Raw genomic sequence first — 114011 nt, forward strand, 5'->3', positions numbered from 1 at the left:
TCATGCCGATCCGGGTGTGTCCCAACGCGAGCAGGTGCTCCACACCGAGCCGAGCACCCTGCAGGTTGTCCGCAGCCACCGAGGGAAGTCGCGACGGACCGGTGTGCGGATCGACCGCCACCACCGGTCCGTCGATCTGCACGTCGGTCACGGTCGGCGTGACGAGCACGGCACCGTCGACGAGCGATCCCATCAACCGGGTCAGCGATCGGCGCTCCCACCCCTCGCGCGCCTCGACGTGCCCGCCGGCGGAGTAGGCGATCAGTTCGTAGCCGGAGCCGTGGATGGCGTCGGCCACCCCCTTGAGCACCTCTGTGCTGAACGGCTCGAAGTCCATGACCAGCACGCCGATGACGTTGGTGCGGCGATTGCGCAGGCTGCGCGCGACCAGGCTCGCCTCGTAGCCCAGGCGCTCGATCACCTGGGTCACGTGGTCGACCGTCTCGGCGGAGACGCCGTACCGCCCGTTGATGACCTTCGACACGGTGGAGATGGAGACGCCGGCCTCCGCCGCGACCTGCTGCATCGTCACGCGGCCGCGCAGTGCCGGCACGGTGACGGCGGGGATCACCGGGATCGGGACGTCGTCGGTGTCCCGGCCGGCGACGTCGGCAGGCGATGAGTCGAGCGTCATGTGCAACCTCTCGTGGTCCGAATCCTCGACGGTCGGGCCCGCAGGCCGGACAGTCAAGGTGCCGGTCGGTCTCGGTGGAAGGCGGCCCCGTGCCGGCAGGGGGGCGTACCCGCTGACCGCGGGCGGAGCCCCTGGGCTTCGCGACGCGGGCCGGAAGTCGAGGGCCCGCCCGAGGACGGCCCTTCGATGACTGCCGTCCTCAGCCCTTCACCGCTCCCTGCAGGCCGCTCACGATGCGCCCCTGCATCGCGAGGAACAGGACGAGCGCCGGGATCATCGCGATGGTGGTGAACGCCAGCACACCCGCGGTGTCGGCGGAGTACTGGGTCGAGAAGTCGGCCACGCCGAGCGGCAGGGTGCGCGTGTCGCCCCGCAGCAGGAGCAGCGGGAGGAGGTAGGCGTTCCAGGAGGTGACGAAGGCGAGGACGCCGACCGTGACCAGGGCCGGCATCGACAGCGGGAGCGCGATCCGCCAGAAGATGCCCACGCGGGTGGCGCCGTCGAGCATGGCCGCCTCTTCGAGCTCCTTGGGCAGCGCCGCCAGGAACGGCCGCAGGATCACCACCGTGACCGGCAGCGCGAACGCCGCCTGCGGCAGCGCGACGCCCCACCAGGTGTTGGCGAGGGCCAGGTCCTGGGTCACGAGGATGAACAGCGGGATGATGGCCACCGCGGCCGGGAACAGCAGACCCAGCACGAAGACCAGGAACAGCGGCTCCCGGAGCTTGAACTGGTAGCGCGCCAACGGATAGGCGGCCATCACGCCGGCGAGCACCGCCACCACCGTGGTGATGAGGGCGATCGCGGTCGAGTTGAGCGTGTACTGCCAGAAGGCCGGACTGCTGAGGACGTTGGTGTAGTTGCTGAACACCCACGGGTCGGGGAGCCCGGCGGGGTCGCGTGCCAGCTGGGCGTTGGTGCGGAAGCCGCCGAGGGCGCCGTAGAGCACGGGCCCCAGCGTGACCGCCACGACCAGCAGCGCCACCAGGTAGACGAACGGGCCGCCCTGTCCGTACCTCGTCGGTCGTCGTGCCATCACCGGGACCTCCCCTCGGGTGCCTGCGCCATCGGGTTCATGCGTCCGCCTTCGTGTCACGGCGCAGCACCAGGGCCTGGTAGGCCACCGCCATCGCGAAGCCGATGAGGAACAGCACGACCGACGCCGCACCGGCGATCCCGTAGTTGCTGCGCTGGGTGCCCATGCTGATCAGGTAGGTGACCATCGTGGTCGTGGCGTTCGCCGGGCCACCACCGGTGAGGATCCAGACCATGTCGAACAGCTGCAGCGAGCCGATCATCGACAGGAAGATCCAGGTGCGGATGGTGGGCGCGATGAGCGGGACGGCGATCCGGCGCTGGACCTGCCACCACGAGGCGCCGTCGAGTTGCGCGGCCTCGTGCAGTTCGTCGGGGACGCCCTGCAGCCCGGCGAGGAAGAGCAGCACGGCCAGGCCGAGGTACTTCCACGTCAGGACGACGAAGACGGTGGCCAGGGCGAGGTCGGGCGTGCCCAGGAACCCCTGCTCGGGGACCGGGATCCCCACCGACGACAGCATCCGCTCGAGCAGCCCGGTGCGCGGCTGCAGCAGCTGGAACCACACGACGCCGGCGATCACCTCGGCGAGCACGTACGGGACGAAGACGATCGTCCGCAGCACCCCGCGCCCCTTGATGCGGCGGTTGAGCAGCAGTGCGAGCGCCAGGCCCAGCGGCAGCTGCACCGCGATCGAGGCGAAGACGATGATGAAGTTGTGCATGACCGCGTCGGTGAAGACGTCGTCGGACAGCACGCGCAGGTAGTTGTCCAGGCCGACGAAGTCGTCCATCGGGCCGAAGCCCTTCCAGCTGTAGAGCGACATCCGGGTCGCGGAGAAGACCGGGTAGAGGACGAAGATCGCCATCAGCGCCAGGGCCGGCGTCACGAACAGGAGGATCTCGAGGCGCTGCCGGCGCTTTCCGCCCCGGCGGCGGCGGGTCACCCGGGACGTGTGTGCGCCGCCCCGGGTGACCGCTGCGCCGGGGTCCGTCGCCTCCGGCGCAGCGGTCACTCTGGTCATCTCTGGATCACTTCTCCAGTTCGGCGGCCTGCGTGGTCGCTTCCACGATGTCCTCCGGCGTCGCTTCGCCGGCGAACATGAGGGCGATCGCGTCGTTCATCGCACCACCGATCGACGCCCCGAAGGCGGTGTCGAAGTAGAGCTGGATGTAGGGCGCCGCGTCGCGGACCTCGAGCAGCTGGGCCAGCGCCGGGTCGGAGACGGCGTCCGTCGCGGCCGGGTTCGTCGGGAGACCCATGTCGTTCTCCGCGAAGCCCCGCTGGACGTCGTCGGAGAGCAGGTACTTGACGAGGTCGACCGATGCGTCCGGGGCGTCGGTCGAGACGGCCCACGCGTCGCCACCGCCGAGCTGTGCATCGGGGTCGCCCTCGCCGCCCTCGATGGCCGGGAACGCGAACCACCCGGTCTTCTCGCCCAGACCCTCGCCGTCATCGGTGAGGCCCTGCATCACGCCGGGCTCCCAGTGGCCGGCCAGCTCCATCGCGACCTGCTCCGACGCGAGCAGGCCGGAGGCCGAGGTGGCCCCCTCCTGCGCCGGCGTCGTGAGGAAGCCGGGGTTGAAGGGCTCGGTCTCGATCAGGTTCTGCAGCTCCTCGCCGGCCGTCACGAAGCACTCGTCGGTGAAGTCGAGGCTGGTGACCGCATCCTCGAGGACCTCCTGGCCGCAGGCCCGCAGCGCCGTGTAGTACCAGTAGTGGGCGGCCGGCCACTTGTCGCCCGCGCCGACGGAGATGGGCGTGATGCCCGCGGCCTTCAGCTTGTCGATGGCCGCGTAGAGCTCTTCCATCGTGGCCGGCGGCTCGCTGATGCCGGCCTGCTCGAAGAGCTCGGTGTTGTACCAGAAGCCGACGACGCCGAGGGAGAACGGCAGCGCGTAGGTCTGTCCGTCGACCTGCCAACCGGACACGGTGCCGCCGAGCTTGTCGATGATCTCGTCCGCCTCCTGGGTGAGGTCGCGGACCAGTCCGGCCTCCACGTGGTCGGCGAGCTCGCCGCCACCGCGCTCCATGTACACGTCCGGCAGGTCGCCGCTCTGGAAAGCGGCCGCCAGCCGGTCGACCATGTCCTCGTGGGCCATGGCCACGACCTCGACCTCCACGCCGGGGTTGTCGTTCTCGAAGTCCTCGGCCACCTGCTCGTAGAAGCCCCGGCCGGGCTCGTTGTTCGAGTTGTGCCACCAGGTAATCGTGCTGTCATCGCCTCCCGAGGCGCTGCTGTCGTCACCACCACAGGCAGTGACCGTCAGCAGCACCGCACTGCTGCAGAGCACCGAGAGAGCTGCTCGCCCCGAACGCCGCATGTCTGACCCCTTTGTCCCTCCACGCCGTCGTGGCGCAGAACACGTTCCGAGAACGTTCCAGGCGAGGGCTTGCGCTGTCAATCGTTGTCGATAACGATTTCGCCCCATGACCCCCGCAGCGGCCGCCGACGCCGTCCGGCGCACCGAGTCGACCCTCACCGTGCGCTCCGCCGACGGCGCGCCGTGCGCCGACCGGGAGGTCCTGGTCCAGCAGCTCCGGCACGACTTCGCCTTCGGCAACATCGGCTTCGACTTCGTGGGACTCGCCAACCAGGAGCAGGGCGGGACCCGGGAGAACGTCTTCGGCGGCGCCGATCCCGAGGCTGCCCAGCGGCTCGAGGGCCTGTGGCTCGACGTGTTCAACACCGCGACGCTGCCGTTCTACTGGGCCGGCTTCGAGCCGGTGGAAGGGCAGCCGGACACCCGGCGGCTGCAGGCCACCGCGGCGTGGTTCCGCGAGCGCGGGGTGTCGGTCAAGGGGCATCCGCTGGTCTGGCACACGCTGACGCCGGACTGGCTGGGGGAGTACCCCGCCTCCGAGGTCGAGGAGATCGTGCGGGCGCGCGTCCGGCGTGAGGTCACCGCCCTCGCCGGGCTGGTCGACACCTGGGACGCGATCAACGAGGTCGTGATCATGCCGGTGTTCTCCAACGAGGAGCGGCAGAACCCGATCACAGCCCTGTGCCGCCGCATCGGCCGGATCCCGACCATCCGGCTCGCCTTCGAGGAGGCCCGCCGGGCCCACCCCGCGACGACGCTGATCCTGAACGACTTCAACCTGTCGACGGCGTACGAGTGCCTCATCGAAGGTGTCCTCGAGGCCGGCGTGCAGGTGGACGCCCTCGGCCTGCAGAGCCACATGCACCAGGGCTACTGGGGCGAGGAGCGGACGCTGGAGGTCCTGGAGCGGTTCTCTCGCTACGGCCTCCCGCTGCACTGGACCGAGACGACCCTGGTCTCCGGCGACCTCATGCCCCCGGAGATCGTGGACCTCAACGACCACCAGGTCGACGAGTGGCCCTCCACGCCCGACGGCGAGGAGCGGCAGGCCGACGACGTCGTCCGCCACTACCGGACGCTCCTCGGGCACCCGGCCGTCGAGGCCGTGACCTACTGGGGGATCACCGACCAAGGGGCCTGGCTCGGCGCGCCCGCCGGGCTGGTGCGCACCGACGGCACTCCCAAGCCCGCGTACGACGCACTCCGCGGCCTGGTCAAGGACGAGTGGTGGTTGCCGCCGACCCGGCTGCGGACCGACGGAGAGGGCCGGGTCCCGGTGTGCGGCTGGCCCGGCGACTACTCGGTGTCGATCGGCGACCGCTCCGCCACCTGGCAGTTGCGGCGCGACGCGCCGATCTCGGAGGCCACCCTGGCCTGACGGCGCAGCACCCCCGGCCGGGGCAGGATGCTGCGGGCGCACCTCCTCGCCGCAGCCGTCGCCCGGCACAGGCGGCCCCCGGTCCGCCGCATCCCGAACCACGAGACAGGACGGACTTCCGCGAGCATGGTCATCAACGTCGACACCGACACTGCGCCCTGGCGCGACCCGGAGGTCCCCGCCGAGGACCGGGTGGCCGATCTGGTCCACCGCATGACGCTGGAGGAGAAGGTCGCCCAGCTCTACGGCGTGTGGGTGGGCATCGACGCCACGGAGGGGGAGGTCGCCCCGCACCAGCACGAGATGGCGGCGATGCCGGTGGACTGGGAGGAGCTGATCCGCAGCGGGCTGGGCCAGCTGACCCGGCCGTTCGGGACGGCGCCGGTCGATCCGCTGCTCGGGGCCAAGGGCCTGGCGGAGAGCCAGCGTCAGATCATGTCCGCCGGGCGCTTCGGGATCCCCGCGCTGGTGCACGAGGAGTGCCTCACGGGGCTCGCGGCGTGGACGGCGACCGTCTTCCCCTCGCCGCTGTGCTGGGCGGCCAGCTTCGACCCGGACCTCGTGCAGCGCATGGGCGCGGCCATCGGGAGCAGCATGCGCCGGCTCGGCGTCCACCAGGGGCTCGCCCCCGTCCTCGACGTCGCCCGGGACCTGCGCTGGGGCCGGGTCGAGGAGACCATGGGCGAGGACCCGCACCTGGTGGGCACGATCGGCAGCGCGTACGTGCGCGGCCTCGAGTCCAGCGGGGTCGTCGCGACGCTGAAGCACTTCGTCGGCTACTCCGCCTCCCGCGCCGGGCGCAACCTCGCCCCGGTGTCGGCCGGCCCACGGGAGATCGCCGACGTGTTCCTCCCGCCGTTCGAGATGGCGCTGCGGGCGGGGGCCCGGTCGGTGATGAACTCCTACACCGACATCGACGGGGTGCCCGCGGCCGGCGACCCCGCCCTCCTGACCTCGCTGCTGCGCGACACCTACGGCTTCACCGGCACCGTCGTGGCCGACTACTTCTCGATCGCCTTCCTGCAGAGCCTGCACGGCGTCGCCGGCTCGCCCGCGGAGGCGGCCGCGCTCGCCCTCGAGGCCGGGATCGACGTGGAGCTGCCGACCGTGGCCTGCTACGGCGAGCCGCTGGTGGCGGCGGTGCGCAGCGGCGCGGTGGACGAGGCGCTCGTGGACCGGGCGCTGCGCCGGGTGCTGCTGCAGAAGTGCGAGCTGGGCCTGCTGGACGCCGACTGGTCGCCCGACTCACCGGCGGTCGTCGACGGCGAGGTCACGCTCGACCCGGACGAGTCCCGGGTCGTGGCCCGGGAGCTCGCCCGCCGCTCGGTGGTGCTGCTCGCCAACGACGGGACCCTGCCGCTGCAGGCGGGGCAGCGCCTGGCGGTCGTGGGCCCCCGTGCCGACACCGCCCAGGCGATGCTGGGCTGCTACTCCTTCCCGATGCACGTCGGCGTGCACCACCCGGGCGTGCCCGTGGGCGTCGACATCCCGACGCTGGCCCAGGCGCTGAAGGAGTCGCCGGCGGCCTACGACGTCGTCGTCGCCGAGGGCTGCCCGGTGCTGGGGGGCGACGACGCGGGCATCGAGGCGGCCGCGCACGCCGCGGCCGGCGCCGACGTCTGCGTGGCCGTCCTGGGGGACCAGGCCGGGCTGTTCGGCAACGGCACCTCGGGGGAGGGCTGCGACGCCGTGGACCTCCGGCTCCCCGGCCGCCAGGAGGAGCTGCTGGAGGCCCTGCTGGCGACGGGCACCCCCGTCGTGCTCGTCCTGCTGTCCGGCCGCCCCTACGACCTGTCCCGGCAGGTCGACCGGCTCGCCGCGGTGGTCTGCGGGTTCTTCCCCGGGGAGGAGGGCGGTCCCGCGATCGCGGAGGTCCTCAGCGGGCGGGTGGGCCCGTCGGGCCGGCTGCCGGTGAGCTTCCCCGGCGGCGCCGGCAGCCAGCCCGCGACCTATCTCGCCTCGCCCCTGGGCCGGCGCACCGACGTGAGCTCGGTGGACCCGACCCCGCTGTTCCCCTTCGGGCACGGGCTGGGATACGGCTCCGCGACCTGGGCGGGAGTGCGGCCGACGAGCGGACCGGAGTGGGACACCGACGCGTCCAGCGTGCTGGAGGTCGAGCTCCGCAACGACACCGACCGCGAGGTCACCGAGGTCGTGCAGGTCTACCTGCACGACCCGGCGGCCGAGGTGGTCCGGCCGGTCCAGTCCCTCATCGCCGCCCGGCGGGTCGATCTCCCGGCAGGCTGCGCGGCGTCGGTCCGGTTCACCCTGCACGCCGATCTCACCTCCTTCACGGGGCGGGACGGGTTGCGGATCGTGGAGCCCGGCGAGGTGGAACTCCGGGTGGGCGCCTCCAGCGCCGACGTGCGGGAGGTTCTCCGGTTCACGCTCTCCGGCAGCCGCCGCACGGTCGGGGTCGACCGCCGGCTGCACCCGGAGAGCGTCGTCGAGCACCTGCCGGCGGCTTCCGGCCGGGGAAGCGGGCGCTGATGCCGCAGACCGACCTCCCGCTGGACGAGCTGCGGCGCTACGCCCCGGACCTCCCCGCCCCTCGGGACCTCGAGGCGTTCTGGTCCGCGACGCTCGGCGAGGCGGCGGAACGGCCCCTGGACGCGACCTCGACACCGGTCGACTCGGGTCTGGTGACCGTCGAGACCCATGACGTGTCCTTCGCGGGCTTCGGGGGCTCCCCGGTGCGTGCCTGGCTGCACCTGCCCGCCCGCGGGCTCCGCGGCGACGGTCCGCTGCCCGGGGTGGTCCAGTACCAGGGCTACAACGGCGGCCGGGGTCTGCCGCACGAGCACGTCTTCTGGGCCTCGGCGGGGTTCGCCCACCTCGTCGTCGACACGCGTGGCCAGGGGAGCGGCTGGACGGTCGGGGACACCGGTGACCCGGTCGGATCGGGGGCGGCCCAGCCCGGCTTCCTGACCCGGGGCGTGCTGGACCCGGGGGACTACTACTACCGCCGCGTCTACACCGACGCGGTGCGCGCGCTCGGTGTGCTGCGCGGCCACCGGGAGGTCGACGGCGACCGGATCGCGGTGGCCGGCATCAGCCAGGGCGGTGGCATCGCACTGGCCGTGGCGGCCCTCGACCGCGGCGTCGCGGCGGTCATGCCCGACGTCCCCTTCCTCTGCGACTTCCCGCGCGCCACGCGCGTCGCTCCTGGCGACCCCTACGGCGAGGTCGTCCGGTACCTCAAGGCCCACCGGGACCGCGTGGACGACGTCTTCCGGACGCTGAGCTACTTCGACGCCGCCGTCCTGGCGAGGGCGGCGTCGGCACCGGCGCTGTTCTCCGTGGCGCTCATGGACGAGATCTGCCCACCGTCGACGGTGTTCGCGGCGTACAACGCCTACGCCGGCCCGAAGGAGATCGCGGTGTACCCGTTCAACGACCACGAGGGCGGGGAGGCCCGCCAGCAGCGCGAGCAGCTCACCTGGCTCCGCGGCCGGCTCGGGCTGCCCGCCGCGCGGGAACTGGGCGTCTGATGCTCACCGCACGCCTCACCATCGACCCGGCGCGACCGGTGGGTCCGGTGTCCCGTCGGCTCTTCGGCGCCTTCGTCGAGCACATGGGGCGCGGTGTGTACGGCGGCATCTACGAGCCGGGGCACCCGGAGGCGGACGAGGAGGGTTTCCGCCGGGACGTGATCGACCTCGTCACGGAGATGGGGGTGACGACGGTCCGGTACCCCGGCGGGAACTTCGTCTCCGGCTTCCGCTGGGAGGACGGCGTCGGGCCGCGCGACGACCGGCCCGTCCGGCTCAACCTCGCGTGGCACAGCACGGAGACCAACGAGGTCGGGTTGCACGAGTTCGCCTCGTGGCTGGAGAAGGTCGGCGCCGAGCTCATGCTCGCCGTGAACCTCGGTACCCGCGGCACGCTGGAAGCGCTGGACCTGCTCGAGTACGCGAACGTGCCATCCGGCACGACGCTCGCGGACCAGCGGATCCGCAACGGGCGGCGGCAGCCGTTCGACGTGCGGATGTGGTGCCTCGGGAACGAGATGGACGGTCCGTGGCAGCTCGGCCAGCGGTCCGCGGAGGACTACGGCAAGCTCGCCGCCCGGACGGCGAAGGCCATGCGCCAGGTCGATCCGGGCCTCGAGCTGGTGGCCTGCGGCTCGTCGGGCGCGGACATGCCGACCTTCGGTGAGTGGGAGCGCACCGTGCTCGCCCATGCCTACGACGACGTCGACCTCATCTCCTGCCACGCGTACTACGAGGAGAAGGACGGTGACCTCGGCTCGTTCCTCGCGTCGGCGACGGACATGGACCGGTTCATCGAGACGGTCGTCGCCACCGCGGACCACGTGAAGGCCGTGCGCAGGAGCCCGAAGACGATCGACATCTCCTTCGACGAGTGGAACGTCTGGTACCTGTCGAAGGTGCCGGGAGGCCTCGCGAAGCGTATCGACGACTGGCCGCTCGCGCCCCCCATCAGCGAGGAGCCCTACACGGTCGCGGACGGCGTCGTCGTGGGGAGCCTCCTGATGTCGCTGCTCCGGCACGCGGACCGGGTGACCAGCGCCTCGATCGCCCAGCTCGTCAACGTGATCGCCCCGATCGCGGCCGAGCCGCGCGGGCCGGCGTGGCGCAAGTCGACGTTCTTCCCGTTCGCGACCACCTCCCGCCTGGCGCGCGGCGTCGCCCTCGTCGTCGGCGTCGACGGCCCCGGCTACGACACCGCCGCCTACGGCGAGGTGCCGGTCATCGACGCCGCGGCCACCGCCGACGCCGGCGTGGCTGCGCTGTTCCTCGTGAACCGCTCGCAGACGGAGGAGGCCGAGGTCTCCGTCGACCTCACCGCGCTCGGGGTGGACACCGTCGCGGAGGCACTGACGCTGTCCGACCCCGATCCGCATGCGGCGAACACGACCGACCGCCAGGACCGGGTCCGGGTGCGGCCGAACGCTCGAGCAGCGGTGGTCGAGGGCACGCTCCACGTGACCCTGCCTCCGGTCTCGTGGACGGCCGTCTCCCTGTGCTGACCGTGTGATCGACCGCCCCGACCCACCCGCACCCACCACCGGACAGCACCGGAGCCGGCAACGCCGCCGGACGAGAAGACAGGAGCACGACATGGCAACGGTCACCTACGACCACGCGACACGGGTGTACGAAGGCGCCGAGCGGCCCGCGGTCGACGCGCTCGACCTGACGGTCGAGGACGGCGAGTTCCTGGTCCTCGTGGGCCCGTCCGGCTGTGGCAAGTCCACCTCGCTGCGGATGCTGGCCGGCCTGGAGGAGGTCACCGACGGGCGGATCCTCATCGGCGACCGGGACGTCACCGACGTGGCGCCCAAGGACCGGGACATCGCGATGGTGTTCCAGAACTATGCGCTGTACCCGCACATGACCGTGGCCGACAACATGGGCTTCGCCCTGAAGATCGCCGGCATGGGCAAGGCGGAGATCGCCGAGCGGGTGCGCGAGGCGGCGAAGCTGCTGGACCTCGCCGACTACCTGGACCGCAAGCCCAAGGCCCTCTCCGGCGGCCAGCGCCAGCGGGTGGCCATGGGCCGGGCGATCGTGCGCCAGCCCCAGGTGTTCCTGATGGACGAGCCGCTGTCCAACCTCGACGCCAAGCTGCGGGTGCAGACCCGCACCCAGATCGCCCAGCTGCAGCGCCGCCTGGGCATCACCACCGTCTACGTCACCCACGACCAGGTCGAGGCCATGACGATGGGCGACCGCGTGGCCGTGCTCAAGGACGGCCTGCTCATGCAGGTGGGCAAGCCGCGCGAGCTCTACGACCGCCCGGCCAACGCCTTCGTCGCCGGTTTCATCGGCTCGCCGGCGATGAACCTCTTCACCCTGCCCCGGGCCGAAGGCGGCGTGCGGTTCGGCGACGAGATCTACCGGGTGCCCCGCGAGGTGCTCGGCCAGTCCGCGGACTCCTCCGTGCAGGTGGGCGTCCGCCCCGAGGACCTGGACGTCTCCGATCGCGGACTGGCCGTCGACGTCGACGTCGTCGAAGAGCTCGGCGCCGACGCCTACGTCTACGGCCGCACCACGCTGGACGGCACCGAGCACCTCATCACCGCGCGCGTCGACGGGCGCCGCCCGCCGCAGCGCGGCGAGGTCATCCACGTGGCTCCGAGGCAGGGGCACGTGCACCTGTTCGACGTCGCGAGCGGTCAGCGTCTGGCGGACTGACCCAGCAGGGGGGAGGTCGGTGGCGCGCGCTCCCTAGACTCGTCCGAGGCGCCCGGCGATCCGGTGTGTCTCAGGCGAACGAGGAGAGTGCATGGCCGTCCGAGCCATCCGGGGCGCGACGCAGGTCGAGGCCGACGACCGGGAGCAGGTGCTCGAGGCCACCCGCGAGCTGGTCCAGGCTGTCCTGGAGCGCAACCAGCTGGCCTCCGAGGACCTGATCAGCATCCTGTTCACGGCCACGCCGGACCTGGTGTCGGAGTTCCCGGCGCTGGCCGCGCGGGAGCTCGGGCTGGGAGACGTGCCGCTGATGTGCGCCACCGAGATCGCGGTGCCGCACGCCCTGCCCCGGGTGCTGCGGCTCATGGCGCACGCGGAGACGCCTCGGGCGCGCGCCGACATCCAGCACGTCTACCTGCGGGGCGCCGTCGCGCTGCGCCGGGACATCGCGCAGTGAGCGAGCATCGCCCCACCGGGGTGGAGAGAGCAGTGAGTGAGCAGATGACCTTCAGCGGCCAGGTGACCCTGGACGGCCCGTCGGGCACCGGCAAGTCCAGCGTGGCTCGCGGTGCGGCGGCGCGCCTGGGTGCGGCCTACCTCGACACCGGCGCGATGTACCGGGCGGCCACCGTCGCGGTGCTCGACGCCGGGATCGACCCGGCCGACGCCGAGGGCGTGGCGCGCACGGTGGCCGGGGCCCGCATCGAGGTGGGCACCGACGCGGCCACCGAGATCGTGCGCGTCGACGGCGTCGACGTCGCGGCCCGCATCCGGGGGGCCGAGGTGACCCGGGCCGTCTCCGCCGTCTCCGCGGTGCCGGCGGTCCGGCGGAAGCTGGTCGACCAGCAGCGCGCGCTCGTCGCCTCCGCCGGGACCGTCGTCGTGGAGGGGCGCGACATCGGCACCGTCGTCCTGCCCGACGCGGCCCTGAAGATCTACCTGACCGCCGCGCCGGAGGCCCGCGCCCAGCGCCGCGCCGCCCAGCTCGGCATCCGGGAACCGGCCGAGATCGCGGAGCTCGCGGCCGACCTGCGCCGCCGCGACGAGTTCGACAGCAGCCGGGCCGACAGCCCGCTGCGGCCGGCCGCCGACGCCGTCGTCGTCGACAGCACCGAGCTGGACCAGCAGGGCACCATCGACCGGATCGTCGCCCTGGCGACGGCCACGGCGGCCGTGGGGCAGCGGGCATGACCGAGGAGAGCACCGGGCCGCTGCCCGTCGTCGCGATCGTCGGCCGGCCCAACGTCGGCAAGTCGACCCTGGTCAACCGCTTCCTCGGCCGGCGCGCCGCCGTCGTGCAGGACGTCCCGGGCGTCACGCGCGACCGGATCAGCTACGAGGCGCTGTGGAACGGCAAGCGGTTCACCGTGGTCGACACCGGCGGCTGGGACCCGAAGGCCGCGGGCCTGGGTGCGGCGATCACCCGCCAGGCCGAGTACGCGATGAAGACCGCCGACGTCATCGTCTTCGTCGTCGACAGCCAGGTGGGCGCCACCGACACCGACCTGGCTGCGGCGCGCATCCTGCGCCGCAGCGACCGGCCGGTGATCCTCGTGGCCAACAAGGTCGACGACGAGCGGAGCGAGGCCAACGCCGCCGAGCTCTGGTCGCTCGGCATGGGGGAGCCCCAGGCGGTCAGCGCCCTGCACGGGCGGTCCAGCGGTGACCTGCTCGACCTGGTCCTCGACGCGATGCCCGAGGCGCCGCGCGAGCAGGAGGAGGAGGGCGGGCCCCGGCGGGTGGCGCTGGTCGGCCGGCCCAACGTCGGCAAGTCGAGCCTGATCAACCGGCTCGCCAAGGAGGAGCGCTCGGTCGTCGACTCCGTGGCCGGCACCACCGTCGACCCGGTCGACTCGATCGTGTCCCTCGGCGGCGAGGAGTGGCGGTTCGTCGACACCGCGGGCCTGCGGCGGAAGGTCAACACCGCCAGCGGGATGGAGTACTACGCCAGCCTGCGCACCGAGGCCGCCATCCAGGCCGCCGAGGTCTGCGTCGTCCTGCTCGCCGCCGACGAGGTGATCAGCGAGCAGGACCAGCGGGTCATCACCCAGGTCGTCGAGTCCGGCCGCGCGCTGGTCCTGGCCTTCAACAAGTGGGACACCCTCGACGAGGACCGGCACGCCCAGCTCGAGCGGGAGATCGATCGCGACCTCGCGCACGTGAAGTGGGCGACGCGGGTCAACATCTCGGCGTCCACGGGCCGTGGCGTGGGAAAGCTGGCCGACCACCTCCGCGCCGCGATCGCCTCGTGGGAGACCCGGGTGCCGACGGCGGAGCTGAACACCTTCGTTCGGGCACTGGTGCAGGAGACGCCGCCGCCGGCCCGCGGTGGGCGCGCGCCGAAGATCAAGTACGTCACGCAGGCCGACGTCCGGCCGCCGCGGTTCGTCGTCTTCTCCACCGGCTTCCTGGAGGCCGGCTACCGCAGGTTCCTGCAGCGCAAGCTGCGCGAGCAGTGGGGCTTCCAGGGCACGCCGATCGAGATCTCGGTGAAGGTCCGCGAGGGCCGGGACAAGGACGCCAGGCGCGGCTGACCACCGTCGGACCGGGGGAGGGTCGTGCGGTAATCTTCCGGGGCGGTCGTCGCGCAGCCGGGAATCCCGGTGTGGTGGGGCGGCACGCGGGCTGTAGCGCAGCTTGGTAGCGCACTTGACTGGGGGTCAAGGGGTCGCAGGTTCAAATCCTGTCAGCCCGACAGTGCAACACCGCAGGTGAGAGGCGGGCCGACCGAAGAGGTCGGCCCGCCTTTCGCACCGGTACATCGACGGGCAGCGGGGCTCGACAACGCCCGCGGTCTCCGCTGCGCCGGTTGGGCTCCGGTGGGCCGGGTGGGCCAGTGCCCGTCGGCTCGGTCAGCACACCGGCGTCATGCGGGCCCGCCGCTGGGCGGCCATGCGGATGGGGGTGTCGGCGGTGCCGTATCCGTCGTAGCCGCCGATGCGCTGCACCACCTCGAAGAAGACCCGGTCGCCGAGCACCTGTGTGGCCAGGTGCAGGTAGCCGCCGGTGGCGTCCTCCTCGTACATCAGGCCGTGCGCCCGGATGGCGCCGAGCAGATCAGGCGGGAGATCGAGCCGCGCCTCCAGGTCGTCGGCGTAGTTGGGGGGAACGGGTGCCAGGGGAGTTCCGGCCGCGCGGAGCCTGACCGCCGCGGCGACGACGTCATCGGTGTGGAAGGCGACGTACTGAGGATCGCGGACACCGGGCGCCCACTCACCACGGCGCAGTGTCGGCGCGCTGAGGGCCAGCCGCACCCCCCGGTCCGCGCCGATCACGGCTCGGGTGCGCACCAGTCCGAAGGGGGCCGCGACCTCGGTGACGTCCTGCAGCTCCAGGCCCAGGACGGCCCGGTAGAAGAGCGCCGCCTCGTCGAACGCGTCGAAGGGCTGGGTCAGGCCGAGGTGGTCGATCCTGAGCGGTAGGGCCGACTCGGCGACCTCGTTCCCGGTCGGGAGGAAGTCGGCCGGCCAGCCGTCCGGGCCGGTCCGGGTGAAGAAGACCTGGGTGCCGTCCGGGGCCGCGATGGCGGACAGATCCGCTTCGGCCGCGCCGCGCGCACGGGGCAGGACCGGCGCCCCCAGGGCGACGGAGCGCGCGGCCGATCGCGGCGGGTCGCTGCTCTCCAGACCCAGCGCCGCCACGGTGGCCACTCCGGCGCCGTCCGGACGGACCACCGACGCGTTGAGCAGCACGCGCGCGTCCCCCTGCTCCCACAGCTGCACCGGCTTCGACCGGTGCTGGCCGGTGTGGGTGAACCCCATGCGCGACAGGACGGTGGCCACCTGCGGGCCCGAGATCCCGTCGACGGCCAGCTCGACGAAGGAGTGGCCGGTCAACACCGGCGGCGCCGGCAGGGGCGGGGGCGCCCCGGTGGGCGACAGCGACTCCTCGAGCCAGCGCAGCGAACGCATGCCGTCGACGGCGGCCCGCGTGGGGTCGGCCTGCCGGTAGACGTCGTTGAAGACCTCCAGCGACAGCGGACCGGCGTATCCGGCGGCGAGCACGTGCCCGAGGAAGGCGGTGAGGTCGAACGCCCCCTGCCCCGGGAAGAGCCGGTGGTGGCGGCTCCACTGCAGCACGTCCATGTGCATGGTCGGTGCGTCGGCCAACTGCAGGAAGAAGAGCTTCTCGGCGGGCACGGCCGCGAAGCCCGTCGGGTCCCCACCCCGCGAGAGCACGTGGAAGCTGTCCAGGCACAACCCCACCGAGGGCACATCGGCCCGGCGGACGACGTCCCAAGAGGCCTCCCAGGTCGAGACGTGCGCACCCCAGGCGAGCGCCTCGTAGGCGATCCGCAGTCCCCGTCGCCCGGCGCGATCCCCCAGGGTGGCCAGCTGCTCGGCCAGCCGGTCGGGATCGGACACGGCGTCCGGCCCGACCGACGAGCAGACGAGCACCGTGTCGGCCCCGAGCCGGCTCATGACGTCGAACTTGTGCTCGGCGCGGCGCAGGTTGCGGGCGAACCGGTCGTCGTCGGTGGAGTCGAGGTCGCGGAAGGGCTGGTAGAGGTCGATGGTGAGGCCGCGGTCGGCACATCGTGCCGCGACCTCCGACGGCGCCCATGGCGAGGCCAGCAGGTCCGGCTCGAACAACTCGATGCCGTCGAACCCCGCGGCGGCCGTGGCGTCGAGCTTGTCCTCCAGGGTGCCGGACAGGCAGACGGTCGCGATCGTCCGACGGGGGGTTGCTCGTGCCATGGCCGTGGATCTCCTAGGAGTGTCCGGCGCGCTCGGCGCCGGGGATGCCGGTGGACTGGCGCAGGACCAGCTGTGATGCCAGGACGAGCTGCGGCGGGGTTCCCCGGTCGCGGGCGCTGGACATCGACTCGAGCAGCAACTCGACGGCGGCCCGGCCGACGTTGGCGTGCGGGCCACCGAGGGTGGTGAGGGTGGGGGTGGAGAGCTCGGCGGCGAAGATGTCGTCGAAGCCGAGGACGCTGATCTCGGCCGGGACGCGGACGCCGCGTCCGGTCAGCCGCCGCAGCACCCCGATGGCCAGCATGTCGTTGTGCGCGATGAACCCGGTGGCGCTGGTGGTCAGCGCCGCGTCGGCCGCGGGGCCGCCGCTGGCGACCGTGGGTGTGAACGGGCCGAGCCGGGTGGCGCGGAGCTCCAGCTCCCGGGCAGCCGTCCGGATGGCCGCCCAGCGGCTCGCCGCCATCCAGGAGTTGCGCGGCCCGGCCAGGTACACGATCTCGCGATGACCCAGCGACGCCAGGTGCGCGACCATCTGGCGGCATCCTTCGGTGTGCTCCACCACCACGCTGGCCATGCCCGGCACCTGGCGGTTGATCATCACCACCGGGTGCGCAGCCGCCAGTTCGAGAAGGTTCTCCTCCGGCTGCCGGCTGGCGGCCAGCAGGAACCCGTCGACGGAGCGGGCCAGTCGCCGCACCTGCTCGAGCTCCATGCGCGGCGATTCCTCGGCGTTGACCAGGACCAACGTGTACGCGGCCGCCTTGGCGCGCATCTCCGCACCCCGGATGACCTCGAAGAAGTGCGGGTTGGTGATGTCCGAGACCACCATCGCGAGGGTCTGCGTCCGGCGTGAGATGAGCGCCCTCGCGTGCGGATTCGGCTCGTAGCCCAGCTCCTGGGCAGCGGCCACGATGCGCTCGCGCGTCGCCTCCGTCACCCGTCCCGGAGTGCTGAACGCGCGGGAGACGGTCGACGTCGCCACGCCCGCGGCCCGGGCGACGTCGTAGATGGTCGGCGTGCTCACGGCTCCATCACAGTCGGATCACGGCGATTTGGCAACAGTTGGCAACCCTTTGCCAAGCGCGAGCTCCGCTCCTACGGTCCCTGCAGTGCTGTGACTGGCAGCACAGGCAGCGAGAGGAGCCGTCATGGTCGACCGGGAACGTTCCCGGCCCCCGGGGAGCTGGTGGGCCCCGTTGGTCAGGCTGGTCACCCGGATCGAGCTCGGGCTGGCTGCGGCCGCCCTGACGCTCCTGTTCGTGCTGGTGCTCGTCCAGGCCGCCCAGCGATACCTGCCGGTCGGCGGATGGTCCTGGACCGGGGAGCTCGCCCGGTTCTCCCTGGTCTGGGTGACGTTCACGGTCGCGGGGGTGCTGGTCACCACCGACGGGCACATCGCGTTGCAGCTCGTCGACACGGTGCGCAAGCCGTGGGTCGTGCGAGTGGTGCGGGTGGTCGCCAGCATCCTGGTGGCGGTCATCGGCGTCGGCTTCGCGGTCGAGGCCTGGGAGCTGATGCAGACCCAGGGCCAGCTGCGGTCACCGTCGCTGCGCCTGCCGCTGACCTGGCTCTACGTCTTCCCGTTCATCGGCTTCGTGAGCACGGCGATCCGGGGCGCCGTCGCGGCGGCCGTCTTCGCCGTGCGGGGCGTGCCGGCGCCGGCCGGCGCCGAGGGGGCGCGGGCATGAGCCTCGTGCTGCTCAGCGTCGTCATCGTCGCGTTCCTGTTCCTGCGGGTGCCGGTGGCCTTCGCCTTCCTCGGCCCGTCCCTGCTCTACATGCTCACGAACGGTCAGTCGATCGGCCTCAGTCTCCGGCTGATCGTCAACGCGACCGCGAGCTTCCCGCTCCTGGCCGTGCCGCTGTTCGTCCTGCTCGGGGTCATCGCCAACCGGGCCGGCATCGCCGACCGGCTGTTCGACTTCGCCCTCGCCCTCCTCGGACGCGTGCGAGGAGGCCTGGGATACGTGAGCGTCGGGGTCAGCCTCGGCTTCTCCTGGATGAGCGGCTCGGCGGTCGCCGACGCCGCGGCGCTCGGCAAGATCCAGATCCCGGCGATGCTGCGGAACGGCTACTCGCTCCGGTTCGGCCTGGGTGTCACCGGGGCGGCTTCGCTGATCGCGCCGGTCATGCCGCCCAGCATCCCGGCGGTCATCTTCGCCGGGTTGGCGGCGGTCTCGACCGGCGGGCTGTTCGCCGCCTCGGTCGTCCCGGCGCTGCTCATGGCCGTCGGGCTGTGCATCGCCGTCTTCTTCCTGGTGCGGCGGCAGCCGGACATCGTGACGACCGGATTCGACATGCGACGGCTGCTGGTGACCGGTCGACGGGTCCTCGGACCGATCCTGGCCCCGGTGATCATCCTCGGCGGGATCCTCGGGGGGTTCTTCACCCCGACCGAGGCCGCGGCCGTCGGCGTCGCGTACATGCTCCTGCTCGCCCTGTTCTACCGCAGCCTGCCGGTCCGGGACATCCCGAAGGTGCTCACCGAGACCGTCGCGACGACGGCCGCGATCATGCTGATCGTCTCGTCCGCGTCGCTGCTGGGCTACATCCTCGCCCGGGAGCGGGTCCCTCAGCTGCTGGCGGAGAACGTCTTCGGTTTCACCGAGAACGCCACCGTCTTCCTGCTGATGACCGCCGTCCTGATGCTCGTCCTCGGGACGGTCGTGGACCCGACGGCCGTGCTGGTGCTCGTCGTGCCGATCCTGCTGCCGATCAGCGCGAGCTTCGGCGTGGACCCCATCGTCCTCGGTGTCCTGATGATCGTCGCGCTGATGATCGGCCTGCTCACCCCGCCGGTGGGCACCGTCCTCTACGTCCTCAGTTCGGTCGCCGAGACACGGGTCGGCGAGGTCTTCCGGGGATGTCTGCCGTTCATGGTGCCGCTGCTGGTCGTCCTCGCGCTGATCATCAGCTTCCCGGACGCCGTTCTCTGGCTGCCGGAGGTGCTGGGGCTGTGACCAGCGGGCAGCCGGCCGCCGCCGGACGGGCGTCTCGCCGGTCCCTCCTCGCGGGGCTCTTCGGGCAGGGGATCGGCCCGTCCCTGTCCCCGGAGATGCACGAGCGGGAGGGGGCGCGCCAGGGCCTGCGCTACACCTACAAGCGCGTGGAGCTGCGGGACGACCAGCTCACCGAGGGAACCCTCCGCGGTCTGCTGGAGCACGCGGTCACGCTGGGCTTCGACGGGCTGAACGTCACGCACCCGGTCAAGCAGGCGATGGCCCCCCTGGTCGACGAACTGTCCCCGGAGGCGGCAGCCATCGGGGCGATCAACACCGTCGTCGTGGAGGAAGGGCGCACCCGCGGCCACAACACCGACGTGACCGGTTTCGCCGCCGCGCTGCGGGACCAGCTGTCCGGGGCACCGCTCGAACGCGTGGTGCTCCTCGGCGCCGGTGGCGCCGGGGCGGCGGTGGCGCACGCCCTCACCGGGGCGGGTGCGGCGGAGCTGGTCGTCGTGGACCACGACGCCTCGCGAGCGCGGGAGCTCGTCGGCGCGCTGACCCGCGTCGCGGGCGACGGGGCCCGGATCGGCTCCCCGGACGAGCTGCCACGGCTCCTCGGAGACGCCCAGGGGTTGGTGAACGCCACCCCGGTCGGCATGGCCGCCCACCCCGGCATCCCGATGCCGGCCGAGCTCCTGCGCGAGGAGCTCTGGGTCGCCGACATCGTGTACCGGCCGCTGCTCACCGACCTCGTGCGCGCGGCCACCGACCGGGGATGCCGCGTGATGACCGGCGCCGGGATGGCGGTCGGCCAGGCCGCCGACTCCTTCGAGCTGTTCACCGGTCGCACGGCCGATCGCGCAGCGATGTCCACCGACTTCGACGCTCTCGTCGCCGCCGAACTCACCACCGACCACCGACCCCCGGGCTGACCCCGGGCCAGCTGTCCACCGACGGTCACTGCACCATCCCAACGAGGGGAGACAACATGTCCATCCATTTCCGGCACAAGCGCTCGGTCCTGGCCGCGTCCGTCCTGATGCCGCTGGTCCTGGCGACCGCCTGCGGCGGCGACGACGGAAGCGCCGGGGGAGCTGACGGTGGTGGCGGCGAGGTCGAGCTGACGCTCGCCCACAGCTACACCGAGCAGCAGCCCCAGCACCGCTGCGGCGCCCAGGTCATCGCCGACGAGATCGCGGCGGCCGACGTCGGCGTCACCGTGGAGATCTACCCCAACAGCCAGCTCGGGGGCGACGCCGACCGGATCCAGTCCGTCGTCTCGGGTGACGTCGACATCGACATCCAGGGGGCGTCGGCACTGGGTGCGGTGTACGAGCCGATGAGCGTCGTCGACGCCGCGTACGCGTTCGAGGACGGCGAGCACCTGGCCCGGTTCTTCGACAGCGAGGCATCCGACGAGCTCACCCAGGGCTTCCAGGACGCCACCGGTGTCGGGGTCCTCGGCGCCTGGTCCGCCGGCGCACGGCAGTTCACGGCCAACGAGCCGATCCGCGAGCCGGCCGATCTCGAGGGCCTGCGGATGCGGTTCCCCAACTCGGAGCAGTACCTGATGAACGCCCGCGCCCTGGGCGCGGACCCGACCGAGGTCGCGTACGAGGAGCTGTACCTGGCGCTCCAGCAGGGAATCGTGGACGGCCAGGAGAACCCGATCGTCAACATCGACGCGCAGAACCTCGGCGAGGTGCAGGAGTACCTCAGCATGTCCAGCCACCAGGAGAACTCCAACCTGGTCATCGCCGGCCCGGGCGTCGAGGAACTGTCCGACGAGCAGCGGGAGGCGCTCGACGCCGCAGTCGACGCGGCGGTCGAGCAGGTGCCGCAGTGCGTCGAGGAGGACGAGCAGCGGATCCTCGACGAGTGGACCTCCGGTGGCGCGTTCGAGGTCGTCGAGGACGTCGACACCGACGCCTTCCGGGAGCGGGTCGAGCCCTACCTCCGGGAGAACTTCAGCGACGAGCAGCTGGCCGTCTACGAGGCGATCCGCGGCTCGGCCGAGTAACTGCTGGTCGCGGCGGGCGGGGAGCGGTTCCGACAGGAGCTGCCCCCGCCCGTCCCATCGTCGGAGGGTGGATCGACGGCCCCCCTCATCCCTTGGAAGGCAGTCGCGTGACGTCCGTGCTGGTGCTCAACGGCCCCAACCTGAACCTCCTCGGGACGCGGAAGCCGGAGGTGTACGGATCGGCGTCCCTCGAGGACGTGCGGGAGTCGTGCCGGCAGCAGGCCACGGCGCTCGGTCTCGACCTGGACTTCCGCCAGTCCAACCACGAGGGCCAGCTCATCGACTGGATCCACGAGTGCGGGTCCGACGTCCGCGCCGGGCGCTCGATCGGCGCCGTCTACAACCCCGGGGCCCACACGCACACCTCGATCGCCCTGCGGGACGCCATCGAGGGGGTGGAGCTCCCCGTGGTGGAGGTGCACATCTCGAACGTGCACGCCCGGGAGGAGTTCCGGCACCACTCGTACATCTCGCCGGTGGCGCGCGGCGTCGTCGTCGGCTTCGGCGTCCTCGGCTACCAGCTGGCCATCACCGGGTTGTACGAGCTGGCTCAGCAGGAAGGGCGCCGTTGAGGCCCCTGGCGGAACTCCGCCCCACCGAGCCCGGAGCCTGGCGGGTGCTGGCTCTCCAGTACGCGAGCCGGATGGGCCTGCGGGGCCAGCACTTCCTCGGGCACGATCCGTCGTCGACCGAGCCGCATCCGACCGCCTACTACGTGTGGGTGGCCCTCGGAGCCGACGACGTCGTCCTGGTCGACGCCGGCATCTCGGCCAGCCGGGCGGCCGAGATGTCGGGGCTGTCCTACCGTGGCTCCCCGGTCGATCTCCTCGGGCGGATGGGTATCGCGCCTGCTGACGTCTCGTGGACGGTGCTCACGCACCTGCACTACGACCACACCGGCACGCTGGCGGAGCTGCCGGCGACCCGGTACGTGGTCCAGCAGGAGGAGTGGGACTACTGGACCGGACCGTGGGCCCGGCGCATCCGACGGGAGCACTGGCTCTGCTCGACCGCGGACATGGACCATCTGGGACGGGCGCGCGAGGACGGGCGGGTGGAGCTGGTGCGCGGCGACCGCGAGGTGCTACCCGGCCTCAGCGTGCACCTGGTCGGCGGGCACACCGCCGGGATGCAGGTCGTCCGGGTGCGGACCCGGTCCGGCCCCGCCGTCCTGGCTTCCGATGCCAGTCACTTCTACGAGAACCTGGACGACGACCGTCCGGCGCCGATCCTGCACTGCATGACCGGCGTGTACGGAGCCTTCGACCGCGTCCGCACCCTGGCCGACTCCCCGGACCTGGTGGTTCCCGGTCACGACCCGGCCGTTCTCGACCGGCACCCGCCGTTGGCTCGCGAGCACGAGGGCGAGATCGCACTCATCGCCTGAACTGCCGGCCGTCACGCCGGCCGTGCACCGGACGAGGAGCGGCTCTCAGCTGCCGTTCAGCCGGCGCGCGCGGGCACGGGGGTGCTCGAGCGCGGTGTCGACCAGTTCGTGCAGCCGCTCGAGCCGCGGCGCCGGGTCGTCGGCCAGCAGCCCGAGCGAGTCGTCACCGCCGACGGCCACCGGCACGTGTGGTGGAAGCGTGGCGAGGAGTCCGGCAGCCGCATCCCCTTCCGCCTCGAGCTGCCGAGCGCTGAGCCGCACGTAGCCGAGGTGCTCCCACAGCGAGTCCACCCACGCCTCGACCTCCGCCGGCGTGCATCGGCTCACCGGCACGTCCAGGACCACCCCGCCACCCGTGGCCCGGACGACCTCCAGCGCGTCCGCGACGAGGTCCGGCCGGTCGGCGGGGACGGGTGCCAGGAGGGGAGTCACACGGTACGGACGGGCCTGATCCAGCAACTGCCCGAAGACGTCGATGCGCTCGGTCAGGGGCCGTTCCACCGGGGCGTCCGTCGAGGCGAACCGCGCGGTCACGTACCGGGCGCCGAAGCGGGCGGCGAGGTCGAGGACCCGTCCGTGCGGGGCGTACACGTCCCTGGGCAGGGAACTGCCCAGCTCCACACGCCCGACGTCCAGCACGGTCACGCGGGTCTCGAGGAGCAGGTCGACCAGTCGCGCGAGGTTCCGCTCCCCGGCCCCTCCCGACCACCAGTGCTCGACCTCGTCGGTGCCTCCGACGTGCAGCCCTACGGAGTCCCAGTCGGAGCCGCTGAGCAGCTCGGTCAGCTGATGTGCGTCGCGCGGGTGGACGACGGACTGGTGCACCGCCAGTCGGTTCACGGTCTCTCGCTGCCTCTCTGGGCTCCCGGCACGGCCAGCAGGCCCCGCATGCCGCCACGGACGGCAGTTCGTCGAGCGTAGGCCGTACTGCCATGGGACCGGTCGGCGCCTCACCGCCCAGTCGGCGGCTCCATCTCGATCTGGGGTGGGCCAGCCGCTGTGGGCGTAGGGGAGGCGCTCCTCTCGTGCGCCGGCGCGGAGGTCGCGGGCTCCGGGAGGTGGCTGCCCCCTCGTGCGAGGGACGAGACGTGTCAGGGCAGCCGGAGCAGCGCGAGCGCCCGCTCGACCGCTGCGCGGCTCTGATCCGGCTGCGCCGAGGTCACCACGACACCGAAGATCATCCGCCAGGCCAGCAGGACGTCGTCCGCGGTGAGCGCAGGATCGGCCATTCCGGCCTGCTGGGCGCGGGGCAGGGTGTCCTCGACGAGGGCGAGCAGTCGTTCGGCACCTTTGTACTCGGGGAGAGTGCGTCGGGCGTCGACCACCATCTCGACGAATGCCGAGGCCTCGACGGAGAGATCCACCAGTCGGGCCCACAGTGCTCGGAAGGCGCTCGCGTCGGGCCGGGCTGCGATCTGCTCGAGGTCGGTGAAGTTCTCCTCGAACACGGCGAAGGCCAGGTCGAGACGGGTCGGGAAGTGCCGGTAGAGCACCCCCTGGCCCACGCCGGCCTCGCGGGCGATCGCGCTGAGCGGCACCCGGTAGCCACGGTCGGCCATGACCCGACGGGCCGCGTCCAGGATGGCCCGGCGGTTGTCCGTTGCCGCAGCGGGCCCACGGTTGACGCGGCGCCCATCGGTGACCATGCTCACAGCCTACTCATCCGGACAACCTTGTCCGGTAACCGACGGGAGGAGCGGCCCGATGCCTGGACCGACGGTCTTCGACCACACCTTCGACGTCGTCGTCGTCGGCACCGGTGGAGCCGGCTTCGCGACCGCCATGGGCGCGGCCGACGAGGGGCTCTCCGTCCTGCTGCTCGAGGGCACCGACAAGTGGGGTGGCAGCACCGCGATGTCCGGTGGTGGCCTGTGGCTGCCGGACAACCCGCTCATGCAGCGGGCCGGTGCCGGCGACTCGCGCGAGGAGGCGCTGACCTACCTGGATGCCACGGTCGGCGACCAGGGCCGTGCGACCGAGCGGGACCGCAAGGAGGCGTTCGTCGACGGCGTCGCCGACTTCGTGACGACGGCGGAGAAGTACGGCATGACCTTCGTGCGCGCGAAGGACTACCCGGACTACTACCCGGAGCTCCCCGGCGGCAAGATCGGCCGGGCCGTCGAGGTGCGGCCGCTGGACGCCAAGGTCGTCGGCGACTGGTGGACGACGCTGCGGAACGCGGTGCCGCTTCCGTGAAGACCGACGACGTGTGGCTGCTCGGGCGGGCCTGGTCCACCCCCGGCGGGTTCGTCCGCGGGGCGCGGCTGGTGTTCCGCGCGCTCGGCGGGGTGGTCCGCGGGCAGCGGCTGGTCGGCATCGGCGTCGCCCTCGCCACGTCGTTCTGCAAGGCCGTCGTCCTCGGTCAGCAGGTGCCGCTCTGGCTGAACTCGCCGCTGGAGGACCTGGTCGTCGACGGGGACCGGGTGGTGGGGGTCCGGATCCGGCGGGACGGGCGGACCGTCACGATCCGGGCCGAGCGCGGCGTGATGCTGGCCGGCGGCGGGTTCGAGCACAACCGGGACTGGCGGCAGAAGCACCACGGCATCGACGGCTCGCCGTCCGGCAACCCCGGCAACGTCGGCGGGCCGATCGAGATCGCCCAGCGCGCCGGCGCCGCCGTCGAGCTGATGGACGAGGCGTGGTGGGGGGCCTCGGTCGCCGCTCCCGCGGGTGGGACGCCGGCATTCATCGTGGGGGAGCGCTCGATGCCCTACTCGCTCATGACCGACGCCGCCGGGAACCGGTTCGCCAACGAGTCGGAGTCCTACGTCGACCTCGGTCACCACATGCTCGAGCACGACCGGGACGGTGCCTACTGGCTGATCGCGGATGCCCGGCACGCCCGCCGCTACCTGCGCACGTTCGCCCTCGACCCGCGCCAGAACAAGGCGATGCGTGAGGCCGGGATCATGGTGAAGGCGCGCAGCGTCGCCGAGCTCGCCGGCCGGCTGGGCATGGAGCCCGCGCGGCTCCGGGCCACCGTCGAGCGGTTCAACGGCTTCGCCCGGGCCGGCGTCGACGGCGACTTCGGGCGGGGCAACTCCGCCTACGACCGCTACTACGGCGACCCCACCGTGCGCCCCAACCCGAACCTCGGGCCGCTGGAGAGGGGGCCGTTCACCGCCTTCAAGGTCGTCATCGGCGACCTCGGCACCAAGGGCGGCGTGGTCACCGACGCCGACGGCCGGGCCCTGCGCGAGGACGGCTCGGTCATCGAGGGCCTGTACTCCGCGGGCAACAACTCCGCGTCGGTGATGGGCCGCACCTACCCCGGCCCGGGATCCACCATCGGCCCGGCCACCGTGTTCGGGCTCCGGGCTGCACGGCACATGGCCCGCGCCTGACCAATCGCTGTTCCGGCGCACAGCGTGTGCCGGCCCTTCCACCACCAGGAGAACCGAGTGACCACCAGTACGTCCGGACGCCTCGAGGGCAAGGTCGCCTTCATCACCGGCGCCGCCCGGGGCCAGGGGCGGGCGCACGCCGTCCGCCTCGCCGCCGAGGGCGCCGACATCATCGCCCTCGACAACTGCGAGACGGCGAAGACGACGTCGTACGCGGGGCCGTCGGAGGAGGACCTCGCGGAGACCGCGCGGCTGGTCGAGGCCCAGGGCCGGCGGGTCCTCGTGCGCAGGGCCGACGTCCGGGACCTCGACGCGCAGGCGTCGCTGGTGAAGGACGGCGTGGCGGAGTTCGGCCGGCTCGACGTCGTGGTGGCCAACGCCGGGATCTGCTCGGGCTCGATGTCGTGGGAGATCCCGGTCGAGAAGTGGCAGGAGACGATCGACACCAACCTGACCGGCACCTTCTTCACCATGAAGGCGACCGTGCCGGTGCTGCTGGAGCAGGGCACCGGCGGCTCGATCGTCATCATCAGCTCGGTCGCCGGGCTGCGCGGGCTGCCCTTCCTCGCCGACTACGCGGCCAGCAAGCACGGCGTCGTCGGCCTGGCCAGGACCATGGCCAACGAGCTGGGGCAGCACAACATCCGGGTCAACACGGTGCATCCGCACGGCGTGGCCACCGGTATGCAGCCCGCGGAGATGTTCGAGCTGGCCCAGCAGCACGCCACCACGCTGGCGCCGATGCTGATGGGCGCCCTGCCGGACCCGATCTCCGAGCCCGAGGACATCGCCCACGCCGTGGCCTGGCTCGCGTCCGACGAGGCGCGGCACGTCACCGGCATCCAGCTGCCCGTGGACCTCGGCATCCTGGGCCGCTGACGTGGCGGAGCTGGATCTTCGTGTGAAGGCGCTGGGCCGGGTGCTGCGGCTGGCGTCGATCACCAGGATGGACGAGGAGCAGATCGGCCGGGTCCAGCAGCGGACGGTCGGCCACAACCCCGTGGTCGACCTGCTCCTCGGCGGGGTCGCCGCCGGGGTGACCCTCACGGACGACGTCGCCGCCGGTGCGGCAGGTCAGCTGGCGATCCGGGTCTACCGACCCCGGGGCGCCGTCGACGACGTGCTGCCGCTGGTGGTCAACGTCCACGGCGGCGGCTTCGTGCTCGGGTCGCTGGACCAGGCCGACTGGCTGTGCAGCAACGTGGCCGTGACCGTGGGCGCCGTCGTGGTCTCGATCGACTACCGGTTGGCGCCCGCGCACCCCTGGCCCGCGGCAGCGGAGGACTGCTACGCCGCGCTGGTCGACATCGCGGCCCGGGCGGCGCAGCTGGGCGCGGACGCCCGCCGGATGGCGGTCATGGGTGACAGCGCCGGCGGAAACCTGTCGGCCGTGGTCAGCCTGATGGCCCGCGACCGGTCCGGTCCGGCCATCGCCTTCCAGGCGCTGCTCTACCCGGCGACCGACCTCACCCTCGGCAGCCCCTCCATCGAGGAGAACGCGGACGCACCGATCCTCACCAGGCAGGACATGCTCGCCTACCGCGCCCACTACCTGGGTGCCCAGGACCCGGCAGACCCCTATGCCTCGCCGCTGCTGGCGCCCGACCACCGTGGGCTCCCGCCTGCCCTCGTGCAGGTCGCGGAGCACGACCCGATCCGCGACGACGGTCTGCGCTACGCCGCCGCCCTGCGAGCGGCTGGTGTTCCGGTGCGCACCACCACCTACGTCGGGATGCCGCACGGCTACCTGGCTTTCCCGAAGCTGTGCCGCAGCGCGCCGCAGGCCCTCGCGGAGCTCTGCGCGGAGTTGTCCGCCGCCCTCGCTGCTCCTGCCACCGCGCCGTAGGACCTCAACGGCGCACCGCCGGTGCAGTAGTGCCGCGCACTCGGTCAGCTGCTTGCGTGCGGCGCCGGGTGTTCTCAGGCATGCCGTCAGTCGTGGCGGAGCCGGTTGTGCCGGCCATGGGCCGGGCCTGTGAGCCTGCTGGAGACCGGACGGCGCCCCTCGACGGCCCTGGACGGGGGAGCGGGACCACGGACCGGCTCACAGGAAGTGTGGAGTCGACGCTCAGTGACAGCGCAGCTCCGTGCCGCAACGTGGCGTTCGTTCCGTCGTCGACCCCTGGAAAGCCGGATGTCCTCTCCTGTCTACCTGTACGCAGCCGATCTGCTCGCCATCGGGTTGCTCACCTTCGGGGTGTACTTCCCCCGCCACCGGCGCCGTGACCTGGTCATCGCCTACATCGGCGTCAACGTCGGCGTGCTGGCGGTCTCGGTCGCCCTCGCCGGCAGCGGCGTGGGCGCGGGCCTGGGCCTGGGGCTGTTCGGCGTGCTCTCCATCATCCGGTTGCGGTCCACCGAGCTCGACCAGCACGAGGTGGCCTACTACTTCTCGGCCCTGGCGCTGGGACTGCTGGGTGGGCTCGGCGCGGCGAGCGTCCCGCTGACCCTGGCCCTCATGGCCATGGTCGTCGTTGCCATGTACGCCGCCGGGCACCCGCGGCTGCTGCGCCGGTACCGCCGGCAGGTGATGGTCCTCGACTCCGCGTTCACCGACGAGCAGGGGCTGACCGCCCACCTGGAGGGCCTGCTCGGCGCACGCGTGCACCAGGTGACCGTCCAGCGCGTGGACCTGGTCAACGACACCACCTGGGTCGACGTCCGGTTCGAGGTCGCGCGTGAATCGCGGTCGGCGGTGCGCCCCGCTGCGTCGGCTTCCCCCGCTCCCTTCGGGCGGCACGACGGTCTCTCGTCCACCCCGGTGCAGCGGTGACCGCGGTGGTGCCGGCGCTGCCGTCGGTGGAGCACCTCCCGCCCGTGGGGCTCGAGGAGCTCGTCGCCCGCGCGGCGCTGCAGACCCGGGTCGACCGCAAGTACGTCCTCCCGCTGCCCGCGGCCGAGCGGTTCCTGGCCGGCCTGGCGGGCACCGAGGAGGTGCGCGTGCTGGAGATGGCGGGGCTGCGCGCGTTCGGCTACGAGTCCCTCTACCTCGACACCCCGGAGCTGACCGGCTACCACCTCGCCGCCCGGGGCAGGAGGCGGCGGTTCAAGGTGCGCCGGCGCACGTACCTGGACACCGGAACCGCCTTCCTCGAGGTCAAGACCCGCGGGCCGCGCGGTGCGACGGTGAAGGAGCGCATCCCGGCCGCCGGTGACCGGCAGCACGTGGCCGCCTTCGTCGACGACGTCCTGGACCGGGCCGGCCTCGGCCAGGTCCGCAGCGACGAACTCCGGCCCGTGCTCCGCACCGCGTACCGGCGCACCACCCTGCACCTCCCGGCCACCGACGGCCGGGTCACCGTCGACACCGACCTGACGTGGTCCCTGCCCGGCGGCCCGGCCGCCGGGCTCGCGGACGTCGTGCCCGTCGAGACCAAGTCGGGCTCCGCCCCCTCGGCGGCCGACCGCCGCCTGTGGCGATCGGGGCACCGGCCCACCCGGATCTCCAAGTACGGCACCGGGCTCGCCGCGCTGCGCGGCGACCTTCCCGACAACAAGTGGTGCCCGGTCCTGCGCCGGCACTTCTCCCTCCTGACCCCCTGTTCCTCCGACGATCGGAACCTCCCGTGAGCCGACTCGAGAAGACCCGCGCCGCGCTGTCCGGTGCGCTCATCGCCGCCGTCCTCGCCGGCTGCACCGCCGGGACCACCACGACAGGCTCCTCCGGTGGCACCGCCTCCACCGTCTCCGCCGAGGAGGTGTCGGCCAGCACGGGGATCTCCGTCGAGGACGCCGTCGCCGTCAACCTGGGCGCCCACGACGACGACGCCGACCACGCCTACGAGGAGTCCGAGGTGCGAGATCGCGCTGACCGGCGACTCGGCCGAGACCGACTCGGACGCGGTCACGGTGTCCGACGGCACGGTGACCATCACGGCGGCCGGCACCTACCGGCTCAGCGGCACCCTGGCGGGCCAGGTCGTCGTCGAGACCGAGGACGACGGGGTGGTCCGCGTCGTCCTGGACGACGCGGAGATCACCTCGTCCACGACGTCGGCCCTGGCGTTCATGGCGGCCGACATCGCGATGGTGGTCCTGGCCGACGGGTCCACGAACACCCTCGCCGACGGCTCCGACTACGCCGTCGACGGCGCGGAGCCCAACGCGGCGCTGTACAGCTCGGCGGACCTGACCCTCACCGGGGCCGGCGCGCTCACCGTCTCCGGCAACGCCAACGACGGCATCGCGAGCCAGGACGGCCTCGTGCTGGACTCGGGCACGGTCACCGTGGCGGCGGTCGACGACGGCATCCGCGGCAAGGACTACCTCGTGGTCGAGGACGCCGACGTCACTGTCACGGCCGGCGGGGACGGCCTGAAGTCCGACGACGCCGAGGACACCACGGCCGGCTACGTGCACGTCGCGGGCGGATCGGTGGACGTGACCTCCGGCGGTGACGGCCTCGCCGCGGAGACCGACGTCATCGTGGGCGCCGGCACGGTGCAGGTCCGGGCAGGCGGCGGCAGCGGGGAGACCGTGGCCGAGGACGCCTCCGCCAAGGGGCTCAAGGGCACGGTCAGCGTGGTCGTCGGCGGCGGCACGGTCGACGTCGACTCCGCCGACGACGCCGTCCACTCCGACGGCGTCGTCAGCATCCAGGACGGCACCCTCACGCTGGCGACGGCCGACGACGGCGTGCACGCGGACGGCGACGTCACGATCGCCGGCGGCGAGCTGACGGTGACCGGGTCCTACGAGGCGGTGGAGAGCGCGGTCATCACAATCTCCGGTGGGCAGCTGGACCTGACCGCGAGCGACGACGGCATCAACGTGGGCGGCGGCAACGACGGCTCCGGCGAGCAGGGCCCCGGCGGGAGCGGTGACTCCTTCGCCACCTCGAGCGCCTACCGGCTCACCATCACCGGGGGCACCATCGCCGTCGATTCCGGCGGTGACGGCCTGGACTCCAACGGGAGCGGCACCATGACCGGCGGCACGGTCACGGTCAGCGGGCCCACGGATTCGGGCAACGGCGCCATCGACGTGCAGAACGGCCTCGCCGTGAGCGGTGGCGACCTGCTGGTGACCGGCAGCTCGGGCATGGCACAGGCGCCGGTGACGTCGTCGGAGCAGGGCTGGTTGGCCGCCACCTTCGACGCGCAGGACGCCGGCTCGACGGTGGAGATCGTCTCCTCCGACGGCGACGTGCTGGGCAGCTGGACGGCGGGCAAGGACTTCGCCCTGGTGACGTTCTCCTCCGCGGAGGTGGAGAGCGGCGCGCAGTACACCGTCGTGGTCGACGGCACGGAGCTGGGGACCGCGACGGCCGGTGAGTTCAGCGGCGGCGGTATGGGCGGCGGCATGGGCGGGGGAGGCCCCCGCGGGGAGCGTCCCGGCGGCTGATCCGGCACTCGTCATCCGGAGCGGCGTCGCCCTACGCACGGGCGGCGCCGTTCCGGCGTGCTCGGGAGTGCGAGGCATCGGTGGCTCACCGTTGTGTCCAAGTGCTCGACGGCCAGCACCACCAGCAGCGCGCTGGTCGACCGGCCGGGCGGAGCATCTAGCGTCCACTGTCATGACGCGGACGCCGGTGCGTTATCGCTCCTCCGACGAGGACAGCGGCCGGTGGCTCGACTTCCGCTACCGCCCCGGCGACATCGTGATCAGCACCCGGTCGAAGCACGGGACGACCTGGATGCAGATGATCTGCGCTGATCTCCGGCCGGCCCCACCGACTGCCTCGGGACCACCCACCCTCGGGACCCGGGGCGCCAGGCGAGCCCGACGTCACCCACGAACGCCTCTCGGAGGTCCCATGCCCAGTGACGACCGCGACCCCAGGACCGTGGACATCCACGGCAAGACCTTCGGCGCGACCGGCAACAGCGAAGGAGGAGAGGTCGACCCCGCCACCCGGTTCCGGTACCACCAGGAGGGCCACACCGTGTGGGCCGACTACGCGGGCGGCGCCATCGCGCGCGGGTACCTCGTGGGCACCAGGACCGGTGACCGGCTCGACTTCCGCTACGTCCACCTGAACAGCACCGGGACCACCGCCGCAGGACGCTGCACCTCCCGGATCACCGTCCTCGACGACGGACGGGTGCGCATGGAGGAGGAGTGGACGTGGGAATCGCGACCCGGCTCCGGACGCAGCGCGGTCGAACAGGACGAATCCGGGGACGGTGACCCGTTCACCGCGCGCCCGTCCCGCTGACGCTTCTCACGTGATCGACCGAGGGTCTGACGTCGTGGAGATCGTGCTGCATGCACGGCCGCTCCCGGGGCGTCCCCGGTGCGCCTCGCGGACCGGTCCTGCCCGGCGCCGGCACGAGCGGATCCACGGACAGGAGGTCGCGCCCGGCCGTTGTGCAACCGACGGGTTGCACCCGGGGTCCGGATCATGCATCCTGACGCCGCACGTGGGTGGCGTTCCCCGGAGGTGGGATGAGCGAGGGCAACGACCGGATCGAGCGCTCGATCCGGATCGCCGCGGACGCCGACCGGGTATGGGAACTGGTCTCGGAGCCGGGGTGGTGGATCAATGACGGCCGGATCACCGTGCACCGCATCGAGCCCGACGGCGACGTCGTCACCGTGCACGACCCGGTGCACGGAGCCTTTCCCATCCGCACGGTGCGGCTGGACCCCCCGCGCTACGCCGCCTTCCGCTGGCTGGCCGCGGACGGCGCCGGCCGGGCCGTCGGCGACCGGTCGACCCTGGTCGAGTTCTGGATCGAGGAACACCTCCAAGGCGGCGTACTGCTGCGGGTGGTCGAGAGCGGCCTCGCTGCGCTGGACACCACCGAGGAACAGCGGCGGCGCGACCTCGACGACCACACCGAGGGCTGGGAGGCCGAGCTCGCCGCCGCCCGCACCTTCCTGCACGGCGCATGAGCACCGCACCGGCCACCGCCGACGTCGGAACGGTCTTCGCGGCGCTGAGCGATCCGCACCGCCGCCGGTTGCTGGAGGCCCTCGGCGACCATCCCACCGGGGCATCGGCGACCGCCCTGGCGAGACCTCTCCCGGTCTCCCGCCAGGCCGTCGACAAGCACCTGCGCGTACTGGAACGAGCCGGCCTGGTCGCCTCCGCCCGCCATGGCCGGGAGATCCGATTCGCCGTGCGCCGGGAGCAGCTGGACCGCTCAGCGGCATGGTTGACCGAGCTGGCCGACCGGTGGGATCAGCGCCTGGGCCGCCTGAAGGCCGCCGCCGAGTCCGCCGACGACCACGGCCGCACACGCGCGGCCGGTGCCGATCACGGTCGGGGTGGGGCAGCCCCCGCCACGCCAGAGGGAGCGCCATGAACCACCGGGAACGCCCGTCCTACGCCGGCGGACGCAACATCGCGATGAAGGTGCCCCCGCACCAGTGGACGGCGACCGTGGCCTTCTACCGGGACACGCTCGGCCTGCGCGAGCTGGACAACCCCTTCACCTCCGGCCCGCCGTCGGCCGGGTTCGCCTTCGGGCCCAACCGGCTGTGGATCGACCGCGTCCCCGGGGTGAGCCAGGCCGAGCTGTGGCTGCAGGTCACGACCGCCGACACCGCGGCCGCCGCCGACCACCTGGCCACCGCAGGCGTCGCCCGCTGCGACGAGATCGAGCCCCTGGACGGCGACTCGGCGTTCTGGATATCCAGCCCGGCCGCCGTGGTCCACCTGGTCTCCGAGCCCGACGCCGACTGACCGAGCCGTCCCGGTCGCCGACCGCCTGCGGGACGACCGCACGGTGGCGCGCACATCCACCGACCACCGTCTGCGGCCGGGCGGGCCAGGCGCCCGCCGGTGGCTCGACGGTCCCCACCGGCGGGCGCAGGGCATGATCAGGCATGGCCACCTGGTACCCACGACCGGACGGCACGCCTGCACGCGACGACGCGTCGGACCCGAGGTGCTGCGAATGACCGATCCGCTCGCCCCCCATCGGGACCGCGACCCCGACGAGGTCGTCCCGGTCTTCTTCCTGTCCGACAGCACCGGGATCAGCGCCGAGACCATGGGCAACGCCCTGCTCATCCAGTTCCCCGACGTGTCCTTCGAGCGCACGCTGATCCCGTTCATCTCCACGGTGGAGATGGCGCGTGAGGTGGTGGCCCAGCTCGACGAGGCGATGGACGGACCGGTGGCCCCCCTGGTGTTCTCCACCGCGGCCGTGGACGAGGTCCGCGAAGAGCTCATGCGGACGAGAGCGCCGATCATCGACTTCTTCGGCCTGCACCTGAGCCGGGTGGAGGAGCAGCTGAAGGCCCGCGGGCTGCGCGAGGCCCGGCGGCTGCACGGTGTCGGCGACGTCCGGCGGTACAACAACCGGATGGCGGCGATCGAGTTCGCCATCGAGCACGACGACGGGCTGAGCCCGCGCGGGCTGGACCGGGCCGACGTGGTGCTGCTGGCCCCGTCCCGGTGCGGCAAGACGCCGACGGCGATGTACCTGGCCCTCCAGCACGGCCTATTCGTGGCCAACTACCCCCTCGTCGACGAGGATCTGGAGACCACGGACCTGCCCGACCCGGTCCGTGGTCTCGCCGACCGCTGCTTCGGGCTGACCACCACGGTGGCCCGGCTCAGCCGGGTCCGGCACGAGCGACGGCCGGACTCCCGGTACGCCTCCGAGGAGCAGTGCCGCTACGAGCTGCGCCGGGCGACGGCGATGTACGAGACGCACCACCTGCCCACGGTGGACACCTCGGCGGCCTCCGTCGAGGAGATCGCCGCCGTGGTGATCCAGACCCTGGCCAGGCAGCGGCGCAGCTCCGGCGCACGCCTGCAGTCCGGCCACGACCTCCGGCGAGGAAGGACCACCCGACCATGAGCACCGACACCACACCCCAGGCCCCGGCCGGCGGCACCCCGGACGACGCGGACAACGTCCGCTGGTTCGCCGAGCTCGGACTCGGCGACCTGGAGGTCGTCGGCGGCAAGAACGCCTCGCTCGGCGAGATGATCTCCCACCTCGCCGACGCCGGGGTCAGCGTCCCCGACGGCTTCGCCACCACGGCCGCGGCCTACCAGCGCTTCCTGGGCGACACGGGGCTCGCGGCCCGGATCGCGGAGCAGCTGCGCACGCTGGACACCGACGACGTCCGGGCGCTGTCCGCCGCAGGGAGGGAGATCCGCCGGGCGGTGGTCGAGCAGCCGTTCCCGCCGGCGCTGGAGGCCGACATCCGGGCCGCGTACGAGAAGCTCGCCGGGGACGACCCCCAGGCCTCCTTCGCGGTGCGGTCCAGCGCCACGGCCGAGGACCTGCCCGACGCCTCCTTCGCCGGCCAGCAGGAGACCTTCCTGAACGTGCGCGGCATCGACGCGGTGCTGCAGGCGGTCCGGGAGGTCTACGCCTCGCTCTACAACGACCGGGCCATCGCCTACCGCGTGCACCACGGCTTCGACCACGAGGCGGTGTCGCTGTCGGCGGGCGTGCAGCGGATGGTGCGCTCGGACGTCGGGGCCTCCGGCGTGCTGTTCACCATGGACACCGAGTCCGGCTTCCGGGACGCCGTCTTCGTCACCTCGGCCTACGGGCTGGGGGAGGGGGTGGTGCAGGGCGCGGTCAACCCCGACGAGTTCTACGTCTACAAGCCGGCCCTGCGCGCCGCGCGCCCCGCCATCCTCAAGCGCGGCGTGGGGGAGAAGGCCACGAAGATGGTCTACACCGACCACGCCGAGGTCGGCCGGACGACGGAGTTCGTCGACGTCGACCCTGCGGAGCGCCGGCGGCTGTCCCTGACCGACGACGAGGTCCTCGAGCTGGCCCGCCAGGCGCTGAGGATCGAGGAGCACTACGGCCGGCCCATGGACATCGAGTGGGGCAAGGACGGGCTGACCGGGAAGCTGTTCATCCTGCAGGCCCGTCCGGAGACCGTGCAGTCCCGCTCGGGCAACACCAGCGAGCGGTACCGGCTCACCGGCACCGGGGACGTCGTGGTCGAGGGGCGGGCGATCGGGCAGAAGATCGGCGCCGGCGCCGTCCGGGTGCTCTCCGACATCGACCAAATGGACTCCTTCGCCGCCGGCGACGTGCTGGTCGCCGACATGACCGACCCGGACTGGGAACCGATCATGAAGCGGGCCTCGGCCATCGTCACCGACCGCGGCGGGCGGACCTGCCACGCGGCGATCATCGCCCGCGAGCTCGGCATCCCCGCCGTCGTCGGCACCGGGACCGCCACCCGCGTGCTCTCCGACGGCGCCCCGGTCACCGTCTCCTGCGCCGAGGGCGACACCGGCCTCGTGTACGCCGGTGAGGTGGGGTTCGAGGTGCTGGAGACCCAGCTGGACGCCATGCCCGAGATCCCGACGAAGATCATGATGAACGTGGGGACGCCGGAGCAGGCGTTCGCGTTCTCCCGGCTGCCCCACGCCGGCGTCGGGCTGGCCCGGCTGGAGTTCATCATCAACCGGCAGATCGGGATCCACCCCCGCGCGCTGCTGGAGCTGGAGACCCTCGACGCCCCGCTGAAGGCGCAGATCGAGGAGCGGATCGTCGCCTACCCGTCGGCGCGGGACTTCTTCGTGCAGCGGGTCGCCGAGGGGATCTCCATGATCGCCGCGGCGTTCGCGCCCGAGCCGGTGATCGTGCGGATGAGCGACTTCAAGTCCAACGAGTACGCCAACCTCCTGGGCGGGGAGCTCTACGAGCCGCACGAGGAGAACCCGATGCTGGGCTACCGGGGCGCGTCGCGGTACCTGTCCGCCGACTTCGCCGACTGCTTCGCCATGGAGTGCGAGGCGCTGCGGTACGTCCGGGACGAGATGGGTCTGACCAACGTCAAGATCATGATCCCGTTCGTCCGGACCGTGGCGGAGATCGAGGGCGTGGTGCGCCTGCTCGGCGAGCACGGCCTGCGCCGCGGCGAGAACGACCTCTCCGTCGTGATGATGTGCGAGCTGCCGTCCAACGCGCTGCTGGCCGGCGAGTTCCTCGAGCACGTCGACGGCTTCTCCATCGGATCCAACGACATGACCCAGCTGGTGCTGGGCCTGGACCGCGACTCCAGCCTCGTAGCCGGCAGCTTCGACGAACGCAACCCGGCCGTCCTCGCCGTGCTCGAGATGGCGATCAAGGCCTGTCTGGAGCGCGGCAAGTACGTCGGCATCTGCGGGCAGGGCCCCAGCGACCATCCGGAGCTGGCCGAGTGGTTGGTGGCGCAGGGGATCGAGTCGATGTCGCTGAACCCCGACACCGTCGTCGACACCTGGCTGCACCTCGCCGGGCAGGCCCGCGCGACCTGACGCGTCGCAGCCCGGACACCACGCGTGGGCGGCGGGCCGGCCGACGGGGCCGGCCCGCCCCCGCTGTGCGTCCAGCCGCCCGGTGCGGTGGCGCGCCACTCGGGGTGTGTCCTGGCACGGCACGGGGGCCTCGCCCCTGTGACGGGCCCGACCTGCCGACCAGCGACTAGCCGCACGCCCGTCCGGGCATGGAGCATGGCCCACGAGGCCGGCGGCGGACCCGGTCCGCAGCCGTGCGAGGACCACCACCGGCGCGACGCGCGTGCTCCGGCTGCCTCCGCCTCGAGGAGCACCGAACTCCCGAGACGACCGGAGCTGAGCATTGGCGGACACCCTCCTGATCGTCGTGGGCCTCGCCCTCGTCGTCACCGTCTACGTCGACGCGCTGGCGACGACCCTCACCATGGGCGGCGCCGGGCCGGTGACCCGCAGCGTGCTGCCCCCGGTCTGGCGGCTGCTGCTGCGCGTCCACCGCCCGGACACCCGTTCGCGGGTGCTGACCGGTGCCGGCGCGGCGCTGTTGTTCGGGACCGTGCTGATCTGGGTGGCCGGTCTGTGGGCCGGCTGGACACTCGTCTTCCTGGGCACCGACTCGGTCGTGGACGCCCAGACGTCCGCAGCCGCCGGGGTCGCCGACGTCGCGTACTTCGCCGGGTTCACCGTGTTCACCCTCGGGGTGGGGGACTACGTCGCGTCCGATCCCGGTGCCCGGCTGCTCACGGCGCTGGCCAGCTTCTGCGGGCTGTTCCTGATCACCCTCGCGATCACCTACCTGCTCTCCGTGGTCGCCGCCGTGGTCCAGCGCCGGGCGATCGCCGTCCGGATCAACGCGCTGGGGCGCCACGCCGGCGAGATCGTCGCGAACGGCTGGACCGGGACGTCCTTCAGCTCGGCCTTCGTCCAGCAGCTGGTCGCGCTCAGCGGGCAGCTCACCACCACCGCCGAGCAGCACCTCGCCTATCCGGTGCTGCACTACTTCCGCAGCCGGGAGAAGCACGTGGCCGCTCCCGTCACGATCAGCCGCCTGGACGACGCGATGCTCCTCCTCCAGCAGGGCGTCGCCCCCGCCGCACGGCCGGACGACAGCGCTGTGCAGCCCGTTCGCCACGCCATCCACCGGTACCTCGAGACCGCGTCGGCCACGTCCACCGGCCCGCAGGCCGCCTCCCCGCCGCCGGCACCGGACCTGCAGCCACTGCGCTCGGCGGAGGTCCCGTCGGTTCCGGACGCCGACTTCGCCTCGCAGGCCGAGGCCGAGGCCGACCGGCGCCGGGACCTCCGCCGGCTCGTCCAGAGCAACGGCTGGTCCTGGCCGGGGGGCTGACCGCCGCATCCCGTCAGGGCGCCGGCTGCGCCTCCCGGTCCTCCTCGCCGGTCCCGAGCAGCCGGACCAGGCGCACCTGCTTCGCCAGGATCGCGGGTCGGTGCTCCGGGCGGGCCACCGAGAGCAGGTCGTCCAGCACGGCGGCCATCCTCCTGCGGACCTGCGACGAGCCCTGCCCGTAGTCGAGGATCTCGTCGACCCCCAGGTCCAGGTAGTCCCCGAAGGCGCGTTGCCGCAGCACGAGGCGGACGACGCCGTCCTCGTCCGTGTACGCCTCCGGCGCGTCGGGCTCGGTGACGAGCCGGCGGAGGAGGTCGTGGATCTCGTCCAGCGCCTGCACCGCTGTCGTCGGGTCGTTGACCCCCGGGGACAGCGCCCGTTCGGCGATGTCCGCGAGCTGCCGGAACCCGAACGCGATGTCCTGCTCCATGGTCCGCTCCTGGGCCTGGGGGAGCGCGCGCAGCAGCGCCGGCAGCGCGGCCACCGCTCCACCGTCTCCCGACCGCGGCGCCGTCGAGGCCGGGTGGACGTCCAGGACGACGGCGCCCTCCGGCGCGAAGTCGCCGAGCCGGATCCGCATCTCCAACACGTTGCCGGCCTCGCGCGCGCGCTCCACGAGGGTGTCGACGTCGATCGCGACGACCACCCCCGGCTCCGTGGCCGCCACCCTCGCGCTCGGCTCCCCGGTCAGCGGCGGAGACGGGACGGGGAAACGGCGCCGGTCGTCGGCGGTCCGTGCGATGAGCTCCCGGGCTTCGTCCCCGACGCGCCGCACGATGGTCGAGACACGGATCGACTGGGTGATGTGCCGGATGTAGTGGATGAACATCCCGGCGCTGGCGAGCAGCAGCAGGAAGGCCCCCGTCACCGCGAGCTGCGGCACGAAGGCATCCACGCCGTCGTCGCCGCGGACGGCGCGCAGGACGATCACGGCGTACAGGAACGTCGCGATGAAGACCCCCAGCGTCACCTGGGTGCTGCGGCTGCGGAGGAACGACCGGAGCACGCGCGGGGAGAACTGGCTGCTGGCCAGCTGGAGCACCACGATCGTGATGGAGAAGACCACGCCGGTGAGCGAGACCATCGACGTGACGAGCGCGGAGAGCAGGCTCCGGGCGCCCGCCGGGCCGCCGCCGAAGATGAACGGCAGGTCGTCCGCGAACAGCTGGTCGAGCTCGGTGAGGACGAGCCCGAGCGCGACCGCGGCCAGGGCACAGGCGGCCGGGATGGCCACGAAGCCGGTCGAGAGCTGCTCGCCGAGGCGCCTCAGCCAGACCCTCACGACGAGCCCGCGCACGGTGCGCCGCAGCGGGACGGGTGCCTCGGTGTCGGATGCGGGTTCACAGCGGGATACTGCCCGACTCCCGCACGCACCGTCGTGCCACCGACCCGTACGGGTGGCCTCCCCGGATGACCGGAAGACCCCGCTCCGTCGTGTACCGCGGACCCTGTGCCGTCGGCGGCCGATGAATGGTCGGCCGAGTTCGGGGAACACGGGACGGGCGGCCCCGGGCCACCCCCGGCTCACCGAGGAGGACCATGACCGCCGACGTGGCACCCGATGCGCTGATGGCGGCGGAAGCATCGACGCCGACGCTGGAGACGATCGGGACGCCGACCCTCTGGGCAGCCACGATCGGCGCCGTCATCGCACTCCTCGCGCTCGACTTCGTCATCACCCGGCGGCCGCACGCGGTCTCCATGCGGGAGGCGGTGGGGTGGTCGATCTTCTACGTCGCCCTGCCGCTGGCCTTCGCCGTCTACGTCTGGACGACCGTCGACTCGCGCCGGGGGATCGAGTACCTGACCGGCTACCTGGTCGAGAAGTCCCTGTCGGTGGACAACCTCTTCGTCTTCATGCTCCTGCTGTCGGCGTTCGCCGTCCCGAAGGAACTGCAGCAGCGGGTGCTCCTCTACGGCATCGTGGGCGCCCTCGTGCTGCGCGGCATCTTCATCGCGCTGGGCGCCGCGGCGCTGCAGAACCTGAGCTGGGCCTTCCTGCTGTTCGGCGGCATCCTGCTGCTCACCGCGGTCAAGATCCTGCGCGACCAGGTGTCGGGTCACGGCAACGAGATCGACGTGTCGGAGATGCGCTCGGTGAAGCTGCTGCGCCGGTTCATGCCGGTCACCGAGACCTACCAGGGCCCGCGGATGTTCGTGCGCCTCGGGGGTCGCCGGGCGGCCACCCCGTTCGCGCTCGTGGTGCTCGCCGTGCTCGCCACCGACGTCGTCTTCGCGGTGGACTCCGTGCCCGCCGTCTACGGCATCACCGGTGACCCGTACCTGGTCTTCGCCACGAACGCCTTCGCCCTGCTGGGGCTCCGCGCGCTGTACTTCGTCCTCCAGGGCGCGCTGAGCAAGCTCGTGCACCTCGGCTACGGGCTGGCGGCCATCCTCGCCTTCATCGGCGTGAAGCTCGTCCTGCACTGGGCCCACGGCGTGTGGCCCGGCGTGCCGGAGATCCCGACGCTGGCCTCGCTCGGCGTCATCCTGGCCGTCCTCGGGCTGGTGACCGCGACCAGCCTCTACGCCACCCGCGACGACCGCCCCGACGAGCCGCACCCCGAGCGGCAGACCGGCCACGTCGCCCACCCCGGCGGCCACTGACGACCGGGGCGCGCCGGAGAACCGCCCTCCGGGATGCGAGCTAGTCGGCCGGCTCCACGGTGGGGTCGACCGGCGCCTCGGTGTCGCGCACGTCGCCGATCCCCGGGTTCTCCGCGGCGTCGTCCGAGCAGCCGACGGCGGTCAGCAGGGCTGCCGCGGCCACCATCGATCCGACTGCCAGGCGGCGCACCGTGCCGGTCGCGGTCGCGGTCGCTGTGCGAGTGCGCATCCGTCCTCCTCGGTCGCAGGCCGAGCCCGGGGGTGCGGGTCCGGTCGCCCGCTCCGGTCGGCCCAGGACCTGAGCCAAGCACCGGACGCCCGTGCCCGCAGGCCGGGACGGCCGGACACCGACGGAAACACGCGCACCCAGCCGGGGGTTCGACCGTTATCCCCAACGGTCATCCGCCATCACCGGAAGACCACGACTCCTCGGCGAGAGGAGAGGGGCCGCCCGGTCAGGACGTGGTGATCCGCCGGCACTCCGGGCAGGGGTCGGTCGATCCGAGGCCGCGCGGGCCGTCCCAGCGACCCTGGACCACCCCGACCGACGCACCGCAGACGGCGGCCCACGGCGCCGGCAGGTCGGCGGTGCTCCGGAGGACCGCGTGCGTGCGTCCGGTCTCCTGGTCGCGGCCGGCGGCGTGGTCGCTGCTCGTCATGCCGTCCAGCATGCGGGTCGCGCGTGCGGACGAGCGGGCGGGGTAGCGCAGCGGCATGGCCACGGCGCGGGACGCGACGGACGGAACCACTCGCCGGATGCCCACCCGGGCGACCGGCCTGCTCTACGGCCTGGGCTTCGGCGGGTTCGTCGACGGCATCGTGCTGCACCAGATCCTGCAGTGGCACCACATGGTCAGCGACGTGGACGGATGGGCGCCGACCACGCTGGCGGGGCTGGAGATCAACACGCTCGCGGACGGCTTCTTCCACGTCGCCACCTGGGTGCTCGCGTTCGCCGGCACCGTCACCGCGGTCGTCTCCTGGCGGCGGGGGCGGCTGGCCCCGAACTGGAGCTTCCACCTCGGCCTGGTGCTCGTCGGCTGGGGGCTGTTCAACCTCGTGGAGGGGCTCGTCGACCACCAGATCCTGGGCATCCACCACGTGCGCGACGACCTGGGCGGGCCGCTCGTCTGGGACCTGGGCTTCCTCGCATCCGGGGTCCTGCTGATCGCGGTCGGGTGGCTGCTGCACCGGCGCGGGGCCGCACCGCTGGCCGGCCGCGCGGACGCCTCCCGTCCCGGGCCGCACGGGCGCGACCGGTGAGGGGGCTTGTGGGCGTGGCCCGGCACCGGCAGGCTGTGATGTACAACACATCAGCACCCCCGGGAGGCACCGTGGCAGCCGCTGCAGCAGAACCCGTCGCCGTTCCCGCCGACGCCGGCTGAGCCGGGCCGATGGGCAAGGACGTTCCCCCCGCCCCGGCGCCGCGACCGGCCTCGAGGGTCCGCAACGTGGCCCTCGTCGGGCGGGCCGGCGCCGGCAAGACCACCCTCGCCGAGGCCCTCCTCGTCGCGACCGGAGCCCTGCCCCGCCCCGGTCGCGTCGAGGACGGCACGACGTGCCTGGACAGCGAGGAGGTCGAGATCCGCCAGCAGCGGTCGGTCTCCCTCGGCGTCGCCACGGTCGAGCACGACGGCCACCGGCTGACCCTGCTGGACGCCCCCGGTTCGCCGGACTTCGTCGGCGAGCTCCGGGCCGGCCTGCGCGCCGCCGACTCCGCCCTCTTCGTGGTCTCCGCCGTGAGCGGCGTCGACGCGGGCACCGTGCAGCTCTGGGAGGAGTGCGCCGCGGTGGGCATGCCGCGCGCCGTCGTGCTGACCCAGATCGACCGGCCCCGGGCCGACGTGGACGAGGCCGTCCGCCTCTGCCAGCTGATGCTGGGGGAGGGGGTCTACCCCCTGCACCTGGTCGACCGCGGCCCCGACGGCGCTGCCCGGGGGCTGGTGTCGCTGCTGGAGCCGCACGTGGAGCCCGCGCGGGTGGGTGATCACGACGCCGACCGGCTCCGCGGCGAGCTCATCGAGGGGATCATCGGCGAGAGCGAGGACGAGACCCTGATGGACCGGTACCTCGCCGGCGAGGAGCTCCCCGTCGCCGACCTGGTGACCGACCTCGAGACCGCCGTCGCCCGCGGGCACTTCCACCCGGTCTACTGCGCCTCGGCGCTGACCGGTGTCGGCATCCCCGAGCTGCTGGACCTGCTGGTCTCGGCGTTCCCGTGTCCCGAGGAGCACGGCTGCCCGCCGGTGACCCGGCCCGACGGGGCGCCGGCGCCCCCGCTCTCCTGCGATCCGGACGGCCCGCTGGTGGCGGAGGTCGTGAAGACGACCACCGACCCCTACGTCGGCCGGGTCTCGCTGGTCCGCGTCTTCTCCGGCACCCTGCGCCCGGACGTGGCGGTGCACGTGTCGGGCCACGGGATGGCCGACCGCGGACATCCCGACCACGACGCCGACGAGCGGATCGGCGTCCTGTCCGCCCCCCTGGGCGCCGCGCTCCGGCCCGTCCCGGCGTGCCCCGCCGGCGACCTGTGCGCCGTCAGCCGGCTGGCCACGGCGGAGACCGGCGACACCCTCAGCTCACCCGACGAGCCCCGCCTCGTCCCGCCGTGGGAACTCCCCGTTCCCCAGCTGCCGGTCGCGGTCGAGGCCGCCTCGCGCGCCGACGAGGACCGCATGGCCACCGCCCTGTCCCGGCTCGTCGCCGAGGACCCCACGGTCCGGCTGGAACGGCGCCCGGACACCGGTCAGCTGCTCCTGTGGTGCGTCGGCGACGCGCACGCGGACGTGCTGCTGGAGCGGCTCCGCGTCCGGCACGGCGTCGCGGTGACCACCGTGCCGGTGCGGGTCCCGCTCGTGGAGACCTTCCGCCGCCCGGCGCGGGTCACCGCGCGGCACGTCAAGCAGTCCGGCGGTCATGGGCAGTACGCCGTCGTGGTGGTGGAGGGGGAACCCGGCCCGCCGGGCTCGGGTGTCGTCTTCGAGCAGCGCATCGTCGGCGGGACGGTGCCCACGCAGTTCCACGGCAGCGTGGAGAAGGGCATCCGCCAGCAGGCCCAGCGCGGCGTCAACGGTGACCGGCCGGTCGTCGACGTCCGGATCACCCTCGTCGACGGGAAGGCGCACTCGGTCGACTCCTCCGATGCGGCGTTCCAGGCGGCCGGCGCCCTCGCGCTGCGCGAGCTCGCCGCCGCCGTGGGCACGCAGGTGCTCGAGCCCTGGTGCGAGATCGCCGTGCGCGTGCCCGCCGAGTACGTGGGGGCGGTGATGAGCGACCTGTCGGGACGGCGGGCCAGGGTGACCGGCAGCGAGGCCGAGCCCGGCCGCGACCGTGCCACGGTGCGGGCCGAGATCCCCGAGGTGGAGCTGCTGAGCTACCCCGGCGTCCTGCGGTCGGTCACCCACGGCACCGGCAGCTACGACCGGCGCCCCCTCGGTCACGAGCCCGCCCCGGCGGGCGTGGCCGTGCCCGCGTAGCACCGGGGAGGACACTGGCCCCCAGCAGGGACCCGCCGCGAGCATGCGAGTGGTGGGGGCCAGGGGGCCCTTCTACTAGCCTCGGGCTCGGTCGTGCAGGGGCTGGAGGGAACGTGGCGTCGTCCAACGGGTCGTCGGCTTCCCCACCCGTACCCCGGCCCGGCACCACGGGCTCGACCGCCGGCGACCGGGAGTCGCTGCCCGACCGGATCTGGACGGTGCCCAACGCGCTGTCGGTCCTCCGCCTGCTCGGTGTGCCGGTGTTCCTGTGGCTGCTGCTCGGCCCGGAGGAGGACGGCTGGGCCATCGCCGTCCTGATGTTCTCCGGGTTCACCGACTGGGCCGACGGCAAGATCGCCCGCTGGTTCGACCAGGGCAGCCGCCTCGGCGCCCTGCTGGACCCCGCCGCCGATCGCCTGTACATCGTGTCGACCCTGGTGGCCCTGGCGCTGCGCGACGTCGTCCCCGTCTGGGTCGTGGGCCTGCTGGTCGGCCGGGAGCTGGTGCTCGGGGTCATGCTCCTGGTGCTGCGCGCGCACGGGTATCCGCCGCTGCAGGTGCACTACCTCGGCAAGTCCGCCACCTTCCTGCTGCTCTACGCCTTCCCGCTGCTGCTGCTCGCCGACGGCGACAGCGCCCTCGCCGCCGTGTCGGCGCCGTTCGCCTGGGCCCTCACCATCTGGGGGACGGCGCTCTACGTGCTCGCCGGCCTCTTCTACGTCGTCCAGGTCGTCGGGCTGCTGGCCGCCGACCGGGCCGCGGCCGGCCGGAGCCCGTCGTGACCGGGGGGCGCCGGGCCGGCGGTCCGCGGTCGCTGGGTGCGTCCCTGCTGGACGACGTCATGGCCGAGACCCTGGACCCCGCCTACGCGCAGGCCGCCGCCCGGCGGCGGGCCGGCGGCGAGCAACCGCGACGTCGGCGGGGGCAGGTGCTGGTCGCGCTCACGATGGCCGCGGCCGGTCTGCTGGCCGCGGTGACGTACGACCAGGCGGCCGCCCGGGCGCAGGGCCGGGAGGAGATCCGCAGTGCACTGGTCAGCGACATCCAGGACGAATCGGCGATCAGCGACGAGCTGGCCGCCCAGCTGGAGGAGCTGCGCGCCGAGGTGAGCCGAACCAGCGACGAGCTGCTCGCCGCGACCGCGGTGGGCCAGCGGGCCCTGGACGCGCTCGCCCGCGCCGAGCAGGGCACGGCCGCGGTCCCCGTCACCGGCCCCGGGCTGCTGGTCACCCTCGCCAACGCCGAGGCCGAGGCCGACGACGACCCGGTCGGCGGGTCGAGCATCGTGGACCCCCGGGAGCGGGTGCAGGACGGCGACCTGCAGCTCGTGGTCAACGCCCTGTGGGCCGCCGGCGCCGAGGCGATCAGCATCAACGGCCAGCGGCTGGGGCCCACGAGCGCCATCCGCTTCGCCGGTGAGGCGGTGCTCGTCGACTTCCGCCCGGTCACCAACCCCTACGAGGTGCGGGCCATCGGCGACCCCGACGAGCTGGGCAACGCCTTCCTGCTCAACCCGGAGGTCCGCTCCCTCGCGGTGATCTCCGAGTCCTTCGGCCTGCTCTTCGAGTTCTCCAAGGAGGAGGAGCTGTCCCTGCCCGCCGCCAACCCGCCCGAACTGCGTTCCGCCGAACCGGCCGGCCCGCGCCGGGTCGCCGGCACCGAGTCCACCCCCGGAGGCTGACCCCGTGATCCCGATCCTCGGCCTCGCGGCAGGGGTCCTCCTCGGCCTCCTGTTCGACCCGACCGTCCCGTTGTGGCTGCAGCCGTACCTGCCGATCGCCGTCGTGGCCGCGCTCGATGCCGTGTTCGGTGGCTTCCGCGCCCGCCTCGACGGCATCTTCGACGCCAAGGTCTTCGTCATCTCGTTCGTGTCCAACGTCGTGGTCGCGGCCCTCATCGTCTTCCTGGGCGATCAGCTCGGCGTCGGCGCCCAGCTGTCGACGGCGGTCGTGGTGGTCCTCGGGATCCGGATCTTCGGCAACGCGGCGGCCATCCGGCGGCACGTGTTCCGCGCGTGAGCCGGGCGCAGAGCCCCGGCGGGGAACCCGGAGGCGTCGAGCCCCCCGCCGAGGCCGTCGTCGAACCCGCCCGGGGCCCCGAGGCCCCCGACGCCCCCCGGCAGGTGGAGGCCACGGGGCCCGCGGAGACGTCCGGGCCCGGGGAGCCGGCGGCCGGGCGCCGTCGGCGCCGTGACCCGCTGGCCGCCGCGCTGATCGGCGTCCTGACCCTGCTGCTGGGCTTCGCCCTGGCGGTGCAGGTCCGCAACTCCGACGAGGCGCAGGTGCTGGCGGGCGCACGGGAGGCGGACCTCGTCCGCATCCTCGACGAGCTGAACAGCCGCGAGGATCGCCTCCGCACCCAGATCGCCGAGCAGCGGGCGGCGCTGCGACAGCTGGGCAGCTCCGACAGCCAGACGGGCACCGCGCTGCAGGAGGCCAGGGAGCGGGCCGAGTCGCTGGGGATCCTCAACGGCACGCTCCCGGCCCAGGGCCCGGGCATCACGCTCAGCATCGACGACCCGGGCGGCGATGTGCGGGTCGCCGACCTGATCGACGTCGTCCAGGAGCTGCGGGGGGCCGGCGCGGAGACGATGCAGGTCGACGACGTGCGGGTCGGGCTGTCCACGGCCGTCACCGGCTCGACGGGCAGCCTCCGCGTGGACGGGACGCCGCTGCGCTCGCCCTACGAGTTCGTCGTCATCGGGGAACCACGGCACATGGCGACGGCCATGAACATCCCCGGCGGCGTCGTGCAGCGGATCGAGAGCCGCGGGGGCAGTGTGACGATCACCGAGTACCCGGAGGTGGTGGTGGACGCGTTGCGGCCGCTGGACCGGCCTCAATACGCTTCCCCCGAGACCGGCGACTGACCGCCGTGCCCGGCACCACCCAGCCGCCATCCACGCCCGCAGGAGACGATCGCCGCATGAACACCCCGGACGACCGCCGCTACACCGACCAGCACGAGTGGGCGCTGGTGCACGGCACCGACGGCACGTCGACCGTGGTGCGGGTCGGCATCACCGACCACGCGCAGGACGCCCTCGGCGACATCGTGTTCGTCCAGCTCCCGGAGGTGGGGGCCGAGGTGGCCCCCGGCAGCGCGATGGGGGAGGTGGAGTCGACCAAGTCGGTCTCGGACTTCTACGCCCCCGTGACCGGTGTCGTCGCGGCGGTCAACGAGCGCCTCGCCGACGCGCCGGAGACGATCAACGCCGATCCGTACGGCGACGGCTGGCTGGTGGACATCGCCGTGCCGGGGGAGGGGGGCGACCCGATCGGCCAGCTCCTGGACGCCGACGCCTACCAGGCCCTGGTCGAGGGCTCCTGACCGGGCCGCCGGGAGGCTGACTCCCGGCATCGATCACTATGATCGCGCTAGGGCCGCGACCAGGCGGGGGACCTGCGGGAAACCCGTCCACGCCGGCCCCGCACGTCCGGTTGACCCTCGGGTCGACCGGCTGGTTCCATGACCCACGGTCCGCCGCCTCCCGCGGCGGCCGACCCACGGGGGCTGACCGGCCCACCGTCCGCCGGCCGCCCGCGGCCCGATCGAGGCCCGCGGCGGGCCCCTCGTACCGGAGGAGACGCAACGTGCACTGCACTCGATGTGGCCACGAGAACCCCGAGGGCAGTCGCTTCTGCGCGCAGTGCGGTGCGGCCCTCGCCCCCGAGCGCATCGGCGAGGCCACCAGCGTGATCCCCAAGGTCGGTGGCGAGGACTCCGGCGAGCAGGCGGAGGTCGTCGAGGCGGCCGACGCGCACGCGGGTGCGGTCGAGTCGCTGCCCGCCGGCTCCGCCCTGCTGGTGGTCAAGCGCGGGCCGAACGCCGGAAGCCGCTTCCTGCTCGACCAGGAGGTCACCACGGCCGGCCGGCACCCCGACAGCGACATCTTCCTCGACGACGTGACGGTCAGCCGCCGGCACGTCGAGTTCCACCGCGAGGGTGGTGGCTTCTCGGTGCACGACGTCGGCAGCCTCAACGGCACCTACGTCAACCGTGAGCCGGTCGACGTCGCCAACCTGGCCGGCGGCGACGAGGTGCAGATCGGCAAGTTCCGGCTCGTGTACCTGACCGGCCCGCGGACCGGCGAGCCGGCCGCTCGCTAGTGGACCGGCCGGCGATCGTCCGCAGGTGCGGGGCGCGGCCCGGGACGGCGGGACCGCGTCCCGGGCAGAGAGGGGCGTGACGGCAGTGCCCGAGGGTGAGCGTGCGCTCGGGGACGCCGCCGACCAGCACGCGCCGCGCCTCACCATCGGCGAGGTGCTGGCCGTTCTGCGCGACGACTTCCCCGACGTGACGATCAGCAAGATCCGGTACCTCGAGTCCGAGGACCTGGTCCACCCGCAGCGGACGCCGTCGGGCTACCGGAAGTTCTCCCGGGCCGACGTCAGCCGGCTGCGGTACGTGCTCACCGCGCAGCGCGACCACTACCTGCCGCTGCGGGTGATCAAGGACCACCTCGACGCCCTCGACCGCGGAGAGCCGCTACCGGGCACGACGAGCGGGTCGGCGCCACTGCCTCCCGCGTCGACGGCGGACGGGGCCGAGGCGCCGCTGACGGCGGAGCAGTTCGCCCGCGCCGCCGGTCTGGAGCCCGACCAGCTCGCCGACTGCGTGCAGTTCGGGTTGCTCGCCACCGACGCCGACGGGCGCTATCCGGTCGCCGACCTGCCGATCGCGCGGGCGGCGGCTGGCCTGGCCCGGCACGGGATCGAGCCGCGTCACCTGCGCGTCTACCGCAGCGCCGTGGAGCGGGAGGCCGGCCTGGTCGAGCAGCTCGTGGCGCCGGTCCTGCGGGCGCGGTCGGAGGAGGCCCGGACCCGGGCCACCGAGAAGCTGCGGGAGCTGGCGGCCCTGTCCGCGCAGCTGCACACGGCGCTGCTCGAGACGCGGCTGCGCGACCTCCTGCGTCCCTGACCGCGGCGTACCGTGGACGCGTCGCCGGCCGGGCCCGGTCGGTGCACCGACCAGGTACCGGCCGCCTGACCACACCGTTCCGCCCGGATCCGGGCCGCAGCCGAGGGAGCCGCATCGTGCAGGAGCTTCGAGTCGTCGGCGTCCGCGTCGAACTGCCCGGCAACCAGCCCATCCTGCTGCTCAAGGAGACACAGGGGGAGCGGTACCTGCCGATCTGGATCGGTGCGGTGGAGGCGGCCGCGATCGCCTTCGAGCAGCAGGGAGTGCGGCCGGCGCGGCCGATGACCCACGACCTCCTCCGCGAGGTGGTGCGGACGCTGGGTGCCGAGCTGGAGGCCGTGAACATCACCGAGATGCGCGACGGCATCTACATCGCCGAGCTCGTCTTCGGCGACGAGCGGGTGGTCAGCGCGCGCCCCTCGGACGCGGTAGCGCTCGCCGTGCGCACCGGGGCCCCGATCTTCGGTGCCGACGACCTGCTCGACGAGGTCGGCATCGAGATCCCGGACGAGCAGGAGGACGAGGTCGAGAAGTTCCGGGAGTTCCTCGACCAGATCTCGCCCGAGGACTTCGGCGCGGGGTCCGGCTCGGGCGGAGGCCCGGCCTGAGCCCATCAGGTCCCTATCGGCAGGTCCGGCCGCGATCCTCACTCGAAATGGCAGGGATAGCGACGACACGCCGCCCCGCTCAGTTGACCGCCCGGGTGGCCCGGCTTACCGTCGGCGAACAACAGCGGTGTGACACCTGGGATCAACGGGTGCCGAGCCGTCGACCTGCTGCCGTTGCGCGGCGGGACAGAGGAGGACGCTGGACGTGAGCGACCAGGGCAACGGCTCTCAGGGTCAGCTGTTCAGCGACGCCGCAGTCGGGGCGCCGCCGTACGACGAGGTCGACACCGACCTCGTCGGCTACCGCGGCCCGACCGCCTGCGCCGCTGCAGGGATCACCTACCGCCAGCTGGACTACTGGGCACGGACCGGCCTTGTCGCCCCGTCGGTGCGCAGCGCCACCGGTTCGGGCACCCAGCGGCTGTACTCCTTCCGCGACATCCTCGTCCTCAAGGTCGTGAAGCGGCTGCTGGACACCGGCGTCTCGCTGCAGAACATCCGCAAGGCCGTCGACCACCTCCGTCAGCGCGGCGTCAAGGAGCTGGCCAACGTCACGCTGTTCTCCGACGGCGCGACGGTCTACGAGTGCACGTCCGCGGAGGAGGTCGTCGACCTGCTCGCCGGCGGCCAGGGCGTCTTCGGCATCGCCGTCTCCGGGGCGCTCCGCGAGCTCTCGGGTGAGCTCGCCGAGCTGCCCGCCGAGCGGATCGACGGCGGCCAGATCGTCCTCTCCGACGACGAGCTGTCGATGCGCCGTCGCCGCCGGGCCGCCACCGCCTGACCCACCCGTCCGCGGAGGGCCCCGACCGCCTGGCGGTCGGGGCCCTCCGCGCCTCGTGCCGGCGGGGGCCGCGGTGACGGCACGTCCTCCGCGATCGAGGTGGGCCGGGCATGGTCCACCCGGGTCGTCGGCTGCTGCCCCCTCCTGGGGGCAGGAGTCGACGCAGCCGGAGAACGCTGCGTCGCCGCGCCCGTCGCCGAGCTGTCCCCGTCGGACGACACCGCGGCTCCGGCGGCCTCGGAGTATGTCTCCGGCGCGCTGGTAGCGTCGCTGCAATGGTCGACCGTGCCGGTGTCATGGCCGAGCCGACGGGGGAGACCCCTCCGCCGCTCGCCTGGCCGCTGCCTTCCCTGAACGCCCTGGACACCGCCGGTTCCTTCGCCGGCCGGCACATCGGGCCGCGCCCCGACGAGACCGCCGCGATGCTCGAGGCGGTCGGTCACCCGTCCCTGGAGTCCCTGGTCGACGCCTGCGTCCCCGAGGGTGTCCGCGACCGCAGCCCCCTCGATCTGCCGGCCGCGCAGGACGAGGCCGCCGTCCTCGGGCTGCTCCGCGAGCGCGCGGCGGCCAACGAGGTCTACACCTCGATGATCGGGCTCGGCTACTACGGCACGGTCACCCCGCCGGTGATCCAGCGGACCGTGCTGGAGAACCCGGCCTGGTACACCGCCTACACGCCGTACCAGCCGGAGATCAGCCAGGGCCGGCTCGAGGCGCTGATCAACTTCCAGACCACGGTCGCCGACCTGACCGGCCTGCCGGTCGCCGGGGCCTCGATGCTCGACGAGGCCACGGCCGCGGCCGAGGCCATGACCCTGGTCCGCCGCGCCGGCCGCGCGAAGGCCGACGCGGTGTTCGTCGTCGACGCCGACACGCTGCCGCAGACGCTCGGGGTGCTGCAGACCCGCGCCGAGCCCCTCGGCATCCGGCTGCACGTCGCCGACCTGACCGACGGCTGGCCGACCGACCTGCCCGAGGCCGGCGCGTTCGGCGTCCTGCTGTCCTACCCGGGGGCCAGCGGCGCCGTCCGCGACCACCGGGCGCTGGCCGCCGCCGCGCACGAGGCCGGCGCCGCCGTGGTCGTCGCGGCGGACCTCCTCGCGCTGACGCTGCTGGAGGCGCCGGGGGAGTGGGGGGCCGACGTCGCCTGCGGGACGACGCAGCGGTTCGGCGTCCCGATGGGCTACGGCGGCCCGCACGCCGGCTACCTGTCGGTGCGGGAGGGCCTGGCCCGCCAGCTGCCCGGGCGCCTGGTCGGCGTCTCGGTGGACGCCGACGGCGACGTCGCCTACCGGCTGGCGCTGCAGACCCGCGAGCAGCACATCCGCCGTGAGAAGGCGACCAGCAACATCTGCACCGCCCAGGTGCTGCTGGCCGTGATGGCCGGCGCCTACGCCGTCTACCACGGGCCGGAGGGGCTGGCGGCGATCGCGGCGCGGGTGCACCGCAGTGCCACGACCCTGGCCGGGTGGCTGCGCGACGGCGGGCTGCGGCTGGTCCACGAGCAGTTCTTCGACACCCTCACCGTGGTGGTTCCCGGCCGTGCCGCCGAGGTGGTGGCGGCGGCCGCGCAGCGCCGGATCAACCTGCGCCCGGTCGATGCCGACACGGTGGCCGTCGCCTGCGACGAGACGACGACGCCGGCGGTCCTGCGCGACGTCGCCGCAGCGTTCGGGGTGCCAGCCGACGACGCGTCGTTCGAGGACGGTGGCGCCGACGCGCTGCCGCCGGAGCTGCGGCGGCGGACCCCGTTCCTCACCCACCCGGTGTTCTCCGCGCACCGCTCGGAGACGGCGATGCTGCGCTACCTGCGCTCGCTGAGCGACAAGGACCTGGCGCTCGACCGCACGATGATCCCGCTGGGCTCGTGCACGATGAAGCTCAACGCCGCCACCGAGATGGCCGCCATCACCTGGCCGGAGTTCGCGAACCTGCACCCGTTCGTCCCGGCCGAGCAGGCGCGGGGGTACGCGCAGCTCATCGATGAACTCTGCTCGGCGCTGGCCGAGGTCACCGGCTACGCCGCGGTGAGCGTCCAGCCCAACGCCGGGTCGCAGGGCGAGTTCGCCGGCCTGCTGGCCATCCGCGGCTACCACCGGTCCCGCGGGGACGAGGGGCGAGACGTCTGCCTGATCCCCAGTTCGGCGCACGGCACCAACGCCGCGAGCGCCGTCATGGCCGGCATGCGCGTGGTCGTGGTCGCCTGCGACGAGGCCGGCAACGTCGATCTCGCCGATCTCCGGGCCAAGGTCGCCCAGCACGCCGAGCGGCTGGCCGCGCTGATGATCACCTACCCCTCGACCCACGGCGTCTTCGAGACCGACATCCAGGACATCTGCGCCGCCGTGCACGACGCCGGCGGTCAGGTCTACGTCGACGGGGCCAACCTGAACGCGATGGTCGGCCTGGCCCGGCCCGGCCGGTTCGGCTCCGACGTCAGCCACCTCAACCTGCACAAGACCTTCTGCATCCCGCACGGCGGCGGTGGCCCGGGCGTCGGTCCGGTCGCCGTCCGGGAGCACCTGGTGCCGTTCCTGCCCGGGCACCCGGTCGTGGACACCGGTGCGCAGGGGCCGGTCGTCTCGGCCGCCCCCTGGGGCTCGGCGGACATCCTGCCGATCTCCTGGGCCTACCTGCGGCTCATGGGCCCTGACGGGCTGACGCGGGCGACCGAGCACGCCATCCTGGCGGCGAACTACCTCGCCACCCGGCTGCGCGAGCACTACCCGGTGCTCTACACCGGCGCCGACGGCCTGGTGGCGCACGAGTGCATCCTCGACATCCGCCCGCTGACCAAGGCCACCGGAGTCACCAACGACGACATCGCCAAGCGGCTGATCGACTTCGGCTTCCACGCGCCGACGATGAGCTTCCCGGTCGCCGGCACGCTCATGGTCGAGCCCACCGAGAGCGAGGACAAGGCCGAGCTCGACCGGTTCGTGGAGGCGATGGTCGCCATCCGCGGCGAGATCGAGAAGGTCGCCACCGGCGAGTACGACCGGGAGGACAACCCGCTGCGCAACGCGCCGCACACGCTGGCGATGGTCGCGGGGGAGTGGGGCCGGCCCTACCCGCGGGACGAGGCGGTGTACCCGGTGCCGCGGCTGAAGGGGCGCGGCTATCTCAGCCCGGTCCGCCGGATCGACCAGGCCTACGGCGACCGCAACCTGGTCTGCTCGTGCCCGCCACCGGAGGCGTTCGCCGACCCGGAGCCGCAGGAGGTCACCGGCCGCGCGGCAGGCGCACCCGACGACCTGGGCACGGTGGCCGACGTGGTCGGCGCTCGGGGCTGACCGCCGGGGCCGACCTGCTCGGCCCGGCGGGGACAGCGGCGGGGGCGAGCCAGGCTCAGGCGCTGACCAGCTCCGGGGCGAGCCAGACGTGGTGGTCGGCGCAGGCCCGGCCGTCGGGGAGCAGCTCGCCGTCGTCGTCGAAGAGGACCACGCCGTTGCAGAGCAGCCGCCACCCCTGCTCGGGGTGGCTGCGCACTACGGCGGCAAGGTCACGGGCCTCGCCGGCGGCGTCGGGGCAGGGGGTGCGGTGGGTGCACATGGCGGTCACATCCGTTCGGCCGGGGGGAAGCCGGCGATCACTGTCGGTATGGGCCCGATTACCGGACTCTTCTAGTGTCGGCACGACGACCGGTTGAGTCACGTGATGCAGGTCACCCAATCACCCGTTGGGGTCGTCAGGTCCTGCCATGGCGGACCTCGCCCCGGCGGTGGATGACTGACGTCGGCGTGTCGCCGTCCGGGCTCAGAGCTTGCGGAGGAGGACCCGGCGGACGGAGTGGTCGGCGGACTTCTGCAGCACCAGCCGGGCGCGTGAACGGGTGGGGGCGATGTTGTGCCGGAGATTCGGCCCGTTCACCGCCGCCCAGATGCCCAGCGCCGTCTCCCGTGCCTGCTCGTCGGTGAGGGCGGCGAAGCGGTGGAAGTAGGCGGTGCTGTCCGCGAACGCCGTCCGCCGCAGGGCCAGGAAGCGCTCGACGTACCAGCGCTGGATGTCGGCCTCCGCGGCATCGACGTACACCGAGAAGTCGAAGAAGTCCGACAGGAAGACGTCCGGGGCCGAGCCGTCGCTGCGCCGCCCGGCCTGCAGCACGTTCAGCCCCTCGAGCACGAGGATGTCCGGCCGGTCCACCGCCTGCACCTGCCCCGGCACGATGTCGTAGGACCGGTGGTCGTAGACGGGGGCGAAGACCTCCTCGCGGCCGGACTTCACGTCGGCCAGGAACCGCAGCAGCGCCCGGCGGTCGTAGCTCTCCGGGAAGCCCTTGCGGCCGAGCAGCCCGCGTTCCTCCAGCACCGCGTTGGGGAGCAGGAAGCCGTCGGTGGTCACGAGGTCGACGCGCGGGGCGCCGGGGGAGGCCGCCAGCAGGGTCTGCAGCAGCCGGGCGGTGGTGCTCTTGCCGACGGCGACGCTTCCGGCGACGGCGACGACGAACGGCACCTTGGCGGTGGTGTCGCCCAGGAACTCGCTCTGCGCCGCCCACAGCCGGCGGCTGGCGGCCACGTGCAGGTCCAGCAGGCGGGCCAGCGGGAGGTAGACCGTCGCGACCTCGTCCAGGTCGATCCGGTCACCGAGGGAGGCCAGCGTGTCCAGCTCGGCGGCGTCCAGGGGGAGGCTCTGCCCCGCCGCGAGCGCCCGCCAGGATTCCCGGTCGAACGCCGCGTAGGGCGAGATGGAGCCACGCGTCCCAGCCGTCACGCCGCCCATCGTGCCGTCCCACCCGGCGCCGGCCTTCGTGCGGGGGGTCACCCGCCCCGGCGAGGCCGACGGCGTCCGACCCCCGGGCCGGCGTCCGCTCCGTCTAGGGTTCTCTCGTGCCGACCCGCCCGGGACCGCTCGAGTGCATCGAGCGGTACTTCGCCACCGCGCCCCTGTCCGAGGCGCGGATCGAGAGAGCCGGGGCCCTCGACGTCCCGATCGCCGATCCCGCCTGGCCCTATCCGGCGCGGCCGCGGCGGGACGGCGACCCGGTCAGCGCCGAGGACGTGCGAACCGCGATCGCGCTCCAGCAGGAGGCGGGTCTGCCCGCGGCGCTGGAGTGGATCTCCGAGTGCTCGCCCGAGGTCGCGGCCGTCGCCCGCACGGCGGGGATGACCGTGGAGGCCCTGCCGCTGCTGGTCGCCGACGACCCGGTCGACCTGGTCCTCCCGGCCGGGGTGCGGTTGTTCCTCGTCGGCGCCGACGACCCCGAGCTGCCGCACTACCAGCAGCTCGCCGTCCTCGCGTTCACCCACCCCGGCGGGCCGGCCGACGTGCACGAGGTGCCGAACGACACCTCCGCGGAGGCGGCCGCGCGCACCGCCGTCCTCCGGGAGCGGATCGCCGACGGGCGCACCGTGATGATGGTCGCCATCGAGGACGGCACGCCCGTGGCGGTGGGCTCGCACCAGCCGATCGACGTCGACGGCACCGAGGTCAGCGAGATCGTCGGGGTGGCGACGCTGCCGCGGCTGCGGGGGCGCGGGCTGGGCGCCGGCGTCGCCTCCGCGCTGGCCGCGCACGCCCGCGAGACCGCGGACATGGTCTTCCTCGCAGCCGGTGACGACGACGTCGCGCGGGTGTACGAGCGCATCGGCTTCGCCCACGTGGCGACGGCGGGGATCGCCGAGCTCCGTCCGGTGGGGTGACCCGGCCGCCGGCTCATTCGTCGCCGGGGGTGTGGATCCGGGCGGCCACCGCCTCCCCGGCCGCCGCGAGGGCCGCGCGCGCGGAGTCGTAGCCGACCGACCGCGGGACCTCGCTGAACAGCACGACGACCCGGGATCCGTGGACGGCGACCGAGTGCAGGTGCCGCTGGCCGTCGACGCAGCACATCCACCCCTGCTTCACGGCCGGTTCGCCGGGGAGCGTGCCGAACAGCCCGAACTGCTGGTCGAAGCCGTCGGCGGCCTGGGGCGTGGCTTCCCGCATCCAGCCGAGCAGGGCCCCGGAGTCCTCGGGGTGGGCGACCGCGGGCAGCAGCGCGAGGAACCGGGCCACGTCCCGCGCCGTCGTGACCGCCTGCCCCCACTGGCCGGGGATGTCCGACGGCGGAGGGCTCGTGCCCGGCAGGTCGTAGCGGGCCGCCACGTCGCGCACCATCTGCGCGCCGTCGAAGCGCACCCACAGCCTGGAGGCGGCCGGATCGTCGGAGCGACGGATCATCTCGCGAAGCAGGACCCGTTCCTGCTGCGAGAGCTCGATCGAGCCCTCGCGTGCCCGGGTGAGGATGTCCTCGGCCATGAACAGCTTGACCATCGACGCGGTCGGGAACGGCCGCCGGGCCACCGGACCGTTGTCGGTGCGATCCTCGGCCCGGCGGGCCGTGCGCGCCTCGATGGCGCGGATGCTGCCCTCGGTCGCGCGGAAGCGCAGGCGGTCCACCGCGACGGCGAGGGTGCCCGACTGGCCGTAGCCGCGCACGGCGCCAGCCACCAGCCTGTCCGCGGGCGGGCCGCCGGCCGCGGCGGGGGAGGCCGGCACGAGCGCGAGCAGGTGGACCACGGCGAGCAGCGCCGTGACGAGCGCGGCCACCAGGGGCCGGGATCGGTACGGGGCGACCGGATCGACCATGCACCTGGTTCTTCCCCGGCGGGCCACCGCGCACCCGAGATGGTTGAGCCGTCATCAACCGCCGGGGTGGCCGTGCCGCTGTGCAGCCGGGCGGCTGCACAGCGGCACACATGTCACTGCTGCTCGTAGGTGACCACCATCGTGGCCCGCGCCAGCGTGTGGAAGAACAGGTTGAAGCCGAGCACGGCCGGGGTCGTGTCGGCGTCGACGTCGAGCCGGTCGGTGTCGACCGCGTGGACCACGACGAAGTAGCGGTGCGGGCCGTGCCCGGCCGGGGGAGCGGCGCCCACGTAGCCGGCGAACCCGCCGTCGTTGCGCAGCTGCACCGCGCCCTCGGGGACCTGCGGGGCGTCCTTGTCGCCGGCGCCCGAGGGCAGCTCGGTCACCGACGCGGGGACGTTGGTCACCGCCCAGTGCCAGAAGCCGCTGGCCGTGGGCGCGTCCGGGTCGAAGACGGTCACGGCGAAGCTGCGGGTCCCCTCGGGGAAGCCCGACCAGGACAGCTGCGGAGAACGGTCCTCGCCGCCGGCGCCCATGACGCCGCTGACGTGTGGCATGGGCAGCACCTGGCCGTCGGACACGTCGCTGCTGGTCACGGAGAAGCCGGGCACCTGCGGCAGGAAGTCGTAGGGGTTCGGCGGGATGGGCCGGTCGGCCATGGTGATCCTCTTCCTCGTCGGTGACGGTCCGGCCGGTCCCGGATGCGGCAACCGGCCCGTCCGGACCCTAGGCAGCCCGCCCCGGCCGCGCGCGGGCGGCGTGACCAGGCGGGACGCGGGTGTGCCGGTAGCGGGTTCGTCGCCGTCCCGACACGTGCCGGGAGCACGGCGCCGGTAGCGTCGGGGCGTGCCTACTCCGCGATCGCTCGGCCTCCCGGACGGCGTCCGCGCCTGCCTGTTCGACCTCGACGGCGTCCTCACGCGCACGGCGACGGTCCACATGGCCGCCTGGAAGCGCACCTTCGACGAGTTCCTGCGCGATCGGGACCCGGGGGCCGGCGAGTTCACGCAGGAGGACTACAACCGCTACGTCGACGGCAAGCCGCGGGCCGACGGCGTGCGGGACTTCCTGGCCAGCCGGGGCATCACCCTGCCCGAGGGGGCGGCGGGCGATCCCGCGGACGCCGCCACGGTGCAGGGTGTGTCCGGCCGGAAGAACGTCCTGGTGCTGGCCGAGCTCGAGGAGCACGGCGTCGAGGTGTACGAGGGCTCGATCCGCTACCTGCGGGCGGCGAGGGAGGCCGGCCTGGCCACGGCCGTGGTGACCGCCTCGGCCAACGGCGGGCAGGTGATCTCCGCCGGTGGGTTCGCCGATCTCGTCGACACCCGGGTGGACGGCGTGGTCGCCCTCCGGGACGGACTCCCCGGGAAGCCCGCCCCCGACACGTTCCTCGCCGCCGCCCGGGCCCTGGGCGTGGCCCCGGAGAATGCGGTGGTCTTCGAGGACGCCCTCGCCGGGGTGGCCGCGGGGCGGGCCGGTGGTTTCGGGTTCGTCGTCGGCGTCGACCGGGTCGGGCACGCCGACGGCCTCCGCGAGGCCGGCGCCGACGTCGTCGTCACCGACCTCGAAGAGCTGCTGGAGCAGCCGTGACCGAAGGGCGGGCCATCTTCCCGATCGAGCCGTGGGCGCTCACAGAGGTGGGCCTGGACCGGGACTCCCTCGGCGCCCACGAATCGGTCTTCACCCTGGCCAACGGCCACCTGGGGATGCGCGGGTCGTTCGAGGAGGGCGAGCCGGTCGTCGTCCCCGGCACCTACCTCAACGGCTTCTTCGAGGAGCGGCCGCTGCCCTACGCGGAGGCCGGCTACGGGTTCCCCGAGATGGGGCAGACCGTGGTCAACGTGACCGACGGGAAGCTCATCCGGCTGCTGGTGAAGGACTCGCCGCTGGACCTCACCTACGGGGAGCTGATCGACCACCGGCGCACCCTCGACCTGCGCGCCGGGGTGCTGCGCCGGTCGACCGAGTGGCGCTCCCCGGGCGGCCGGACGGTGCGGGTGACCAGCACCCGCCTGGTGTCGCTGGCCCGCCGTTCGATCGCCGCGATCGAGTACCGCGTCGAGGTGGTCGACGACCTGGGCGACCTCTACGTCGCCCTCCAGTCGGACCTGCTGGCCAACGAGGACGGGCCGGGGACCGGTGTCGACGGCGATCCGCGGGCGGCGGCAGCGCTGGCTCACCCGCTGCAGTCGGAGCTGGCCGCCGCCCGCGGCCGCCGCGCGGTGCTGGTGCACAGCACCCGCCGCAGCCGGCTGCGCATGGCCGCCGGCATGGACCACCTCATCGAGGTCCCGGACAGCTGCACCGAGGACATCGAGGCCTCCGCCGACCTGGCCCGGTACACCCTGGCCGCCCGCATCCCGCCGGGTGGCTCGCTGAGGCTGGTCAAGTTCCTGGCCTACGGCTGGTCGTCCCGCCGCTCGGAGGCGGCGCTGCGCGACCAGGTGGAGGCCGCGCTGGCGACCGCGAAGCTGGCCGGCTTCGACCGGCTGCTGCGCGAGCAGCGGGAGCTGCTGGACCAGCACTGGGCCGAGGCCGACGTCGAGATCGAGGGCGACGACGAGCTCCAGCAGGCCGTGCGGGTGGGCATGTTCCACGTCCTGCAGGCGGGGCTGCGCGCGGAGCGCCAGCCGATCCCGGCGAAGGGGCTCACCGGCCCCGGGTACGACGGACACACCTTCTGGGACACCGAGACCTACGTGCTGCCGGTGCTCACCTACACGGCGCCGAACGCCGCCCGCGACGCGCTGATCTGGCGGCACTCCATCCTGCCGCTGGCGCGGGAGCGTGCCCGCATCCTCGGCCTGCGCGGAGCGGCCTTCCCGTGGCGCACCATCCGGGGGGAGGAGACGTCGGGCTACTGGCCGGCGGGGACGGCGGCCTTCCACATCAACGCCGACATCGCCGACGCCGTCGTCCGCTACCACGGCGCCACGCTCGACGAGGCGTTCGACCGCGACGTCGGCGCCGAGCTGCTGATCGAGACCGCGCGGCTGTGGGCGTCGCTGGGGCACTTCGACGCCGAGCACGGGTTCCGCATCGACGGCGTCACCGGCCCGGACGAGTACACGGCCGTCGTGGACAACAACGTCTACACCAACCTCATGGCGCAGCGGAATCTGCGCGAGGCGGCCGCGGCGGTGCGCCGGCAGCCCGACGTCGCCGAGCGGCTGTCGGTCACCGAGGACGAGGTCGAGACCTGGCGGCGGGCGGCCGACCTCGTGGCGGTGCCCTACGACACCCGGCTGGGCGTGCACATGCAGTCCGACGGGTTCACCCACCACGAGGACTGGGACTTCGACGCGACGCCGGCGGAGCACTACCCGCTGCTGCTCAACTACCCGTACTTCGAGATCTACCGCACCCAGGTGGTCAAGCAGGCCGACCTCGTGATGGCGCTGCACCTGCGCGGCGACGCGTTCAGCCTCGAGGAGAAGATCGCCGACTTCGCGTACTACGAGGCCCGCACCACGCGGGACTCGTCGCTGTCGGCCACCCAGCAGGCCGTGGTCGCCGCCGAGACCGGGCACCTCGACCTCGCCTACGAGTACTGGGCCGAGGCGGCGCTGACCGATCTGCAGAACCTGCACCAGAACTCCGGTCACGGGCTGCACATCGCCTCGCTGGCCGGCGGCTGGACGGTCGCCGTCGCCGGGTTCGGAGGGCTGCGCGACCACGGCGGCCGGCTGTCCTTCGCCCCGCGGCTGCCCGCCCAGCTGAGCCGGCTGCGGTTCCGGGTGGTCTACCGCGGCCGGCGGCTCACCGTCAGCGTGGAGCCGACGAAGGCCACCTACCGGCTGGTGGACGGCGACCCGCTGGAGATCGGCCACCACGGCCGGCGAGTGTTGGTCGACCACGCCGACGTGGTGCTCGACATCCCGCCGCCGCCCCGGGTGGACCCGGTGCGCCAGCCGTCGGGCCGCGCACCCCGGCGGCGCGCCCGCCGCTGACGCAGCCACACCCACGCCCGGCCCTGCGGCCGTCGGCGCGACCTCCCATCAACCGTTATCCCCAACAACAATTCGGCTGAACCGGTGGTTCAGCCGAGTAACCACCTCACGCCCAGAACGAGCGCACCGACGTCGACCGCCAGGAAGACCCCCACCCAGAACACCGCCGGGAACGGCGTCAGCCGGGCCAGCTGGTCGGCGTCGGAGTCGCGGGCCCCGCGACTCCGACGCGCCGTGTGCAGCTCCAGGACGGCGCGGGGCGCGGCAAGGAGGAGGAACCAGGTGGCCAGGGCCGCGAACGCCGCCTGCCCCTCCGGTGGCAGCCACCAGGTGACGGCGAGCACCAGGCCGCCGGTCATCAGCACCGACCACAGCCCGTACCAGTTGCGGATCTGCACCAGCAGGAGGGCCAGCAGGGCGAGCAGCGCCCAGAGCAGGCCTGTCGCGTGGCCGGCGGCGAGCAGGGCCGCGGCGCCCAGGCCGAACAGCGCGGGACCGGTGTAGCCGGCGGCGCAGGTGAGCACCATGCCGAGGCCCGTGGGCCGCCCGGCGGAGACCGTGAGCCCGGAGGTGTCGGAGTGCAGCCGGATGCCGGCCAGCCGGCGGCCGGCGGCGAGCGCGACCAGGCCGTGGGCGCCCTCGTGAGCGATGGTCACGACGTTGCGCGCCGGGCGCCACAGCGTGGGGGAGAGGACCAGCAGCGCGGCCGCCGCGGCGGCCGCGAGCAGCACCGCCGTCGGCAGCTCGGGCACCGTCGCGGTGACGCGCGCCCAGAACCGCGCCAGGACCTCCACGCCCGGCAGTCAATCGCACGCGGCCGGCCGGGTTGGGACGGCGACGAGGGTGTCGGGGGAGGCAGGGCTCACACCGGTGGGGGTGAGGCGTCAGGACCGCGCAGGCCCATGCTGGAGACATGACGACGTCTGCCTCCGTCGCCCGGGACGACCTCCCGGTGACGGTGTCCTTCACGCGCCGGGCCGACCCGGCGCACGCCCGCGAGATGACGGCGTGGATCCGCGCCGGTCTCAGCATGGCGGAGAGTTTCCCCGGCTTCCTCGGTGCCGGCTGGGTGCGGTCCCGGCGGGACGCCGACGAGTGGCACATGCTCGCCCGCTTCGCCGACCAGCCGACCCTCGCCGCCTGGGAGGCGTCGTCGGAGCGGCAGTGGTGGCTCCGGTCGGCCCAGGGGCTGGCCGAGGTCACCTGCACCGAGCGGCGCACCGGGATCGAGGGGTGGTTCGACTCCCCGGTGGCCGAGGAGGTGCGCACGTCTCCCGCGCCCGCTACGCCGCCGCGGTGGAAGCAGGCGGTCACCATCTGGCTGGTCTTCTTCCCGGTGAACCTGCTGGCGACGATCACGCTCGGCGCCGCGCTCGCGGACGTGCACGTGGTGCTGCGGGTGTTCGCGGTCACCGTGGCGCTGACGCCCGTCATGACCTACCTGCTGCTGCCGTGGATCACCGCCCGGCTGCAGTGGTGGCTGCAGGGCAGGCGCTTCCGGGACCGCTGAGCGGCGCTCAGTTCCCCGGCTTGACCGCCTTGCCGCGCTCCCGCTCGGCCTCGTCCGCCTCGTAGACCCCCGGGGCTGCCGCAGCCGTGCCGGCGTCGTCGGTGCCGGGGGTGACGGGCTTGGCGGTGAGGTTGTCCGGCCCGGGGGAGGGGGTGCCGCCGGGCTCGTTCCTCTCGTCGGTGTCGGGGCGTGCCTCGCTCATGGGTCCTCCTCGTCTCGGGGTCTGCCTCCGGGGCGCTACCCGGAGACCGGCGGCGGAACCGGGGGACCGGTCGGTCAGCCTTCGCGGGTGAACAGCCAGCGGGCGAAGACGGCGTCCGCGTAGAGCTCCGTGCACCAGAGGACCGACACCCGGAACGCTCCCGGTGGCACGACCAGCAGCGGGCTGGCGTCGGTGGCCGCGCCTTCGTCGAGGTCACCGGAGTCCGGCGTCGGACCGGGGGTCTCGGGGAGGAGGAAGGCGCCGTCCTCACCCGTCCCGTCCAGGGCGGCGCTGATGAACGCCAGCCGGCCGCTCGGCACGGGCACCACGTCGCCGACCTGGTCGTCGGACGCCGGGAACGACAGCGCGGCGTCGAGCGTCCCCCGGTAGTCACCCGCGCTGGCCTGCACGACGGCGACGCTGCCGTCGTCGCCCCGGAAGACTTCCAGCCACCCCTCGTCGCCGACCTCCGGGTCGGTGAGGACGACCGCTGCGGTGCCCGGTCCCAGCGGGATGCCGGTGAGGTCGTAACCCAACTGCGGCACCAGTGCCTCGTAGGCCTGGTCGCTCAGCCCTCGCCAGGAGGGCAGCAGGTCGCCGTCCAGGGCGAGGAAGGGTTCGCCGTTGGTCCAGCAGCGGCCGACGTGGGTCCAGACGGATGGCATCCCGCCATCCTCCCGCAGCGGCCGCGGGGGCACCGCCCGCAGCGATGTCTGGCGGTGCGATGTGCACTGCCCCTCCGGGCGGTATCGCTTCGTGCCGAGCAGATGGCGTGAGGACGGAGCAGGGATGTGGCCCGGTCACCAACGCGGTGATGCGAGACGAGCGGTGGCCGCGTGAGCAAGAACGGTCACCAGCGCACCGTAGGGCGGCGGTGGGACCACGTGGAGGAGGCTCGCGGCGTCGGCGCCTGGTCCGCCGGGCATCCGAGGGAGAGGTCGCGGCGTCTCGGCCTTGCGTGGATCCTAGGGCAGGAGCAGCTCCTGCAGGCTGCCGCCGACCTGACATAACGTCGATTATCGGCGCGCTGTCCCGGCGCGTGGAGAGCGGTTGATGATCATGGACTGTCGCCAGATGTCGACCGCCGGACCGGACGGTGTTCGACCCGGCCGTCGACCGTGACCGGCGTGCGCCGTGACCATCCGGACGGCTGGGCGGTGCCGACGGCGAGCCGGCGGCCGGCCTCTCCGTCATGACCGCCGGCGGGCGCCGGCAGGTCCCGTGACGACCGGCGCCTCTGTCGATGACTCCCCCGTGAGTTGATCTTGACTGCTGAGTCGATCTTGATGGGTCGGCGGCTCTCCATGGCCGGTCCCGAGTCGGCCGGATCCGCGCCGGAGCGCCGCCGAGTCGGGATCGGCTCCCCCGGACGCCGTCGCCCCCATCCGCTCACACCACCGCCATTACGTCACTGTGACGTAAGGCCGGTGGTGTCGCAGGTTCGACGGGCGGCGGCCTGCTGACGTTCGTAGGGTCGGGTCATGAGAATCCGACGACCGCTCACCGCCCTCCTGACATCCCTGGCGCTGTTCGGCGGCGGCGCCACGCTGACCGCGTGCCAGGCGGCGGGGCAGGACCAGAACGACGGGGTCACCGACGGGGAGATCGATCAGCTCGACCCCGAGGAGGCCGACCGCGAGAACCTGCCGGACGTCAGTGACCCGGAGGTCGGGCAGGACCTGGACGACGACGTCCAGGGCGACTGAGCGGAGCGTCGGTTCAGCTGGAGCGCTCGGTGACCCACAGCCGGTCGAGCCGGCCCGTGGAGTGCACGAGGTCGGCCAGCGCGCGCTCCAGCTCCGCCTTGGTCGGCCGCTCCTCGAGCATGGTCTGGACGTCTTCCAGCGCGCACCGCAGCTGGAACAGCCGGTCCTGCAGGCCGTCGAGCTCGGCCCGCGACACCAGGACGACGTCACCGGGCAGCCCAGCCTTCGCCGTCGCGGCACGCTGCTCGTAGGCCCGCTGGCGGCACGCCTGACCGCAGTACAGCCGGGGACGACCGACCGACCCCTGCTGGGGCAGGACCCGGCGACACCAGCCGCACCGGCGCTGCTCGTCGCTCCCCCGGCTGGGGAGCGGGGCGACGGGGACGGGGACGGTGCTGCCGGATGCGTGCTGCTGTGCCACGCCTGCGCACGCTAGACGTCGGCACCGACAGCTCTCGGTGACACGCCACACCGGCCACGGAAGGAGGGCCCCGATGCCCCGCCAGGACGAGCCGCTGGACCTGTCCCCGGTGTTCGACGCGCTCAGCGAGGAGGGCCTGCGGGCCGCCGGCAGCCTCAAGTGGACCCGGTACGGCCGGGCGCTCGGCGCCTTCGTGGCGGAGATGGACTTCGGCACCGCACCGGAGGTGACCCGGGCGCTGGCGGCCGCGGTCGAGGGCAGCCGGTTCGGTTACCTGACGCCCGAGGCGGCGGCGGAGATGGCCCGGGCCTGCGCGTCCTGGCAGGCCCGGCGGTACGGCTGGTCGGTGCCGCCGGAGTGGGTGACGCCGCTGCCCGACGTGCTGGCCGGGCTGCAGGCGGCGATCGAGCACTTCAGCCCGCCGGGCAGCCCGGTGGTGCTGCCGACGCCGGCGTACATGCCCTTCCTGTTCGTCCCCGGGTTGCTGGGCCGCGAGGTCATCGAGGTCCCGATGGTGCGGCGCGCCGGCCGGATGACCTACGACCTCGACGCGGTAGCCCGGGCCTTCGACGCCGGGGGCCGGCTGTTCGTGCACTGCAACCCGCACAACCCGCTCGGCCGGGTCTTCACCGCCGACGAGCAGCTGGAGCTCGCCGAGGTCGTCGACCGCGCCGGCGCCCGCGTGTTCTCCGACGAGATCCACGCGCCCCTGGTCCTGCCCGGCGCCGTGCACCGGCCCTACGCGTCGCTCTCGTCGGTCACCGCTGCCCACACGGTGACGGCCACGTCGGCGTCGAAGGCCTGGAACCTGCCGGGTCTCAAGGCCGCCCAGCTGCTGCTCTCCGACGAGGCGGACGCCGCGCACTGGGCGGACGTGGGCTACCTGGCCGGGCACGGCGCGTCGACGCCCGGCGTCCTGGCCGCGACCGCCGCCTATGAGCGGGGTGGGCCGTGGCTGGACGGGGTGCTCCGGTACCTCGTCGGCAACCGGCGGCTGCTCACCGACGCGCTGGCCGAGCGGGCGCCGGGCATCGGCTTCCAGCCGCCCGAGGGCACCTACCTGGCCTGGCTGGACTGCCGCGGCCTGGATCTGCCCTCGCCGGCCGGCGCCTTCTTCCTGGAGCGGGCCGGGGTCGCGCTCGTCGACGGCGCGGAGTGCGGTGCCGTGGGCGCCGGGCACGTCCGGCTCAACTTCGCGACGCCGCGCCCGGTGCTGACCGCGATCGTCGACCGGATGGTGGCCGCGCTCGGGGGCGGCTGAGGCGGATCGCCGGGGCCTCGAGGGTCGCTCGGGCCCGGCCACTAGCGTGGACGCGTGCCTGCTGCGCGGTTCGCCTACCTCGACGCGCCGACGCCGCTGGCCATGGCGCACCGTGGCGGCGCCATCGAGCACCTGGAGAACAGCATGCCGGCCTTCGAGGCCTGCGTGCAACTGGGCTACCGCTACCTGGAGACCGACGTCCAGGTGACCGCCGACGGCGTGCTCGTGGCGTTCCACGACCCCAACCTGGAGCGGGTCACCGGGCAGTCCGGGCGGATCGACAGCCTCACCTGGGCGCAGGTGGCCGAGGCCCGCATCGGGGGGCGCGAGCCGATCGTGCGGCTCGAGGACCTGCTGGCTGCGTGGCCCGACGTCCGGTTCAACCTCGACATCAAGGCCGCCGGCGTGCTGGCGCCCCTCGTCCGCCTGGTGCGCCGGATGAAGGTGACCGACCGGATCTGCCTCGGTTCCTTCTCCGACGCCCGCATCGCCGCCGCCCGGCGGCTGTTCGGCCCCACGGTGTGCACCTCCCTGGGGCCGCGCGGGGTCGCCGCGCTCCGGCTGTCGTCCTACCAACCGCGGGCCGCGGGGCTGGTGCGCATCCAGGCCGGGTGCGCGCAGGTCCCCCTGCAGCTCGGCGGCCGGGCGCTGGTCGACGAGCGCTTCCTCGCCGCGGCCCACGCGCGGGGTCTGCAGGTGCACGTGTGGACGGTCGACGATCCCGCCGAGGTCGAGGTGATGCTGGACCTGGGGGTCGACGGGATCATGACCGACCGCCCGGCCATGCTCCGGGAGGTCCTCGAGAAGCGTGGCCAGTGGGCGCCACGGTGAGTCCCGCGGAGCGGCTGCGCGCCTGGCGACCCCGCACACCTCCCCTGCCGCAGGACCTGGCGGACCTCGTGCGGGCCGACGACCCCGAGTGGTTCGCCCGCGAACTGGCGATCGCGGTGGCGCCGCCCTGGTGGGTCTGGCGCTTCCTGCTGCGCCGCTTCTCCTGGCTGGTCGGCATCTTCGGCCGGGTCGAGGTCAGCGGCAGCATCCCCGAGGAGCTGCGCCGCGGTCCGCTGCTGCTGGCGGCCAACCACATCGGCGACTTCGACCCCTTCGTCGTCGCCGTCGCCCTGCACAAGCTGGGCGTCACGCCCCGGATCATGACCACCGGCGGGATCCTCGCCGCCCCGGTCGCAGGCGCCCTGCTGGAACGGACCGGCGCCATCCGGGTCGAGCGCGGCACCGAACTGGCCCGCCACGCCGTCCGGGTCACCGAGGTGGCCCTCGTGCACGGCGGTCACGTCGTCGCCTACCCCGAGGGCCGGGTGGGCCTGGCGCCCGATCTGTGGCCGGAACGCGGCCGCACCGGCATGGCGCGGCTGGCCCTGGGCCTGCGGGTGCCGGTGATCCCGGTCAGCCAGTGGGGCGCTCACGAGGTGCTGCAGTACGGCAACGACTGGGGGAAGCTGCGCACCGCCGTCCGCGCCGTGCTGCGCCGCCCGGCCCTGCGGGTGCACGTCGGCCCGCCGGTGGTCTTCGACGACCTGCAGATGGGGCGGGTCGGCGACGCCAACCGGGCCCGGATCCGGATCGCCGCCGCCCTCACCCGCGGTCTGCGCCCGCTGCGCGCCGACGAGCTCGAGGCGCCCGCGTTCACCGACCCGACGCGGCCGACCGGCGCCGTCGCGGCGTTCCCGGGAGGCGTCGTCCCGGAGGACATCCCGTGACCGGTGGGGCCCGGTGCTGGACCGGCCGTCCCCTGCCTGGCAACCTGCCGCGGTGACCACCGCCGCCGCTCCCGCCGGCTCGCCGGTGCCGCCGGTCGATCGCGCGCTCCGGCGCGAGCGCTTCGGCTGGTACTCCTACGACTGGGCGATGTCGGTCTTCAACACCTCGGTGACGACCGTCTTCCTCGGGCCGTACCTGACCGCCATCGCGCGCGACGCCGCCGGCCCGGACGAGCGGCTGTCGTTCCTCGGCCTGTCGATCGCGGCCGGCAGCTGGTTCTCCTACGTGCTCTCGGCGTCGGTGGTCCTGCAGGTGCTGGTGCTCCCCCTGGCCGGCGCCGTCGCCGACCGCACCGGCCGCAAACGCGAGATGCTCGCCGGCTTCGCGATCCTCGGGGCGCTCGCCACGACGGCGCTGTTCTTCGCCGGGGACGGCCGGTGGCTGATGGGTGCTCTCCTGTTCGTCCTGGCCAACATCGCGTTCGGTGCCGCCACGGTCGTCTACTACTCCTGGCTGCCCGACCTGGCCGGGCCGAACGAGCGCGACCTGGTCTCCAGCCGCGGCTGGGCGTTCGGCTACGTCGGCGGAGCCCTGCTGCTCGCCGTGCACCTCGGCCTGGTGGTCGCCGCCGAGGACCTGGGGCTGACCACCGGTGAGGCGGTGCGGATCGCCCTGGCCACCGCCGGCCTGTGGTGGGGCGCCTTCACCCTGTTCTCGGTGTCCCGCCTGCGCAACCGCCCGGTCGCGGCCTCCGCGGTGCGGTCGGGCAGCAGTTTCCGGCAGCTGGCCACCACGTTCCGGGAGATGCGGGCCTTTCCGCTGACACTGTGGTTCCTGGGGGCGTACCTGCTGTTCAACGACGGCGTGCAGACCGTCATCTCGCTGTCGGCCCTGTACGCGACCGAGGAGCTGGGCCTGGCCCAGGACGTGCTCACCGGTGCGATCCTGATGGTGCAGGTCGTGGCGGTCTTCGGCGCGCTCGGGCTCGGTCGCATGGCCGTGCGCTACGGGGCCAAGCGGGTGGTCCTCGGCGCCCTGCTCGCCTGGATCGGCGTGCTGTTCGCCGCGTTCTTCCTGCAGACCGGTGCGGTGGCGCAGTTCTACGCCCTCGCCGCGGTGATCGGTCTCGTCCAGGGCGGCACCCAGGCGCTCTCCCGGTCGCTGTTCAGCCAGCTCATCCCGGCGGGCAAGGAGGCCGAATACTACGGCTTCTACGAGATCAGCGACCGCGGGACCAGCTGGCTCGGCCCGCTGGCCTTCGGGCTGACCTACCAGCTGACCGGCTCCTACCGGCTGGCGATCGTCAGCCTGGTCATCTTCTTCGTGGGCGGCTTCATCGCGCTGGCGGCCCTGCCGATGCGGCGTGCCGTCCTGGCCGCCGGGAACACGCCCCCGGAGCGCCTGTGAACCCGGACGGCGATCGACCGGCCGCGGAGGACGCCCGCTCCCCCGTCCTCCCCGCGCTGTCGTCCGTGCCGGCCTCGGGCGACCGGCGGCGGCACCCCGCACCCGCCCACCTGCGCTTCTTCCACGGACCGATGGACTGCGGGAAGTCGACCCTCGCGCTGCAGATGGACCACAACCAGAGCCGGCAGGGGCGGAACGGGTTGCTGGTCACCCAGGGCGACCGCTCCTCGGCCCCGCAGATCAGCTCCCGCGTGGGCCTGTGCCGGGCGGCCGTGGAGATCGACGGCGGGACCGACCTTCGGCTGCTGGTCCGCGACCGCTGGGCGGGTGGGCACCGCGTGGACTACCTCATCGTCGACGAGGCGCAGTTCCTCTCCCCCGGCCAGGTCGACCAGCTCGCCGAACTCGTCGACGAGTCGCACGTCGACGTCTACGCCTTCGGCCTGACCACGGATTTCCGCACCCGGCTCTTCCCGGGCACCGCCCGGCTGCTGGAGGTCGCCGACGACGTGCAGCGCATCCAGGTGGAGGTCCTCTGCTGGTGCGGGCTGCCGGGGCTGCTCAACGCCCGGGTGGTGGACGGGGTGATGGTGCGGTCCGGGGAGACCGTCGTCGTCGCCGACACCGCGCCCCCGGAGCTGCCCGGCGCGGGGGCGGGCTCCTCCCCCACCGTGCGCTACCAGGTGCTCTGCCGCCGGCACTACGTCCGCGGTGAACTGGGGCCGACGGCGGCCGGTCCGGGGCAGCTGGCCCTGCCCTGACCTGCCGGTCTCACCCGGTCGGGGGGCGGTGACCGCCGGGATCCCACCCCATGCGATGATGAACAGCCGATTCGGCGGAATCTCTCCGCCTTTTCCGTCGTTGATCTCTCTGACTCCCCGGTTACCTGGGTACTGCCCTGGCCACCGGACGTCGAGTCCCGACCGACACAAGCACGAGAGGACGGTGTGCCATGGGTGAGCGTTCCCTGCGCGGCAGCCGACTGGGCAGCGTCAGCTACGAGACCGAACGGAACACCGCGCCCATCGAGCGGCAGTACGCCGAGTACCGGTGCCCGTCGGGCCACCTGTTCACGGTGCCCTTCGCCGACGACGCCGAGCTCCCCGACACCTGGGAGTGCAAGTTCGACGGCTCCGCGGCGAAGCTGGTCGGTGGGACCGAGCCGACGCCCAAGAAGGTGAAGCCCCCGCGGACCCACTGGGACATGCTGCTCGAGCGCCGCAGCGTCGAGGACCTCGAGGAGGTCCTGGCCGAGCGCCTCGAGGTGCTCCGCGGCCGGCGGACCCGCGCCAGCTGACCCCAGCACGACGACGAACGGCCCCGGTGGGACTCCCACCGGGGCCGTTCCGCATCCGGCGACAGCCGGGGTGTCCCCGGCACGCCGGAGCTCGGCTCCCGGGTGCTCCGGTGGCCGGGGTCAGCGGCCGTCGGGGTCGCGGAGGACCTCGCCCTCGATGACCAGCGGCCTGCCGGGACCGCCGGCGTCGGGCCGGTCCACCGGGGCGGTGCGGGTACTGCCGACGCGCACCGGCCCGCGCAGGTGCGGGGGAACGCGGCTCAGGACCAGGCGGGTCAGCACGCGTCGCACCAGCCCGCGGGTGCCCGGCAGCAGGCACAGCAGCCCCACGAGGTCGCCGAGGAAGCCGGGGAGCACCATCAGCAGACCGCCGACGGCGACCAGCCCGGCGTCGCCCAGTTCGCGGCCCGGGCCCTGGCCCGACCGGGCCCGCGCGCGGAGGTCGGCCAGGGCGCGGGTGCCCTGCCGGGCGAGCAGCGCCCAGCCGAGTGCGCTGGTGACCAGCGCGGCCACGATCGTCCAGCCCAGGCCGATCCAGGCGGCGATCAGCACGAAGACGACCAGCTCCGCGACGGCCGCGAGCCCGACCACCATGCGCAGCCGTCGGCGCACCACCTCAGCCACGACGGTTCCTCCTCCTGCTCGCGTGCCCGTCCCCGAGCGGCGGCCTCGCCGTCGCCCGGGCTACCGCCCGGCGTCCTCCGCCGGTCCGTTCACCGGTGGGCGCACCAGGCCCGGCAGCCAGTCGGCCAGCCGGTCCTGCACACCCCACACGGTCACCCGGGCCCATGCTTCCTTAACGATCGAACCGCTCATCTTGCTCCTGCCGAACTCGCGTTCGGTGAAGGTGATCGGCACCTCGGTGACGCGGGCCCCGGAGCGCAGGGCCCGCCAGGCCCAGTCGACCTGGAAGCAGTAGCCCTCGCTGGCCACCTGGTCGAACGGCAACCGCTCGACCAGCTCGGCCCGGGCGGCCCGGAAACCGCCGGTGGCGTCACGCAGCGGCAGCCGCAGCGCCCACCGCGTGTAGCGGTTGCCGGCCCGGGACAGCAGCAGCCGGTGCAGCGGCCAGTCCTCCACCCGGCCGCCGTCGACGTACCGGGAGCCGAGCACGAGATCGGCGTCGGCCACCGCCGCGAGCAGGTCGGGCAGCTGCTCGGGCGGGTGGGAGCCGTCGGCGTCCATCTCGACGAGCACCTCGTACCCCCGCTCCAGTGCCCAGCCGAACCCGGCCACGTAGGCGCGGCCGAGACCGCCCTTGGCGCTGCGGTGCAGCACGTGCACCCGCGGGTCGGCGGCGGCGAGGGTGTCGGCGAGCTCGCCGGTGCCGTCTGGTGACCCGTCGTCGACCACCAGTGCGTGGGCGTCGGGCACGCTGGCGTGCAGCCGCTCCAGCACCCGCGCCAGGTTCTCCACCTCGTTGTACGTGGGGATGATGACCAGCACCCGGTCGCTCACGCGGCACTCCCCTGCCGCGACCGGGCGGACCGCAGGCCGCCGAGCACCGCGCCCGCGGCGAGCGCGGTGAGCAGCCACTCGGGCCCCGCTCCCAGCCGCTGCGCCACGGTGACGTCGTCGCGCTGGGCGATGTCGGCGACGAAGACCGCGGGCTCGAACAGCTCCGAGGACCGGACCACCGTCCCGTCGGGGGCCACGATCGCCGAGATACCGCTGGTGGCCGCGACGGCGACCGCACGGCCGTGCTCGACCGCCCGCACCCGGCTCATGGCCAGCTGCTGGGCGCTCTCGTCCGTGTAGCCGAACGTGGCGTTGTTGGTCTGCACGACGAGCATGCCCGCCCCTCCGTCGACGACGTCGCGCACCAGGTCGTCGTAGACCACCTCGAAGCAGATCAGGTCACCGAGGCGGATCCCCCCGACGTCCAGCACGCCGACGTCGTCGCCGGCCGCGAAGTCCCGCCGCACGAGGTCGACCTTCTCGCTGAAGAACCGGAAGAAGTCCCGCGCGGGGACGTACTCGGCGAAGGGCACCGGATGGCGCTTGACGTAGGTGTCGCCCGGCCCGTCCTCCGGCGTCCAGACGATCGCCGTGTTGCTGATGAACTCGCCGGGGCCGTCGACGACGGCGCCCACCAGGATCGGCGCACCGACGGCGTCCGCAGCACGCTGGATCTGCGCCGCGGCGTCGGCATTCCGGTACGGGTCGATGTCCGAGCTGTTCTCCGGCCACAGGACGACGTCGGGCTGCGGGCGCTCCCCGGCGGACACGTCCGCGGCCAGCAGGAGGGTCTGCTGGACGTGGTTGTCGAGCACCGCCCGTCGCTGGGCGTTGAAGTCCAGGCCGGCGCGCGGCACGTCTCCCTGGATCACCGCGACGGTGGCGGTCGGCCCGCCCGCCGTCAGGGAGCTGCCGGGCAGCGGCAGCGAGGCGAGGGCGCCGACCAGCGGGACCGCGAGCGCCCCGGCGACCCATGGCAGGGCCGCCCGGAGGCCGCCCCGCCGTTCCCCGGCCGGGGCGCCGGAGGTCCGCCAGGCACGGACCAGCGCCAGGACGGCGGCCGCGAGCAGGGTGCCGGTGAGGGCGACGGCGAAGCCGACCAGCGGCACCCCGCCGTACGCGGCCAGCGCCAGCAGGGGGCCGTCGGTCTGCGAGAAGCCCAGGCGGCCCCACGGGAAGCCGCCGAAGGGGAACCGGCCGCGGAGCGCCTCGTCGGCGACCCAGAGGGCCGCGGCCCACAGCGGCCAGAGGGGCAGCCGCGTGGTGAACGCGGTCAGGCCGCCCAGCAGGGACAGGAACAGCGCCTGGCTCACCGCGAGCGCGAGCCAGGGGAAGGCGCCCACGTAGATCCCGGTCCACGAGAGCAGGGGGACGAAGAAGGCCAGGCCCATCACGAGGCCGAGCCAGAGGCCCGAGCGGACGCGCTGCCCGCGGGTCGCCAGCGTCAGCGCTGCCGGTCCGAGGACGGCCAGCCAGGCGAGGCCGTGACCGGGGAAGGCGAGGAACATGGCCAGCCCGCCCGTGGCGGCCAGCAGCGTCCGCCACGGCAGGCGCACGGGGCGGCGGGACGTCGTCCCCTGCTGTGCCGGCTGCCCGGGAGCACCGGGCCCGGGCGGCCGCGCGAGCGTTCCCGTCGCCGGCCCGCCGTTGCCTGCGGGCACGCAGCGCCTCCTCGGATGCCGCCGCCCCGCGGGGCGGATCGTCCCCGCACCGCTCGGGCGGGGTCCGGACCGCTGGTTGCGCGGTCCCGACCCAGCATCCCATCCCGGACCGGCGCGCGAGCGGGCGTGCATCCCTGCACGCCGCGGAGCCGCTCGTCCGGGCCACCGTTCCCGTGCCGATCGCGCCGGCGGCAACCGCATGCGGGCGCCGCGCCTTCGGGCCGGACGGCCGGTCGCTGGCGGCGAGCGGCGCGACCGTTGTCTGATGGCGCGGGTCCACGTGGGCTCCGCCGGGTTGCCCGGCACCGTGTCCTCCGGAGGCCCGCCGCTCCCCCGCGACCCGGGTGACGTGGCCGGCACAGCCGGGCCGCGCCGGCCGGAGGGACCGCACGCGCCTGCCGGGAGAGCACGGTGCGGTGCTTCCGGTCAGGAACTGCAGGGACTGTAAGAAGGGCAGCGGTCGGTATCGAGACCTGCGAGGGCTTCGAGTCGCAGTGTGATCAAATCGTTACTGATCGCCGTGGCCCACCGGCTCCCCGTCCACGACCAGCAGATGGCACGCCGGCCGGCCCCGGTCGGCGAGGACCTGGGACAACCCCTCCCCGGTCGCCCACACGGCGAGGTCCGCGGGCGCTCCGACGGCCAGCGGGCCGAGGGGGTGCTCGGCCCGGGCGGCGTGCCAGCCCCCGTGGGTGGCCGCGTCGAAGGCGTCGAACGGCCGCAGTCCGGAACCGGGCGTCCGGTGGTCGACGGCGGCGTGCACCCCGCCCCACGGGTCCAGGGGAGTCACCGGCGCATCGCTGCCCAGGGCGAGGGCCACCTCGCTCTCCGCCAGGTCGGCCAGCGGGTTGGTGGCCAGGGCCCGTTCGAGCCCCAGCCGCTCGGCGTACATGCCGGCGCGCCCGCCCCAGGCGGCGTCGAAGGCCGGCTGGACGCTGGCCACCATGTCCCAGTCACGCATCCGCGCCATGACGGAAGCCGACGGCATCTCCAGGTGCTCGAGCCGGTGCCGGCAGGCGCGCACCGCGGACGCCCCCAGTTCGGCGACGACGATCCCCACGGCCTCCAGCACCTGCTCGACGGCGGCGTCCCCGATGCAGTGGAAACCGGCCTGGAGGCCGGCCGTGGTGCAGGCGCGGACGTGCTCGGCCAGCGACGCCGTCTCGAACCGGAGGGCGCCGCAGGTGTCGGGCCGGTCGGAGTAGGGGGCACTCAGCGCGGCGGTGTGCGACCCGAGGGCGCCGTCGCAGAACAGGTCTCCCCCGGCTCCGGCCAGGCCGAGCTCGCGCACCAGCTCCAGCCCCCCGCGCTCGGACAGCTCACCCCAGTAGCCGAGGACCCGTGGGCCCGGCTCCGCGCCCGCCAGCGCCAGCAGGTTCCGGAGGTCGTCGGCCGAGGAGACCTCCGGGCCGGCCATCTCGTGCAGGCTGCCGATGCCCAGGGCCGCCGCGGCCGCCCGGGTGGCCCGCTGGGCGGCCGTGCGCTGCGCACCCATGACCGCTCCGTAGGCGGCCTTCCGGGCCGCGTGGTGCGCGTCCAGCCGCAGGCGACCGTCGGCGGCGAAGCCGGGGCGACCGGCGATCCCCGGGACGCCGTCCAGCAGCGCGGTCGAGACGGTCGCGGAGTGGACGTCGACCCGCGCCAGGTAGACCGGGCGGTTCCCGACCGCGGCGTCGAGGTCGGCCCGCGTGAGACCACGGCGCTCGGGCCAGGCGGTCTCGTCCCAGCCGGTGCCCAGGACGATCCCGTCGGGCACCGCCTCGGCGTGGGCCCGGAGTGCGGCGACCGCATCGGCAACGCTCGAGCTCGAGTGGAGGTCGAGACCGGTCAACGCCAGCCCGGTGGCGGTGGCGTGCACGTGGGCATCGACGAAGGCGGGCGTCAGCAACGCCCCCTCCCCCGCGATCACCCGGTCGGCGCCGGGCGCGTCGGCCGCATCCCCCAGCCACGCGATCCGCCCGGCACGGACGTACAGCGCCCGGCCGGCACGGTCGCCGATCCGGACGTCGGTGAGCAGGAGGCTCGCGCGGGCGTTCGCGTCCCCGCCGGGTGTCGTCACGTCCGCCGTCCTCTCGAGCCCCGGCCACCGCCGGGAGCAGCGGGGCCGGCACAGCAGACCACGGCCCCTTCCGCCGCTCCACCGGCAGGGCCGGCCGGGGCCCGCTGCGGTCGCTGGAGCGACTTCGTGCCGGTACGGCGTCCGGGTGGCCGGGCCCGGACGGCGACGGTAGGCAGGACGGGTGGACGCGGGACAGCGGCTGTGCACGGAGCGGTTGCGGCTCCGGCCGTGGACGACCCGGCCGGCCGACCTCGCGCGGCTGGCCGACATCTACGGCCGCGACGAGGTGACCCGCTGGCTGGGCGGTGGCCCCTCGGTGCCACCCGAGGAACTCGTCGTCCGCTGGGCCGAGGTGCATGCGCGCGACGACCGGTTCCTCTGCTGGGCCATCGAGCGGCCCGACGGCGTCCCGGCCGGGACGGTTCTGCTCAAGCCGCTGCCCAACGGGGTGGGCGAGGTCGAGGTGGGGTGGCACCTGCACCCCGACTCCTGGGGCCACGGCTACGCCACCGAGGCCGCGCGGGAGGTCGTCGACCGGGCGTTCGGGCTCGGCCTGCCCGAGGTCTACGCCGTCGTGCGACCGGGCAACGAGGCGTCGATCGCCGTCTGCCGGCGGTTGGGGATGGCCCCGCTGGGGCGCATCCGCCGCTGGTACGACGTCGAGCTGGAGGCATTCCGGTTGATGGCCCCCGTCGTCGTCGAGTGACCGCTCAGCGGCGGCGCAGCAGCCGGGCCACCCGTCCCCCCGGCGAGCGCTTCGTCGCACTGGCCCCCCGCCCGGTGGCGCGGAGGGTGTCGCCGGCGGCCGCCTCCGCGGGTGTCGGTGCCGTCCCGCCGAGGTGCGCCGGCTGCCACCACCGGTCGTCGGCGCCGGCGGGCTGGTCGGGATAGCTCCGCTGGGCCTCGTCGAGCAGCGCCTCCATCGCCGTGCGAGTGCGACCGAGCAGTGCGGGGATCTGCTCACCGGGCCCAGGGGTGATCGGCTCGCCGAGGACCACCGTCACGGGGACGCCACGGCGCCACTCCACCTTGTGGTTCCTCGTGGCCACCCGGTGCCCGCCCCAGACGGCCGCCGGGATGATCGGCACGCCGGCGTCGATGGCCATCCGCGCGACGCCGGCCTTGAGGTCCTTCACCGTGAAGCTGGTGCTGATGGTCGCCTCCGGGAAGATCCCGACCACCTCGCCGTCCTTGAGCGCGCGGACCGCGGCCTCGAACGCGCTCGAGCCGGCCTTCCGGTCGACCGGGATGTGCCGCATGGCGCGCATGAACGGTCCGGAGAACCGGTGGTTGAAGACCGCCGCCTTCGCCATGAACCGCACCAGGCGGTGCCGCGGCAGCGCGCCGAGCCCCAGGAAGGTGAAGTCGAAGTAGCTGACGTGGTTGCTGCAGATGATCGCGCCCCCGGACGCCGGCACGTGCTCGGAGCCACGGACGTCGAAGCGGAAGCGGAACAGCCGGAAGACGACCAGGGCGATCCGGATCACCAGCCGGTACGGCTTGTCGCGCGGATCGGGCGAGGCGCCGAACAGCCCGGGACGGACGACGTCACGCCAGCTCGCGGTGTACATGGCGGGAATCTAGCGGCTGCCTCCGGACGCCGCCCGAGGGGTCGGCTCCCCGGCGGTGGTGGCCACGGCGGCCCGGACGACGGCCGCGAGGTCGCCGGTCTCCTGGTGCACCTGCCGCTGGAGGTCGGCGCCGGTCCCGCGTTCCAGCAGGGCGGCCACACCGGCGGAGACGGTGTCCTCGTCGCCCGCGTCGGCGAGCGCGGGCCGCACGTGGTCGAGCAGGTCGGTCAGGACGTCGGCGGCCGCGGCCGGCCGGCCGGTGCGCGGGTGGACGAGCTCGCCGGTGAGGCCGCAGCGGCCGGCCCGCCAGGCGGCCAGGCGCAGCACCTCGGTCCGCACGTCGGGCGCCGCGCCGCCGTCCCGTGCATCGCGGGCGGCGGTCTCCACCAGGCCGCGCACCAGCCCGGCGAGGGTGACGGCGTCCTCGACCCGGAGGGCGACGTCCGCGCTGCGCACCTCCACGGTGGGCCACGTGGCCGACAGCCGGGCGTCGAAATAGACCATGCCGGCGTCGAACACCGTCCCGGTGGCCAGCATGGCGTCGACGACGCGGTGGTAGTCGGCGGCGTCGGTGAACGGGTCGTTCGGGCCCGCCGACGGCCAGCGCTGCCAGACCTGGGACCGGAAGCTGGCGTACGAGGTGTCCTCGCCCTGCCAGAACGGGGAGTTGGCGGTCAGGGCCGTGAGCACCGGCAACCACACCCGGATGCGGTTGAGGACGGCCACGCCCTCCTCGTCGTCGGCGACCGAGACGTGGACGTGGCAGCCGCAGGTCAGGACGTCGCGTGCGGTCTGGCCGAAGGTGTCCATCAGCCGGGTGTAGCGCTCGCCCCCGGTCGGGACGGAGGCGACGGCCACCGGCGACGTGGCCAGCGCCGCCACCCGCGCCCCGACGGCCACGGCCGCGGCGTCGGCACGGCGACGCCAGTGGCGCAGCTGGTCGAGCACCTCCTGGAGGGTCGTGCAGACCGGCGTCCCCAGCTCGACCTGCTGGGCCTTCAGCTCGGGCGAGAGGTGTGCCGACTCCGGAGCGCCGTCGGGCTCGCCGCGCTCGGCGCGGTCGTGCTGCTCGACGTCTTCGCCCTCGCCGCGCCGCGCCGCGACGGCGAGGGCATCCGGCCCTTCCGGTACGGGCACCCCGGACGAGTCGACCACCAGCAGCTCTTCCTCGACGCCCACGGTCCGCACCACCCCATGATCCGGACCGGTGCCCTGTCGTGCAGGACCAGCCGGCAGAGGGTGGTCGCTCCGGCGCACCGGTGGGCGAGTGTGCTCCGGGGTGGACGTCTGCCCCGGGCGGCTGAACGGGGCCGGGGTCCCGGCGTTGGTGATCGGCGCCCACAGGGCGTCGTTTCTTTTTTTTTCGACAGGTGACCACACATATTCTTCGACTTGTTGTTGGGGATAACGGTAGTATTCGGTCATGCCACGTGCGTGGCAGCAGCCGCTGCCCGAGATGCCGTCCCTCCCGCCGGCTCGCGCCTGGGCGCGGCTGGCAGCGCCCCCGGGATACGAGACGCAGTGGCGGCGGCTGGTCGACGCCGCGCTGGAGATCGGCCTGGGCCCCGACGAGCTCGCCGCCGCGGGCCTGGACGACGTGGCCGCCGCCCGGGAGTGGAAGCCGGCGACCGTGGCGCTCTACAGCAAGGTCGCCCGCTACGGAGGGCTGGCCCTGCCCCTCCCCCGCACGCCGGAGCCCGACCCCCCTGCCCTGGACCTGCGGCCGCTCACCCGGGTCCGCAGCGACGACCCCGAGCACCTCCGCTGCGTGGCCTGGTGCGCGCTCGCGCTCGGCTGGCCGGCGCCGGTGGGCACGTTCCGCTCCCTGGGACGCGACCAGGTACGGGCGACGGCCCGCCGGCTGCTCGTCTCGACGGAGGACGGCGAGTGGGTGGTGCCCGGGGCGCTGATGGCCTGGCACGCCTGGGAGGACGTCCGGGGCAGGTATCCGGCGCTGGCCGCGAGCCGATGGGTCCTCCCGGCGCTGCGTCGCGGCCCCGGTCTGGACTCCCGCATCGGTGGGCGGCTGTCCAACCAGGCGCTGCAGGCGACGTTCACCAAGCACGTCCGGAACACCGTGCGGCAGCTGCGGGCGACGTCCCCGCCGTCCCGGCGCGACGCCGTCGAGGAACTGGCCGCCGCCTACCGGACGCTCTCCTATGACTCCTACCGCCGGCTGGCGCTCGCCGCGGGCGCCCCGCCGGTGGCCGCGCGCGGCGTGGTCCGCGCGAGCCGCGCCACGTCCCGGGCGGCCCGGCAGGCCGGCTGACCGCCCTCACAGCAGGGTCAGCTGCTCCCCCGGTCCCGCCGAACGCTCTCCCGCCGCCGCAGCGCCGGCGGCACCGGGGAGGCCGCCCGAGGGCAGGCTCCCGGCCGGGAAGCCGACCTCATCGTCCCCCTGGACGCCGTCGGCGACCGGACCATGCCGCGCCGCACCGCCCGGCTGCCGGTCGAACCCGTGCCGGCTCAGCAGGGGCGCCACCTGCTGCGCCAGCCACCGGCGGTACTCGGCCGGCACGTACGCCCGGCGCGCGTAGAGCCGTTCGTACCGCGGCATGAGGTCGGGGCGCGCCCCGGCCAGCCAGGCCATGAACCACTCCCGCGCCCCGGGGCGCAGGTGCAGCGGGATCACCGTGACCCCGGTGGCGCCGGCGGCGGCGATCGCGCCCAGCGCCGCGTCCAGGTGCTCCGCGGAGTCGGTGAGGCCGGGCAGGACCGGGGCGAGGAAGACCCCGCACGGCAGCCCTGCGTCGGCCAGCGCACGGACGAGGTCCAGCCGCGCCCTCGGTGTGGGGACGCCCGGCTCCAGGCCCGCGTGCAGGTCCTCGTCCCAGATGGCCATGGAGATCCCGAGCCCGACCGGCACCTGCCGGGAGGCCTCCGCCAGCAGTGGCACGTCCCGGCGCAGCAGCGTGCCCTTCGTCAGGACGGAGAACGGGGTGCCGGCGCCGGCGAGGGCCCGGATGACCCCGGGCATCAGCCGGTACCGCCCCTCGGCGCGCTGGTAGGGGTCGGTGTTCGTGCCGAGGGCCACGTGCTCCCGGCGCCACGACGGCCGGGCCAGCTCCCTGCGCAGCACGTCGACGAGGTTGGTCTTCACGACGACCTGCGTGTCGAAGTCGCGACCGGCGTCGAACTCGAGCCATTCGTGCGTGCGCCGGGCGAAGCAGTACATACACGAATGGCTGCATCCCCGGTACGGGTTGATCGTCCACGGGAAAGGCATGGCGGATTCGCCGGGCACGCGGTTCAGTGCGCTCTTCGACCGCACCTCGTGGAACGTCAGGCCGGGGAACTCCGGCACCTGCACGCTGCGCAGCAGCCCCCGGATGCTCGGCAGGCCGGGCAGCGCCCCGGGCTCGTCGAGATCCAGCCGTTGCGCGTCCCACCGCATGACTCCATCCGAACACACGTTCGAAGCGGTGTCCAGTGCGGTCAGATCGGGGGGCGCGCCTCGTAGGACGTGGAGAGCACGACGGTGGTGCGGGTCCGGACGTTGGCCACGGAGCGGATCTCCCTGAGCAGCGCCTCGAGCGCGTCGGGTGAGGCCACCCGGACCTTGAGGATGTAGCTCTCCACGCCGGCCACCGCGTGGCACTCCTCGATGGCCTCCAGGTGGGCGAGCAGGGCCGGGGCGTCGTCGGTCTGCGCATCGGTCGGGGTGATCGACACGAAAGCGGTGAGGGGCAGGCCGATCTGCGTCGCGTCGAGGGTCGCCCGGTAGCCGGTGATGAGCCCGCGCTGCTCCAGCCGGCGCACCCGCTGGTGCACCGCCGACACCGACAGGCCCACCCGTTCGGCCAGTTCGGTGTAGCTGGCCCGGCCGTCGCGTGCCAGCGCCGCCATCAGCGCCCGGTCGACGTCGACCGCGGCGCCCGGCTCAGCCGGGGAGTTCGACGAGCTCACGGGGACCGTTGTTCAGCACGCGGACGCCGTCGTCGGTGCAGACCACGATGTCCTCGATCCGGGCGCCGTGGCGGCCCGGCAGGTAGATGCCCGGCTCCACCGAGAACGCCATGCCGGGCTCCAGCGGCAGGTCGTTGCCCGCCACGATGTAGGGCGCCTCGTGGGTGTCCAGGCCGATGCCGTGCCCGGTGCGGTGGATGAAGTGGTCGCCCCAGCCGGCGTCCGCGATCACCTCGCGCGCCGCGGCGTCGATCTGCTCGGCGGTCACGCCCGGGCGCACGGCCGCCGTCGCCGCCTGCTGGGCGGCGTGCAGCACGGCGTACCACTCCGCGACCTCGGGGTCCGGCGACCCGCCGACGACGTAGGTGCGCGTGCAGTCGGAGCGGTACCCGGTGGCCGTCTCGCCGCCGATGTCGACGACGACGAGGTCGCCGGCCGCCACGGTGCGTCCCGACAGCTCGTGGTGCGGGCTGGCCCCGTTCGGGCCGGAGCCGACGATGGTGAAGTCCACGCCGACGTGGCCCTCGGCGAGGATCGCCGCGGCGATGTCGGCCCCGACCTCGGCCTCGGTGCGGCCGACGGTCAGCCACTCCCCCATCCGCGCGTGCACCCGGTCGACCGCCGCGCCGGCGAGCGCCAGCTCGTCCACCTCGGCCGGCGTCTTCACCATGCGCAGCCGGTCGACGACCGGCGAGGCCAGCTCGAGCACCGAGCCCGGCAGGGCGCGCTGGACACCGAGGGCGTGCTCCGCCCACGTGCGCGAGCCCACGGCCACCCGGGCCGGTGCCGAGCCCAGCCGGGCGGCGGCGGCGTCGGCGAGCACCGCGAAGGCGTCATCGGTCTCGTCCCAGGCCAGGACCTCGAGCCCCAGCGTCCCGGCGGGGCTCGCGTCGACCATGGGGGCCTCCAGCCGCGGCACCACCAGGAACGGCTCCCCGGTGCGCGGGACCGCGAGAGCGGTCAGCCGTTCCATGGCGTGCGCGTCGTAGCCGCAGAGGTACCGCAGATCGGCACCCGGGGTCAGCACGAGCACGTCCACGCCCAGCTCACCGGCGATCGCCCGGGCGGCGTGCGCCCGGTCGATGGTCACGAGCGGGCCGGTTCCGGCCGGAGTCGTCACGGTTCCCACCTGCGCAGACTAGCCACGGGGGCCGCCGATCTCCGCAATCGTTGCCAGACCGCTACCGTCCGCCTACGTGACGGAGCTCGGAAAGGTCCAGAGGAGCACAGCACCGACGGGTGCCCGGATGCCCCGGCAGAGCGGGGAGGGCTCGTGACCACCATGCTGCTGGACGCCGCGTCGCTGTACTTCCGCGCCTTCTACGGGGTGCCCACCAGCGTGACCACGCCCGACGGGCGGCCGATCAACGCCGTCCGCGGGTTCCTCGACATGACCGCGCGGCTGATCACCGCGCACGGCCCCGACCGCCTCGTGGCCTGCTGGGACGACGACTGGCGGCCCGCCTTCCGGGTCGAGGCGCTGCCGTCGTACAAGGCGCACCGGCTGGCGGCCGACGGCGGTGAGGAGACGCCCGACGAGCTCGGCCCCCAGGTGCCGATCCTGATCGAGGTGCTCGCCGCGGCCGGGATCTGCCGCGTGGGTGCCCCGGGCTACGAGGCCGACGACGTGATCGGCACGCTCGCCACCCGGGCCCGCGGGCCGGTCGACGTCGTCACCGGGGACCGGGACCTGTTCCAGCTGGTCGACGACGCGCGCGGTGTCCGGGTGCTGTACACCGCCCGCGGCATCTCCGACCTGGAGTTCGTCGACGAGGCCGCGGTCGCCGCCAAGTACGGCATCCCGGGGCGCTGCTACGCCGACTTCGCGGTCCTGCGCGGCGATCCGAGCGACGGGCTGCCCGGCGTGGCGGGGGTGGGCGCCAAGACCGCCGCGGCGCTGATCGGCGCGTTCGGCGACCTCGCCGGCATCCGGGCGGCGGCCGCGCGGGCCGTCGTCCCGGAGCCGCCGCTGACCGCCGCCGTCCTCAAGAAGCTCCGTGCGGCGGCCGGCTACCTCGACGCGGCGCCGGTCGTCGTCGCGGTGGCCAGGGACATCGACCTGCCGCCGGTCGAGGGCCCGCTCCCCCGCACCCCGGCGGACGCCCGGGCCCTGGCCGCGCTGGCCGAGGCGCACGGGCTGCAGTCCTCGCTCGCGCGGCTGGGCGCCGCCCTCGGCTGGCCGGAGGGCGTCCTCGGCTGAACCGGCTCAGGGCTCGGTCCAGGTGTAGTGGGCCCCCTCGGTATCGGTGATCTCGAGCCGGAGGGTCACCTCCTCGTCGTCGGCGGTGACGCCGGTGCACTCGTAGGTGGCGCCCTCCTCCACGAGCATCTCCTCGGTGCAGCGGAGGACGACGGCCACGCCCTCGCGCTCCTCGAACTGCGCGGCGACGTCCCGCTCGACCGCCCCGCGCGAGAGCACCGTCGGCCCGGTGGAGACGGCCAGGACCGCCGCAGCGGCCGCGACCGCCAGCGCGACGACGGACAGGACGGCGATCAGCGCCGCCCGTCGGCCCGGGTGCGGCGGCGGAGCACCCGGGCCGGGCGCCCATGACGGCGGAGGGCCGCCCCAGGGCTGCTGCTGGTCCCACGGCACGCGGTGGTCCCCGGGCTCACCGCCGTGCCGGCCGTCGCGGTGCGGCGGGTGGGTCATGGTCGCTCCCGGGTCCGTGCGTCCCGTGCCGGGGCGCGGGGGGATTCTGCCCCACCCGCCGCTCCGCCCGACGGCGACGGGCTCCTCGTCAGCCGCCGACGGCCACGGCGACGACGCCGCGGCGCACGCGGTCCACCGCGGACCGCGCGGTGCGGGCGACGGCGTCGTCGGCCACCTTGCCGAGCTGGTCCAGCAGGTCGATCAGCTGCCGGGTCCAGCGGACGAAATCCCCACCCGAGAGCTCGGTGCCGGCCTGCTCCGCCCCCGCGAGCACCCGGTCCAGGCTCTGGCCGTCGGCCCACCGGAACGCGGCCCACGCGAAGCCGAGGTCCAGATCGCGGCCGGCCGGCACCCCGTGGTCCAGCTCGACGTCCTGCAACCGCGCGCGGATGCCCCGCATCTCGCCGATGGCGGCACCCACCTTGCCGGCCGGGACGGCGGGCAGCCCGGGGGTGTCCCGGCGCGCCTCGAACACCAGGGTCGACACCACGGCGGCCAGCTCCGCCGGGCCCAGCCCCCGCCAGATCCCCGCCCGCAGGCACTCGGCCACCAGCAGGTCGGCCTCCGACCAGATGCGGGCCAGCCGGCGGCCGTCGTCGGTGACCACCGGGACGTCGTCGACCGCGCCCACGACCTCGGTGTCGGCGGGGACCAGCGGCGCCGCCTCGGGCACCAGGTAGCCGAGCTCCTCGAGGACGTCGCAGGTGCGGTCGAACTGGCGGGTGAGGGACCCGGTGCGCTCGGCCATCGTCCGCTGCAGCGACTCGGCCTCGCGGACCGCGCGCAGCCAGCGCTCGGCCACGCGCACCAGGTCCTCGCGGTCGGGGAGCTGGTGCACCGGGTGGTTGCGCAGCGCCTGGCGCAGGTCGGCCAGCACCGGGTCGTCGGCGGCGGCCGAACGGTTCTTCACCCGCCGCGCGCCCAGGTCGTGCTCCACCCGGGCGTTGCGCAGGGTCGAGGCGAGGTCGCGGCGGGCGTGCGGGCTGCGGTGGTTGAAGTTCTTCGGCACCCGGACCCGGGCCAGCGCCGTCACCGGGCCGGGGAAGTCGACCGAGCCCAGCCGGCCGGCCCACTTGTCCTCGGTCAGCACGAGCGGCCGCGGGTCGGCGAGGTCGGTGATGCCGGGGTCGAGGACGACGGCCAGCCCCTGCCGTCTCCCGGTGGGCACGCGGATGACGTCACCGGGCCGCAGCGCGGCCAGCGCGTCGGCGGCCTCCATGCGGCGCTTGGCCTGCGAGTCGCGGGAGAGCTCCTTCTCCCGCTCGGAGATCTCCCGGCGCAGCTGCGCGTAGGCGCCGACGTCGCCCCGGTCCGAGCGCATCTCGGCGGCGAACTGCTCGGCGTCCCGCTCGTGCCGGGCCGCCGCGCGCGCCAGGCCGACGACGGAGCGGTCGGCCTGGAACTGGGCGAACGAGCTGGCCAGCAGCTCGCGGGCCCGGGCCCGCCCGAAGGAGCCCACCAGGTTGACCGCCATGTTGTAGCTGGGGCGGAACGACGACTTCAGCGGGTAGGTGCGGGTGCTGGCCAGCCCCGCCACCACCGAGGGGTCCATGCCGGGCGCCCAGATGACGACGGCGTGCCCCTCGACGTCGATGCCGCGGCGGCCCGCGCGGCCGGTCAGCTGGGTGTACTCCCCCGGTGTGACGTCGACGTGCGCCTCGCCGTTCCACTTGACCAGCCGCTCGAGGACGACGGTGCGCGCCGGCATGTTGATGCCCAGGGCGAGGGTCTCGGTGGCGAAGACGGCCTTGACCAGGCCGCGGACGAAGCACTCCTCGACGGTCTCCTTGAAGGCGGGCACGAGACCGGCGTGATGCGCGGCCAGGCCGGCGAGCAGCCCCTCGCGCCACTCCCAGAAGCCCAGGACGTGCAGGTCCTCCTCCGGCAGGGACCCGGTTCGCTCGTCGATGATCGCGGCGATCTCGGCCCGCTCCGCCTCGTCGGTCAGGCGCAACCCGCTGAGCAGGCACTGGTGCACGGCGGCGTCGCAGCCGTTGCGGCTGAAGACGAAGGTGATCGCCGGCAGCAGGCCGGCCCGGTCCAGCCGCTCGATGACGTCCGACCGCGCGGGCGGGCGGTACCGGGGTCGGTGGGCGGACTCCCGGCGGCCGTTGCCGCCCCAGCCCTCGATGCGCCGCTCGTGCTCCCGCACGTAACGCACCAGCTCGGGGTCGACGACCGAGGCGCCGCGCTCGCGGGTGGACAGGGGCCTCGGGGTGTCCCCGTGCTCGCCGGCGTGCGCGGCCGGGCGGAGGGAGAACATGTCGAAGACGCGGTTGCCCACGAGCATGTGCTGCCAGAGCGGAATCGGCCGGACCTCGCTGACGACCACCTTCGTGTCCCCACGGACGGTCACCAGCCAGTCGCCGAACTCCTCGGCGTTGCTGACCGTGGCCGACAGTGAGACGAGGGTGACCGACTGCGGCAGGTGGATGATCACCTCCTCCCACACCGCGCCGCGGAACCGGTCGGCGAGGTAGTGAACCTCGTCCATCACCACGTAGCCGAGGCCGGCGATCGCCGGGGACTCGGCGTAGAGCATGTTGCGCAGCACCTCGGTGGTCATCACGACGACCGGGGCGTCCCCGTTGATGGCGTTGTCGCCGGTCAGGAGACCGACCCGGTCCGCGCCGTAGCGCTCCACCAGGTCGTTGTACTTCTGGTTGGACAGGGCCTTGATCGGCGTCGTGTAGAACGCCTTGCGCCCCTCGGCGAGGGCCTTGTGCACGGCGAACTCGCCCACCACGGTCTTGCCGGCCCCCGTGGGCGCGCAGACGAGGACCCCGGACCCGTCCTCCAGCGCCTCGCAGGCCTCCACCTGGAACGGGTCCAGGGAGAAGCCGAGCTCGGCGGTGAAGTCGGCCAGCGTGGGGCGGGAGGTCCGCCTGCGGGCAGCGGCGTACCGCTCAGCGGGGCTGGACATGCCTCCACGTTAGGCCCGCCATCGGGCATCGGCTCGCCACGATCAGGTTCCCTGATCATCGAGCGTCCTCCCTCACGGTCCACGGTCAGGGAGGACTCCACATGATCGGGTCAGCTGATCGGCGCGGGGCGCGCACCGACGACGGTCAGCGCTCCCGGCACGCACTCGGTGATGGCCGGCAGCGGGGCCAGGAGCTCCCCGTCGGCGTAGGTGGTCACCCCGGCGCAGGCGAGCTCCACCCGGACCGCCCGGTGGACGGTCACCGCGGGGTGGCCGACGTGCGACCCGTCCGCCAGCCGGGGCTTGGTGCGGACCAGCTCCAGCCGGGTGGTCGGCCCGACGACGGTGACGTCGAGCAACCCGTCGGCCGGGTCGGCGGCCGGGCACACCCGCAGACCGCCGCCGTACCAGGCGGTGTTGCCGACGGCGATCATCGTGGCCGGCAGGGTGCGCTCGACGCCGTCGAGCGTCAGGGTGATCTCGTAGGGCCGCAGCCGCGCCAGCTCGGCCAGGACGGCGAGGTCGTACCGGCGGCGCCCCCGCGGCCAGCGCAACCGGTTGGCACGGTCGGTGACGGCGGAGTCGAAGCCGCAGCACAGCACGGTGGCCCACCAGCGGCCGGCGGTCCGGCCGGCGTCGATCGTCCGGCTGCGGCCGGCCAGCAGGTCCGCCGCGGCCGCGCGGGCGGCCGTCACCGGGTCCGCCGGCACGCCGAGGGCCAGTGCCAGGTCGTTGCCCGTCCCCGCCGACACCACGGCCAGCGGCGTGGCGGTGCCGGCCACCGCCTGCAGCGCGGCGTGCGCGGCGCCGTCACCGCCTATCGCGACGACCGCACCTGCGCCGTTGGCCACGGCATCGGACGCCTGCCGTTCGGCATCGGGACGGGTGGCCGCGGCGAGCACCCGTGGGGCCAGCCCCGCGCCCCGCAGACCGTCGAGCACCGACGACGCCACCGCCAGGGCCCGGCCACGACCGGCGGCCGGGCTGAGCAGGACGGCCACGTCCACAGTGGTCAGCCGCGCGTGGCGGACCGCGACGAGTCGACGGTGTCCTCGAGCGGCGAGGGCTGGGCGTCCAGCGGGGAGGCCGCGTCGTCGGACAGCCCGTGGAAGTGCTCGAGGGCGTCCCGCTTGGCCCGTCGCCGGTCGACGAACCGGGCCACCTGGATGGCCAGCTCGAACAGCACGATCATCGGGCCGGCCATGGCCAGCATGGTGAACGGGTCCTGCGTCGGGGTGACGAAGGCGGCGAAGACGATCGTCAGGAAGAAGATCCACCGGCGGCTCTGCCGCAGCACCGCGTAGCTGAGGACGCCGACCAGGTTGAGCGCGACGGCGATGAGCGGCACCTCGAAGCTGACCCCGAAGGCGATCAACAGCGAGAGCGCGAATCCGATGTAGTCCTGGGCGGTCAGCGCCACGACCACACCGCTGCCGGCCAGGCCGAGGAGCAGCTCCAGCCCCGCCGACAGCGAGAGGTAGGCCAGCGCGGCACCCAGGGCGAACAGCGAGGAGGAGACCGCGACGAAGGCGACGCCGTAGCGCTTCTCGTTGCGCTTCAGCCCCGGGGTGATGAACGCCCACAGCTGGTAGAGCCAGAACGGCGAGGACAGGACCGCTCCGGCCAGGAAGGCCACCTTGAGCCGGATGAACACACCGCCGAGCACGTCGGTGATGAGCAGCCCGCACTCCTGCTCGCTGCCCTGGGTGAACCGCAGGTCGACGGGGAGGTCGCAGTACGGCGCACGGATGAAGTCGCCGAGGCCGTGCTCGTACCACCAGAACGACACGGCGGTGGCGAGCAGCAGGAAGAACAGGGCCTTGGCGATCCGGCTGCGCAGCTCGGTGAGGTGCGCGACGAGCGACATGGTCGCGTCGGGGTCGCGCGAGGCCCGGCCGCGCCGTCGCGGCCTGGGAACGGCAGAACTCACCGTCGTGCCCGGTGCGGGGAGGTCAGCGGGGGCCGTCGGCGGCGCGCGCCTGGTCCGCGCGGGCGCGCAACTCGGCCGCGTGCGCCTCGGCGGAGGCGGCCTCGGCCTGCAGCCGGGCGTTCAGGTCGTCCTGCGGCGGCGACGCCGGCGCTACGATCTCGCCGCGGACGGGGCCGGTCTGCGCGGCGTCCTTCGCGCGGACGTCGTCGTCCTTCATGCCCTTCATCTCGCCCTTGAAGATGCGCAGCGAGCGGCCCAGGGAGCGCGAGGCGTCCGGGAGCTTCTTGTAGCCGAACAGCAGCAGGATGGCCAGGATGATCAGGCCGATCTCCAGCGGGCCGAGATTCACGACGCGTCCTCCACGAGTGTTGGCTTCCGCGATGCTACGCCGGGAAACGTGCGATTCCCGCGTCGCGCGCGGGCCGGATTCCTGCCGGCGCCGAGTTCGCCCGCCGTTCAGCCGCTGGTCGGCCGGGCGTCACGGCGCCGGGCGGCGTGCTCGGCGGAGAGCTGCACCTGCTCGAGCACCGGGCGCACGTCGTCCTCGGCGGCCGCCAGCTCGCGGTTCAGCCGGCCGAAGGCGCCCAGGACGCCGTGGCCGACCACGGCGAGGACGACGAGCGCCAGCAGCACCACGACGGCGAGCACGATCCAGAACAGCACGAGCAGACCCTATCCGGCGCCGTCGTGCGCCACCCCGTAGCGGGCCAGCGCCGCACGCGCCTCGGCGGCCACCTGGGTACCGATCTCGACCGGCTCGTCGACGACCGCATCACCGCCGAGCGAGGCGACGAGCCGGCGGGCCCACGCCAGGTCGGCGGTGCGCACGGTGACCGCGAGCCCGCCCGGTGGGTCGTCCACCGGCACGACGTCCTCCACCGGGTAGTAGTCGGCCACCCACCGGGCGCGGCGGGCCAGCCGCAGCCGGACCGCCGGCTCCTCCGGGCCGGGCTGGTACACCCCGTCGTCGACGTTCCGGTTGGCCGCCTGCGGTGGCGGGGCGGCCGGCTCGTCCAGCACCGCCACGTCGTCGACCCGGTCGAGCCGGAACAGCCGGACGCCCTCTGCCCGGCGGCACCACGCCTCCAGGTACCAGCGGCCGTCCACGAGCAGCAGCCGCATCGGGTCGACGGTCCGCTCGGTGCGCTCGTCGCGCGCGGGCACGTAGTAGTGCAGGTGCAGGGCCCGCTGCCGCTCCAGGGCCTCGCGGACGACGGCGAGGGCGTCCTCCCGGACGTCCACGCTCACCGCGACCGGCGACGTGCGCTCGGCCGCGTCGCCGGCCGCCGCGGAGACCTTCGCCAGGGCGCGGCTGACCGCCTCCCGCTCGGCGAGGTCCGGCAGCTCCAGCAGCGTCCGCAGCGCCACCACGAGCGCGACCGCCTCGTCGGTGGTCAGCCGCAGCGGCCGGACCATGCCGGCGCTGAAGGTCACCCGGACCCGGTCGCCCTCGAACGCGACGTCGATCAGGTCGCCGGGGCCGTAGCCGGGCAGCCCGCACATCCACAGCAGCTCGAGGTCGCCGCGCAGCTGGCGTTCGCTGACGCCGAAGTCGCGCGCCGCCTCCGCGACGGCGACCCCGCCGGGCCGCGCGCTCAGGTAGGGCACGAGGGCCAGCAGCCGGGTCATCCGGTCGGTGGTGCCGGTGGCGTTCACGTCCGCTCCCCCATCGCGGCCAGGCGGGTCAGCCGGGCGACGACCGCGTCCCGGATCTCGGTGGGCGCCTCGACGACGACGTCGGCCCCGTAGGCGGCCAGCTGGTCGGCCAGTGCCCAGGGCTCGGTCGTGCGCAGCTGGAGGCGGTCGTCGCCGTCCGCGGCGGGGCCCAGGGAGGTGGCGTGCCGGCGCAGGCCGACCGCCGTGCCCGGGCGCGCGCGGACCACCACCAGGTGCTCCTCTCCCCCGGCCTGCCCGGCGACGAACGCGGTGAGGTCCAGGTCGGCCGGCGGCTCGAACGCCCCCGCCGGGCCGGAGGCCTTCGGGGCGCCGACCACGCGCGAGAGCCGGAACACCCGGCCGGCCTGCCGGTCCAGGTCGTACCCGACCAGGTACCAGCGGCCGTGCCAGGCCACCACCCCCCACGGCAGCACGGTCCGCCGGACGGCGGTGTCCTCGTCGGGGCGGCGGTAGTCGAACTGCAGCTGCCGGCGGTCGCGGGCCGCGGCATAGCACGGCTCGAACGCCGCCTCCCCCCGGTCCAGGCGCGGCTGGATGGGGAGGGAGCGGGAGCTGTCGAGCTCGACCCCGGCCGCCTTGAGCTTGACCAGGGCGCTCTGGGCGGCGCCGGCCAGCTGTGCGGACTCCCACAGCCGCAGGGCGAGCCCCACCGCGGCCGCCTCCTCACCGGTGAGGTGGATCTCCGGGAGCTCGTAGTCCGCCCGGGCGATCCGGTAGCCGTCCTCGGTGTCGAAGACGCTCGTGCGGCCGGTCTCCAGCGGGATGCCCATCTCCCGCAGGTCGGCCTTGTCCCGCTCGAACATCCGCTTGAAGGCCTCGTCGGCGCGGTCGCTGCCGTCGTCGGCCTCGTAACCGGGCACCGTGGCACGGATGCGGGCGGCGGTCACGTACTGCCGGGTGCTGAGCAGCGCGATGACCAGGTTGACCAGTCGCTCCGCCCGCTTGGCCGCCATGCCCACAGGCTAGTCAGGCGGGCCGGCCGGCCGTCGCCGCCCGGCCGCCGGCCCGCCCGCTGGTTAGCCTGCCGGTATGAGCAGCCCAGCCAGGTCCGCGCCCGTGTCCCGCATCCGCTGGCGGCGCGGTGCGGTCACGGAGGTCGGCCGGTCGTGGCGCGACGCGCTCGAGCTGACCGTGGAGGTGCCCGGTGAGGGCGCGCTGCGGGCGCTGGCCTACCCGTCGCTGGTCGGCATCCCGCAGGTCGGCGACGACGTGCTGCTCAACACCACCGCGCTGGCCCAGAACCTCGGTACCGGCGGCTACGCACTGGTCGTCGCCGTCCCCGACCGGCTGCCGCCGGACCCCGAGGGGCCGGGGCACCTGGTGAAGGCCCGGTACACGCCGCTGCAGGTGACGGTGCAGGGCGTCGACGAGCAGGAGACCGAGCACCACGCCGCGATCGCCGGGGCCGACGACCTCGGCGGCATGCCGGTGGTCGTGGCGGACCTGCACTCGGCGCTGCCGGCGGTCCTGATCGGGATGCTCGCCACCGACCCCGACCTGAAGGTCGCCTACGTGATGACCGACGGCGGCGCGCTGCCCGCCGGCTTCTCCCGGACGCTCGACGTGCTGAAGACGTCGCTGGCCGGGGTCGTCACCGTGGGGCAGGCCTTCGGCGGCGACCTGGAGGCGGTGACCCTCCACACGGGCCTGCTGGCGGCCAGGCACGTGCTGAACGCCGACCTGGCGATCGTCAGCCAGGGTCCGGGGAACCTGGGCACCGGGACGCCGTGGGGGTTCTCGGGCATCGCGGCCGGCGAGGCGTGCAACGCCGTCAGCGTGCTCGGCGGGCTGCCGATCGGCGCGCTGCGGATCTCCGACGCCGACCCGCGACCCCGCCACCGCGGGGTCTCCCACCACTCGCTGACGGCCTTCGGCCGGGTCGCGCTCGGCGGCGTCACGCTGATCGCGCCGCGCGGCCTGTCCTCGGAGCTGGGCGGCCAGGTGGACGAGGACCTCGCCGGTCAGCCGGAGCGCAACCCGGTGGTGTGGGTGGACACCGACGGGCTGGACACCGCGCTCGGCCTCTCCCCCGTCCCGCTGCGCACGATGGGCCGCGGCTACCCGGAGGAGCGGGCCTACTTCCTGGCCGCGGCGGCGGCCGGCCGCTACGCGGCCCTCCAGGTGCCCGTGGATCCCGAGCTGGTGCCTGCAGCCGAGGAGACCGGAAGCGCCGCCGCCGGCGACTGACGTCGCGCCGACTGGGGCCCCAGGGCCCGGGGATCACATGGAGGCGATGAGCTTCTCGACGCGTTCGTCGACGGCCTTGAAGGGGTCCTTGCAGAGCACGGTGCGCTGGGCCTGGTCGTTGAGCTTGAGGTGCACCCAGTCGACGGTGAAGTCGCGGCGCTTCTCCTGGGCCTTGCGGATGAACTCGCCGCGCAGCTTGGCGCGGGTGGTCTGCGGCGGCACGTTCTTCGCCTCGAAGACCAGCGGCTCGTGGGCGACGCGGTCGACCTGCCCCGCGCGCTCGAGCAGGTAGTACAGCCCGCGGGTGCGGCTGATGTCGTGGTAGGCGAGGTCCATCTGGGCGACCCGGGGGGAGCTCAGCGGCAGGTCGCGCTTGGCGCGGTACCGCTCGATCAGGCTGTACTTGATGGCCCAGTCGATCTCGCGGTCGATGAGCGAGAGGTCCTCGCTGTCGACGGCCTTCAGCACCCGGCCCCACAGCTCCAGCATCTGGCGGTGCACCGGGCTGCAGCCCTCGCTGTCGACGAACTCCATCGCCCGGCTGTGGTACTCCGACTGGATCTCCAGCGCCGACATCTCGCGGCCGCCGGCCAGCCGGACCTTGCGGCGGCCGGTCATGTCGTGGCTGATCTCCCGGATCGCCCGGATCGGGTTCTCCAGCGTCATGTCCCTGACCGGGACGCCGGCCTCGATCATGCGCAGCACCAGGTCGGTCATGGTGACCTTGAGCAGCGTCGTCGTCTCGCTCATGTTCGAGTCGCCGACGATGACGTGCAGCCGCCGGTAGCGCTCGGCGTCGGCGTGCGGCTCGTCGCGGGTGTTGATGATCGGCCGGGAGCGGGTGGTGGCGCTGGAGACGCCCTCCCAGATGTGCTCGGCGCGCTGGCTGACGCAGTAGATCGCGCCGCGGGGGGTCTGCAGGACCTTGCCGGCGCCGACGACGATCTGCCGGCTCACCAGGAACGGGATGAGCACGTCGGCCAGCCGCCCGAACTCGCCGTGCCGGCCGACGAGGTAGTTCTCGTGGCAGCCGTAGCTGTTCCCGGCGGAGTCGGTGTTGTTCTTGAACAGGTAGATGTCGCCGGTGACGCCCTCCTCGGCCAGGCGCTGCTCGGCGTCGACGACCAGCCCCTCGAGGATCCGCTCGCCGGCCTTGTCGTGGACGACCAGCTCGGTCAGGTCGTCGCACTCGGCGGTGGCGTACTCGGGGTGGCTGCCGACGTCGAGGTAGAGCCGGGAGCCGTTGCGCAGGAACACGTTCGAGCTGCGTCCCCACGACACCACGCGCCGGAACAGGTACCGGGCGACCTCGTCCGGCGACAGCCGGCGCTGGCCCTTGAAGGTGCACGTGACGCCGTACTCGGTCTCGATCCCGAAGATCCGTCGGTCCACGCTTCGAGACTAGGCGCCGGGAGCGACACAGGCCCGGCGCCGGACCGGGCGGCCGGTCCGGCGGGGGCTATCGCTTCGCGTCGAGGCGCTGCAGCAGGTCGTCGAAGGCCCGCTCGATCGCGTCGTGGTCGTTCTGCGACGCCCGCTGCTTGCCGTGGATGAGCGCGGCCCGGTTGACCTTCGAGAAGTCGCCGTACGGGAAGTGGTAGCGCTTCTTGGTCTCCTCGCCGGCGTCCGGGTCGACGGCGAGGTGCCAGGAGGCGTAGCCCTTCCAGCCGTGCTTCTCGATCTCGGCGTTCCCGTCGTCGGTCGACGGTGCGGCGTCGGACCACTCCGTCCGGTCGTCGAAGGCGCCGTCGTCGATCAGCGTGCGGGCCTGGGCGACGGCGTCGTCGTTCAGTTCGTAGTTCGGCATGACCGGTCCCTACCCGGGGGGCGGGGTTCAGTCGCTGCTGTCGTCCCCGGTCTGCGGGTGAGCCTCGCCGCTGTGCGCGGCACCGCCGGCCGTGTCGGCGGCCGCGGGGTCGCCGAGGCCGGCGGGCGTGCCGGGGGCCGGGTGGCTGGGCACGTGGGCGGAGGTCTGCGTCTGCGTTCCCCCCGCACCGGCCTGGCCGTCGTCGAGGAGCGTGTGCAGCGCGGCGCCGACGACCCGGCGGAAGGCCCGCTTGGGCCGGCGCCGGTCGAGGACCGCGACCTCCAGCTGCTCGGCGCGCAGCCGGGTCGGCCCGCCGTTGCCGGAGCCGGCGGTGGCCGGGCTGACGGCCGAGAGGGCGTCCACTCCCACGCGGAGCGCGTCGGCCAGGCCCATGCCGGCGTGGAAGTTCTCCCGCAGGTGCGAGGTGACGGAGTCCGCCTGGCCGCCCATGACGACGAAGTCGGGCTCGTCGACGACCGAGCCGTCGAAGGTGAGCCGGTAGAGCTGGTCCTGCTCGGGCGTCTCGCCGACCTCCGCCACGCAGAGCTCCACCTCGTAGGGCTTCATCTGCTCGGTGAAGATGGCGCCGAGGGTCTGGGCGTAGGCGTTGGCGACGACCCGGCCGGTGACGTCGCGGCGGTTGTAGGAGTACCCGCGGACGTCGGCCAGGCGGACCCCGGCCACCCGCAGGCTCTCGAACTCGCTGTAGCGGCCGACGGCGGCGAAGCCGATCCGGTCGTAGATCTCGCCGATCTTGTGCAGCGTGGAGCTGGGGTTCTCGGCGATGAGCAGGACGCCGTCGGCGTAGGTGAGGACGGCGACGCTCCGGCCCCGGGAGATGCCCTTGCGGGCGTACTCCGAACGGTCCCGCATGACCTGCTCGGCGGAGGCGTAGTACGGCATGGTCATGGGTCAGGCCTCCCGCGGCATGTTCCGGCGGTCCGCGGCCGCGCGTTCGGTGATGATCTGGTCGGCGACCGCGGCCACCTCGGCGTCGGTCAGCCGCACGGAGCCCTCGGCGTCGACCCGGTAGACGATCGGGTACAGCCGGCGCACCGGGTCGGGCCCGCCGGTGGCGGAGTCGTCGTCGGCGGCGTCGTACAGCGCCTCGACGACGGTGCGGGTGGCCTCGTCGGCGGGCAGGCCGTTCCGCCAGGTCTTCTTCAGCGAGTTCTTGGCGAACAGGGAGCCGGAGCCGACGGCGGCGTAGCCCCGCTCCTCGTAGTTCCCGCCGGTGACGTCGTAGCTGAAGATCCGCCCGGGGGCGGTGCCGGGCGCGGCGTCGAGGTCGAAGCCGGCGAACAGCGGGACGACGGCGAGGCCCTGCAGCGCCGCGCCGAGGTTGCCGCGGATCATCTGGGCCAGCCGGTTCGCCTTGCCGTCGAGGGACATGGTGAGCCCCTCGATCTTCTCGTAGTGCTCGAGTTCGACCTGGTAGAGCTTCACCATCTCGATGGCGATGCCGGCGGCGCCGGCGATGCCGATGACGCTGTAGGAGTCGGCCGGGTAGACCTTCTCGATGTCGCGGCTGGAGATCAGGTTCCCCATCGTGGCGCGGCGGTCCCCGCCCATGAGGACGCCGCCGTCGTAGGTGGCGGCGACGATCGTCGTGCCGTGCGGGGCGATGTCGCCCACGGGGAGCTGCGGGGCGGGCCGGCGGCCCGGGAGCAGGTCGGGCGCGGCCGAGGACAGGAAGTCGGTGAACGAGGAACCCACCCGGTCCAGGTACGCGGGCGGGAACCCGCTCCGGCCAGCTGACGAGTCGCTCACGTATCCGCCCTTCCCGCACGCGCATGCCGGCGTGCCCGCTGCTCTGCCGGGTGCGGCGCGACCTGCTGCCACGCGTTCCCGGACGTCGCTGCGACCCTACCGGCGGGCCACCGGCTCGGCTGGACCGTCCGGTTCCTCCGCGCCCAGCTGCGCCAGCAGGGCGAGCACCTGCTGCTGGCGGTGGTGCTCGACGTAGAAGGCGGCCACGTGCAGGAGCTCCGGGTCGTCCCTGAACTGGCCGAGGCCGCCGTTGCAGTTGAAGCAGAGCAGCGCGCGGACCGCGCCGGTCTCGTGGTCGTGGTCGACGTGCTCGGCCGGAGCCGTGCGGCATAGCGCGCACAAACCGCCCTGCGCCGCGAGCATGACGTCGGCCTCCGCCGCCGTGATCCCGTATCGGCGCGTCAGGTGGTAGGTCCGCGAACCACCGATCTTCGCTCGCGACGCCTTTCCCCGTTCGTTGTGACACGGCAGGCAGTAGGTCGCGTAGCCACTGGCGCTGGCCCGGGTGCGCGGGAAGCTGAGCAGAGGTTGGACCGTCCCGCAGTCCGGGCACCACTTGGAGCCTTCGGGCACGACCACGTCGGCAGGCGTGACGCGCTGCCGACGAGGCTGGACCCGCCTGGCCTCGCGGCTGCGGGCTGAACGCTCCGCGAGGTGCTCCCGGCAGTAGAAGGCCAACCCGTCACGAGATCGCCGGTTCTTGGTGAACTCCTCTATCGGCCGATGGCGGCCGCAGTCACGACAGAACTTGGTGTCCATTCGAGGCTCTGACCGCGTAGATGATCTTGATCACTCCCCTCCTTTTTGTACGTATGCACGAACGAAATCTTCGGCGTTCTCCTCTAGCACGTCGTCGATCTCGTCCAGGAGCGAGTCGACGTCCTCGGTCATCTCCTTGTGCCGCTCGGCGACCTCGGTGTCGACCGAGGCCTCGACCTCCTCGGTCTCCTCCCGCGACCGGTTCGCGCGCTGCTGACCGCCGGTGTCCCTCGTGGCCATGCGTCCCTCCAGGGCTGCTCGTGGCGTGGTGCGTGGGGAAAACGTACTCGCCGGGGGTGACATCCGGAGCGCTCCGAGCCGACCCGGTCGCGGAGCGGCGTCCCGGCGCGACGGTGTCGCAGCCTTGTCACCGAACCGTCATGACCGCGGAGTCGTCGCGGTGCCCGGCTCCGGGCACAACGAGGAGCACGAAGCGCATCGGCCCACCCCGCACGCAGAGTGCGGGCCGGCTCCCGGATGCGGGGCCCGGGGACGGGGCGCTGCCACCGATCCGATGAGCGAGGAGGCACCCCATGAATCTCCGAGTGCGAGGACGACGCGGCGCCGTGGCGGGCGCGGGAGCCGCTGCCCTGACCGCGGCGGCGGTGTTCGTGGCCCCGGCTGCGGTCGCCGCCCCGGCCGATGACGCCGAGCAGGCCGTCGAGGAGGTGCAGGAGCAGGCCCGGCAGGCGGTGGAGGAGGCCGAGCAGGCCCTGGAGGTCGCCCGGCAGGAGGCCGAGAACAGCACCCGGGTGCAGCAGCAGGCCGAGCAGGCGATGGAGGAGGCCGAGCAGGCCCTCGAGGAGGCGCGGCAGCAGGCCGAGGAGGCCCTGGGCGGGGTGCAGCAGGATGCCGGGCAGGCGGTGGACGATGCCCAGCGGCAGACGCAGGCCGCGCTCGGCGACCTGCCGACGATCCAGTTCTTCGACTGGCTGCCCGACAACATCCAGCAGGCCCTGCAGGGCACCCGCGCGTCCGATCGTGCCCAGGAACTGGACGACATCGTCCGGGAGGGGCTGAGCGGCGACTACCGGGACGAGGCCGGGACCATGACCGAGCGGTTCGGCGGGATGCTCGCGGCCCTCCCGCCGGAGCTGCGCCGGGACATCCAGGACCTCCACGGACAGGATCCCGAAGAGGCCCGTGCCGAGGTCCGGCGGATCGTCGATCGCGCCGTCGAGGGCGAGTACGGCGCCGAGGTCGAGCAGGTGGCCGACTGGATGCGCGAGAACGCGCAGCGCTGGGACCTCGCCGGGGCGATCCAGGGTCGCACGACGGACATGCCCGAGGTCCCCATGGACGAGATGCAGGGCGACATCATGGACCGGATCCCCGACGACATCCTGCAGCGGATCCCGAGCGACGTCCAGCAGGAGCTGCGGAACCGGTTCCCTGGCAACAACTGATGCGTCCGGATGGCCCTCGCCCGGGACCGGTGTCCGCACCGCCCCACCGGCGAGGGCCGTCGGCTCCGGCGGACCGGCCGGCAGTCAGCCTCCGGTGATGGTGTCGACCAGCTCCTGAGCGGTCGCCGAGGCCTCGAAGAGCGCGCCCACGTGCTCGCGGGTGCCACGCAGCGGCTCCAGGGTCGGGATGCGCACCAGGTTCTCGCGCCCCAGGTCGAACACGACCGAGTCCCACGAGGCGGCCGCGATCTGCGCGGGGAACCGGCGCAGGCACTCGCCGCGGAAGAAGGCGCGGGTGTCCCCGGGAGGGCTCACCATCGCCCGGGTCACCTCGTCGTCGGTCAGCAGCCGCTGCATCGCTCCGCGGCCGACCAGCCGGTGGTACAGCCCCTTCTCGGGCCGGACGTCGGAGTACTGCAGGTCGACCAGCCGCAGCCGCGGGTCGCCCCAGCCCAGCCCGTCGCGGGACCGGTAGCCCTCGAGCAGCCGCAGCTTGGCCGGCCAGTCCAGCTGGTCGGCCAGCCGCATCGGGTCGACGGCCAGGTCGTCGAGCACCTCCGCCCAGCGGCGCAGCACGTCGGCGGTCTGCTCGTCGTCCTCGCCGCGCGACTCGACGAACCGGGCGGCCTGCTCGTGGTAGAGCCGCTGCATCTCCAGCGCGGTCATCCGGCGCCCGTCGCGCAGCCGCACCCGGTGCGAGAGCGTGGGGTCGTGGCTGATGGCCCGCAGCTCCTGCACGGGCTCCTCGAGCGCCAGGTCCTGCGACAGCGCGCGGGCCTCGATCATCGCGAGCACCAGTGACGTCGACCCGACCTTGAGATAGGTCGACAGCTCGGCGAGGTTCGCGTCCCCGATGATCACGTGCAGCCGGCGGTACTTGTCCGCGTCGGCGTGCGGCTCGTCGCGCGTGTTGATGATCGGCCGCTTGAGCGTCGTCTCCAGGCCCACCTCGACCTCGAAGAAGTCGGCGCGCTGGGACAGCTGGAAGCCCTCGTCGCGGCTCTCGGTCCCGATGCCCACGCGGCCGGACCCGGCGAACACCTGGCGGGTCACGAAGAACGGCACCAGGCCCCGGATGATGTCGAGGAACGGGGTGCGCCGGTCCATCAGGTAGTTCTCGTGGGCGCCGTAGGAGGCGCCCTTCCCGTCGGTGTTGTTCTTGTAGAGCTGGATCGGGCTCGTGCCGGGGATGCGGGCCGCCCGGCGGGCCGCCTCGGCCATCACCTGCTCCCCCGCCTTGTCCCACAGGACGATGTCGCGCGGGGTGGTGACCTCGGGCGTCGAGTACTCCGGGTGCGCGTGGTCGACGTAGAGCCGGGCGCCGTTGGTGAGGATGACGTTGGCCATCCCGGCGTCCTCGTCGAGGTCGTTGTGGTCCAGCGCCTGCGCCGGGGTCAGATCGAAGCCCCGGGCGTCGCGCAGCGGCGACTCCTCCTCGAAGTCCCACCGCGGCCGGCGCGGCATCGGCGCCTCGGCGACCGCCCAGGCGTTGACCACCAAGCTGGACAACGTCGTCGGGTTGGCGCCCGGCTGCCCCGGCACCGAGATCCCGTACTCCACCTCGGTGCCCATGACCCGCCGCACGCTCATGGCCCAACCCTAGGCCGCGGCGGTTCCCCGCCGGTCCGTCGGCACCCGACCCGGCGCGGGTGGCACACGACCGAACAGGTCCGTAGCCTCGGGACTGCCCGGGCCGCAGCAGAGCGGTACACGGGATGTGCACGGAGCCGCGGCCGTCGAGCCGCTCCCCGTGCATCCACCGGACGCGCCGCGCGCCTCCCCGCCCAGCGGCAGCAGTCCCTCGTCTCTCCGGCACCGTGGGCGGGGCGTGCTGCCTGGTGTCACGGGCGGCCCGCGTCGGCGCCCGCCTCCCGAGAGGATCATGACGAACCCGAGCACGAACTCACGTCCGTCCGCCCGCTCGCTCCGGCGCCGCACCGCCGGCGTCGCCGCCACCGGTGCCGTGCTGCTGGCACCCTTCCTCGGCGCCGGCACTGCAGGCGCCGCCGACGGGGACACCTGGGACCGCCTCGCCCAGTGCGAGAGCAGCGGCGACTGGTCGATCAACACCGGCAACGGCTACTACGGCGGCCTGCAGTTCTACCAGCCCACCTGGGTCGCCTTCGGCGGTGCCGAGTACGCGCCGCGGGCCGACCTGGCCACCCGGGAGCAGCAGATCGCCATCGCCGAGAAGACGCTGGCGGCGCAGGGCTGGGGCGCCTGGCCGGCGTGCTCGGCGAAGCTGGGTCTCGGCGAGGCCGACAAGGCAGGCAGCGCGGCTGCGCCCACCCCGGCGCCCACCCCGGCACCTCAGGTCGCGGCCGCTGCTCCCGCGCCGGCGCCTGCGGGCGAGACGTACACCGTGCGGGCCGGCGACACGCTGTCCGGGATCGCGGCGGCGCGGGGGCTCGACTGGCGGGCCGTCTACGACGCCAACCGCGACGTCATCGGACCCGACCCCGCGCGGATCGCCCCCGGTCAGGTGCTGACCGTCGATGGCGCGGCCCCGGCGGCGGCTCCCCCCGCCGCGTCCCCCACCGCGGCCGCAGAGTCGTACACCGTGCGGCCCGGCGACACGCTGTCCGGGATAGCGGCGGCGCGCGGCCTCGACTGGCGGGCCGTCTACGACGCCAACCGCGACGTCATCGGACCCGACCCCGCGCGGATCGCCCCCGGTCAGGTGCTCGGCCTGGGCTGACCCGCCCGTTCGCTGCCGCGGTGGCCTACAGGTACTGGCCGGTGTTGCTGGCGGTGTCGATCGCGCGGCCGGCCTCGTTGCCCTTGCCGCTGATGAGCGTGCGGATGTAGACGATCCGCTCGCCCTTCTTGCCCGAGATGCGCGCCCAGTCGTCGGGGTTCGTGGTGTTGGGCAGGTCCTCGTTCTCCTTGAACTCGTCGAGGCAGGCCTGCGTCAGGTGACTGACCCGCAGACCAGACGTGCCCGTCTCCAGGTGCTCCTTGATCGCCATCTTCTTCGCCCGGTCGACGATGTTCTGCAGCATCGCGCCGGAGTTGAAGTCCTTGAAGTACAGGACCTCCTTGTCACCGTTGGCGTAGGTGACCTCGAGGAAGCGGTTCTCCTCGCTCTCGGTGTACATCCGCTCGACGGTCCGCTGGATCATCCCGGCGATCGTGGCCTCACGACTGCCGCCGTGCTCGGCGAGGTCGTCGGGGTTGATCGGCAGCGTCGTCGTCAGGTACTTGCTGAAGATGTCGCGCGCGGCCTCGGCGTCCGGCCGTTCGATCTTGATCTTCACGTCGAGCCGGCCGGGCCGCAGGATGGCCGGGTCGATCATGTCCTCGCGGTTGGAGGCGCCGATGACGATGACGTTCTCCAGCCCCTCGACGCCGTCGATCTCGCTGAGCAGCTGCGGCACGATCGTCGACTCGACGTCGGAGGACACCCCCGACCCGCGGGTGCGGAAGATCGAGTCCATCTCGTCGAAGAACACGATGACCGGGGTGCCCTCGCTGGCCTTCTCGCGGGCCCGCTGGAAGACCAGGCGGATGTGCCGCTCGGTCTCCCCGACGTACTTGTTGAGCAGCTCGGGGCCCTTGATGTTGAGGAAGTAGGACTTGCCCTGGCTGGTGTCGCCGCCCCCCTTGGCGGCGGCGACCTTCTTCGCCAGCGAGTTGGCCACGGCCTTGGCGATCAGCGTCTTCCCGCACCCGGGGGGGCCGTACAGCAGGATGCCCTTGGGCGGGCGCAGCTCGTAGGTGCGGAACAGGTCGGCGTGCAGGAACGGCAGCTCGACGGCGTCGCGGATCTGCTCGATCTGCCGCGACAGGCCACCGATGTCGGAGTAGTCGATGTCGGGGACCTCTTCGAGGACAAGTTCCTCGACCTCGCTCTTCGGGATCCGCTCGTAGACGTACCCCGAGCGCGTCTCCAGCAGCAGCGAGTCGCCCACCCGCAGCGGCTGGCCGGTGAGCGAGTCGGCGAGGTAGACCACGCGTTCCTCGTCGGTGTGCCCGATGACCAGCGCGCGGGGTGTCACCCCGTCGATCGGCTCGAGCAGCTCCTTGAGCATGACGACGTCGCCCTGGCGCTCGAACTCGCGCGCCTCCACGACGTTCATCGCCTCGTTGAGCATGACCTCCTGGCCGGGCCGTAGCCCCTCGACCGGCACGTTCGGCGACACCGAGACGCGCAGCTTGCGGCCGCCGGTGAAGACGTCGACCGTGCCGTCGTCGTAGGCGGTCAGGAAGACGCCGTAGCCCGACGGGGGCTGCCCGAGCCGGTCGACCTCCTCCTTGAGCGTGACCAGCTGCTCGCGGGCATCGCGCAGGGTGCCGGCGAGCTTGTCGTTGCGCTCGGAGAGGAAGGCCGCGCGGCCCTCCGCCTCCGCGATCCGCTCCTCCAGCGCGCGCACCTGGCGCGGGCTGTCGGCCACCTTGCGGCGGAGCAGGCTGATCTCCTCCTCGAGGTAGGAGATCTGGCTGAGCAGCGCTGTCACGTCGCGCTCGCGCCGCGAGCGCACTTCGTCAGGACCCAGGCCCATCACGCACCTCCGCACTGTCGGGGGGAGCCAGGACGCAAATCTATACACGCGCGGCGACAGTTCGCCGTGGGCTCGCGGAGGTCGCCGGCGGCTGCTAGGGACCGCGGGGTGCGGGCCTCAGTGCTTCTGCGCCCGGCGCTGGCGCAGCGGCGCGACGGCGCCCTCGGCCAGCCGGCGGGCGGTCACCAGGAACGCGGTGTGGGCGACCATCCGGTGCTCGGGGCGGACGGCCAGCCCGACGGCGTGCCAGGGCCGCATCAGCGACTCCCACTGGTACGGCTCGGTCCACACGCCCTGGGCGCGCAGCGCCTCGACGTAGGTGGACAGCTGGGTGACCGTCGCGACGTAGCCGACCAGCACCCCGCCGGGCCGCAGCGCCGCGGCGACGGTGGGCAGCACCGCCCACGGCTCCAGCATGTCGAGGACGACGCGGTCGACGACCTCCTCGGCGGGGTGGTCGGCCAGGTCACCGAGGCGGAGCTCCCAGTTGGCCGGTACCTCGCCGAAGAAGGCGCCGACGTTGGCGCGGGCGACGTCGAGGAAGTCCTCCCGCCGCTCGTAGCTGGTCAGCGAACCCCCCGACCCGACGGCGCGCAGCAGCGAGCAGCTCAGCGCGCCCGACCCCGCGCCGGCCTCCAGCACGCGCATGCCGGGACCGACGTCGCCGAAGCCGACGATCTGGGCGGCGTCCTTGGGGTAGATCACCTGGGCCCCGCGCGGCATGGAGAGCACGTAGTCGGCCAGCAGCGGCCGGAAGGCCAGGTAGCCGGTGTTGGCCGTCGAGTGGACGACCGAACCCTCGGGGGCGCCGATCAGGTCGTCGTGCTCGATGGCGCCGCGGTGGGTGTGGAACTGCTTGCCCGGCGTCAGGACGACGGTGTGCATCCGGCCCTTGGGGTCGGTCAGCTGCACGCGGTCACCGACGACGAACGCGCCGTCGACCGGCTCCGCCCGCTGGGGTGGCGTCGCCTCGGCGGCCTCCTCCGGCGCCGGCTGCGCCTCGTCGACGACGTCGGTCCCGGGGTCCTGCGAACTGTCCACGGGCGACCAGCGTACGGAGGGTGCTCCTGTGACCCGTGTCCTGCGCATGCGGCGCGGGCGCTCGGAACTGTCGGTGGGGCGACCTAGCCTCGGACGCATGACGGCGATGGTGCAGACCGACCCTCTGTCCGACGGCTCCGCCGTGGCCCCGGCGGAGCCGTCGGCGCCGCGCCGCCCCTCCCTCTCCCCCAGCCGGGCGGCCGACTTCAAGACCTGCCCGCTGCTGTACCGGTTCCGCACGATCGACCGGCTCCCCGAGCGCAAGAGCCTCGCCGCGGTGCGCGGCACGCTGGTCCACTCGGTGCTGGAGCGGCTCTACGACCTCCCAGCGGCCCGGCGCACGCCCGAGAGCGCGCTCGAGCTGCTGGAGCCGGCCTGGGCCGACCTGCGCGACGAGCCGGGCGTCGCCGAGCTGTTCGCGACCGCGCAGGCCGAGGGCGCGGAGACCGACGCGAACGCGCCGGAGTCGGTGGAGGCGTGGCTGGCGTCGGCCGGCAAGCTGGTCGAGAAGTACTTCGCGCTCGAGGATCCGCGCCGCATCCAGCCGGAGGGCCGCGAGCAGCTCGTCGAGGTCACGCTGCCCGACGGGCTGCTGCTGCGCGGCTACGTCGACCGGCTCGACGTCGCCCCGAACGGCGCGCTGCGGGTCGTCGACTACAAGACCGGGTCGATGCCGCGCGAGGCATTCGAGTCCAAGGCCCTGTTCCAGATGAAGTTCTACGCGCTCGTCCTGTGGCGCACCCGCGGCGTGGTCGCCGCCCAGCTCAAGCTGCTCTACCTGGGCGACGGCGACGCACTGACCTACGCCCCCGAGGAGGCCGAGCTGGTCCGCTTCGAGCGCACCCTGCTGGCCATCTGGTCGGCGATCGAGCGGGCCGTCGCCACCGGGGAGTTCCGGCCGAACAAGACCCGGCTCTGCGGGTGGTGCGACCACCAGGCGCTGTGCCCGTCCTGGGGTGGCACTCCCCCGCCGTTCCCCGCCGAGGCTGCCGCGGCGGCCGGCTGGCGGACAACGCTGCCGGTCACCCAGGCCTGACGCGCCACCTACCGCGGCGGCGCGCCACCACCGCGGTGGGCCGGCTCAGGCGCCGACGTAGGCCGCGAGGTGCTCGCCGGTGAGGGTGGAGCGGGCGGCGACGAGATCGGCGGGGGGGCCCTCGAAGACGATCCGGCCGCCGTCGTGGCCGGCCCCGGGGCCGAGGTCGATGATCCAGTCGGCGTGCGCCATGACGGCCTGGTGGTGCTCGATGACGATCACCGACCGGCCGGAGTCCACCAGCCGGTCGAGGAGGCCGAGCAGGTTCTCCACGTCGGCCAGGTGCAGGCCGGTGGTCGGCTCGTCGAGGACGTAGACGCTCGTGGATCCCGCGGCGCCCTGCTCGGCCATCCGGGTGGCCAGCTTGAGCCGCTGCCGCTCGCCGCCGGAGAGGGTGGTGAGCGGCTGCCCGAGGGTGAGGTAGCCGAGCCCGACGTCGGCGAGCCGCTCGAGGATCGTGTGCGCGGCCGGCGTGCGCGCCTCGCCGTCGGCGAAGAACCGCTCCGCCTCGGCCACCGGCATCGCGAGCACCTCGGCGATGTTCCGGCCGCCGAGCGTGTGCTCGAGCACCGCCGCCTGGAACCGCTTCCCCTCGCACTCCTCGCAGGGGGACTCGACGGTCGCCATGACGCCCAGGTCGGTGTAGATGACCCCCGCGCCGTTGCAGGTCGGGCAGGCACCCTCGGAGTTGGGGCTGAACAGCGCCGGCTTGACGCCGTTGGCCTTCGCGAACGCCTTGCGGATCGGGTCGAGCAGCCCGGTGTAGGTGGCCGGGTTGCTGCGGCGCGAACCGCGGATCGCGCCCTGGTCGACCACCACGACGCCGTCCCGGCCGGCGACCGAACCCTGGACCAGCGAGCTCTTCCCCGATCCGGCCACCCCGGTGAGCACGACCAGGACCCCGAGCGGGATGTCGACGTCGACGTCCCGCAGGTTGTGGGCGTTCGCGCCGCGCACCTCCAGCGCGCCCGACGGCGTGCGCACCGACGGCTTGACCGACGCCCGGTCGTCCAGGTGCCGGCCGGTGAGCGTGCCGCTCTCCCGCAGCCCCTCGACCGTGCCCTCGAAACAGATGCTGCCCCCGCCGCTACCGGCGCCGGGGCCGAGGTCGACGACGTGGTCGGCGATCGCGATCGTCTCCGGCTTGTGCTCCACGACGAGCACCGTGTTCCCCTTGTCCCGCAGCCGCAGGAGCAGGTCGTTCATCCGCGCGATGTCGTGCGGGTGCAGGCCGATCGTGGGTTCGTCGAAGACGTAGGTGACGTCGGTGAGCGACGAGCCGAGGTGGCGGATCATCTTCGTCCGCTGGGCCTCTCCCCCGGACAGGGTGCCCGCCGGCCGGTCCAGCGAGAGGTAGCCCAGCCCGATCTCGGTGAACGAGTCGAGGAGGTCGCGCAGGCCGGTGAGGAGCGGCGCCACGGAGGGCTCCCGCAGCTCCCGGACCCAGGCCGCGAGGTCGCTGATCTGCATCGCGCACAGGTCGGCGATGTTCTTGCCGCGGATCTTCGAGGAGAGGGCTTCCCGGGTGAGCCGGGTGCCGTCGCACTCCGGGCACGTCTGGAACGTCACGACCCGCTCCACGAAGCGCCGGACGTGCGGCTGCAGCGCGTCGACGTCCTTGGAGAGCATCGACTTCTGGACCTTCGGGATCACGCCCTCGTACGTGAGGTTGACGCCCTCGACCTTGACCTTCGTCGGCTCCTCGTAGAGGAGGGTGCGCATCTCCTTCTTGGTGTATCTGCCGATCGGCTTGTCGAGGTCGAGGCCGATGCCCTGGAACAGGCGGCCGTACCACCCCTCCATGCTGTAGCCCGGGACCATCAGGCCGCCCTCGTTCAGGGACTTGGACTCGTCGTAGAGCGCCGACAGATCGAAGTCGGTGACCGACCCCATGCCCTCGCACCGCGGGCACATCCCGCCGAGGCGGGTGAAGGTCACCTTCTCCGCCTTCGTCTTCCCCTCGCCCCGCTCGACGGTGATCGCACCGCTGGCGCTCACCGAGGGCATGTTGAAGGAGTAGGCGTTGGGCGATCCGAGGTGCGGCTTCCCGAGCCGGCTGAACAGGATGCGCAGCATCGCGTTGGCGTCGGTGGCCGTGCCCACTGTGGAACGGGGGTTGGCGCCCATCCGCTCCTGGTCGACGATGATCGCCGTGGTCAGGCCGTCGAGGACGTCGACCTCGGGCCGCGCCAGCGTCGGCATGAAGCCCTGCACGAACGCGCTGTAGGTCTCGTTGATCAGCCGCTGGGACTCTGCGGCGACGGTGCCGAACACCAGTGAGCTCTTGCCCGAACCGGAGACCCCGGTGAACACCGTGAGCCGGCGCTTCGGCAGGTCGAGGCTGACGTCCCTGAGGTTGTTCACGCGCGCGCCCTGCACGCGGATCCGGTCGTGGCTGTCGGCGACGGGCAGCGGGTCCCGGCGCCGGTCGGTGCTCAGGTGCGGGTTCGGGGCGGCGGAGTCGGTGACGGCCATACGAGGACCGTAGGAGCAGCAACGCCTCGGCGGCTTCTTCGATCCTGCCCATCTCGATCCGCGACCGGGGATCGTCGTCGGCGAGCGTCGGGACGGGTCAGCGGCCGGTGACGCCGTCCAGCAGTTCGCGGGTCGCGTCGACGTGACCGGCGTGCCGGGCGGTCTCCTCGATGAGGTGCAGCAGGACCCAGCGCAGGTCCCGCCCGCTGCCGTCGGCGCACGGCCGGGTCACCGGCATCGACCGCACGGCCCCCGCGGTGTCCTCGGCGCGCCGGCGGTAGCGGCGCACGGCCTCGCTCACGGTCAGCTCCGGCCCCGGCGAGAACTCCGCCTCGCTGCGGCTCACCTCCGCGCCGCCCATCGCGCCGTCGATCCACCGCCACTCGACGTGCGTCAGGTGGTTGACGACGCCGAGCACGGGGAGGAGCCCGTCCGGGCGCCTCCGCGCCTGCTGCTCGTCCAGGTCCTCGAGCTTGCGGAGGACCGACTCGCGCAGGTGGTCGAGCCAGGCCAGCAGCAGCTCGCGCTCGTCGGGGTCCGGTGCGGGTGCCGGTGTCTCGGTCCGGTGGGCCACGGACGGACAGTAGGCGGTCCCCGCGGGCGTCAGTGGACGGCGTGCGCTCCGGGGCGGGCGGCCAGCGCCGCGTCCAGCTCGGGCAGCCCCGCGCCGACCAGCGTCTCGCGCAGCGTGAGCCCGGGCGCCGCCGGCACCGGCTGCAGCGCGGGCACCCCGAGCACCGCCATGCCGGCGGCCAGCCCGGCGGTCACGCCGACCAGCGAGTCCTCCACGACCACGCAGGCATCGATGTCGACGCCGAGCGCGGTGGCGGCCTGCAGGTAGGGCCGCGGATCGGGCTTGCGGGCGGGTACCTCGTCGCCGCAGACGGTGACGTCGAACGGCTCGCCGCCGAGGTCCGCGGCGATGCTGGCGAGCACGATCGCGGCCAGCCGACGCGGCGTCGTCGTCACCAGTGCGGTGGCCAGGCCGGCGTCGCGGACGGCCTCCAGCAGCTCGCGGGCCCCGGGACGCCACCGGATGCCGGCGGTCTCCATCAGCTCGCCCGCGCGGTCCTCGACCCGGCGGGCGTCGGCCTGCAGCTGCTCCTCCGACCGGACCACGCCGAGGTCGGCGTGCAGGATCTGGATCGCGCGGCGCATGCTCGTACCGACCGTGGCGGTGCGGGCCTCGGGCGACATGCTCCCGCCGAGGGAGCCGGCGAGCTCGAACATCGCCTCGCCCCAGTAGCGCTCGGTGTCCACGAGCGTGCCGTCCATGTCGAACAGCACCGCGCGGACGGCGCTCTCGGCGGATGCGGTCACCGCTTTCCCCACCGGAGCCGCCGACACGCGGACCAGCCTAGTCGGCGGCCGGGTCGCGTCCGGCCGCGGCCCGGGGTCAGGCCGGTCGGGTGTCGACGAGGGTCGCGAAGGCGATGACGTTGTCCTCGTAGCTGCGGACGGCGGAGTCGAAGTCGCCGCCGCAGGTGATCAGCCGCAGCTGCGCGTCGTCGGTGTTGCCGTAGACCGCGATGGTCGGGAACTCGTCCTTCGGGTGGCGCTCCACCCGGTCGACGGCGAAGACGGCGACGCTGCCGTCGGCGCGGGCCACCTCGATCTCGTCGCCCAGCTGCAGGGCGCCCAGGTCGAAGAAGATGCCGGGCCCGTGCTCGGCGGAGTCCACGTGCCCCAGGATGGTCGCCGGGCCGATGTCACCGGGGGCGGGTCCGAGTTCGTACCAGCCGGCCCGGTCGTCGGGCTCCAGCGGCGGGACCTCGACCGTGCCGTCGTCGTTGAGGCCCAGGCGCATCAGGTCGCTGCTGACGTCGATGGCCGGGATGGTGACGGCGACCGGTGCCGCTGCCGCCGGCGCATCCGCCGGCGCATCCGCGGGTGGAGCCGCCCGTTCCCGCGGGGCGGCGGCGGCCGGGCGGTCGGCCGTGGCCGGCTGGATCTGGTCGCTGGTCGCCGCCGGCTGCGGGGCCCGCTCCTGCCCGGTCACCGCCAGCACCAGGGCGACGACGCCCACGACGGCCAGTGCCACGGCCAGCGCGGTCCACGTGCGGGCGCCGGTGCGGCGCCTGCTCTGCTCGGTCACGCGGTTCCTTCCAGGAGCGGGAGGGGGTCGGGCCGCGCGGGAAGGTTCCCTCCCGCGCGGCCCGAGCCGGATCAGACCTGCTCGGCCTGACGACGGCGGTAGGCGATCGCCCCGGCACCCGCGGCACCGGCCGCGGCGAGGACACCGACACCGATGGCGGCGGCGTTCTCCGTACCGGCGGTGCTGCCGGCGCCGGTCTCGGCGCCGCCCGCCGGAGCGGTGCCCATCTGGGCGGCGTTCAGGACGCCGCAGGCAACGGGAGCGGTGGCCTCCATGGGCAGCGACGGGTCGAGGTCGCTCACGACGTCACCGTCGTACGCGCCCGAACCGTTCTTGTCGACGCCGTGCAGCACCAGCACCGCGGTGCCGGCGTCGAACGCCGCGTGGACGTCCTCGCTGACCTCGAAGGTCCGCTCGTAGCTGACGGTGCCGTCGTCGGCGGTCGGGAAGCGGTCGATGGCGAGGCCGCTGTCGGGGCTGGTGTCGCCCGTGGTGGTCAGGGACGTCCCGATGGCGCCGTAGGCGGGCGCGCCCTCGGTGGTGCTCAGGAAGCCGTCGTCGTCCATGTCGTCGGCGTCCGTCGGGCACTCGCCCATGGCGCCGATGTGGAAGTGCTGGGCGTGCGGCGAGCCGGCGAGCAGGCCGGAGGCCTCGACCATCACGGTCGCGGTGTTGCCGTCGAGGGTCACCATGCCGGTGCCGTCGGCGCTGGACCCGTTGAGGGCGCCGAGGTCGGCCTGGAAACTGGCCGTGCCCTCGTGCGCCGAGGCGGCGGAGATGGTCAGCAGCGGGAAGGCCGCGGCGGCGATGACGACGGTCGGAAGTGCGAGTGCCTTGCGCAAGGTGTGCTCCTCATGGTCGGAAGAGTCGGCTCCGCCTCAGGGACGGCGCCGGCGGACGGTGGTCGTGGACCACTCGCCCGTCGTGCCGGTGGACACGGATGCGTCCACCGTCGAACGGGCCGGTGCAGCGGACGGGGTCCCCCGAGCAGGAGATGTGCCGCTCGTCCCGCGCTGACCATCCGACGTTCGGAACAGGTGCCCGATCGGTTCAGGTCCATGCCAAATATTCGTAACGACACCTGATCGTGTCCCGGCGAGTTGCCCGCCACCTACTGGGTGCACGCATCGACAGGCCCGAACCGGATGCCGGGCGGCGGACGAAGGACGGTCATGACTGCTTCCCGTCCCTCCCGCCCCTCGGGCCGCGGCTCCCGCCTGCGCGGGGCCGCGGTCGTGCTGCTGGGTGTGGGAGCCGCGCAGCTCATCGGCCCGTTCGCGGCCCCGGCCTCCGCGCACGACGACCTGGTGGGCAGCAGCCCGACGTCCGGCGCCGCTCTCCCCACGGCACCGGCCACGGTGGAACTCGAGCTCAGCGGCACCCCGCTCCCCCTCGGCACCGAGGTGCTGGTGACCGGCCCGGACGGCTCGGCGGTGTCCGAGGGCCCCGCCGGGATCCGCGGCGGGACCGTCGTCCAGCAGCTGTCCGACGGCCTGCCGGCCGGGGCGTACACCGTCCGGTGGCGGAGCACGTCGTCCGACGGGCACCCGCTCTCGGGCAGCTACGGCTTCACCGTCTCGGCCGGCACGGCGTCGGCCGCCGCCCCCGCGCCAGTGGGCACGGACGGGGCGACGGGTCCCCGACCGGACGGTTCCGGGCCCCCGGTCGCGTGGGCGGCGGCGGCAGCCGTCGGGCTCGGCGCGCTCGGTCTGCTGGCCCGCGGCCGGCTGCGCGGACGGGCGTGACCCGCACCCTGCCCGCCGTGTCCGCTGCCCCGGGGGGCCTCTCCGCGGTGCGGGCGCGCCGCCCCGCGTGGCAGGCGGCCGGGATCCTCGCCACGGTCGTCGGCCTCGTCACGATCCTGGTCTGGGCCCTGACGGCCGCCGGCGGGCGTCCCGAGCCCGGTCCCGCCGGGCTGTCCCGGGCCGGCTTCCTCGTGGAGTGGGCGCTGCCGGTGGTGACGCTGGCCGGTCGCATCGCGGCCGTGGGCACCGTCGGCACGGTGCTCCTGGCCGCGGTCCTGCTGCCGGGCCGCACGTCGACATGGCCACCGGCCGTCCGGCGCGCGCTCGGTGCGGCGTCCTGGTGGGCCGTCGGCTGGGCCGGAGCGACCGCCGTGGGCGCGGTCCTCACCCTCAGCCGGCTGGTGGGTGCGGCGCCCACGGCCCTGCCCTGGTCGTCGGTCCGGGTCTTCCTGGTCGACACCGGGGCCGGCGGCGCCGCACTGGTCGTGGTGACCCTGGCGGGGGTCATCGCCCTGACGGCACGCCGGTGCGCCGGCGCCGGGAGCGCCCGACTGCTGCTGGCCGCCGCGCTCGGGGCGCTGGTCGCGCCGGTCGTGCTCAGCGGGCACTCCTCGGGCGCCGGCGACCACGTCCTCGCCGCGACGGCCCTGGGCCTGCACGTCGTCGCCGCCGCCGTCTGGGTCGGCGGGCTGCTGGCCCTGGTCACCCACGGCCGGAACAGCGGCGAGCTGGCAGCGGCCGCCGCCCGCTTCAGCCCGATCGCGCTGCTGTGCCTGCTGGTCACCGCCGTCTCCGGGGTGGTCGCCGCCGGGGCAGTCCTCGGCGGCGCCGCGGCACTGCTCGGCGCACTGGGCAGCGGCTACGGGTGGCTGCTGATGGCGAAGGCGTCGGCCCTGGTCGGCCTGGGGCTCCTCGGGTGGCAGCACCGGCGGCGCACGCTGCCCCGGCTGCACGCCGGCGAGCCCGGCAGCTTCCGCCGGTTCGCCGCCGTCGAGGTGCTGGTCATGCTGGTGACCCTGGCGCTGGCCGTCGCCCTGGCCGCCTCCCCTCCCCCGCAGCCCTCCGGCGCGGCCGCCGCCGGGTCGAGCGCCCCGGTCGCCGCAGCGCCGGAGACGGGTGCCGATCCCATGGCCGGCCACGACCACGGGGAGCTGTCGGTCGCCGTGCTCGTCGACGGGGAGCGCTTCCACGTCGCCGGCCCGGTCGCCGCCGGTTCGCGGGTCACGGTGCACAACGGCACCGACCGGGAGGCGACCATCACGGCGGCGGACGGCTCGTTCGACGTCGTCGTCCCGGCCCGGACGCTGCTCACCTTCCCGGCCCCGGCCGAGCCGGGGAGCTATCCGTTCACCAGCCGCCACTCGACGGCGTTCGGCGACGTGCTCGTCGTCGAGTGACGGCGGCGCCTCATTCGTCCTCGGTGCGGTAACCCAGGTTCGGCGACAGCCACCGCTCGGCCTCGTCGACCGTCCAGCCCTTCCGGCGGGCGTAGTCCTCCACCTGGTCGCGCCCCACGCGGCCCAGCACGAAGTACCGCGACTCCGGGTGCGAGAAGTAGAGGCCGCTCACCGCCGCACCGGGCCACATGGCCAGGCTCTCGGTGAGCTGGATGCCGGTGGCCGCCTCGACGTCGAGCAGGTCCCAGATCGTCCGCTTCTCGGTGTGTTCCGGGCAGGCCGGGTAGCCCGGCGCGGGCCGGATGCCGGCGTACTTCTCGGCGATGAGCGCCTCGTTGTCCAGCGACTCGTCGGCCGCATACCCCCAGAACTCGCGGCGCACCCGCTCGTGCAGCCGCTCGGCGAAAGCCTCGGCCAGCCGGTCGGCCAGCGCCTCGAGCAGGATCGCGCTGTAGTCGTCGTTGTCCTTCTTGAAGGCCGCCACCCGCTCCGCCGAGCCCAGGCCGGCGGTGACGGCGAAGGCGCCGACGTAGTCGCGCAGCCCGGTCTCCTTCGGGGCGACGAAGTCGGCCAGCGACTTGCGCGGCGCGCCGTCACGGCCCTGGGTCTGCTGGCGCAGCTGGTGCAGGGTGGCCCGCACGGCGGTCCGGGACTCGTCGGTGTAGACCTCGATGTCGTCGCCGGTCACCTGGTTGGCCGGGAAGAGGCCGAACACCCCGCTGGCCCGCAGCCACCGCTCGCCGACGATCCGGTCGAGCATCGCCTGGGCGTCCTCGTACAGCCGCCGGGCCGCCTCGCCGGTGGCCGGGTTGTGCAGGATGTCGGGGAACCGGCCGCGCATCTCCCAGGCGTGGAAGAACGGCTGCCAGTCGATGTAGCCGCGCAGCTCCTCCAGCGGGTAGTCGGGCAAGGTCTTCACGAACTGGGTGGCGCGGTCGTGCAGGTGGTCGCAGGCCGGCCCGGTGCAGACGTCCTTCGCCTGCTGCAGGAGCATCCGCGGCCGCGGCGGGGCGTAGCCACTCCAGTCGATCGGCGGCGCGGCGGCCCGCGCGGCGGCGATCGGCAGCAGGGAGCGGCTGTCCTGGCGCGCGGCGTGCCGCTCGCGCAGGGC

Annotated in this window: 112 protein-coding genes and 1 tRNA gene (2 of these 113 only partly in view); 62 read left to right on the forward strand and 51 right to left on the reverse strand. The window is 73.6% G+C overall.

Annotated elements, in window-relative coordinates; all coding sequences use genetic code 11:
- The 4 genes from ABDB74_RS09350 to ABDB74_RS09365 form a co-directional block, all read right to left on the reverse strand.
- Window positions 1-634 carry the 5' portion of a LacI family DNA-binding transcriptional regulator gene (locus tag ABDB74_RS09350; protein WP_346623521.1) on the reverse strand. Its footprint begins 464 nt before the window's first position, so 634 of the gene's 1098 nt are visible here — the first part of the coding sequence; the start codon lies at window positions 632-634; its stop codon lies off the left edge, out of view.
- A gap of 199 nt (window positions 635-833) precedes the next feature.
- A complete protein-coding gene (locus tag ABDB74_RS09355) occupies window positions 834-1670 on the reverse strand; it encodes a carbohydrate ABC transporter permease (protein WP_346623522.1) in 837 nt (278 codons plus the stop codon).
- 37 nt (window positions 1671-1707) lie between these two features.
- Window positions 1708-2691: a sugar ABC transporter permease gene (locus tag ABDB74_RS09360; protein ID WP_346623523.1), complete on the reverse strand. Its 984-nt coding sequence runs from the start codon at window positions 2689-2691 to the stop codon at window positions 1708-1710.
- A 7-nt stretch (window positions 2692-2698) separates the two neighbouring features.
- A complete protein-coding gene (locus tag ABDB74_RS09365; protein ID WP_346623525.1) occupies window positions 2699-3961 on the reverse strand; it encodes an extracellular solute-binding protein in 1263 nt (420 codons plus the stop codon).
- 136 nt (window positions 3962-4097) lie between these two features.
- On the opposite strand from ABDB74_RS09365, the gene ABDB74_RS09370 reads away from it, so the two are divergent.
- The 9 genes from ABDB74_RS09370 to ABDB74_RS09410 all read left to right on the forward strand — a co-directional run bounded on the left by ABDB74_RS09370 (window position 4098) and on the right by ABDB74_RS09410 (window position 14222).
- Window positions 4098-5369 carry an endo-1,4-beta-xylanase gene (locus tag ABDB74_RS09370; protein ID WP_346623526.1) on the forward strand — a complete coding sequence of 424 codons (1272 nt, stop codon included), beginning with the start codon at window positions 4098-4100 and terminating at the stop codon, window positions 5367-5369.
- A gap of 126 nt (window positions 5370-5495) precedes the next feature.
- Window positions 5496-7859, forward strand: coding sequence for a glycoside hydrolase family 3 N-terminal domain-containing protein (locus tag ABDB74_RS09375; protein WP_346623528.1), 2364 nt, complete (start codon window positions 5496-5498; stop codon window positions 7857-7859).
- The gene (locus tag ABDB74_RS09380; protein WP_346623529.1) at window positions 7859-8860 is read left to right on the forward strand and encodes an acetylxylan esterase; all 1002 of its coding nucleotides are present in this window, start codon (window positions 7859-7861) and stop codon (window positions 8858-8860) included. The genes ABDB74_RS09375 and ABDB74_RS09380 overlap by 1 nt, the downstream gene beginning before the upstream one ends.
- Window positions 8860-10362, forward strand: coding sequence for an alpha-N-arabinofuranosidase (locus ABDB74_RS09385; RefSeq protein WP_346623530.1), 1503 nt, complete (start codon window positions 8860-8862; stop codon window positions 10360-10362). The genes ABDB74_RS09380 and ABDB74_RS09385 overlap by 1 nt, the downstream gene beginning before the upstream one ends.
- Window positions 10363-10453: 91 nt before the next feature.
- The gene (locus ABDB74_RS09390; RefSeq protein ID WP_346623531.1) at window positions 10454-11530 is read left to right on the forward strand and encodes a sn-glycerol-3-phosphate ABC transporter ATP-binding protein UgpC; all 1077 of its coding nucleotides are present in this window, start codon (window positions 10454-10456) and stop codon (window positions 11528-11530) included.
- A 91-nt stretch (window positions 11531-11621) separates the two neighbouring features.
- Window positions 11622-11984, forward strand: a complete 363-nt coding sequence (gene aroH, locus ABDB74_RS09395; protein WP_346623532.1) for a chorismate mutase — start codon at window positions 11622-11624, stop codon at window positions 11982-11984.
- A gap of 32 nt (window positions 11985-12016) precedes the next feature.
- Window positions 12017-12718 (forward strand): (d)CMP kinase, encoded by a 702-nt coding sequence (gene cmk / locus ABDB74_RS09400; RefSeq protein WP_346623533.1) that lies wholly within the window; start codon window positions 12017-12019, stop codon window positions 12716-12718.
- Window positions 12715-14061 (forward strand): ribosome biogenesis GTPase Der, encoded by a 1347-nt coding sequence (gene der, locus ABDB74_RS09405; protein WP_346623535.1) that lies wholly within the window; start codon window positions 12715-12717, stop codon window positions 14059-14061. The genes cmk and der overlap by 4 nt, the downstream gene beginning before the upstream one ends.
- A gap of 87 nt (window positions 14062-14148) precedes the next feature.
- A tRNA-Pro gene (locus ABDB74_RS09410) sits at window positions 14149-14222 on the forward strand.
- 157 nt (window positions 14223-14379) lie between these two features.
- Here the strand turns inward: ABDB74_RS09410 and ABDB74_RS09415 are convergent.
- Together ABDB74_RS09415 and ABDB74_RS09420 are read right to left on the reverse strand one after the other, a co-directional pair.
- A complete protein-coding gene (locus tag ABDB74_RS09415; RefSeq protein ID WP_346623536.1) occupies window positions 14380-16224 on the reverse strand; it encodes a TIM barrel protein in 1845 nt (614 codons plus the stop codon).
- 13 nt (window positions 16225-16237) lie between these two features.
- A complete protein-coding gene (locus ABDB74_RS09420) occupies window positions 16238-17248 on the reverse strand; it encodes a LacI family DNA-binding transcriptional regulator (protein ID WP_346623537.1) in 1011 nt (336 codons plus the stop codon).
- 124 nt (window positions 17249-17372) lie between these two features.
- On the opposite strand from ABDB74_RS09420, the gene ABDB74_RS09425 reads away from it, so the two are divergent.
- The 6 genes from ABDB74_RS09425 (at window position 17373) to ABDB74_RS09450 (ending at window position 22575) form a co-directional block, all read left to right on the forward strand.
- Window positions 17373-17912 carry a TRAP transporter small permease subunit gene (locus tag ABDB74_RS09425; protein ID WP_346623538.1) on the forward strand — a complete coding sequence of 180 codons (540 nt, stop codon included), beginning with the start codon at window positions 17373-17375 and terminating at the stop codon, window positions 17910-17912.
- Complete coding sequence (locus ABDB74_RS09430) at window positions 17909-19183, forward strand: TRAP transporter large permease (protein ID WP_346623539.1); 1275 nt, start codon at window positions 17909-17911, stop codon at window positions 19181-19183. The genes ABDB74_RS09425 and ABDB74_RS09430 overlap by 4 nt, the downstream gene beginning before the upstream one ends.
- Window positions 19180-20100 carry a shikimate dehydrogenase gene (locus tag ABDB74_RS09435; RefSeq protein WP_346623541.1) on the forward strand — a complete coding sequence of 307 codons (921 nt, stop codon included), beginning with the start codon at window positions 19180-19182 and terminating at the stop codon, window positions 20098-20100. The genes ABDB74_RS09430 and ABDB74_RS09435 overlap by 4 nt, the downstream gene beginning before the upstream one ends.
- A 56-nt stretch (window positions 20101-20156) precedes the next feature.
- Complete coding sequence (locus tag ABDB74_RS09440; protein ID WP_346623543.1) at window positions 20157-21188, forward strand: DctP family TRAP transporter solute-binding subunit; 1032 nt, start codon at window positions 20157-20159, stop codon at window positions 21186-21188.
- Window positions 21189-21295: 107 nt separating this feature from the next.
- On the forward strand, window positions 21296-21760 hold the full coding sequence (aroQ, locus tag ABDB74_RS09445; protein WP_346623545.1) for a type II 3-dehydroquinate dehydratase: 465 nt from the start codon (window positions 21296-21298) through the stop codon (window positions 21758-21760).
- Window positions 21757-22575: an N-acyl homoserine lactonase family protein gene (locus ABDB74_RS09450; protein ID WP_346623546.1), complete on the forward strand. Its 819-nt coding sequence runs from the start codon at window positions 21757-21759 to the stop codon at window positions 22573-22575. The genes aroQ and ABDB74_RS09450 overlap by 4 nt, the downstream gene beginning before the upstream one ends.
- Window positions 22576-22620: 45 nt before the next feature.
- On the opposite strand, the gene ABDB74_RS09455 is transcribed toward ABDB74_RS09450, so the two are convergent.
- Both ABDB74_RS09455 and ABDB74_RS09460 read right to left on the reverse strand, forming a co-directional pair.
- Window positions 22621-23415, reverse strand: coding sequence for a hypothetical protein (locus tag ABDB74_RS09455; protein WP_346623548.1), 795 nt, complete (start codon window positions 23413-23415; stop codon window positions 22621-22623).
- Window positions 23416-23666: 251 nt separating this feature from the next.
- A complete protein-coding gene (locus tag ABDB74_RS09460) occupies window positions 23667-24221 on the reverse strand; it encodes a helix-turn-helix domain-containing protein (RefSeq protein WP_346623549.1) in 555 nt (184 codons plus the stop codon).
- A gap of 58 nt (window positions 24222-24279) precedes the next feature.
- Between ABDB74_RS09460 and ABDB74_RS09465 the strand changes: the two genes are divergently transcribed.
- The 14 genes from ABDB74_RS09465 to ABDB74_RS09530 all read left to right on the forward strand — a co-directional run bounded on the left by ABDB74_RS09465 (window position 24280) and on the right by ABDB74_RS09530 (window position 38416).
- Window positions 24280-24771 carry an FAD-dependent oxidoreductase gene (locus ABDB74_RS09465; protein ID WP_346623551.1) on the forward strand — a complete coding sequence of 164 codons (492 nt, stop codon included), beginning with the start codon at window positions 24280-24282 and terminating at the stop codon, window positions 24769-24771.
- Complete coding sequence (locus ABDB74_RS09470) at window positions 24768-25919, forward strand: FAD-binding protein (protein WP_346623553.1); 1152 nt, start codon at window positions 24768-24770, stop codon at window positions 25917-25919. Before ABDB74_RS09465 ends, ABDB74_RS09470 begins: the two co-directional genes overlap by 4 nt.
- Window positions 25920-25976: 57 nt before the next feature.
- On the forward strand, window positions 25977-26798 hold the full coding sequence (locus ABDB74_RS09475; protein ID WP_346623555.1) for a mycofactocin-coupled SDR family oxidoreductase: 822 nt from the start codon (window positions 25977-25979) through the stop codon (window positions 26796-26798).
- Between the two features lies 1 nt (window position 26799).
- A complete protein-coding gene (locus tag ABDB74_RS09480) occupies window positions 26800-27765 on the forward strand; it encodes an alpha/beta hydrolase (protein ID WP_346623557.1) in 966 nt (321 codons plus the stop codon).
- 288 nt (window positions 27766-28053) lie between these two features.
- Window positions 28054-28692 (forward strand): DUF4956 domain-containing protein, encoded by a 639-nt coding sequence (locus ABDB74_RS09485; protein WP_346623559.1) that lies wholly within the window; start codon window positions 28054-28056, stop codon window positions 28690-28692.
- On the forward strand, window positions 28689-29489 hold the full coding sequence (locus ABDB74_RS09490; RefSeq protein WP_346623560.1) for a polyphosphate polymerase domain-containing protein: 801 nt from the start codon (window positions 28689-28691) through the stop codon (window positions 29487-29489). The genes ABDB74_RS09485 and ABDB74_RS09490 overlap by 4 nt, the downstream gene beginning before the upstream one ends.
- Before the next feature lie 294 nt (window positions 29490-29783).
- Entirely contained in the window at window positions 29784-31262 is a 1479-nt protein-coding gene (locus ABDB74_RS09495; RefSeq protein WP_346623562.1) for a carbohydrate-binding domain-containing protein, read from the forward strand.
- 412 nt (window positions 31263-31674) lie between these two features.
- Complete coding sequence (locus ABDB74_RS09500) at window positions 31675-32076, forward strand: hypothetical protein (protein WP_346623563.1); 402 nt, start codon at window positions 31675-31677, stop codon at window positions 32074-32076.
- Window positions 32077-32306: 230 nt separating this feature from the next.
- Complete coding sequence (locus ABDB74_RS09505) at window positions 32307-32756, forward strand: hypothetical protein (protein ID WP_346623564.1); 450 nt, start codon at window positions 32307-32309, stop codon at window positions 32754-32756.
- Complete coding sequence (locus ABDB74_RS09510; RefSeq protein WP_346623566.1) at window positions 32753-33169, forward strand: metalloregulator ArsR/SmtB family transcription factor; 417 nt, start codon at window positions 32753-32755, stop codon at window positions 33167-33169. The genes ABDB74_RS09505 and ABDB74_RS09510 overlap by 4 nt, the downstream gene beginning before the upstream one ends.
- Window positions 33166-33549, forward strand: coding sequence for a hypothetical protein (locus ABDB74_RS09515; protein ID WP_346623567.1), 384 nt, complete (start codon window positions 33166-33168; stop codon window positions 33547-33549). The genes ABDB74_RS09510 and ABDB74_RS09515 overlap by 4 nt, the downstream gene beginning before the upstream one ends.
- Window positions 33550-33763: 214 nt before the next feature.
- Window positions 33764-34675: a pyruvate, phosphate dikinase/phosphoenolpyruvate synthase regulator gene (locus ABDB74_RS09520; protein ID WP_346623569.1), complete on the forward strand. Its 912-nt coding sequence runs from the start codon at window positions 33764-33766 to the stop codon at window positions 34673-34675.
- Complete coding sequence (gene ppsA, locus ABDB74_RS09525) at window positions 34672-37092, forward strand: phosphoenolpyruvate synthase (RefSeq protein ID WP_346623570.1); 2421 nt, start codon at window positions 34672-34674, stop codon at window positions 37090-37092. The genes ABDB74_RS09520 and ppsA overlap by 4 nt, the downstream gene beginning before the upstream one ends.
- 322 nt (window positions 37093-37414) lie before the next feature.
- Window positions 37415-38416, forward strand: a complete 1002-nt coding sequence (locus ABDB74_RS09530) for a potassium channel family protein (protein WP_346623572.1) — start codon at window positions 37415-37417, stop codon at window positions 38414-38416.
- A gap of 13 nt (window positions 38417-38429) precedes the next feature.
- Here ABDB74_RS09530 and ABDB74_RS09535 read toward each other — a convergent pair whose 3' ends face one another.
- Window positions 38430-39698, reverse strand: coding sequence for a DUF2254 domain-containing protein (locus ABDB74_RS09535; protein ID WP_346623574.1), 1269 nt, complete (start codon window positions 39696-39698; stop codon window positions 38430-38432).
- Window positions 39699-39955: 257 nt separating this feature from the next.
- Between ABDB74_RS09535 and ABDB74_RS09540 the strand changes: the two genes are divergently transcribed.
- Window positions 39956-41023, forward strand: a complete 1068-nt coding sequence (locus ABDB74_RS09540; protein ID WP_346623576.1) for a TerC family protein — start codon at window positions 39956-39958, stop codon at window positions 41021-41023.
- A 40-nt stretch (window positions 41024-41063) separates the two neighbouring features.
- Here the strand turns inward: ABDB74_RS09540 and ABDB74_RS09545 are convergent, their stop codons facing one another.
- Both ABDB74_RS09545 and ABDB74_RS09550 read right to left on the reverse strand, forming a co-directional pair.
- Window positions 41064-41252, reverse strand: a complete 189-nt coding sequence (locus ABDB74_RS09545) for a hypothetical protein (protein ID WP_346623577.1) — start codon at window positions 41250-41252, stop codon at window positions 41064-41066.
- Between the two features lie 226 nt (window positions 41253-41478).
- Entirely contained in the window at window positions 41479-41682 is a 204-nt protein-coding gene (locus tag ABDB74_RS09550; protein ID WP_346623578.1) for a hypothetical protein, read from the reverse strand.
- Window positions 41683-41779: 97 nt separating this feature from the next.
- Between ABDB74_RS09550 and ABDB74_RS09555 the strand changes: the two genes are divergently transcribed.
- The 12 genes from ABDB74_RS09555 to gcvP all read left to right on the forward strand — a co-directional run bounded on the left by ABDB74_RS09555 (window position 41780) and on the right by gcvP (window position 54101).
- On the forward strand, window positions 41780-42286 hold the full coding sequence (locus ABDB74_RS09555) for a DUF2243 domain-containing protein (RefSeq protein ID WP_346623580.1): 507 nt from the start codon (window positions 41780-41782) through the stop codon (window positions 42284-42286).
- A 188-nt stretch (window positions 42287-42474) separates the two neighbouring features.
- Window positions 42475-44499 (forward strand): elongation factor G-like protein EF-G2, encoded by a 2025-nt coding sequence (locus tag ABDB74_RS09560; RefSeq protein WP_407062159.1) that lies wholly within the window; start codon window positions 42475-42477, stop codon window positions 44497-44499.
- Between the two features lie 113 nt (window positions 44500-44612).
- A complete protein-coding gene (locus tag ABDB74_RS09565; protein WP_346623583.1) occupies window positions 44613-45281 on the forward strand; it encodes a CDP-alcohol phosphatidyltransferase family protein in 669 nt (222 codons plus the stop codon).
- Window positions 45278-46180 carry a DUF881 domain-containing protein gene (locus ABDB74_RS09570; RefSeq protein ID WP_346623585.1) on the forward strand — a complete coding sequence of 301 codons (903 nt, stop codon included), beginning with the start codon at window positions 45278-45280 and terminating at the stop codon, window positions 46178-46180. Before ABDB74_RS09565 ends, ABDB74_RS09570 begins: the two co-directional genes overlap by 4 nt.
- Before the next feature lie 4 nt (window positions 46181-46184).
- Window positions 46185-46517 carry a small basic family protein gene (locus ABDB74_RS09575; protein WP_041775731.1) on the forward strand — a complete coding sequence of 111 codons (333 nt, stop codon included), beginning with the start codon at window positions 46185-46187 and terminating at the stop codon, window positions 46515-46517.
- Window positions 46514-47368: a DUF881 domain-containing protein gene (locus ABDB74_RS09580; protein ID WP_346623586.1), complete on the forward strand. Its 855-nt coding sequence runs from the start codon at window positions 46514-46516 to the stop codon at window positions 47366-47368. Before ABDB74_RS09575 ends, ABDB74_RS09580 begins: the two co-directional genes overlap by 4 nt.
- Before the next feature lie 56 nt (window positions 47369-47424).
- Window positions 47425-47829 carry a glycine cleavage system protein GcvH gene (gene gcvH, locus ABDB74_RS09585; RefSeq protein WP_346623587.1) on the forward strand — a complete coding sequence of 135 codons (405 nt, stop codon included), beginning with the start codon at window positions 47425-47427 and terminating at the stop codon, window positions 47827-47829.
- A gap of 263 nt (window positions 47830-48092) precedes the next feature.
- Complete coding sequence (locus tag ABDB74_RS09590) at window positions 48093-48608, forward strand: FHA domain-containing protein (protein ID WP_346623588.1); 516 nt, start codon at window positions 48093-48095, stop codon at window positions 48606-48608.
- Window positions 48609-48684: 76 nt separating this feature from the next.
- On the forward strand, window positions 48685-49419 hold the full coding sequence (locus ABDB74_RS09595; RefSeq protein WP_346623590.1) for a MerR family transcriptional regulator: 735 nt from the start codon (window positions 48685-48687) through the stop codon (window positions 49417-49419).
- Window positions 49420-49535: 116 nt separating this feature from the next.
- On the forward strand, window positions 49536-50027 hold the full coding sequence (locus tag ABDB74_RS09600; RefSeq protein ID WP_236829452.1) for a bifunctional nuclease family protein: 492 nt from the start codon (window positions 49536-49538) through the stop codon (window positions 50025-50027).
- 238 nt (window positions 50028-50265) lie between these two features.
- Window positions 50266-50808, forward strand: a complete 543-nt coding sequence (locus ABDB74_RS09605) for a MerR family transcriptional regulator (RefSeq protein ID WP_346623866.1) — start codon at window positions 50266-50268, stop codon at window positions 50806-50808.
- Window positions 50809-51083: 275 nt separating this feature from the next.
- Entirely contained in the window at window positions 51084-54101 is a 3018-nt protein-coding gene (gene gcvP, locus ABDB74_RS09610) for an aminomethyl-transferring glycine dehydrogenase (protein ID WP_346623592.1), read from the forward strand.
- 55 nt (window positions 54102-54156) lie between these two features.
- Here the strand turns inward: gcvP and ABDB74_RS09615 are convergent, their stop codons facing one another.
- Together ABDB74_RS09615 and coaA are read right to left on the reverse strand one after the other, a co-directional pair.
- Window positions 54157-54360 (reverse strand): DUF5999 family protein, encoded by a 204-nt coding sequence (locus tag ABDB74_RS09615; protein WP_346623594.1) that lies wholly within the window; start codon window positions 54358-54360, stop codon window positions 54157-54159.
- A 204-nt stretch (window positions 54361-54564) separates the two neighbouring features.
- A complete protein-coding gene (gene coaA / locus ABDB74_RS09620; protein ID WP_346623867.1) occupies window positions 54565-55527 on the reverse strand; it encodes a type I pantothenate kinase in 963 nt (320 codons plus the stop codon).
- Window positions 55528-55634: 107 nt separating this feature from the next.
- Between coaA and ABDB74_RS09625 the strand changes: the two genes are divergently transcribed.
- Window positions 55635-56447: a GNAT family N-acetyltransferase gene (locus ABDB74_RS09625; RefSeq protein ID WP_346623595.1), complete on the forward strand. Its 813-nt coding sequence runs from the start codon at window positions 55635-55637 to the stop codon at window positions 56445-56447.
- Window positions 56448-56460: 13 nt separating this feature from the next.
- On the opposite strand, the gene ABDB74_RS09630 is transcribed toward ABDB74_RS09625, so the two are convergent.
- Complete coding sequence (locus ABDB74_RS09630; protein ID WP_346623596.1) at window positions 56461-57372, reverse strand: serine hydrolase; 912 nt, start codon at window positions 57370-57372, stop codon at window positions 56461-56463.
- A gap of 113 nt (window positions 57373-57485) precedes the next feature.
- Window positions 57486-58031, reverse strand: coding sequence for a YbhB/YbcL family Raf kinase inhibitor-like protein (locus ABDB74_RS09635; protein ID WP_346623597.1), 546 nt, complete (start codon window positions 58029-58031; stop codon window positions 57486-57488).
- 187 nt (window positions 58032-58218) lie between these two features.
- On the opposite strand from ABDB74_RS09635, the gene ABDB74_RS09640 reads away from it, so the two are divergent.
- Both ABDB74_RS09640 and ABDB74_RS09645 read left to right on the forward strand, forming a co-directional pair.
- Window positions 58219-58962 carry a beta-phosphoglucomutase family hydrolase gene (locus tag ABDB74_RS09640; protein WP_346623598.1) on the forward strand — a complete coding sequence of 248 codons (744 nt, stop codon included), beginning with the start codon at window positions 58219-58221 and terminating at the stop codon, window positions 58960-58962.
- A complete protein-coding gene (locus ABDB74_RS09645) occupies window positions 58959-61322 on the forward strand; it encodes a glycosyl hydrolase family 65 protein (RefSeq protein ID WP_346623600.1) in 2364 nt (787 codons plus the stop codon). Before ABDB74_RS09640 ends, ABDB74_RS09645 begins: the two co-directional genes overlap by 4 nt.
- Before the next feature lie 89 nt (window positions 61323-61411).
- Here ABDB74_RS09645 and ABDB74_RS09650 read toward each other — a convergent pair whose 3' ends face one another.
- Window positions 61412-62116, reverse strand: coding sequence for a M50 family metallopeptidase (locus ABDB74_RS09650; protein WP_346623602.1), 705 nt, complete (start codon window positions 62114-62116; stop codon window positions 61412-61414).
- A gap of 119 nt (window positions 62117-62235) precedes the next feature.
- On the opposite strand from ABDB74_RS09650, the gene ABDB74_RS09655 reads away from it, so the two are divergent.
- Window positions 62236-62832 carry an antibiotic biosynthesis monooxygenase gene (locus ABDB74_RS09655; protein WP_346623604.1) on the forward strand — a complete coding sequence of 199 codons (597 nt, stop codon included), beginning with the start codon at window positions 62236-62238 and terminating at the stop codon, window positions 62830-62832.
- A gap of 7 nt (window positions 62833-62839) precedes the next feature.
- Here ABDB74_RS09655 and ABDB74_RS09660 read toward each other — a convergent pair whose 3' ends face one another.
- Both ABDB74_RS09660 and ABDB74_RS09665 read right to left on the reverse strand, forming a co-directional pair.
- Window positions 62840-63034, reverse strand: a complete 195-nt coding sequence (locus ABDB74_RS09660) for a hypothetical protein (protein WP_346623605.1) — start codon at window positions 63032-63034, stop codon at window positions 62840-62842.
- 74 nt (window positions 63035-63108) lie between these two features.
- On the reverse strand, window positions 63109-63699 hold the full coding sequence (locus tag ABDB74_RS09665) for a hypothetical protein (protein ID WP_346623606.1): 591 nt from the start codon (window positions 63697-63699) through the stop codon (window positions 63109-63111).
- Window positions 63700-64515: 816 nt separating this feature from the next.
- Between ABDB74_RS09665 and ABDB74_RS09670 the strand changes: the two genes are divergently transcribed.
- Window positions 64516-64740 (forward strand): hypothetical protein, encoded by a 225-nt coding sequence (locus ABDB74_RS09670; RefSeq protein ID WP_346623607.1) that lies wholly within the window; start codon window positions 64516-64518, stop codon window positions 64738-64740.
- A gap of 13 nt (window positions 64741-64753) precedes the next feature.
- Here the strand turns inward: ABDB74_RS09670 and ABDB74_RS09675 are convergent, their stop codons facing one another.
- The gene (locus tag ABDB74_RS09675; RefSeq protein WP_346623608.1) at window positions 64754-65161 is read right to left on the reverse strand and encodes a hypothetical protein; all 408 of its coding nucleotides are present in this window, start codon (window positions 65159-65161) and stop codon (window positions 64754-64756) included.
- Between the two features lie 73 nt (window positions 65162-65234).
- Between ABDB74_RS09675 and ABDB74_RS09680 the strand changes: the two genes are divergently transcribed.
- The 6 genes from ABDB74_RS09680 to ABDB74_RS09705 all read left to right on the forward strand — a co-directional run bounded on the left by ABDB74_RS09680 (window position 65235) and on the right by ABDB74_RS09705 (window position 70845).
- Window positions 65235-66422: an aminotransferase class I/II-fold pyridoxal phosphate-dependent enzyme gene (locus ABDB74_RS09680; RefSeq protein WP_346623609.1), complete on the forward strand. Its 1188-nt coding sequence runs from the start codon at window positions 65235-65237 to the stop codon at window positions 66420-66422.
- 54 nt (window positions 66423-66476) lie between these two features.
- Complete coding sequence (locus ABDB74_RS09685) at window positions 66477-67253, forward strand: glycerophosphodiester phosphodiesterase (RefSeq protein WP_346623610.1); 777 nt, start codon at window positions 66477-66479, stop codon at window positions 67251-67253.
- Window positions 67250-68140, forward strand: coding sequence for a lysophospholipid acyltransferase family protein (locus ABDB74_RS09690; protein WP_346623611.1), 891 nt, complete (start codon window positions 67250-67252; stop codon window positions 68138-68140). The genes ABDB74_RS09685 and ABDB74_RS09690 overlap by 4 nt, the downstream gene beginning before the upstream one ends.
- Window positions 68141-68192: 52 nt before the next feature.
- A complete protein-coding gene (locus ABDB74_RS09695) occupies window positions 68193-69548 on the forward strand; it encodes an MFS transporter (protein ID WP_346623612.1) in 1356 nt (451 codons plus the stop codon).
- Window positions 69545-70309: a thymidine kinase gene (locus tag ABDB74_RS09700; protein ID WP_346623613.1), complete on the forward strand. Its 765-nt coding sequence runs from the start codon at window positions 69545-69547 to the stop codon at window positions 70307-70309. The genes ABDB74_RS09695 and ABDB74_RS09700 overlap by 4 nt, the downstream gene beginning before the upstream one ends.
- Before the next feature lie 191 nt (window positions 70310-70500).
- On the forward strand, window positions 70501-70845 hold the full coding sequence (locus ABDB74_RS09705; protein WP_269194308.1) for an RNA polymerase-binding protein RbpA: 345 nt from the start codon (window positions 70501-70503) through the stop codon (window positions 70843-70845).
- A gap of 120 nt (window positions 70846-70965) precedes the next feature.
- On the opposite strand, the gene ABDB74_RS09710 is transcribed toward ABDB74_RS09705, so the two are convergent.
- From ABDB74_RS09710 to ABDB74_RS09725, 4 genes are all read right to left on the reverse strand, one after another.
- The gene (locus ABDB74_RS09710) at window positions 70966-71469 is read right to left on the reverse strand and encodes an FxsA family protein (RefSeq protein ID WP_346623615.1); all 504 of its coding nucleotides are present in this window, start codon (window positions 71467-71469) and stop codon (window positions 70966-70968) included.
- Between the two features lie 60 nt (window positions 71470-71529).
- Window positions 71530-72303, reverse strand: a complete 774-nt coding sequence (locus ABDB74_RS09715) for a polyprenol monophosphomannose synthase (RefSeq protein WP_346623617.1) — start codon at window positions 72301-72303, stop codon at window positions 71530-71532.
- Entirely contained in the window at window positions 72300-73964 is a 1665-nt protein-coding gene (lnt, locus tag ABDB74_RS09720; protein ID WP_346623619.1) for an apolipoprotein N-acyltransferase, read from the reverse strand. The genes ABDB74_RS09715 and lnt overlap by 4 nt, the downstream gene beginning before the upstream one ends.
- Before the next feature lie 508 nt (window positions 73965-74472).
- Window positions 74473-76023, reverse strand: coding sequence for an amidohydrolase (locus ABDB74_RS09725; RefSeq protein WP_346623620.1), 1551 nt, complete (start codon window positions 76021-76023; stop codon window positions 74473-74475).
- Between the two features lie 181 nt (window positions 76024-76204).
- Between ABDB74_RS09725 and ABDB74_RS09730 the strand changes: the two genes are divergently transcribed.
- Window positions 76205-76729 carry a GNAT family N-acetyltransferase gene (locus tag ABDB74_RS09730; protein ID WP_346623621.1) on the forward strand — a complete coding sequence of 175 codons (525 nt, stop codon included), beginning with the start codon at window positions 76205-76207 and terminating at the stop codon, window positions 76727-76729.
- A 4-nt stretch (window positions 76730-76733) separates the two neighbouring features.
- On the opposite strand, the gene ABDB74_RS09735 is transcribed toward ABDB74_RS09730, so the two are convergent.
- Window positions 76734-77594: a lysophospholipid acyltransferase family protein gene (locus ABDB74_RS09735; protein ID WP_346623622.1), complete on the reverse strand. Its 861-nt coding sequence runs from the start codon at window positions 77592-77594 to the stop codon at window positions 76734-76736.
- Window positions 77595-77603: 9 nt separating this feature from the next.
- A complete protein-coding gene (locus ABDB74_RS09740) occupies window positions 77604-79019 on the reverse strand; it encodes a glutamate--cysteine ligase (protein ID WP_346623623.1) in 1416 nt (471 codons plus the stop codon).
- Between ABDB74_RS09740 and ABDB74_RS09745 the strand changes: the two genes are divergently transcribed.
- Entirely contained in the window at window positions 79018-79863 is an 846-nt protein-coding gene (locus tag ABDB74_RS09745; protein ID WP_346623625.1) for a hypothetical protein, read from the forward strand. The genes ABDB74_RS09740 and ABDB74_RS09745 overlap by 2 nt on opposite strands.
- Window positions 79864-79869: 6 nt before the next feature.
- Here ABDB74_RS09745 and ABDB74_RS09750 read toward each other — a convergent pair whose 3' ends face one another.
- From ABDB74_RS09750 to ABDB74_RS09760, 3 genes are read right to left on the reverse strand one after another with little or no spacing between them, the layout of a single operon-like run.
- Window positions 79870-80988: an Rv2578c family radical SAM protein gene (locus tag ABDB74_RS09750; protein WP_346623627.1), complete on the reverse strand. Its 1119-nt coding sequence runs from the start codon at window positions 80986-80988 to the stop codon at window positions 79870-79872.
- Between the two features lie 41 nt (window positions 80989-81029).
- Entirely contained in the window at window positions 81030-81500 is a 471-nt protein-coding gene (locus ABDB74_RS09755) for a winged helix-turn-helix transcriptional regulator (RefSeq protein ID WP_346623628.1), read from the reverse strand.
- On the reverse strand, window positions 81475-82620 hold the full coding sequence (locus tag ABDB74_RS09760; RefSeq protein WP_346623630.1) for a Xaa-Pro peptidase family protein: 1146 nt from the start codon (window positions 82618-82620) through the stop codon (window positions 81475-81477). The genes ABDB74_RS09755 and ABDB74_RS09760 overlap by 26 nt, the downstream gene beginning before the upstream one ends.
- A gap of 162 nt (window positions 82621-82782) precedes the next feature.
- Here ABDB74_RS09760 and ABDB74_RS09765 point away from each other — a divergent pair, with 162 nt between their 5' ends.
- Window positions 82783-83700, forward strand: a complete 918-nt coding sequence (locus tag ABDB74_RS09765; protein WP_346623869.1) for a 5'-3' exonuclease — start codon at window positions 82783-82785, stop codon at window positions 83698-83700.
- Window positions 83701-83706: 6 nt separating this feature from the next.
- Here the strand turns inward: ABDB74_RS09765 and ABDB74_RS09770 are convergent, their stop codons facing one another.
- The 8 genes from ABDB74_RS09770 to ABDB74_RS09805 form a co-directional block, all read right to left on the reverse strand.
- A complete protein-coding gene (locus ABDB74_RS09770; RefSeq protein WP_346623631.1) occupies window positions 83707-84150 on the reverse strand; it encodes a DUF4333 domain-containing protein in 444 nt (147 codons plus the stop codon).
- Between the two features lie 88 nt (window positions 84151-84238).
- Window positions 84239-87073, reverse strand: a complete 2835-nt coding sequence (locus tag ABDB74_RS09775) for a DEAD/DEAH box helicase (protein WP_346623632.1) — start codon at window positions 87071-87073, stop codon at window positions 84239-84241.
- 110 nt (window positions 87074-87183) lie between these two features.
- Window positions 87184-88074, reverse strand: coding sequence for a diacylglycerol kinase family protein (locus ABDB74_RS09780; RefSeq protein ID WP_346623633.1), 891 nt, complete (start codon window positions 88072-88074; stop codon window positions 87184-87186).
- An 11-nt stretch (window positions 88075-88085) separates the two neighbouring features.
- A complete protein-coding gene (gene tatC, locus ABDB74_RS09785; protein ID WP_346623635.1) occupies window positions 88086-88940 on the reverse strand; it encodes a twin-arginine translocase subunit TatC in 855 nt (284 codons plus the stop codon).
- Between the two features lie 85 nt (window positions 88941-89025).
- Window positions 89026-89352, reverse strand: a complete 327-nt coding sequence (tatA, locus tag ABDB74_RS09790) for a Sec-independent protein translocase subunit TatA (RefSeq protein WP_346623637.1) — start codon at window positions 89350-89352, stop codon at window positions 89026-89028.
- A gap of 107 nt (window positions 89353-89459) precedes the next feature.
- Window positions 89460-89666, reverse strand: coding sequence for a hypothetical protein (locus tag ABDB74_RS09795; protein ID WP_346623638.1), 207 nt, complete (start codon window positions 89664-89666; stop codon window positions 89460-89462).
- A gap of 9 nt (window positions 89667-89675) precedes the next feature.
- Window positions 89676-90659, reverse strand: a complete 984-nt coding sequence (locus ABDB74_RS09800) for a WYL domain-containing protein (protein ID WP_346623639.1) — start codon at window positions 90657-90659, stop codon at window positions 89676-89678.
- Complete coding sequence (locus tag ABDB74_RS09805) at window positions 90656-91633, reverse strand: WYL domain-containing protein (RefSeq protein WP_346623640.1); 978 nt, start codon at window positions 91631-91633, stop codon at window positions 90656-90658. Before ABDB74_RS09805 ends, ABDB74_RS09800 begins: the two co-directional genes overlap by 4 nt.
- A gap of 76 nt (window positions 91634-91709) precedes the next feature.
- Between ABDB74_RS09805 and ABDB74_RS09810 the strand changes: the two genes are divergently transcribed.
- A complete protein-coding gene (locus ABDB74_RS09810) occupies window positions 91710-92867 on the forward strand; it encodes a DUF3866 family protein (RefSeq protein ID WP_346623641.1) in 1158 nt (385 codons plus the stop codon).
- Window positions 92868-92900: 33 nt separating this feature from the next.
- On the opposite strand, the gene pafA is transcribed toward ABDB74_RS09810, so the two are convergent.
- The 6 genes from pafA to ABDB74_RS09840 all read right to left on the reverse strand — a co-directional run bounded on the left by pafA (window position 92901) and on the right by ABDB74_RS09840 (window position 97443).
- Window positions 92901-94259, reverse strand: coding sequence for a Pup--protein ligase (pafA, locus tag ABDB74_RS09815; protein ID WP_346623643.1), 1359 nt, complete (start codon window positions 94257-94259; stop codon window positions 92901-92903).
- A 67-nt stretch (window positions 94260-94326) separates the two neighbouring features.
- The gene (locus ABDB74_RS09820; protein ID WP_346623644.1) at window positions 94327-94674 is read right to left on the reverse strand and encodes a hypothetical protein; all 348 of its coding nucleotides are present in this window, start codon (window positions 94672-94674) and stop codon (window positions 94327-94329) included.
- Between the two features lie 27 nt (window positions 94675-94701).
- Window positions 94702-95583, reverse strand: a complete 882-nt coding sequence (gene prcA, locus ABDB74_RS09825; protein ID WP_346623646.1) for a proteasome subunit alpha — start codon at window positions 95581-95583, stop codon at window positions 94702-94704.
- A gap of 3 nt (window positions 95584-95586) precedes the next feature.
- The gene (prcB, locus tag ABDB74_RS09830) at window positions 95587-96444 is read right to left on the reverse strand and encodes a proteasome subunit beta (protein ID WP_346623647.1); all 858 of its coding nucleotides are present in this window, start codon (window positions 96442-96444) and stop codon (window positions 95587-95589) included.
- Window positions 96445-96540: 96 nt separating this feature from the next.
- Window positions 96541-97023 carry an endonuclease VII domain-containing protein gene (locus tag ABDB74_RS09835; RefSeq protein ID WP_346623648.1) on the reverse strand — a complete coding sequence of 161 codons (483 nt, stop codon included), beginning with the start codon at window positions 97021-97023 and terminating at the stop codon, window positions 96541-96543.
- Window positions 97024-97233: 210 nt separating this feature from the next.
- Window positions 97234-97443 (reverse strand): ubiquitin-like protein Pup, encoded by a 210-nt coding sequence (locus ABDB74_RS09840; RefSeq protein WP_346623650.1) that lies wholly within the window; start codon window positions 97441-97443, stop codon window positions 97234-97236.
- A gap of 293 nt (window positions 97444-97736) precedes the next feature.
- Between ABDB74_RS09840 and ABDB74_RS09845 the strand changes: the two genes are divergently transcribed.
- Complete coding sequence (locus ABDB74_RS09845) at window positions 97737-98609, forward strand: hypothetical protein (protein WP_346623652.1); 873 nt, start codon at window positions 97737-97739, stop codon at window positions 98607-98609.
- An 84-nt stretch (window positions 98610-98693) separates the two neighbouring features.
- Here the strand turns inward: ABDB74_RS09845 and dop are convergent, their stop codons facing one another.
- Window positions 98694-100199, reverse strand: coding sequence for a depupylase/deamidase Dop (gene dop / locus ABDB74_RS09850; RefSeq protein ID WP_346623653.1), 1506 nt, complete (start codon window positions 100197-100199; stop codon window positions 98694-98696).
- A gap of 292 nt (window positions 100200-100491) precedes the next feature.
- On the opposite strand from dop, the gene ABDB74_RS09855 reads away from it, so the two are divergent.
- Window positions 100492-101307: a transglycosylase family protein gene (locus ABDB74_RS09855; protein WP_346623654.1), complete on the forward strand. Its 816-nt coding sequence runs from the start codon at window positions 100492-100494 to the stop codon at window positions 101305-101307.
- A 25-nt stretch (window positions 101308-101332) separates the two neighbouring features.
- Here the strand turns inward: ABDB74_RS09855 and arc are convergent, their stop codons facing one another.
- Both arc and ABDB74_RS09865 read right to left on the reverse strand, forming a co-directional pair.
- Window positions 101333-103111 carry a proteasome ATPase gene (gene arc / locus ABDB74_RS09860; protein ID WP_346623656.1) on the reverse strand — a complete coding sequence of 593 codons (1779 nt, stop codon included), beginning with the start codon at window positions 103109-103111 and terminating at the stop codon, window positions 101333-101335.
- A gap of 117 nt (window positions 103112-103228) precedes the next feature.
- Window positions 103229-104152: a tRNA (adenine-N1)-methyltransferase gene (locus ABDB74_RS09865; RefSeq protein ID WP_346623657.1), complete on the reverse strand. Its 924-nt coding sequence runs from the start codon at window positions 104150-104152 to the stop codon at window positions 103229-103231.
- Between the two features lie 97 nt (window positions 104153-104249).
- Here ABDB74_RS09865 and ABDB74_RS09870 point away from each other — a divergent pair, with 97 nt between their 5' ends.
- Window positions 104250-105188 (forward strand): PD-(D/E)XK nuclease family protein, encoded by a 939-nt coding sequence (locus ABDB74_RS09870; protein ID WP_346623658.1) that lies wholly within the window; start codon window positions 104250-104252, stop codon window positions 105186-105188.
- 45 nt (window positions 105189-105233) lie between these two features.
- On the opposite strand, the gene ABDB74_RS09875 is transcribed toward ABDB74_RS09870, so the two are convergent.
- The 5 genes from ABDB74_RS09875 to ABDB74_RS09895 all read right to left on the reverse strand — a co-directional run bounded on the left by ABDB74_RS09875 (window position 105234) and on the right by ABDB74_RS09895 (window position 110600).
- Complete coding sequence (locus ABDB74_RS09875) at window positions 105234-107663, reverse strand: excinuclease ABC subunit UvrA (RefSeq protein WP_346623659.1); 2430 nt, start codon at window positions 107661-107663, stop codon at window positions 105234-105236.
- A gap of 97 nt (window positions 107664-107760) precedes the next feature.
- Complete coding sequence (locus ABDB74_RS09880; RefSeq protein ID WP_346623660.1) at window positions 107761-108237, reverse strand: DUF664 domain-containing protein; 477 nt, start codon at window positions 108235-108237, stop codon at window positions 107761-107763.
- 29 nt (window positions 108238-108266) lie between these two features.
- Window positions 108267-108983 (reverse strand): HAD family phosphatase, encoded by a 717-nt coding sequence (locus tag ABDB74_RS09885; RefSeq protein WP_346623661.1) that lies wholly within the window; start codon window positions 108981-108983, stop codon window positions 108267-108269.
- A gap of 76 nt (window positions 108984-109059) precedes the next feature.
- Window positions 109060-109758, reverse strand: coding sequence for a class F sortase (locus tag ABDB74_RS09890; protein WP_346623662.1), 699 nt, complete (start codon window positions 109756-109758; stop codon window positions 109060-109062).
- A gap of 71 nt (window positions 109759-109829) precedes the next feature.
- Window positions 109830-110600, reverse strand: a complete 771-nt coding sequence (locus tag ABDB74_RS09895; RefSeq protein WP_346623663.1) for a hypothetical protein — start codon at window positions 110598-110600, stop codon at window positions 109830-109832.
- Between the two features lie 330 nt (window positions 110601-110930).
- Between ABDB74_RS09895 and ABDB74_RS09900 the strand changes: the two genes are divergently transcribed.
- Together ABDB74_RS09900 and ABDB74_RS09905 are read left to right on the forward strand one after the other, a co-directional pair.
- Window positions 110931-111503, forward strand: coding sequence for a copper resistance CopC family protein (locus ABDB74_RS09900; protein WP_346623664.1), 573 nt, complete (start codon window positions 110931-110933; stop codon window positions 111501-111503).
- A 17-nt stretch (window positions 111504-111520) separates the two neighbouring features.
- The gene (locus tag ABDB74_RS09905) at window positions 111521-112900 is read left to right on the forward strand and encodes a CopD family protein (RefSeq protein WP_346623665.1); all 1380 of its coding nucleotides are present in this window, start codon (window positions 111521-111523) and stop codon (window positions 112898-112900) included.
- A 10-nt stretch (window positions 112901-112910) separates the two neighbouring features.
- Here ABDB74_RS09905 and metH read toward each other — a convergent pair whose 3' ends face one another.
- Window positions 112911-114011: the end of a methionine synthase gene (metH, locus tag ABDB74_RS09910; RefSeq protein WP_346623666.1), read on the reverse strand. It continues 2700 nt past the right edge of the window; 1101 of the gene's 3801 nt are visible here — the last part of the coding sequence; its start codon lies off the right edge, out of view; it ends in the stop codon at window positions 112911-112913.

Origin of the sequence: Blastococcus sp. HT6-4, from assembly GCF_039679125.1 — a bacterium.
In the GTDB taxonomy this organism is placed as follows: domain Bacteria; phylum Actinomycetota; class Actinomycetes; order Mycobacteriales; family Geodermatophilaceae; genus Blastococcus; species Blastococcus montanus.

Coding starts and splice junctions, on each gene's coding strand:
- ABDB74_RS09355 (WP_346623522.1), bottom strand. CDS start 1,670: ATGGCACGACGACCGACGAGGTACGGACAGGGCGGCCCGTTCGTCTAC.
- ABDB74_RS09360 (WP_346623523.1), bottom strand. CDS start 2,691: ATGACCAGAGTGACCGCTGCGCCGGAGGCGACGGACCCCGGCGCAGCG.
- ABDB74_RS09370 (WP_346623526.1), top strand. CDS start 4,098: ATGACCCCCGCAGCGGCCGCCGACGCCGTCCGGCGCACCGAGTCGACC.
- ABDB74_RS09375 (WP_346623528.1), top strand. CDS start 5,496: ATGGTCATCAACGTCGACACCGACACTGCGCCCTGGCGCGACCCGGAG.
- ABDB74_RS09380 (WP_346623529.1), top strand. CDS start 7,859: ATGCCGCAGACCGACCTCCCGCTGGACGAGCTGCGGCGCTACGCCCCG.
- ABDB74_RS09385 (WP_346623530.1), top strand. CDS start 8,860: ATGCTCACCGCACGCCTCACCATCGACCCGGCGCGACCGGTGGGTCCG.
- ABDB74_RS09390 (WP_346623531.1), top strand. CDS start 10,454: ATGGCAACGGTCACCTACGACCACGCGACACGGGTGTACGAAGGCGCC.
- aroH (WP_346623532.1), top strand. CDS start 11,622: ATGGCCGTCCGAGCCATCCGGGGCGCGACGCAGGTCGAGGCCGACGAC.
- der (WP_346623535.1), top strand. CDS start 12,715: ATGACCGAGGAGAGCACCGGGCCGCTGCCCGTCGTCGCGATCGTCGGC.
- ABDB74_RS09415 (WP_346623536.1), bottom strand. CDS start 16,224: ATGGCACGAGCAACCCCCCGTCGGACGATCGCGACCGTCTGCCTGTCC.
- ABDB74_RS09425 (WP_346623538.1), top strand. CDS start 17,373: ATGGTCGACCGGGAACGTTCCCGGCCCCCGGGGAGCTGGTGGGCCCCG.
- ABDB74_RS09430 (WP_346623539.1), top strand. CDS start 17,909: ATGAGCCTCGTGCTGCTCAGCGTCGTCATCGTCGCGTTCCTGTTCCTG.
- ABDB74_RS09440 (WP_346623543.1), top strand. CDS start 20,157: ATGTCCATCCATTTCCGGCACAAGCGCTCGGTCCTGGCCGCGTCCGTC.
- ABDB74_RS09460 (WP_346623549.1), bottom strand. CDS start 24,221: ATGGTCACCGATGGGCGCCGCGTCAACCGTGGGCCCGCTGCGGCAACG.
- ABDB74_RS09465 (WP_346623551.1), top strand. CDS start 24,280: ATGCCTGGACCGACGGTCTTCGACCACACCTTCGACGTCGTCGTCGTC.
- ABDB74_RS09485 (WP_346623559.1), top strand. CDS start 28,054: ATGTCCTCTCCTGTCTACCTGTACGCAGCCGATCTGCTCGCCATCGGG.
- ABDB74_RS09500 (WP_346623563.1), top strand. CDS start 31,675: ATGCCCAGTGACGACCGCGACCCCAGGACCGTGGACATCCACGGCAAG.
- ABDB74_RS09505 (WP_346623564.1), top strand. CDS start 32,307: ATGAGCGAGGGCAACGACCGGATCGAGCGCTCGATCCGGATCGCCGCG.
- ABDB74_RS09510 (WP_346623566.1), top strand. CDS start 32,753: ATGAGCACCGCACCGGCCACCGCCGACGTCGGAACGGTCTTCGCGGCG.
- ABDB74_RS09515 (WP_346623567.1), top strand. CDS start 33,166: ATGAACCACCGGGAACGCCCGTCCTACGCCGGCGGACGCAACATCGCG.
- ABDB74_RS09520 (WP_346623569.1), top strand. CDS start 33,764: ATGACCGATCCGCTCGCCCCCCATCGGGACCGCGACCCCGACGAGGTC.
- ppsA (WP_346623570.1), top strand. CDS start 34,672: ATGAGCACCGACACCACACCCCAGGCCCCGGCCGGCGGCACCCCGGAC.
- ABDB74_RS09540 (WP_346623576.1), top strand. CDS start 39,956: ATGACCGCCGACGTGGCACCCGATGCGCTGATGGCGGCGGAAGCATCG.
- ABDB74_RS09545 (WP_346623577.1), bottom strand. CDS start 41,252: ATGCGCACTCGCACAGCGACCGCGACCGCGACCGGCACGGTGCGCCGC.
- ABDB74_RS09550 (WP_346623578.1), bottom strand. CDS start 41,682: ATGACGAGCAGCGACCACGCCGCCGGCCGCGACCAGGAGACCGGACGC.
- ABDB74_RS09555 (WP_346623580.1), top strand. CDS start 41,780: ATGCCCACCCGGGCGACCGGCCTGCTCTACGGCCTGGGCTTCGGCGGG.
- gcvH (WP_346623587.1), top strand. CDS start 47,425: ATGAACACCCCGGACGACCGCCGCTACACCGACCAGCACGAGTGGGCG.
- gcvP (WP_346623592.1), top strand. CDS start 51,084: ATGGTCGACCGTGCCGGTGTCATGGCCGAGCCGACGGGGGAGACCCCT.
- ABDB74_RS09615 (WP_346623594.1), bottom strand. CDS start 54,360: ATGTGCACCCACCGCACCCCCTGCCCCGACGCCGCCGGCGAGGCCCGT.
- coaA (WP_346623867.1), bottom strand. CDS start 55,527: ATGGGCGGCGTGACGGCTGGGACGCGTGGCTCCATCTCGCCCTACGCG.
- ABDB74_RS09630 (WP_346623596.1), bottom strand. CDS start 57,372: ATGGTCGATCCGGTCGCCCCGTACCGATCCCGGCCCCTGGTGGCCGCG.
- ABDB74_RS09635 (WP_346623597.1), bottom strand. CDS start 58,031: ATGGCCGACCGGCCCATCCCGCCGAACCCCTACGACTTCCTGCCGCAG.
- ABDB74_RS09655 (WP_346623604.1), top strand. CDS start 62,236: ATGACGACGTCTGCCTCCGTCGCCCGGGACGACCTCCCGGTGACGGTG.
- ABDB74_RS09660 (WP_346623605.1), bottom strand. CDS start 63,034: ATGAGCGAGGCACGCCCCGACACCGACGAGAGGAACGAGCCCGGCGGC.
- ABDB74_RS09665 (WP_346623606.1), bottom strand. CDS start 63,699: ATGCCATCCGTCTGGACCCACGTCGGCCGCTGCTGGACCAACGGCGAA.
- ABDB74_RS09670 (WP_346623607.1), top strand. CDS start 64,516: ATGAGAATCCGACGACCGCTCACCGCCCTCCTGACATCCCTGGCGCTG.
- ABDB74_RS09680 (WP_346623609.1), top strand. CDS start 65,235: ATGCCCCGCCAGGACGAGCCGCTGGACCTGTCCCCGGTGTTCGACGCG.
- ABDB74_RS09705 (WP_269194308.1), top strand. CDS start 70,501: ATGGGTGAGCGTTCCCTGCGCGGCAGCCGACTGGGCAGCGTCAGCTAC.
- ABDB74_RS09735 (WP_346623622.1), bottom strand. CDS start 77,594: ATGTACACCGCGAGCTGGCGTGACGTCGTCCGTCCCGGGCTGTTCGGC.
- ABDB74_RS09745 (WP_346623625.1), top strand. CDS start 79,018: ATGCCACGTGCGTGGCAGCAGCCGCTGCCCGAGATGCCGTCCCTCCCG.
- ABDB74_RS09740 (WP_346623623.1), bottom strand. CDS start 79,019: ATGACCGAATACTACCGTTATCCCCAACAACAAGTCGAAGAATATGTG.
- ABDB74_RS09750 (WP_346623627.1), bottom strand. CDS start 80,988: ATGCGGTGGGACGCGCAACGGCTGGATCTCGACGAGCCCGGGGCGCTG.
- ABDB74_RS09765 (WP_346623869.1), top strand. CDS start 82,783: ATGCTGCTGGACGCCGCGTCGCTGTACTTCCGCGCCTTCTACGGGGTG.
- ABDB74_RS09770 (WP_346623631.1), bottom strand. CDS start 84,150: ATGACCCACCCGCCGCACCGCGACGGCCGGCACGGCGGTGAGCCCGGG.
- ABDB74_RS09775 (WP_346623632.1), bottom strand. CDS start 87,073: ATGTCCAGCCCCGCTGAGCGGTACGCCGCTGCCCGCAGGCGGACCTCC.
- tatC (WP_346623635.1), bottom strand. CDS start 88,940: ATGTCGCTCGTCGCGCACCTCACCGAGCTGCGCAGCCGGATCGCCAAG.
- ABDB74_RS09805 (WP_346623640.1), bottom strand. CDS start 91,633: ATGGCGGCCAAGCGGGCGGAGCGACTGGTCAACCTGGTCATCGCGCTG.
- ABDB74_RS09810 (WP_346623641.1), top strand. CDS start 91,710: ATGAGCAGCCCAGCCAGGTCCGCGCCCGTGTCCCGCATCCGCTGGCGG.
- ABDB74_RS09820 (WP_346623644.1), bottom strand. CDS start 94,674: ATGCCGAACTACGAACTGAACGACGACGCCGTCGCCCAGGCCCGCACG.
- prcA (WP_346623646.1), bottom strand. CDS start 95,583: ATGACCATGCCGTACTACGCCTCCGCCGAGCAGGTCATGCGGGACCGT.
- ABDB74_RS09840 (WP_346623650.1), bottom strand. CDS start 97,443: ATGGCCACGAGGGACACCGGCGGTCAGCAGCGCGCGAACCGGTCGCGG.
- ABDB74_RS09845 (WP_346623652.1), top strand. CDS start 97,737: ATGAATCTCCGAGTGCGAGGACGACGCGGCGCCGTGGCGGGCGCGGGA.
- dop (WP_346623653.1), bottom strand. CDS start 100,199: ATGAGCGTGCGGCGGGTCATGGGCACCGAGGTGGAGTACGGGATCTCG.
- ABDB74_RS09855 (WP_346623654.1), top strand. CDS start 100,492: ATGACGAACCCGAGCACGAACTCACGTCCGTCCGCCCGCTCGCTCCGG.
- arc (WP_346623656.1), bottom strand. CDS start 103,111: ATGGGCCTGGGTCCTGACGAAGTGCGCTCGCGGCGCGAGCGCGACGTG.
- ABDB74_RS09870 (WP_346623658.1), top strand. CDS start 104,250: ATGACGGCGATGGTGCAGACCGACCCTCTGTCCGACGGCTCCGCCGTG.
- ABDB74_RS09875 (WP_346623659.1), bottom strand. CDS start 107,663: ATGGCCGTCACCGACTCCGCCGCCCCGAACCCGCACCTGAGCACCGAC.
- ABDB74_RS09900 (WP_346623664.1), top strand. CDS start 110,931: ATGACTGCTTCCCGTCCCTCCCGCCCCTCGGGCCGCGGCTCCCGCCTG.